Source organism: Rhizobium sp. 3T7, from assembly GCF_020166565.1.
In the GTDB taxonomy this organism is placed as follows: Bacteria; Pseudomonadota; Alphaproteobacteria; order Rhizobiales; family Rhizobiaceae; genus Rhizobium.
Map to the genome: position 1 here is coordinate 111,669 of NZ_JAIQXS010000007.1, position 115,343 is coordinate 227,011.

Here is a 115,343-nt window from a genome sequence, read left to right on the forward strand (position 1 = left end):
ATCGCGGCGGACAATGCCTCTGGCGTGGTCGTGCCAGAAACGTAACGGACCCTCGCTTTCTCCGTCGCAAGATTGACGTTGGCTTCCGTAACGCCTGGAACCGCCTTGAGCGCACGCTCCACGCGCGACACGCATGATGCGCAAGTCATACCCCCGACATTAAATTCCTGTGTTTCGAATTTCGCCTCATACCCAGCACCCTCGATGGCGTGCAGGACCGCAGCCGTATCGACCGCGTCCTTGAAAGTTACCGTTGCTCGCTCTGTCGCGAGGTTGACTGAGGCGGCATTGACGCCGGGAACAGACTTGATGGCTTTCTCGACCCGGACGACACACGACGCACAGGACATTCCTTCGATCCCGAACTCGGTCGGGATCGGCAGCGCGGCCGATTTTTCGATCTGAGATATGGCAGTCATGGGACGATCCCTTATTGAACTGCACACATAAGTAATCCTTCCCATAATGGGAAGGTCAAGAGGGTATTTTCCGCTGTAGTTTCAAGGCGAGTTTTGATGAGACGCTGGGACTGAAGCGGCGCTTGATATAGCGTCCGCCTACGATGGCTCACCAAACCGGCTTGACCCAGATCAAAGCCGATAAAGAAAATGTGACTACTGTTGCCCCGCGTCCATAATAGGATGGTGGCATGTGGACAAATTGGAACGGGACTTGGACACGATTGCTTGCGATGGCCATACTGGCCGTCGCGATGGCGTTCGCGTCGTTCTCGACGTCACATGCTTTTCCGATCTGCGACGATCTTTCGAACATTCATCAAGCCTTGTCGATCAGCCATGACGACATGGAGGGTACTCACAAGCACCCGACTTCACCACGGTTGGCTGCTGGCTTGTGCTGCGTCTCGATTTGTTCGACCTGTGCCGCGAACTCCCTCCCATCCCAATCCGTCGCTCGACTGGATTTCCGGTCGGTGAGGTATGATGTGAAATCGATCATATTGGCCGGTGTGTCCGTTCCACCTGCGCTAGATCCGCCTCGTTTTTCAGTCTGATGTTTCCTCGCTGGCGCTTCGCGCCTGACAACATTTGATCGGCTCCGAGCCGACTTAGAAACCGGACTAAACACATGTATCGTCGTGAATTCCTGAACCGAGTTATGACCGGAGCCGCCACATTTGGTGCGCTTGCCGCAATCAATCCTAAACTAGCGCGAGCAGCAGCGGTTACCTCTGCCCACTTCGCTGGCTCCCCTCAAAAACTCAACATCGTGAAAAGAACGATTGAGGTGAACGGCAAGGCGGCAAGCGTCCTTGGGCTGACACGCACCGATGGCTCGCCTGGTCTCATCCTCGATGCGGATAGCCCCTTCAATGTCGAGTTGACGAGCCAAATCGACGCGCCGACTCTCATCCATTGGCATGGGCTGACACCGCCCTGGGAAATGGATGGTGTTCCTGAGAACCCGGCTGCGCCAATCAAGCCCGGCGAAGCTCGCCGCTACAATTTTAATCTCGGGATGGGCGGAACGCATTGGATGCACGCCCATACGCTGCAAGAGCAAAGCCTCCTTGCCGCTCCGCTCATAATCCACACCGCCAAGGACAAGAAGCGCGATGAGCAGGAGGTTGTCGTTCTCCTGCATGACTTCTCTTTCAAGTCGCCAGAGGAGTTGCTTTCTGGCTTGAAAACCGCTGATGGCGGAGGAATGGCTGGCCATGACATGGGCGGCACGATGAACATGGAGATGGGGGCCGACTCCATGAAAATGGACATGGGCAGCATGTCGATGGGCAAGATGGACATCAATGACATCGAGTATGATGCCTACCTCGCCAATGACCGTACGCTTTATGATCCCGCCGTCTTCCAGGTTGGAAAAGGAGGGCGGGTTCGTATTCGCCTGATCAACGGCGCGACTGCAACGGCCTTCACAATTGATACGGGTGATCTCCTGGCAAGGCTTATTGCCGTAGACGGGCAGGACGTCGAGACAATTGTCGGCAGGCAGTTTCCAGTATCGATGGGGCAGCGTCTTGATCTAGTCGTTGAGGTCCCGAGGGAGGGCGGCAGCTTTCCAATTCTAGCGCTCCGTGAGGGGGCTCCTCAGCGAACTGGCATTATCCTGGCGACGCCCGGGGCTGCCGTGTCCAAGATCGCAACGACAGGCAAGGGGGACGGTCCGATCTTGGGGCTTAAACTCGAACAGCGATTGCGGCCGTTGAGGTCGAGTGCCAATCGCCGCGCCGACAAATCTTACAATGTCAGGCTGTCCGGAGATATGGCCAAGTACGCCTGGGCCATCGAAGGTGATACTTTGAAGGTTTTCCAAGGCGAACGGATTGAGATTTCGATCAGCAACATGTCGATGATGTCCCACCCGATGCACCTGCACGGCCACCATTTCCAAGTGGTCGCGATCAACGGGCAAAAGATCAACGGCGCGTTGAGAGATACCGTGTTGCTGCCAATGATGTCGCAGGTCACCATCGCTTTCGACGCTAATAATCCAGGGCATTGGCCATTTCATTGTCATCACCTGTACCACATGGCGACCGGGATGATGACATACGTCGGGTACGAGGCCTGACGTCGGCGGATGCGCTCTTTCCACTCTGGGGCGCATCCGCTGCTTTCACGACAATTGGCCAATGAGCCGCTCTCGTGGGAGCTGGATCAATCTGAAGGGCGGGCGGTCGATGATAGTAGCGTTGCCGGTCGTCGGAGGCGAGGGTAAGGCCCATGCAAGGTCCGTGCTGAATTTTAACTCCACCACGGACGCACCCAATGGCAACGGCAATACGATTCCTATTTAGCATCGTCGTGATCGCGCTACTCGGCTTTGGCAGCGAGGGCGCATGCCGTTCAGCCCATGCCCAGGATTTGGAGACGTTCGGCTTTCAAGTGATAATGACAGCCCAAGCGGTTGATCACCAGAATGTCTCCGATACGGGACATGTCAGCCCAGCGGATTCTGATCACTGTGTTCAGTTTAAAATGTGGGTCGTGCCGCCGAGCCTGATATCTTCGAGTGCTGTTGAACCTGTGACGTACGCCGATGCGCTCACCATCGACCTCGGTGAAGTGTCGACATCAATCTATCGGCCGCCAATCGTATCCGCCTGATCTCTTTCAAAACGAAACGAGGCGATAATTCCGAGCGCTGCACGTTGAGGCCACTGCCAGCGTGCGCCTGAAGCTTCCGATGAAGCGTCGCTCGGTAGGGGCAGATTCAAATGAATATTGTTATCGGACTGATTATCACGTCAGGCTGCATTCTCGGCAGCTTCATGGCCATGGGTGGAGAAATCGAAGCCCTATTTCAACCGTTCGAACTCGTCATCATCGGAGGTGCCGGTATCGGCAGCTTCATCATGGCGAATCCAATGAAGATCGTGAAAGATTCACTCAAGGCGCTGGGCGAGGCGTTCAAACACAAAGTTCCGAAGGAGCGGGAATATCTCGATATTCTGGCGGTGCTCTATAGCCTGATGCGGGACCTGCGGACAAAATCGCGCAACGAAATCGAGGCGCATATCGATAACCCACAAGAGTCATTCATTTTCCAGGGTGCACCAACCGTCCTGAAGAATACGGCACTGACATCCTTCATCTGCGACTACATACGTCTCATCATCATTGGGAATGCGCGTTCTCACGAGATCGAAGCGCTGATGGACGAAGAGATCAGCAGCGTTCTGCACGACAAATTGAAGCCTTATCATGCACTGACGACAATGGGTGACGCGTTCCCTGCCATTGGCATCGTTGCGGCGGTGCTGGGGGTCATCAAAGCCATGGCGGCGATCAATGAACCGCCCGCCGTGCTCGGGCATTTAATTGGCTCGGCGCTTGTAGGGACATTCCTCGGAATCTTGATGTCCTATTGCGTCTGCAGCCCGTTGGTCCAACAGGTAAAGGCAGTTCGGACGAAGCAGCACCGGTTATACCTGATCGCAAAGCAGACACTGATCGCGTACATGAACGGTTCGGTGCCCCAGGTGGCGCTAGAATACGGACGCAAGACAATCTCGTCCTACGAGCGACCATCGATTGATGCAGTAGAACAGGAAATGATGAACGCCCCGAGCAAGGCAGCCTAGACCGTCGCGTGGAGCACCGCCTTATCCCCGGTGCTCCACCCATCCGTCAGATTTGCTTGAAACTTGAGGGGTAGCCCGCGTTCTCGATTGCCGCCTTGATGATCGCCGGATCAACTTTGGTCTCGACCTTGGCACTCTTCGCCGCAAGGTCGATGCTCGCGGATGCTGCTGGATCGGCGGCCTTGATCGCCTTTTCAACTGTACTGGCGCAGTGTCCGCAGGTCATATTCTGAATTTCGAATTCGTACATGGTGGTCTCCAATTGAATGTGACGTCACTTATGTGGGGCTTCCCACCATGGGAAGGTCAAGAGCTGCCGAACCGCAATTATTGAGACGTCTACGGCAATGATCTAGGCGACGTGGCGATTGCGCAGTTAGCGGTGGTGAAAATTCAAAGGTACCTGCGAGCGGGAATGAGCAAATCTTCGTGAGCATGCTTCCTTCGGCCAAAACGGCATGCCAATATAGGAGCCATGAAGTTCGTCGCCGCCTTTCAACGCCTGCTTTGCGTGTTCGCAATGCTCGGGGTCATTCTTGGCCCCGTAAGCATCAGTACGGCTGAAAGTGCGATGGCATCCTCGAGCGGTGTCGCGATGGCGGGCATGGACATGTCGTCTGTTCCTGACGAGGTAGCTTCGACGAACGGTGACATGCCGTGTTGCCCCAAGGCGAAATCGGTCACGCCGGGCTGTACAAAAGATTGTCCGCTCGCGCTCATTTGCTCATCGATGATCTTGGTCCATCCGCCTTACTCCGCCGGGATGCGCATTGCATTTCCGTGGACGTTGGCATTCCGGGTTCTTCACGGTGCGAGCCTTACCTCCGCCCTCGTTGAACCTCCCGCCCGACCTCCAAGGGCTTGATTACATCCAGCAAATTTAAACGCTGATCCTCCGTCACTCTACGGTTGTTCGGCAGATTTTGTTCACGGCGAGGCTTATCATGCCCGCCCGAAAAAAAGATGTAATCAAATGAAGAAGCTCAACGCTTTTGCGCGAGTGCTGCTCGCTGCCTCTATCCTTGCATCCGTCTCGTTTTCCAACGCTAATGCTGATCCGCAGAACTACGAATTTCAGCTCGTGTCTGCGGAAGTAAAGCAGGGCCCGACCGAGGTCGCCGTGCGCCTCGTCAACAAGCAATCTGGCGAGCCAGTCACTGACGCGGTCATTTTCACCACGCGGATGGACATGGCTCCGGAAGGCATGGAGATGATGACCACGCCGGTCGAGGAGCTGCCGACAACGCAGCCTGGCACCTATAAATTCAAGACCAATCTCAGCATGGAAGGTGGCTGGCGCTTCCAGCTCGCGGCCAAGGTTCAAGGCGAGGGCGAAACCGTCAAGGGTGAAGTCGTCGTAAAGGCCACACCGTGAAGACCGCAACATGGTTGCTCGCAGTCAGCTCCCTCGCCATCGTTGGCGGGGGAGGGTATCTGGCTGGCGTCAAAGGTATTGGTGCACGGAAGATCGAGATGCTGATCGGTGCGACAGTCGCCGAAGCCGAGACCCCGAAAAGCACTGGAACCGGCGCCATCATCTACTATCGCCATCCGGACGGTCTCGCCCAATATTCTGCCAAGCCCAAGAAAACAACGGACGGGCGCGAGTTCGTGTCCGTCCGCGAAAGTGAAGACATCAGCTTTACAGCCTCAGGCATCAAAACCGCTGAAACCGCCGACCAGCCGAAGACGCCCGCGTCAGGATCGGCCGCGACCGAACGCAAGGTCCTTTATTACCGCAACCCGATGGGTCTTCCGGACACATCCAAAGTGCCGAAGAAGGATTCCATGGGAATGGACTACATCCCGGTCTTTGAAGGAGATGAAGCTGATGCCTCTACGGTTAAGGTCTCGCTCGGCAAGCTGCAGCGGACAGGGGTCAAGACAGCTGCGGCCGAATTGGCAAGTATCTCTCGCAAAATCCAGGTACCCGGCACGGTCGCCTTGGACGAGCGGCTTATCAGCGTCATCTCGATGCGGACGGATGCCTTCATCGATGACGTGGCGAATGTGACCACGGGTGACCGTATCGGCAAGGGAGAGAACCTCTTCAACTTCTACTCCAAGGAGATCGCCACCGCCGGGGCTGAATTCGCTGCGGGCAGGGGCGATCTCCGCAACAGCGATGCCGGTTCCGCGCTTCGACTGAAAAACCTGGGTGTCCCGGACGAAGTGATCCGGAGTATCACCGAGAAGCGCCAGGTGCCAATGAGCATCGAATATACTTCCCCCCGCAATGGGGTCGTCCTCGAACGCATGGCGATAACCGGAATGATGGCGAAGCCGGGTGATCCGCTGTTTCGGATTGCGGATACGTCCCATGTCTGGGTCATCGCCGACGTGCCAGAATTCGATCTGGCTTCCATTCGAAAAGGAGGCCCGGTTGCCGTAACGGTTCGGAGCCTCCCAGGCAGGACCTTCGAAGGAACCGTCGATCTCATCTATCCAGAAATCCAGCAGGAGACCCGGACCACGAAAGTCAGGATCGAGCTTCCGAACCCGGACGGAATTCTGATGGCCAACATGTATGCCGATGTCGAGATCGAAGCTGGCGTACAGAAGCCCGTAGTCGCCGTGCCCAACAGTGCAGTCATCGATACCGGTGACCGGCAGGTCGTCTTCATCGACAAGGGCAATGGAAAATTCGAGCCAAAGGATGTCTCGCTCGGCATGCGCGGTGAGGAGCAGACCGAGATCACCAAAGGCATCGCAGCAGGCGATCGGGTGGTGGTAGCGGCCAACTTCCTGCTCGATGCTGAAAGCAACCTAAACTCGGCGCTGAGCGGCATGGCGACAGATGAGGTGAAGCCATGATCTCCCGCGTCATCTCCTGGTCCGCTCACAATCTCATTCTCATCTTCGTCGGCGCAGCGCTCGCCGTCGCAGGTGGCGTCTATGCCCTGCGGTCGCTTCCGCTCGACGCCATTCCCGATCTCTCCGACATCCAGGTCATCGTCTACACCGAATATCCCGGCCAAGCCCCGCAGGTGGTCGAGGACCAGGTGACCTATCCGCTGACGACGTCGATGCTGACGGTGCCGAAGTCGAAGGTCGTTCGCGGCTTCTCCTTCTTCGGCGTCTCCTTCGTCTACGTGATCTTCGAAGACGGCACCGACCCCTACTGGGCGAGAAGCCGGGTGTTGGAATATCTGAACGCGGCGTCGAGCCGCCTGCCTGAAGGCGTGACACCGACGCTCGGCCCAGATGCCACGGGTGTGGGCTGGGTCTATCAGTACGCTGTGGTTGCCAAGAACCTTACCCTTGCGGAACTACGCTCGCTCCAGGACTGGGTCGTGCGGTTCGGCGTTTCCAAGTCGGAGGGGGTCGCCGAAGTTGCCAGTGTTGGCGGCTTCGTGAAGCAGTATTCCATTGTCGTCGATCCCTCTCGGCTGAAGGCTCAGGGCATATCGCTTAACGACATTTCCAATGCGGTCCGGGCCAGCAACACGGACGTCGGTGGCCGAACCATCGAGCTTTCTGAGTTCGAGTTCATGGTGCGCGGACGCGGCTATCTCAAGGGCATCAGCGATATTGAGAACATCGTGCTCAAGACGCAGGGCGGCACGCCACTCAAGCTGGGCGACGTCGCCAAGGTGGAACTCGTTCCGGATGAACGAAGGGGAATTACCGAACTGAATGGCGAAGGCGAGGTCGCCAGTGGCATCGTCCTGCAGCGGTTCGGAGCCAATGCCCTGACCGTGATCGACAACGCCAAGAAGAGTTTGGCTTCAGTCCAAAGCAGCCTTCCGCCGGGAACTGAGGTCGTGCCGGTCTATGACCGGTCGACCTTGATCGAGTCCGCCATCGAGACGCTGAAGGGCACCTTGATCGAGGAGTCCATCGTCGTCGCGCTGGTAACGGTTGCCTTCCTTCTCCATGTTCGCAGCGCTCTCGTGGCGATCATCATGCTGCCTGTGGGCATCCTGATTGCCTTCATTGCCATGAAAATCCTCGGCATCGGCGCAAACATCATGAGCCTTGGCGGCATTGCTATTGCCATCGGGGCGATGATCGATGCGGCAATCGTCATGATCGAGAACGCCCACAAACATCTCGAACGGGCACCACCGGACAAGCCAAGGATCAAGATACTGGTCGACGCGGCCAGCGAAGTCGGGCCAGCGCTGTTCTTCAGTCTGCTGATCATCACAGTGTCGTTCCTGCCGATCTTCACGTTGGAGTCTCAGGAAGGACGGCTGTTCGGGCCACTCGCGTTCACTAAGACCTTCTCCATGGCAGCAGCCGCGTTCCTCTCGGTCACGCTTGTTCCTGCCTTGATGATCCTCTTCGTACGCGGCCGCATCGTTCCCGAGCATAAGAACCCGCTCAATCGCTTTTTGATCTGGATTTACCGGCCGGTCATCGCGGGCGTCCTTAAAATCAAGACGCTGACCATCCTGGCCGCCATCGCGATCCTGGCGGCAACGGCATGGCCGGTCCAGCACATCGGCAGCGAGTTCATGCCAAGCCTCGACGAGGGAACGCTGATGTATATGCCGACCACGTTGCCAGGCATATCAGTCACCAAGGCGGCCGAACTGATGCAAACGCAGGATCGCATCATCAAGTCGTTCCCCGAGGTCGAGAGCGTGTTCGGGAAGGCAGGTCGTGCGTTAACCGCCACCGACCCGGCTCCGACGGAGATGTTTGAGACGATCATCACTCTCAAGCCGAAGTCGCAGTGGCGGCCAGGTGTGACGACCGACAGCCTGAAGCAGGAGATGGACGCCGCTCTGCAGTTTCCCGGGGTATCAAATGCCTGGACCATGCCGATACGCGCCCGCATCGACATGCTGTCGACCGGGATCAGGACGCCTGTAGGTGTCAAAGTCTACGGCACCGATCTTGGCGAGATGGAAAAGGTCGCTCGCCAGATCGAAAGCGTGCTCAAGACTATCCCCGGCACCTCCAGCGCCTACGCTGAGCGGGTCATCGGCGGCTATTATCTCGACATCGTTCCGAACCGGGCAGCTCTTGGCCGCTACGGCTTGACGGTCAACGATGTTCAGGACGTCATCAGTATGGCGCTCGGCTCTGAGGTCGTAACCTCGACTGTCGAGGGGCGCGAGCGCTACGGGGTCGCCATCCGATACCCACGGGCCTACCGAAGTGATCCTCAATCCATAGCCAGGGACGTGCAGGTTTCGCTGCCGGGCGGCGGGTCAGTGCCTCTTGGAGAGATCGCCGATGTCAAGCTCGCACGCGGAGCCACCGCGATCCGCACGGAGAACGGTCAGCTTGCCGTCTACATCTTCGTCGATATCGCCAATCGCGACTTGGGTGGGTACGTGGCCGAAGCGCAGGAGGCGGTCGCACAGAGCGTGAAGATGCCAGCAGGCTATTCCGTCGCCTGGAGCGGGCAGTTCGAGTACCTCGAACGTGCGAAAGCACGTCTGATGATCGTCGTGCCGTTGACCTTGGCGCTGATCTTCCTGCTGCTCTACCTGAATTTCAAGGCGCTGACGGAGACGATGATCGTCATGCTGTCCCTGCCATTCGCACTGGTCGGCGGCATCTGGCTGATGTGGTGGCTCGGTTTCAATGCCTCCGTGGCTGTTGCCGTCGGCTTCATTGCCCTAGCGGGCGTCGCGGCCGAAACGGGCGTGATCATGTTGATCTATCTCGACCAGGCCTTGAAGGAGCGACGCTCAATTTGCGCGACGGAAGGGCGGGGCTTCACGAGAGCGGACCTTCACCAGTCAATCATGGTCGGGGCGGTCGAACGCGTCCGGCCGAAGATGATGACGGTCGTCGCCATTATGGCGGGGCTTGTGCCAATCCTCTGGAGCACTGGGACCGGATCGGAAATCATGCAGCGCATCGCCGTGCCGATGATCGGCGGAATGATCTCCTCGACGCTTCTCACCCTGGTGGTGATCCCGGCGATCTACGGGTTGGTAAAGGGCTGTCGGTTGCCTTCCAGGGCAGATGCTCCATTGGCCGACGTTAAGCCTGGCTCGGATGCTCTGAGCGAAGCGGCCGAATGAAGGAGGATGCCATGATGAACTACATGATGGGCAGCATGGTGTAGGCAATGGGCCTTGCGGTGCTTATTGGGACCGCAGTCATCGTTCTGGTGATCGCGGCGCTCGTAAATTCTTCCGCTGATGTGAATGTCTGGGCTGTGGGCGGTCTATCTCCGAAACGTGCTTTGACTGCCCGCAGCCCAGCTCCGAAAATGCCACTATGGCAAGAGAAGCCCGGGATGATGGTCGCCATAGCTCTGCTTCCGTCTCCGGATATCATCTGTAAGGACAATCAAAATGAAAAGAAGACAGTTCCTTTGTTCCGTCGCGGCCGTTGGATCGATTTCGTTGATCGGAGTAGCGCGGGCAGCCGGTGAAAGCATGATCGTGTACAAGGACCCGAACTGCGGCTGTTGCGAGGCCTGGGCAAACGCGATGACCAGGGCGGGCTTCAATGTCACGGTGAAACATGATGACGACCTGACTGCGATCAAGGCGAAATACAAGATTCCTGCGGAAATGGAGGGCTGCCATACCGCCGTTTCCGGCCCCTATTTCTTCGAGGGCCACGTTCCATTGGAGGCGGTTGAAACAGTCATGAGCAAGCGGCCGGATATTGCGGGCTTGGCAGTGCCGGGGATGCCAGCAGGATCGCTTGGGATGGGCAACGATCCGCAAGCGTCGTACGACGTCTACAGCATTCCCAAGGATGGTGGAAAGCCGAGTGTGATTCTGAGGGTTCGGCCGACGTAGGCTAAGGGTTCGGCTGACGTAGGCTAAGTCAGGAGGGCATGAATCGTGATGACTGCAAGGAAAGCGACAGCGACAGCCAAAGCGATGAGCCTGACCTTGCGGTTGGCTTGTTGAAGCACAGGGGGTCGCACACCCCATTTCGGGCGAAGGCGATGCCCCCGGACGAGGGTAATATTGGAACGGGCCTGCTTTTTTCTCCCAGACGTCTCGACCTCCCTGGAGAAAATGTCGGCTGCGATAGCGAAACAGCCGACATCGCATCCTGAGCCCTAAAGGGCCTTCAGATTCTCAGCAGATGATTTCCCTGTTCGCCGATCTTGAACAATGTCGTAGCTCACCTTCTGGCCTTCCAGCAGTCCGGAGAGGCCCGAGCGCTGAACAGCCGAAATATGGACGAACGCGTCGGTCGATCCATCATCTGGCTGAATGAAGCCGAAGCCTTTGTCCTGATTGAACCACTTTACTGTACCCGTGGGCAAATCTGATCCTCCCGTTTTGAAACCCAGAACGCACCATGGAAAACCGCGTGCTTCTTGGCAAGGGATCAGTGGCAAAGGCAAAGCACACGTAACGTCACCTGAGTGAACACAAACGCCGCCGGAGGGCTTGCTCGTTGACCGAACGGACGAATTTCATCATGATGCAGGTGGTGAAACACGGGATTCCCGTAAGCAAAATGAGCCAATGCGCCTACTGATCAACGTCTTCGTCGCGACGATAATGCTGCTGGGGTCGCTTGCCGCGCCCTGCATCGCCGCGCCGGTTCATGATCATGCCGGTCAGGTTTCCATTGGCGCCCCTTCGACTTCCGGGGGACACCATCGCGGTGACGGCCGATCTCGTTCGGAATCGCACTGTCAGCAGGATGGCATCGTGGCGCAGGCCCCTGAACCTCTTCGTATCCGACCCACCGTCACATTGTTTGGCATTACCGCTTCCGTCGTGATCACAGGCATTCTGGAGCCTGTCGAACAACGTCCCCCCATCGCTTCCGTCTGAGTTTTCTTCGTCAGAAATTCTAGACCAAAGGGAAGGGCATGACTTTGCGCATGTCTACATTTGCAAACCACGACAGTGGTTTGTCGTCATTGTCTAATATGTTGAATCAAATAGCCAGGAGCTGGCAATCGCTCCGCTGGGTGGTGTTTGCCGTGGTCGCGGTCGTCCTGAGCGGCTGTGTACAGTCGCTCGACGATCTCGGCGTGGCTTCTCACGATATCCCGCCGAAGCTGCTAGCCAGCATGCAGGCCAAAGGAATGAAACCGGACTCTCCGCTCCTCGTGCGTATCTTCAAAATGGAAAGCGAATTGGAGGTCTGGAAAGTCGACAGCAGCGGCAAATACGCGTTGCTCAAGACTTATCCGATGTGTCGTTGGTCTGGCAAACTGGGTCCGAAAACGAAGGCCGGGGACCGACAGGCACCCGAGGGCTTCTACCGCGTTTCCATAGGTGGTCTGAACCCGAAATCGCAATTCTATCTCTCCTTCAATCTGGGCTATCCGAACCGTTTGGAAGCCGCCTTGGGCTATAGCGGCGAAGCCCTGATGGTGCATGGCGCGTGTTCATCCTCGGGATGCTTTGCTTTGACCGACCAGGGCGTCGGTGAAATCTACGCTGTCGTCGAGAAGGCGCTGAGAGGCGGGCAGGGCGCGTTCCAGGTGCAAGCCTATCCATTTCACATGACACCGCGGAACCTTGCCGCGCATCGTGATGACCCGAACTTTGCCTTCTGGAAGAACCTCAAGGAAGGCTACGATATTTTTCAGGTTCGGCGACGCGAGCCCAGGGTTGCCGCCTGCGGCAGGAAGTACGTCTTCGACGCCGAATTCAAGGACGGCGATCCCGACGATCCGCTGGCTGCATGTCCGGAGCGCGTCGACCAATCTGATCCTGCGGTCATAGCCAAATCATCTGCTGACGAAAAGAAATACCAGGAGCTGGCGGCCAAAGATTTCCCGCCGCTGGCCTATCAGGATGGCGGAATGCATCCGAGCTTTCGTGCGCTGCTCAAGGAAAACGGCGATGTTCAGCTCGCGGAGAAGGTCTCTGTCATCAAGTATCCGATCAGTCGTCCGGCTTCGGCGTTGGCTGATCCGTTCGACGGAAAGGAATAACGAAGTTTGTCGGGGCGTGGGTTGCGCCACGTTTCGCAAGCGTCGCATCTGAAAGCGAGGATGCCATGCGAATGTTACTTGCGGGGATCGTGATCGTGCTGGCTACAGCCGCCCATGCCCACCAAGCGCCATCGGGCTTCACCTACGAGCCCTTCTGCTGCAACGGTGACGGTGAGAACGGCGATTGCCAAAGGATTTCCTCTAAAACGGTCCACCCTAACCAAGGCGGATACGAAGTGACGCTTCTTCCTGGCGACCATCGGTTGGCAACGCGTAGTCACGTTTTTTCAATTCCACAATCGCAAGTGAAAGAATCGCCGGACGGTGCCTATCACCTGTGCCTATTTCCCAACGAGGATACGGTTCGTTGCTTTTACGCGCCGCCAATGGGTTTTTGACGTAAGCGAGAGCAGGCGCACGCCGATTATCGCCGTGCGTGCGCTCGGCATGTCATCTGCGTCGCCTGCGGCCGCAAAATCTAACCTGGGGGCCCGGTGTAGCCGACCGCATTCGGCCCCCCGTTCATTTCTCGTAGCTTGACAACGTACTGCTGCGGGCGAAGCCAGATGCCGGGAGTCTTATATCCCATGGAGCGAGCGATTTTCCCCACGAAGGCATTGCAGTTGCTTACTGTCGCCTGCCAGAAATGGGTACTGGCCTGCAGCTTGCGTATGTACGCAACAACTTCCCTGTATTCCTGTTCGTTCAGCGTAACGCGCCAGCTAGCCGATCTGTACCTGTCATCCAGGTCTCCGTCGCTCTCCCCGGTCTCGGCTGGCACCGGAATATAATGGCCCAGAATGTAGGGTACGGCACTGTTCGACGCCGGATGCAGACCGGCCACTTCGCGATCAATTATGTTGCCCGTCTTGCCCATACGCCCAAAAATCACGTACGTGTGGCCGTAGCTGAGGGCATAGCGGGAACGGAACTCAATGAAGAATCGCCCTACCTTTTGTTGATTTCGCGCTGCCGTGACCACATTCCGTGGTGTCGTCGTAGAGACTGTCGGAGCGGCTACACCGTCGCCGGACGCAGAACCCGGCCTCGTCTCCCCTAGCGTTGGACAAACCGCTGCTGCGAGTGCGAGCCAGGTTACAAACAATAGGCGACCGCTCATGAGCAACTCCATTCACGAACTTCGACGAGCACACACATGAAGCTGGATGATTGGACGGCCACGCCGTATGCCTTCAGCCCGATCTGGTCCGGATCAAGCGTTGAGGGGCTCGATGCGAAGCCTCCAAAGTTGCGACTTTGATTGTAGAGTACCACAAACAGACCTGGCCACATAGAGACCTAATACTCTCTAAGGCTTGGCCGTTAAGTGCCGGAATGCTAGAAGAGTGTTGTATTTCTCGTCTGCGCGTAAGCAGGGCAGAAATGAACGATGAACTCATTACACGCCGGGGGCTCGTGCTGGGCAGCTTGGCACTGATGACGTCCGGATGTACGCCTGCAATACCACGGGCTTGGGGGCCGATTTCCTCTGCCTTCGCAGCTCCCCCAAGAGTAGATCCGCGTTATAGGCGTCAGCAGGTGCCATACAATGGAAGTGAGCAGCCGGGGACCCTTGTGGTCAATACATATGACCGTTTCCTCTATGCTGTGGAGGAACACGGTTGGGCAACCCGCTATGGCGTAGCGGTCGGCGAGGAGGGACTGACTCTCAAGGGTAGAGCGACCATCCAGCGAAAAGAAGTGTGGCCTTCGTGGAGGCCCAGTGAAAGTATGATGAAACGGAAGCCGCGCCTACTGCAATATGCAAGTGGCGTCCCCGGTGGACCAGACAACCCTCTTGGTGCCCGTGCGCTCTATCTCTACCGCGACGGACGCGACACCCTCTTCCGGCTGCACGGCACAAACGAGCCATGGCTAATAGGCCAAGCCGTATCGAACGGGTGCATCCGTCTAACGAACGAGGATGTCATTGAACTCTACGACCGCACTCCTTTGGGAACGACGGTCTTGGTGATCTGACGATCTGGTCGGCGTCCGATGCTTCGTCTGTGCCTTGCCCGGGACGCGTTCTTGGGAATCGCTCTGGCGTGCAAATTAGCCACTTATCATGCCTTCATCGCGCCGTTCGGCATGTATCTGCAAGATACGCAGCCAGAATTAGAATCGTGAGAACTTCATAACAAGAAGTTGACGGGACGCCGATGACGCTGTAGGAAGAACCATCGATACTTTGTTTGCCGATATTGTTTTTGCAGCGCTCTGCGCCTCTTGATCAACTTTCCCTCTCAAAAGTCGAAACCACCGCCGTGCGTCGCACGGTGGTCGATCAGTCGTGCGATGAAAGGGTTTGTTATGACCACTGGCACAGTTAAATGGTTCAACGCCACCAAGGGCTTCGGCTTCATTCAGCCCGATGATGGCAGCGCCGATGTGTTCGTTCACATCTCCGCCGTCGAGCGCGCCGGGATGAGATCGATCGTCGAAGGCCAGAAGCTCGGCTTCGAACTGGAGCAGGATCGCAAGTCGGGCAAGATGTCCGCAGGCCAGCTCCAAGCCGCTTAAAGCTTGAGCCTCCCATGGCCAAGGATGTACTGGCATGGCGGCAATAGCATTTAAAGGCCAGGCGAATGTCTGGCCTTTTTCCGTTAGGCGGTTGAGCGATCCGGGTGCGCCGGACGGACTGTACGGTTTCAAATCGGCTCCACCGCAACCTCCGAGATTCGAGTAGGACGATTTATTGAGAACTCCGAACGACAACAGCTTCGCCGAGCGCCGCAAGACTGCACATGAGGCCAGACTCAAGCTTTTGACGAAATTTGCATCCGCGCCGAAGCCTACCGATCCAGCTATGCGGGAACGTCTGGCGGCGCGCGAGGCTGCCGCTGTTGCAAGGACGGCCCGCCGCGCTGAGCGCGACGCGCTGAAAGCAGCCGAAAACGAGCGCGTACTGGCGGACACCGCCGCTTTGGCTGCTGCCGCAGAGGTTCATGAAAGGGCCGAAGCCGAAGCCCGGCAGGCCGAAGTCAACAATCGCACCGCGTGTGTCGTAGCGGATGAGGCCGCGCGCAAGGCAGAGCGCGATCGCCGCTATGCTGCTCGCAAGGCGCGTCAGGGCTAACAAACATGCGACCGCCTCGAAGCGTGGATCCAACCCGCTTCCTCGCTGCTGGAAAGAGATTCCAATCAATGAACGCCCACGCCCATCGACCGGAAGCGGCCATCGAAGACACCGCCGGTGCGTGGTTGAAGATCCTTGCAAAATACCGACAGCCACGATTGAGCCGCAGCGCGTTCGAGCTACTTGTGACGGTTTGCCCATTTGTCGCGCTTTGGGCCTTGACCTACGTATCCCTGATGCAGGAGTTCTGGCCGGGGTTGATCCTCGTCGTCCCGGCAGCCGGCTTTCTGCTCAGGCTATTCATGATCCAACACGATTGCGGACACGGATCGTTCTTCGCACGGCGGCGTCTCGATACATGGATCGGGCGCACGCTCGGGGTCTTGACCCTCACACCTTATGATTACTGGCGACGGGCTCATGCCCTGCATCACGCATCCGCCGGCAATCTGGATGAGCGTGGCATCGGCGACATCACCACCCTCACCGTCGAAGAGTATCAGACGCGCTCCTGGTTGGGGCGCCTTGCTTATCGGCTTTATCGGCATCCGCTGGTGATGTTCGGCATCGGACCAGCCTGGCTCTTTCTATTTAAACAGCGGCTGCCTTTCGGGATGATGCGCTCCGGTGCCATGCCGTGGGTTTCAACCATGAGCACCAATCTGGCGGTCGCAGTCCTGGCTGCCTCGATGATATGGACCATGGGGTTTGTTCCCTTCATTCTGATCCATCTGTCTATCGTCCTTCTCGCGGGCGCCGCAGGCGTCTGGCTATTTTATGTCCAGCACCAGTTCGAGGAAACGCATTGGTCGAAGACCGAAGAATGGCAATTTCCTGAGGCAGCCCTCCACGGTGCGTCTCATTACGACCTGCCTGTCGTGCTTCGCTGGCTGAGCGGCAATATCGGCGTTCACCATATTCACCACCTCTCGAGCAGAATTCCCTACTATCGACTGCCGGAAGTGTTGCGCGAACATCCGGAGTTGGCAAAGATCGGCCGCATCACCCTGTGGCAGAGCCTTGGCTGTGTGCGATTGGCGCTTTGGGATGAGCGCATTGGCAAGCTCGTTTCCTTCCGGGAAGCGGCGTCAGCGAACATAGTCCAACAACCTTCCGGCGACTTCAAAACGGCGTCACCAGAAATCATTCACGCTAGGATCGAACATTGATTACGACTGCAAAGACAAGGACCAACACAGCCGCTTTGGAGGTGACGCTGACGCCGACCCAGATCAGAGGCCTGAAGCTTGCGAAAGATGGCGACCTCTATCCTCAGGAGGGCGGGAAGTGGACGCATTTCGATGCCGCGGTAACTTATGCGAAAACAGATCGCTTCAAGGAGCGGCCGATCAAGGTGAAATCGCTGACCACAGCAACGTTGGAAGAGTTGACAGACCGTGGCCTTCTGCAAGCCCTCAATCTCGAGGTTGCATCAGAACAGTCCGCGCGCGGCATTACGATGGCCGGCAAGATGTGGCTGCTGAAGCACAAGTAACGCAGTCCACGATACGCGCTGGAATTTGGCAAGAGCTTTTCCACCGTCGAAAGCGTCGACCTCGAGCTGGCGCATCTTTTCGGCAGTCGCCGGTCCGACGCCGTGGAATTTCTTGACGGGAAGTTGCGCTACAAGGCGGGGCCGTCCTTCGGCGCAATGACGAGCTGGCCATCCGGCTCAGTGCGCCGTTTGCGCCAGCGCGTAGGGTGAGGGGAAGTCGCGTGCAGCGTTCTGCGTCGCGAACGAGGTGACGAGGAAAATCAGTCCAAGCAGCGCGGGGAGCGCGCCGAGAGGTTTACGAACGCCAAGGTGCGCCATGGCGGAAAGGACAAGGTGAAACAGCATCCCAGCGTAAGCCACGTCGCTCAGCGCCACGCTGTATCGCGACAACACCACGGCCACGGCAAGAATCTTGACGGCGATGAGGACGTGGACGAGGTATGCCGGATATCCGAATCCAACGATCGTTGTTCGAACCCACTCGGTCTTTACCAAGTAGGTCACGGCGGAAGAGAGATACAGCAGACTAAGAAGCGTCGTGCTGATCCAGTAGATGTGATTTTCGGCCATTGAATATCCCTTCCCGCTGGGTTCCCGGCGGGTTTCGTGCGTGTCGATTTTTGAGGGCTCCAGCGCAACGCAGCTCTGGTGTTCGCAAAGAAAATGTAGTGTAAGGTCGATATGCGCAAGTAGGATGAATTCGGATGGGCTAGTATGGCAATGCATACTGAGGATAACGACGCCATCAACATGCACGAGGAGATGCGTCGAGCCTTCTCGTTGCTTTCCGGCAAATGGAAGCTGGAGATCATGTGGCTGCTCAACCAACGGGTCTACCGCTTCGGCGAGCTACGGAAGGCTATCCCCGGCATTACGCAGCATATGTTGACGGCGCAACTGCGGGAACTGGAGGCGGATGGACTCGTTTCGCGAACAGTGTTCGCCGAGGTGCCGCCACGGGTCGACTACGAGATCACCGCCAAGGCAAGGGGTCTTGGGCCGACCATGGAAGCCTTGACCGCGTGGTGGAACGAGTACGGCAAGACGGTCCCGGTGCGGACTACGACCCGAGGAAGACAGACTACGTCAAAATAGAAACGCAAACTTTAGCCAGACGGTTAACGTCAGCCTACCCGAGGTGTGTTGAAGGCACGGAGGGTCTTCTCCTCTTACAGCCGCTCGTACGTCACGCGCCAGCCTTCGGCGGCATTTGTCGGCGTGATCACCAACTGGTCTTCCGTCACTTCAAAATTCCGCTCGAGCCGTTGTCCGATTAGGTTGCGAACGAGCGATGAACCCACGGTGATGGCAAACGTCTTTTTCGCTTCGTCGATTTCGACCGGGCCATAATAGGCCTCATAGCCATTTGCTGTGTAAGGCGTCGGCTCCGCCGCAGCGTCCGGGTTCATGGCCTGCACGGATAGTGTGCCGCTTTTCGAGAAGATCACCTGCCCGGAATACGGAATCGTGTTCTGTCTGCCGCTTGCGTCGGTGAACTGAAGGGAGGTCATGTTCCACGCGCCAACGATAGAGCCCTTTTCGTCGTTGGCGAGGGCCGGGGACGATACGGCCATAGCCATTGCTACGAGCGCGATCTTGAAGTTGTTCATCAGGTAGGTCCTTTCTTGATGGATGGAATGAAGGTGTGGTGTCAACTCCGCTCTATGCGCACCGGGAATTCGCCGCGAACAAGCAGAGGTTTGAAGCCTTCCTCGAAGCGGCCGAGCCTGATCAGGCCATCCCACTTATAGTCGGCGTAGAAGAGCGCCAGGTTTCCCCAGGGTTTGAAGTAGCAAAGATCGCCCGGCTGTTCGTTGCCAAACGGCCCGCTACCGTCTTCGGTGAGCTTGCGGGGAAGGTGGACGATCTTCTCGTTTCGGCCGTAGTCCTCGATCTTTAGGCTCAGGGGCAGCATCGACGCGAAGTCTCGTGCCGACGGATTGTCATAGAGTGTCGCCGTCATAGCGTAGTCGCCAAAGCTCATCCTGATACGAACGTCTGTCGGCTCCTGATTGTCCGGATCGCGCCCCTGTTGTGCGAACGATGCAAAAGGCAGAGCAGCGGAAATCAAGGTTCCGGCCAAGATTTCTCGGCGGGTAAGATGTGAAGGCGAAGGCATGCTCTTCCTCCGTCAGACAGGCTGCGCGGTAGGACGGAAAAGGATTTCGTTGATGTCGACGTCGTCAGGCTCGTTGACGGCAAAGGCCACGGTTCGGGCAAAGGTATCGGCGCTCACCGCGATCTTGCTGACGAACTCCTTGGTCCCCGCCTGAATGTCCTTTTCGCTGATATGTTCGAGGAGCTCGGTGCTGACAGCGCCCGGAGAGATGATCGTGGTGCGGATGTTGTAGGGCTTAACTTCCTTGCGCAGGCCTTCGGAGAGGGCGCGGACTGCATGCTTGGTGGCGCAGTAGACGGTCGCTCCTGGATCGACTACATGACCATAAACCGACGACACATTGATGATGTGTCCGGATTTCTGGGTCTTCATGTGGGGGAGTGCGGCGGCTACGCCATACAGGACGCCCTTGATGTTGACGTCGATCATGCGGTCCCATTCGTCGATCTTGAGACGCTCAAGCGGAGCCAGAGGCATCAGGCCCGCATTGTTCAGCATGACGTCGATGCGGCCGAACGCCTGGACTGCCGAGTCCACAAGGTGCTTGACCTGATCACGGTCCGTCACGTCTGTCTCGACGGCTTTTGCCTTATGACCTTTTGCTGTCAGTTCGCTGGCGAGAGCCTCGATGCGATCGGCCCTACGAGCACCAAGGATGACGATGGCGCCACGCTCGCCAAGGTGGCGGGCGGTTGCTTCGCCCAGTCCACTGCTTGCGCCAGTAATCACGACGACCTTGTTTTCGATCCCTTGCGACATGACGATCTCCAGTTCAAATTTGGATTGGTGTTAGATGCCCGGACGCGACATCGTGGCGAGTATGGCAGACCCGGCGAGCAGGACGGCGGCCAGCAGGAACGCACTCCACCAACCGACGGTGTCGAAGAGCATCCCTCCTGCGAAAGCGCCGCCCGCAATTGCAGACTGGATCAACGCGACCTGAAGTCCGCCACCAGCTTCGAGGTCATCCGGGATGATCCGCGTCATCCAGGTGTTCCACGCGGCCGGGATCGGCGTTGAGAGGAAGCCCCACAGAATGAGCGCGGCTGCTGTGACAGCTTTAAACGCGCCGACACCGATGAACAGGGCTGCGAGAAGCGCGAGGACGCATGGAATCCCGATCAACGCGGCACTCAGGTGTCGTCGAAGCACGAATCCGATCAAGAACGTTCCGGCCAGGCCACCGAGGCCCAAGCCGAGCAAGACCATGGAAAGGATGTTGATATCGAGGGCAGTGACCTGTTCGAGGAAGGGCCGCAGGTAGATCGATAGCGAGTTCATGCCGATGAACGCGAGCGCCGTTGCCGCCATTCCGATCGCGAAGGTGCGGTTGCGGAGCAACCCGAACATCGTCATCACCGATACGACGGCGGCGGGCGGCATCTTCGGCAGCACAGCGAATTGCCATACCAATGCCGCCAGACCGATGGGTACCGTAATTAGAAAGGTAGCTCGCCAGCCGATGAGACTTCCCAGGAAACTGCCGAGCGGCGCGGCGGCAACGATCGCCAGCGCGGTCCCGCCCTGCAGGAGGGCGATGGCCTTGGGGAGGTCGGGGCCGGACGCGAGGCGTGCGAGGATAGCAGTCGAGAGCGACCAGAAGCCGCCGATCGCGATGCCGACCATCGCTCGGCCCATCAGGAAAACTGGAAAGCTCACTGCAAGCGCTACCACAAGGCTGGAGACCGCCAACACCGCTGTATAGACGAGGACAACCGTTCTCCTGTCCACTCTGCTCAAGACCGTATTTCCGAACAGGCTGGTCATGACTGCGAAAAAGCCGGACACCGCGATCGCAAGCCCCGCTTGACCTTCGGTGACAGAGAGGTCCCGAGCGATCGGGGTCAGAAGGCTGGTCGGCAAGAACTCGAGCCCCACCAGGAGAAAGGTGAGGAGCGATAGGCAGGCGACCGCGCCCCAAGGCGTTGTCTCCACGCGGCCTGTAAAACCTTCCTGCAGTGTGATCTCAGTCATTCGTCTATCTCGCTTCTGTTGTGAAGCAAGATAGTCGGGTTGGTTTTGAGCCACTAGAAGGTATAGTCTGCATGTCGTGGTGAAGTAGGCTCAACAATGCGTCGTGACGAATTCGCGGAAATGAAAGCCTTCCTGGAGGTCGCGCGGGAGCGCAGCTTCACGCGCGCGGCGGCGAAGCTGGGTGTGACACGCTCGGCTCTAAGCCATACCATCAGGGCGCTGGAGGAGCGGCTCGGTGTACGTCTCCTTGCCAGGACGACACGTGACGTAGCTCCGACAGCCGCAGGAGAGCGTCTTGTCGAGAGGATTACACACCATTTTGAAGGCATCGCGTCGGAAATCAATGCGATCAAGGAACTGAGGGATCGGCCGTCGGGTCATGTTCGTATCGTTTGCCCCGATGACGCTATCGATCTGGTCTTCCGACCGAGGCTTTCCGCTTTCCTCAGAGACAACCCGGACATCACCGTAGAACTCATCGTGGATAACGGGTTCACAAATATCGTGGAGCGGCAGTTCGATGCCGGGCTCAGGCTTGGCGAGGCCGTCGCCCGCGACATGATAGCTGTTCGGGTGGGGCCGGATGTGACGTACTCTGTTGTGGGCGCGCCTGCATACTTCGCGCGGTTTCCGCTTCCATCAAACCCTCAGGAACTGACCGGCCACGACTGTGTCAACTTGCGACTGCCCACATCTGGGACGCTCTACGCATGGGAGTTCGAGCAAGACGGTCGTGAGTTCAGTGTGCGGGTGGAGGGGCCGTTGACGCTCAGCAATATCGCCTCGGCAATCGACGCCGCTCTCGATGGGATCGGGCTCGCCTACGTGCCGAAAGATCTGGTTCGCCAATATGTGGAAAACAGCTCGCTCCGGAATGTCCTCGAGGACTGGTGTCCGACATTCCAAGGCTACCATCTCTATTACCCCAGCCGTCGCCTTCCTTCACCGGCCTTCCGTGCGTTCGTGGATTTCTACCGATGGAGAGCCGACCGATAGGCACCTGACGGTTGGCGCGTTGTTTTAGAGTTGGAGAAGCCGAACCAATGACTGCGAAGGCGCCGAGCGGTCGGTGTGTGCAATCACCGCTGCTCGCGCCTTTGAGATGAAAAGGTTTTCGTAAGAACAGGGTCGTCGGTTCGGTCAGTGGCAAGGGTCTATATCAAAACATTGGTCCTGAATCGCATCGTTGCACCTATTCATCCATCAGGCCGTCGAAGACTTCGAGCATGGCGTTGCTGATGGCCTTGCCGAGCGCGGCCGCAGTCTCCGCAAGTGCTTCCTCATTCATGTCGCGCGCCGCCATCGCAAAGGCGGCGCCTTCAACCGTCACGATCTCCTGCGCGCGTTGGATCGTCCACAGGGCAAAGTCGCTGCGGTTGGTGATTTCCACGGTTTCCATCATTTCTCCTGATTTGTTCGAGCGGATGCCTTATAGCGGATCTGGCGGACACACTGCAGTCCTAAGAGTCGTCTAAAGAATGAACCCGAGATAGCGAATGACGCAGCAGTTCGATCTGTTTGTTTCGCCGGAGGCAGCACCGGTGAAGGTGACCGGTTCCCCGGCGATGAAACGCCATTCTCAGGCAGCGTTGAGCGAAGACGAGATGGTGCGGCACCTCCAGGAGACGGGCCGGTACCGTATCCTGAAAAAGCTTGAGCCTCGCCCAGTCCCGGCATCCGCGCGACCGGGATTTCCGCTGAGAGGTGTGATCCTCGATACCGAGACCACCGGTCTCAATCATCGCAAGGACGAGATCATCGAGATCGGCGCGGTCGCATTCACATTCAACGCGGCTGGAAACATTGGCGATGTTATGGGCGTCTATGGTGGATTGCAGCAGCCGAGCGTTCCCATCCCACCGGAAATCACCCGTCTCACCGGCATCACTGACGAAATGGTGGCCGGCCAGATGATCGATCTTTATCAATTGCGCGCCGTGGTCGAACCGGCCGATCTCGTCATTGCGCACAACGCCGGCTTCGACCGGCCATTCTGTGAGGCATTCTCGCCCATTTTCACCGGAAAAGCCTGGGCCTGCTCGGTCGCCGAAGTCGATTGGTCGGCGCGTGGCTTTGAGGGCACCAAGCTCGGCTACCTGATTGGACAGGCGGGCTATTTCCACGAAGGCCATCGGGCCGTCGACGACTGCTTTGCCCTGCTCGAAGTCCTCGCGCAGGATGAGGGAGAGCCGGGACAAACGCCGTTTTCCGAACTTTATGAGACGAGCCAGCGATCCCGCATTCGCATCTTCGCGGAAAACAGTCCGTTCGACATGAAGGATCACCTGAAGGCGCGTGGCTATCGCTGGTCGGACGGCAGTGACGGCCGCCCGAAGTCATGGTGGATCGAGCTTGCGGAAGACGCCATCGACGACGAACTCCGCTATCTGCGCTCGGAAATCTATCGGTGGGATGAAGCCGATCCACCGATCAAGCGGCTCACAGCATTCGACCGGTTCAAGGCCTGAGAAGCCATTCGCTGAGCGGACGTCGCGTGCGGTGGCAGAGCATCGGTGGGTCTACGCTCTGTCCTTCTTATCGAGGCCTCAATAACCCACGGTAAAACGCTGCTTGACGTGTCGGGGATTCTCGATCTCATCGGCCAGCGCGATCGCATAGTCCTCGAAGGAAATGCTGCTGCCGTTCTCATTGCTGAGGAGCTGGTCGCGGCCGAGGTGAAATTTGCCGGTCCGTTCGCCGGGAACGAACATCGCCGACGGTGATAGGAACGTCCAATCGAGATCGTCGACGGTCCTTAGAAGATCGAGGAAATCGGCACCTTTCGAGGCTTCGGCTTTGTAGGCTGCCGGAAAATCCGGTGTCGTGACGAGCCGGACGCCGGGCGCGACTTCGAGGCTGCCGGCGCCGCCGACGACGAGGTAGCGCTTGACGCCGGAATTCCGCGCCGCCTCGATCAGGATCCCGGGGTCGCTGGCGGTGAAATGAACGGCACTGATGACGGCGTCATGCCCCCTGATGAGCGCTGCCAGGCCGATCTTGTCGAAGACGTCACCCTTGACGGCGGTTACGCCCGGAAGTGCGGCGATCTTCTCCGGATTGCGGGCGATCGCGGTCACCCCATGCCCACGGTCGGAGAGTTCTTTCAGAATGCGCGAGCCTGCATTGCCGGAGGCGCCGATGAGGGCGATGTTTGCCATTGACTATTCCCTTCTTGTTTAAGTCGGTGGAGGCTACTCAGCCCCACTTCATCTCGCCTTTTGCCACCTTGGCGCCGAGTTCCAACGAGCCGGCGTCTTTCAGATCCGGATAGCGCCCGGTCATGGCGGCCATCAGCGCAGCGCTGTCCTTGGCCTTGGCCGCTTCCTCATCGAATGCGCGGAGATAGTCGCGGCTGAACTCGACGGCCGCTAGCCCCTGAGGAGCGCCTGCGGCTTGGTGGGCGGGAAGCACGACCTTCGGTTTGCGCGCGGCCATGGCGTCGAGCGCCTTGATCCAGGCGGCGCGCTTTTCGGGCGTCGCCTCGTCGGCGACCCAGACATGGATGCCGGAGGAGACGAGTACGCCACCGAACACCGCCCCCAGCGACGGCACCCAGAGATAATGGCGGTCGTGCATATCCGGCACGTCGACGATCTCGATGCTGTTGCCTTCGAGATCGAGCGTGTTGGCGTCCGAGGCCGAGTGTAGGACCCAACGGCCGTCGCACCGGCATCAGTCGGCACGCGCAAAGAGCTGGCGGTCGCGAGCGCGCACGGGATCGGTCCAGTCGCGTTCGAACCAGGCGGCTTCGCCCGTCTGCGGTGGCAATTGCAGCTCGAGCGGATGCCCGGTTTCTTCCCCATCTTCGGATGCGACGCGGAATCGGTAGTGGTCGTACATCCTGAGTGCTTCGATCATGTAGCTGGTCGCCACCGTGCGATCGCGGACGAGCACCAGATTTTCGCCGTTCTCGAGGTCGGCTGGCTCCGAGAAATTATAGGAGCCGAGGTAAACCCGGGCTGTCGGCTTGTCGAAGTCGAGAACGACGAATTTGTGGTGCATCCTCGTTCCGCGCTGATTTCCATGGACGCCGGCAAGCCCGGATGGTTCCGTCAGGAACGGCGGCGGAACGTTGCCCGTCAGTGCTGCCGCGCGCACGACACGGCGGCGACTGTCGGGACTGAACACGGTTAGTCCCAAGTTATCGGCTGCAACCCGCCCGTCTGCGATGCCCATGACATGCACATCCGGCTTTCGCAACGCCCGCCCCAAGGCCGGGCCAATCGGTCCCCTCGTGGTCTGGCCGAGGAAGGCCAGCGAGAAGAACACGCTCGACCCCGCGGTGTCGATATCGGCGCCGATCTCATTGAGCAGGCCGTTGGCTTCGCTGTGCGGAGAAAAGGCGACCTTCGCGTCGATGCCGTCCAGCCCCAGGTCATGCCAGCCGCGGGAACTGGCCGAGGCGATGAAATCCGCCGCACCTTCCGCCGTGAAGTAATTCTCGAAGGCGGCAAAATAGTCGCCGACCGCGCTTGCGCTTTGAACAACGAGGCTATTGTTCGACTGAACATAAAAGCCCCGCCAACTGTGGTTCGTCGAACCGTAGACGACGGTATCGATACCGCCTCCGCGGACAGCGATCGACTTGTGATGCTGCAGGTTTGCCATGTTCTGGCGCTTCACGTTTTCCGCGCCGGCCGAGGCGATCAGGCGTTCGGCCGCGTGGGTCTCGGGGGAGTCCGGTCGTCCGTGTCCTTTGGTTCGGGCGCTGTCGTCGACAATGACCTTGAGATTTGGCCCAAGCGCTTCCAGCCGTTCGACCACCGCCGGCAGATTGAGGTCATAAGCAATGACGCGGACCTCCGCGCCTGCATCGCGAGAGCGCTCGAGCAGCGAAAGCGTTTCGGCGCGCGCTTCGAACCCCATCCAGGCGAGTGCGCGTTCGGCATCGGCATGGGTGGGCACGAAGTCCAAGCCCTCATCCCCATCAGGCGGCACCAGCGTGATCAATGGTCCGCCGGCTGCGAAGTTGCGTACGAATGCCTGCGATGAGACAAAACCCCGGGTGAAGGCGACGTTGAGCTTGCCGGGAATGGTTTCGCGCATCAGCGCCAGTTCCGTTTCCTGCGCCTCGCCAGAAGTGAGCGCACCGTCAGCACCCATGAACATCGGCATCACTCGATAGACGAAGGCGCCTGGCAGATCTGCGTTGAAGGGAAAATGCACCCAGCGGAATTTTTGGATCGGCGCGTCAGTGGTGCGAATACCGTCCCCGGGGACGTCCTGGCCAGGGAAGCCGATGCGATTGCGCACGTTCTTGAAGACATCGGTTCCAGGCTCTCGATACTGGATCGCAAAACCAACGAAGTTGGTCGGGGGCCGGCCATCCTTCCAGTCCATTCCCAGAAGCAGCATGCCGTCGCCGCGATGGATGGTGAGAGAAAATGGTGCCGCCGCGTTCTTGCCAGTGACCCGAAAGTTCGTATCCATCCGCGCCTCCCCAGTTGACCGGCGGAATCTATCACGGTTGTGCGACAGTATGGAGATGCCCGATAAAGTTTAAGTCCAAGAATAGCGCGGGCGCCAGCAAATGGATCTGGGCGAGGTGGGTCACAAAGCAAGTGCGAGCTGTGGTTGGCTTCCCTCATCGGCATGATCGAGGCAGGAGAGGGTCACGCCCAGTAGTCGAATGCCCTTTGAAACAGGAAAGATCGGCGACAACAGCAGTCCTGCGATCTCGGCAAGTTCCGCAGCGCTCGCCACCGGCGCGGCGGCCGTCTTGCTTCGGGTGATCTGGGTGAAGTCGGCCCATTTCACCTTCAGCGTTACGGTCTTGCCGCGCATACCATTGTCCTTGCAGTACCGCCAGACCTTGCTGATCAGCGATTGCAGGCAGGCCCGGGCTGCCTCGATGTCATGAATGTCCTCCCGGAACGTATCCTCGGCGCCGACCGATTTGCGGGTGCGATCGGGCTTAACCTCCCGTTCGTCGATGCCGCGGGCGATCCAATAGAACCATGGCCCCGACTTCCCGAAATGCTGCTGCAGAAAGGAGAGATCACGGGCCTTGAGATCGGCGCCGGTCTCTATCCCGAGTTTTTGCATCTTCTGCGCCGTCGCCGGTCCGACACCGTGGAATTTCTTGACAGGGAGCGCTTCGACGAAGGCAGCGCCATGCTTCGGCGTAATGACGAACATTCCGTCGGGTTTGCGCTGGTCCGACGCGATCTTGGCGAGGAACTTGTTGTAGGAGACGCCGGCGGATGCGGTGAGCCTGGTTTCGGCCTTGATCCTGGCGCGGATCTCCTCGGCGATCTCGGTTGCGAGTTCCATGCCCTTCAGGTTTTCGGTGACATCGAGATAGGCTTCATCGAGTGACAGTGGTTCGATGAGCGGTGTGTATTCGGCAAAGATCGCATGGATCTGCTGCGAGACGGCCCGATAGACGTCGAAACGATGCGGCACGAAAATCAGGTCTGGACACTTGCGTTTGGCCGTCACCGAGGGCATCGCCGAGTGAACGCCGAATTTGCGGGCCTCGTAGCTGGCAGCCGCGACCACGCCGCGCGCCTCAGGATGGCCGACGGCGACCGGTTTGCCTCGAAGCTCCCGATTGTCGCGCTGCTCGACGGAGGCGTAGAACGCGTCCATGTCGATGTGGATGATTTTGCGCACGCGGCCGCCAGCGGAGGGAATGACTTCCGCTCCACGTCTGTCCTCACCCTCGGGCTCTTGTGCGGTCAACATCCATGTCCTTTCAATCGCCGCCGTCTATTTTATCCGGACCGCTGACAGGATCGAGCAGCAGGCTTTTGTCAAAATTTTTCTGCGAGGGCTTCGCATGATCGTCTTCTCCGTATCCCACTGTATTTCATCGGTGAATCTGCAAATACGCGCGCATGCATTCAAGTCTGTCGATCGCTTCACCTGAGAGTCGCTTGACGGTTGATCGACTCCTCTTCGATTTTAGAACGGAAAGGGAACATACCAACAGTTTCGGCAGTTGCAAGGCCCAAGGAGGCACCATTGCATGACCATGCCGTCGCCCCCGTTATCGCCTGGTTGCGCGAGCGCAACGAGCCGCCGAAGGTAGGGCGGTTTGCGGTCGTGCGCTTCCGTTCGATGCTACGACGATCGACAGCCGGCTGCCCGGGGGAGGACCCGTGCTCGGCGCTCTCCATGATGTCGTCGGCGGCGGGACGAACCGCTGCCACTTTTCGCCGCGGCATCAGCCCGCGAAAACGAGACGGTAGCGTTGTTCAATGAACCGGTGGTGGCGCTGAGACCGATCACATCAGGCGGCGACGTGGTCGAGGATTATGGCCATATCGCGTTGACCCTGCAAAACCATCCGGTTTCGTCTCCGCAGGAGGATCTGGCGAAACGCCGGATTGTCACCTGTCGGGAAGCGATGCAGGCTCGAGGCGGCTGGCCTTGTTCTCGTTCGCCAACCACGGCCAAGGGCGTGAGTTCATCGCCATCGAGGATGAATCCGGGATCGCCAATCTGCTCGTCTGGGTCAAAACCTTTGAGAAACAACGACGCATCGTGCTTGGCGCCGGCATGCTCGGCGCCTACGGCCGCATCCAGCGGGAAGGGGACGTCGTGCACCTCGTCGCCCACCGGCTGACCGATCTTTCCTCGTATCTTGGAAGCGTCATGCGTCACGAAAGGGCGAATGCAGGCGGTGAATTGCTTGACTTCGCCATCTCGTCTCAACGAAAATCTGGCATGCCGTCGGCAAAGTCGTGGGTAAGGTCGATCAAGGGCATGGCTTTTTGGGGCCTTTCGGTTTGAGGCTTGGAATGCAATCGTCAAATGGGACGATGCTTAGCGTGCGAATATACCGTCGAAATCACGGAAACCTTTGACTTCGATTGGATTGCCGCTGGGGTCGAAGAAGAACATGGTGCGCTGCTCACCTGGTTCGCCAGCAAAGCGAACGACCGGCGGGATATCAAATTTGATGTGAGCGGCCTGAAGGCGGTCCGCCAGTGCAAACCAGTCATCAAGTGGCAGCACGACGCCGAGATGCGGCATCATCACCATATGGTCGCCGACCTTGCCGGTCCGGCTGACGGCGAAGGGCGTGCCGAGATGCAAGGAAATCTGATGCCCGAAAAAATCGAAATCCACCCAAGTCTCCGTGCTGCGGCCTTCCCGGCAGCCAAGGACATCACCATAAAAGCGCCTCGACGCGTCCAGATCGGTCACGTGATAGGCAAGATGAAAGGCAGAGCGCATAGGGATTCTCCTTGTTGAGGGATGCGACGAACTCATTGCGGTTGGGCATGTCCGGAGCGATGGTTCTGGATGCCGGACAGGACCTCGATGCAATGCAGAAGCTTTGCATCGGAAAATGCTGAACCGACGACCTGGAGACCTATCGGCAACTCCCCATCTTTGCGCATGAGCGGAATATTGGCTTGGGGAAGGCCAAATGCCGTCCAAAGCCTTATGAAGTCCGACGTTCCGGTAGCAGCCAGGCCGACCGGTGCCACGTGGGCGCAGCTTGGTGCGATCACGGCATCATAGGGCTCGATGGTGGCATTCAGAACAGAAACGAGCAACGCCAGCCGGTTTCGCGTCGCGACTTCATCTTCCCAGGAAATCGCCGAGGCGCGCGCAAACATGTCGGCGAGTTCCGGACTCATCAATTCGATGGAGGTCCTTTGTTCCTTGTGGAGCGCCCTGGCACCTTCGCAGTCGTTTATGATCTGGTGATCCCGGGCAACTGTTTCGAAAGCCGATGGCAGAACAATCTCGTCGACGCCATGGCCCCGCTCGGCAAACGCGGTTGCGGCTGCCGTGACAGCTTGGTGAACATCCGGATCGGCCATTCCCCAATACGGCGTTCTACAGAAGCCGATCTTCAACCGCCCATTGGCCGCAGCGTATTTTGGCAAACCAGGAATCAAGACCCGAGCAACCAGGCTCAGATCTCGTTCGGATGCACCATACCAGCCCGCCGTGTCAAAGCTGGGTGCAAGCGGCTTGACGCCTTCGAGCGAAACCAGGTTGTGCGAGGGTTTGTAGGCGTAGAGCCCGCAATAGGATGCCGGCTTGATCAGGGAACCTGCGGTCTGCGTGCCGAGCGCAGCGGCAAAAAGGCCCGCCGCGAGCCCCGCCGCCGATCCCGCACTCGAACTGCCTGGTGTTCGTGACAGATCATGTGGGTTGCGGGTAGGGCCGGTATGCATGAACGCGAATTCGGCCGTCGCTGTCTTGCCCATAACGACCGCTCCTTCCTGCCGGAGAAGAGCGACGGCATGGGCATCTCGAGAGGGTCGATTGTTGCGATAGATCGGCGAATTGAACTCAGTCGCCCAGTCAACCGTATCGAAGATATCCTTGACGCCGATTGGGACGCCCGCAAGCAGTCCCTTTTCGGGACTTCTGTCTATACGATCGGCTTGTTCGAGCACCAGCGCGTGATTGAATGCAGCGAACGCCTGGATGTCAGGCTCTTTCATCAAAGTCCGGGCGATGAAGCTTTCAGCCACCGACCTCGCTGTCAGGCGTCCTGCACCCACTTCGAGAGCTATAGCGGTTGCGTCCTGATCGAACTTATGAATGAAACCTGTCACTATCGCACCCTGGATTGAAGAAGCTTCTGGGCAATTGCACCATCGTCATTAGCGCATTTCCATTCGCTGAACCGCGGTCAATACGAGGAGTACGCGCCGTTTGCGTAATTGTGCGATTCCTGGCCCTTGATCGGTGGATTGAAGACGCTGACGAGCCGCATGTCTGTGTGGGCACGAAGAACGTGTTTGTCGTGTTTGTCCAAAGCGTAAAGTGTCCCCGGCTCAAGTGTCCAGACGTTCCCGTCGCCATCTTCGATCTCGCCTCGGCCTTCGATGCAATAGCAGACTTCAAGATGGTTGCGGTACTGCAGATGCGATTCGCTGCCGGCGCGAACCGTCGTTTCCATCAGCGCGAAGCCAAGTCCGTCGCGCTCCAGAACGAAACGCCGGCTCAACCCGTTACCCCAATCAACATCTCGATCTGTCCCGATAAGCTCTGTCAGTGTGCGCACGAACATTGGTCACGATCCCCAATTCATTTCTTAGCAGCGGTTGCTTGCTTTTCGACGCGCCCATTTGACAAGCTGCGTGCATGAAATAAAGCAGATAGATCGAACAGATTTGTTAGGAAATCAGACAAGTGAGTGCGTCCCGAATTCCGCCAATTGTCGCCCTTCGCGCGTTGGCATCTGTCGCAAGGCTGCAAAGTGTCACGAAGGCGGCGAAAGAACTCAACGTCTCCCATTCCGCGGTCAGTCACCACATAAAGGCTCTTGAAGGCTGGTTCGGGCGATCCCTGTTTCAACGGGACGGTCGCGGCATATCGCCCGGCGAGGATGCCGTCATGCTTGGACGTGCTGTCGACGACGCGCTTGCGCAGTTGGCTCAGACTTGCGCTGAGATCCGCCAAAAGGACGAAGGGCCTGATCTCACGATTGCCGTCGTTCCATCCATCGCCTCGTGGTGGCTGGTGCCAAAACTGCAAGGCTTTCAACGGCTTTGTCCGAACGTTAGGCTGCATCTTGTCTATGCCGTTCCGGGGGTCTCCCTTGAAGGAGCCGACATCGTCATCCAGGCTCACAAAGGTATTGTTGATATACCGGCCAATCAGGTGACCGTCAGATTGATGCACGGGATCACATATCCCGCATGTTCGAGGGGTTATTTTGAGAAGGCAAGGGAGAGTGTGGATTTTGCGACGATCGACTCCGGCGAGTTGCTCCATGACGAGACAACGCAGGTTTGGACGCAATGGATGCGAGCGGCCGGCAGGATAACGTTCTCTCCGGATCGAGGTCCCATATATCAAGATTTCAACCTGCTGGCCGCGGCAATTTTTGCCGGTCAGGGCATAGCTCAATGCCCGGTGGCATTATTCGAACGGGAGATTCAAAGCGGCAGTCTGATATTGCTCTCAGACAGGCCGGCGAACGAAGACAAATCCTACTGGATGACACTAAGACGGCCGGACAAGCCCGCATGCCGGCAGTTCGGCGATTGGACAACCTCGTTGACCGACCTTGGTGCTTGATGAAATAGGCTGGTTATTCCGATCAAGCATCATGAGGTCGGGAGTTCAAAACGAAATAGCATTTTTGTTAATGAACGCACTTGCTTATTTAACATGGGGTAATCGCGGCGCGATCATCCCAGGGCACTTTTTTACACGGTGATGGTTGGCTGGGGTGCTTGCACCGATATGATGGAAAAACGGGCTGGCGATTGGAACCGGGCCCAAGTGCGCTATTGCCGTCTGTCAAAATCCCATGGCTCTGGCGACAATCCAGGTCGGAACCCCGGCCGTCACGGCTGATGCCAACAATACCGAGACTACCTTGATCGCATAAGCCCGACGCCCGCGAGCATCATCCCATTCGTATCTCATCGACCTAACCTCACACCCCATTTTCAGATTGAACTACTGGCGTGAGGGACGAGTCGAGTCACAATTCTTCAACGTCGTTAATAGTGGCGTCGAGCGGTCTGCATGATGACCACTTGCGACGAACCGGCGCGCCTGCACTGCACAACGTGTAATGACCCCATAAATCTCCGGACATGATCTCCCACTTAATCGGTGAGCGGGGTAATGTGCCCATTATGACCAGTCACAATCCTAACGTATGAGCCAGATGCGACCCTTCGCATCGTTGCAAGACGTCACGGCATCCGGCTGAATCAATTCCTGGAACTGGCTCGAGGACAAGCCAAAGCATAAGGCCCTGAAAGCGCAGTGCGCACGCCCTTCGAGGCCTTTCATGGGCGAAACATTCCTGCCGGTCGGCATGCTTGGCAACAAGACGCCGCCTCAGATCGCGGCCGAGCCTGTGCGCCGAAGCGAGGATCACTTTTCGCAGAGCCGCCGTCCGCCAGAATAGGGCTGGTAGGTGCAGTCCGACGGGCGAAACGAGCGATAGCTGCGAGAGCAGGCAGTGATGTTACAGGACTGCGGTGCGCCTTGGCCGTCGATCACTGCTGCAGTCGATCGCGCTCCATTCGGCGTAGGTTCGGTCATCGCCTCCCGCATGAAGTCCCGCCAGATATGCGCTGGCAAGGCGCCCCCTGTGACCCCGTTCATCGGCGTATCGTCGTCATTGCCCACCCATACGCCGGCAACGAACGGTTCCGTGAAACCGACGAACCAGGCATCGCGATTGTTCTGGCTGGTGCCGGTCTTCCCGACCGCAAACGTGCCAGGGTCGGCTCCACGTCCAGTGCCACGCTCGACCACCAACCGCAGGAGTTCGAGGAGATCGGATTGGTAGCTCGAAAGGTCGATATTCGGCCTTGCTTGTGAGCCAACCCGAAACGTTTTCGTCTCTCCGGCCGCCCGAAAGTCGATGATTCCCCAGGGCTCGACGGGCGCCCTGCCGAGATGGACAGACGCATAGGCGCTGGTAAGGTCAAGCAGGTTTACTTCGGAAGTGCCGAGCGCCAGAGACGGCGTGTTGGCAAGAGGCGCGTTGATGCCGAGCTCTCGCGCGGCAGCAATCACATTGTCCAGTCCGACCTCTTCGGCAAGCGCCACCGTTGCGGCATTTAGCGACCGGGCGAAGGCCTCGGCAAGTGTTACCCAGCCGCGATAGCTGCCGCCCGAATTTTCCGGCGACCAGCCGTTGATGTCGATTGGCGCGTCCAGAATCCGGTCAGACAAGGTGAGTCCAGCCTTCAAGGCTGCGTAGTAGACGAACAGCTTGAAGGTGGAGCCTGGCTGGCGCATTGCGCTGACGGCGCGGTTGAACTGGCTGGCCTTGTAGTCGCGCCCGCCGACCATGGCAACGACCGCGCCGTCCGGTGTCATCGCAACCAATGCAGCCTGCGATGCTCTGGCAGCCTTTCCTTCTCCGTCCAAGGCTCTTCTCACGACCCTTTCGGCGATCTGCTGCAGGTGCGGTACCAGCGTTGTGCGCACCGTGGTCGAACCCGGCGAGGAACCGGCGATTTCGCTCGCCTGCGGCGAAATCCAGTCGGCAAACCAGCTTCCGGAGCGCGGTATCGGCGTCGTCGGATGCAGCTCGGCGAAGCTCGCCTTGACTTCCTCTGCTTGCGATGCGGTGAGCTTGCCATTGGACACCATCGTGTCGAGAACGACAAAGGCGCGTTGCCGGGCGCCTTCGAAATTGTCGATGGGATTCCATTGGCTCGGCGCCCGCAGCAATCCCGCCAACATCGCCGATTCAGGCAGGTTGAGGGCGCCGATTTCCTTATTGAAATAGATCCGCGCGGCAGCCGGCATGCCGGTTGCGCCGGCCCCAAGATAAGCGCTGTTGAGATAGCGCGTCAGGATTTCCCGTTTGCCGAGCTTCCACTCCAGCCAAAGGGCGATGACGACCTCCTGTATCTTTCGTTTTATTGTTCGATCGCTGTCGAGATATTGCAGCTTGATGAGCTGTTGGGTGATGGTGCTGCCGCCCTCTACCACCGAACCGGCTTCGAAGTTTCGCAGGAGCGCTCGTCCGATTCCTCTGACGTCGATGCCGAAATGATCCATGAACCGCCGATCCTCAATTGAGAGGACTGCATCGATCAAACGTGGCGGAAACTGGTTGTATTGCGCATACGGTCCCTGATAGGGCCCCTGTCTTACCAACGGTTTCCCGTCAGCAGTTTCCAGTATCACGACGGGCTTCAATGTTCCGTCCCGGATCTCGCCCCAGGGTACGTCCTTTAGCGCCCACACCAGTACACTTGCCGCAAGGAGGAGGCCGGAAAGAAGGGTCAATGCTATAGAGATTTTCCACCAGCCCGTCTTAAGCGATGCATGCCGGCGATTTTCGAGGGGCTTTGTACGCAGGCCACGAATACCGCCCCGCGTTTTAACCAGAGCGGTCGCGAACCACTTGCCAAGTTTGTGGACAGTTGATGGGGCTTGCGGCGGCATTGATGACGTAAGCTTCGCCCTCAAGTCGGAAACGGTCGTCTTGGCCCTTGCGCTTGCGAAGGCGAAACTTGCCTGTAAATCATGGCCCAGCGCACCCAGTAGATTGTGCGCCGCCTGCCGGCTTTGGCCAAAGGACCTGGGAGGGTGTTGCGGGGAGGCGGCCTGGGTGGATGAGCCCGGCCCTCCGGACGGGTCCGAGACGGGCGCCTGCGGCTCAACGTGGTCGGCAGCGAACTCCAAATTTGCTGCGCGATTGGCAGCCGTGGTTGAGTCACTGCCACTTTTGGTTGAGGATTTGGGACGACGAGGCATCGGTTACCGCTAGAGGGCTCTTCCGGAATGTAGAGCTAGGTTATAACGTGGCAATGCTCAACGGCCATCGCAAAACGGTTCGTGTCCGTTGATGTTTCGCACGCTGAAATCCCCCGTCGCGTGGGTGCTTGATTGCAGGACGTCTCGACACCACGGGATGCCGGAAGAATTCCCCTCCTGACCATGAGTGCCAAATCGGCTGACGCCGAGGGCCTGCTTGGCAGAAAAACTCGACGGTTCCAGCAGCCATTTTCATCCTCTTCAACTGAAACGGCGGGCCTGCCGCCTGGAGCTTGCTCATCACCGCCCACGCCTGCAACGTTAGTCTGTAGTATACCCGCCGCGTTTCGACTGTGTCTCAATGTCGGTCGAGCTGTGGCGCCACCGGTTGCCCTTACTTATCCTTGGTTGTTGCGTCTGTCTTTTCTTCGGTTTCGCGGCCTGTCATCTGCCAAAGTTCGTGAAAATGCTGAACGGGTCCGTGACCGGAACCGACGGTCAGCGTGTCTGCCTGCGCGACGGCCTGGGCGAGGTAGGCCTTTGCATCCGCCACTGCCTTGAGCAGCGCGGCGCCCTTTGCAAGTTCGGCGGCAAGCGCGCTCGACAGCGTGCAACCGGTGCCATGCGTGTTCGCCGTTGGTATCCGCGCCGCTTCGAACCAGCTCAACCTTGAGGCTGTTGCCAGGACATCGGGGCTCTCCTGCCCAGGCAGATGGCCACCCTTGATCAGCACGGCCTGCGGGCCCAACGCACGCAGGCTTTGCGCCTGATCAGCCATTTCCGCACGGCTCTCAGCCGTAGGTCCATGCAGGAGTGCCGCAGCTTCCGGCAGGTTGGGTGTCAGCAGCGTCGCAAGCGGCAGCAGGCGCTGAGTAAGGACTTCGACCGCGGACGGATCAAGGAGGGAGGCGCCACCCTTGGCGACCATCACCGGATCAAGCACGATCGGTATACCTTTGTGCGGTTCGATGGCATCGGCGACGGCGCCGGCGATTTCGGCGTTCGCAATCATACCGATTTTGATCGCGTCAACGCGCACATCGGCAAAGACTGCCTTGATCTGGTCGGCGACGAAAGCGGCAGGAACCAGATGGACACCGGAAACACCCTGGCTGTTTTGCGCCGTCAGCGCGGTCAAAACTGCCATGCCGTAGACGCCGCGGGCCGAGAACGCCTTCAAATCGGCCTGGATTCCGGCGCCGCCCGAGGGATCGGAACCGGCGATGGAGAGAACGTTGCGGATCATCCGTGAACCTTTTTGATGTTTTCAGCGATGTCGCGGGTGGCAGCCTCTGGGTCAGGCGTGCCGCAGATCGCCGAGACGACGGCAAGACCGTCAGCGCCAGCCGCGAAGACAGCTCCGACATGAGCCGCCTTCAAGCCACCGATCGCGACGGAGGGAACGCGACAGATCCGCACCAGACGCGCAAGCCCCGCAAAACCGATCGGCTGTTTGTGGTCCGCCTTTGTCGGCGTCGCAAACACCGGGCCGATGCCGGCATAGTCCACGATGGCCGGATCGACCGCTGCGGCCAGCGCCTCGGTCTCGACCGAGAGCCCAAGGATCATGTCGCGCCCAATCCGTGCGCGGGCAGTCGGTGCATCCATGTCCTCTTGCCCAATGTGCAGACCGTCGGCACCAATTGCGACCGCGGCCTCGACGTCATCGTTGACGATGAGGCGCGCATTGGTGCCAAACAAAGCCGCCTTGAGCGCCCGCCCGGTCTCGATCATCCGGGCCGTATCCGCATGCTTGTTCCGCAACTGCACGACCCTCGCTCCGCCCGCGACTGCCGCCCGCGCGGTCTCCACCATGCCTAGGGCGGCGCAAAGGTCGGGATCGAGGACGAGGTAAAGGGAAAGATCAATGTTCTTCATGCACAACGCAGCCGTGCTTGGCGATCGAGAAGTGAGGCGTCGAGTGCTGCAAGTGCGTCGAGGAACCGCCAGGAAAACGAGCCCGGGCCGTGCGCCTTGCTGGCCGCCGTTTCACCGGCAACAGCAAAGGTCGCAAGTGCCGCAACCGTTGCCTCGAAGGGTGCGTCGGGCCGAACCGCCAGGAAGGCGCCCACAAGGCAGGTCAGCGAACACCCAAGCGCAGTCACCTGAAGCATCAACGCCGAGCCCCCCTCGATGCGCACTGCCCGTTCGCCGTCGGTGACGAAATCAACGGCGCCGGTCACTGCGACGATCGCTCCGTGCACCCTCGCAAGCAGCCGCGCTGATTCCTCGGCGTGCTCGACACCGTCACGGCTGTCCACGCCCTGACCACGGCTTGCGCCGCCGGCAAGCGCGATGATTTCGGAGGCATTGCCGCGAATGACGGCGGGGCCGAGCTCCAGCAGCCGACCCACAGCAGCACGACGAAACCCCGTGGCATAGTGGGCGACCGGATCGAGAACCCATGGTTTTCCAGACTGACCGGCCGCGATGGCGGCCGTCTCCATGCCGCGCAGCCAGGCTGACGAAAGTGTACCGATGTTGATTGTCAGCGCGCCAGCGATCGCGGCAAATTCGCCAGCCTCTTCTTGCGCATGCACCATGGCGGGAGAAGCACCAGCCGCCAGAAGCACATTGGCCGCAATGTTCATGGCAACGAAGTTGGTAATGCAATGGACGAGTGGCGGTCGCGCGCGCAATTCGCTCAGCAACGTTCCCGGTGAGGTGTGGTCTGGCATGGTGCGCCTTTCGATCGGGGAGGAAAGGCGCGGGGACTTACGCGCGAAGCTGGAAGTCCCGAGCGACTCCCTCCGCCGGCATTATCCGGTTCAGGTTCAAAGGGTGCTTCTCAGCCCACCATCAGGCGGGCGCCCCTGTCTCTCATTGGCTTCTTGTCGCAGAGAAGCACGCGCCTGTCATCCATAAAATGGACATCGCCGGGCAAGAACCCGGCGACGTCGCGTGCGCTGTGGTCAGGGACTATTCCGCAGCCTGATAGATGTTCCGGTCGATAAGAGACGATCTCGGGCCGAGTGCCGCAGCTAGCGTGACGAGGACCGCGAGGACGGCGACAAATGTGATGCCGGCAAAATACGGATCCCAACCAAAACCGGAGGCCGCACCGAAGATCGCCGAAGCTGCGGCAAGGACGATACCGCCACCAATCTGGAAGGAAGCGAACAACAGCCCCGATGCAAGCCCGGATTGGTCTTCGCCAACGTCGGAGAGGGCGGCAACCTGCACGGAGGGGTAGGTCATGGCATAACCCACACCGAGCGGGATCTGCGACAGGGCAACCAGCAAGATGGGGTTGATGTGGCCGACACTCAGGATCCAGAAGATATAGCTTGTGGCCTGCAGCGCTACGCCGAGTGTCATCAGCCCGGTTGTCCCGCGATTTTGCGCGATCGTGGCAAAACGTGGCGCCAGGAACATGACGCAGACGCCGCCGAAGGCAAAGGAGAAGCCGGTCGCGAAGGCCGACCAGCCGACTACGGTCTGATAGTAGAGGGTCGCGATAAACTGGAAGCCGACATAGACGCCCTGGAACAGCGCGGCAATGGCATTGGCGTGGGAAAGCCTTGCCCGCCGGAATATCGCAAGCGGTACCATCGGATCAGCATGGCGAGATTCGACGATGAGGAAGAGACCGATCAAAGCGGTGGCCGCCACCAGCGCTCCGAAGGTTGGCACTGCCTGCCAGCCCTCGGCCGCAGCATTGGTAATGCCAAAGACGAAAAGCAAAAGTCCAGGCGTGATCGTCATTGCGCCTGCCCAGTCGAACGTCGCACGCGGTCCGCTGCGACGTTGATCCGCTGGCAGGACGAAGGGAGCAATGGCCAGCGCGATGACGGCGACAGGCGCACCCATGACTAGCGTTGCCCGCCAGCTGAAAACGGTCGCGGCCCCTCCCAGTACCATGCCGAGGACGAAGCCGGTCGCGCCCGTAGAGGCAAAGACGCCAAGCGCTTTCGCACGGGCCGCCCCTTCGCCGAACACCGACAAGAGCAGGGCAAGGGCAGCCGGTGCTGTGAACGCCGCGGCAATGCCCTTTATCAAGCGAGCGGCAATCAAAGTCGGGCCGCTATCGACAAAACCGCCGGCAATACTGGCGGCAGCGAAGATGCCGAGCGACCAGAGGAAGACGCGACGGTGGCCGAAGACGTCCGCGACGCGCCCGCCCAGCAGCAGGAAACCGCCATAGCCAAGCACGTAGGCGCTGACCGCCCATTGGAGGGATGTCGCTTTCATGCCGAGCTCGGCCTGGATCGCCGGAAGCGCGACGCCAATCGTGGATACGTCCATTGCATCGAGAAAGTTGGCAGCGCAGAGCAGCAGCAATGCTACGCCGGCTGTGCCTGGAGATCGGGAAGTGGTCATGAATGATCGTTCCTTTCTGCCGACGCCATGGGAGGAAGCTTGAGCGTCAGGGAACGAGAAAATGTACACCTACTGAACCTATTGCAAATTGATAGTAACCATGCCAGGTATTACTGAGAATGATGAATGATACGATCCTCCGAAAGATAGACCTCAATCTCCTGCTGGCCTTCTCGGTATTGATGCAGGAGCGCAATGTCTCTCGTGCGGCCGAGCGGCTTCTCCTCGGTCAGCCGGGCCTGTCGGCCGCTTTGAAGCGGCTGCGAGAGACACTCGATGACGAACTGTTCGTGCGGGTAGGGCGGGGCCTGCAGCCGACGGCGCGTGCCCTTGCCATTGCGCCTGCGATAGAGGATGCCTTGTCGGGGATCGAGCGCGCGATCCGGCCGCCTGATGCCTTCGATCCCAAGAGCTGGCAGGGCGAGTTCAGGATCGGCATGTGCGACAATCTGGAATCGGCTTTCTTCGGGCCGCTCGTCGCGCGCCTGCGTGAACTCTCACCGGGCGCACGGCTGATTGGTGTCGCTGCTGACAAGCATGATTCCGCCCGCATGCTCGACGACGGCGCTTATGATTTCAGCGTCGCGGTTCACGCGGAGCCGGCATCCTGGCATATCCGGCAACCGCTCTTCAGTCAGTGTTCGGTCTGCGTCTACGACCCCGTGCAAATGAAGCGAAAGGCACCGTTGACGCTGGATGACTTCGTCAATGCCGCGCATGTCACCGTGTCCTTTGAAGGCAATACGGCAACGAACATCGACACAGTTCTTGCGAAAGCCGGTCTGCGCCGTCAGGTCGTCGCCACCGTGCCTCGCTTTTCGGCGTTGCCGCCGGCCCTGAGGGCAATGCCGGCGATCGCGACCATTCCGGAGTCGATCGCCCGCTGCATTGCACAGTTGCACGGCCTTGAAGTTTCGGCCCCGCCAATCGAGCTTCCCGCAGACCCGGTTACGATGCTCTACCGACGGGTTGATCACGCGGACGGCCGCTCGGTCTGGTTCCGCAAGCTGTTCGTCGAGGTCGTGGAAGGGGCGCTGAAGGCGTCGGGCTGCTCCATGACCGTCTCGAAGGCCGCTTGATACCAAAGGCTTACGCCGAATCCGGCGGCGCGGTGACATCGAGAGCCCTAGCCGGCCAGTTCAGCAGCGCAGCCGCAAGCTCTCTTCGATCGGGCGCCCCGATGCGGCCGCCGAATTGCTGGCATTTGATGGCCGCCGCCATCGATGACGCGCGCATCACGTCCTCGATCGCCAAGCCCTCGGAAAGCGTCAGCGCGAAGGTTCCGTGAAAGATATCGCCTGCCGCCAGCGTATCGATGGCCGTGATACGCGGTGCTTGGAGATGGCGGATAGAGGCGCTGTCGTCATCGAACCAGTAAGAGCCTCGTTCCCCGAACGTCACGCTGACGAAGGCGTGGCTGAAGCGCTCCTTCAGCAGGCGGACCATCGATACCGGCTCTGCCGTCCCCGTCAGGCTTTCTGCGGCCGGCTGCGAAAAGACAATGTGGCTTGCGGCCGGCGCCAGTATCTCGATCACCCCGTCGGGCGCCACGTCACCATCGAGGATGGCAGGTATGCCTGCCTCACCGGCAGCGAACAGCGTCTGTAATGCAAGCTCTGGCCAGCGCACGTCGACCAGCACCGCATCGAATGCCGCGACATCGTCAGCCGCAACCGAATTGACGACCTGATGCAGCCGCGGATCGTAAAAGGGGATGATCAGGCGCTCGCCGCCGTCGTCAATGAGGATCGTCGACACGGCCGAGCGGGCGCCTGCCACGCGACGCATGCCACGCGTGTCTATGCCGCCTTCAGCGAGATCAGCGATGATGCGCGCGCCGGTCTCGTCGTCTCCGACGGCACCCCAGAGGCTGGCCTTCCCGCCAAGCCTTGCAACCGCAAAGGCGGCGCTTGAGGCCATGCCTTCCGCAATCTGCAACATATCGTATGGCAGGACCTTGCCTTGCCCGGTCGGCATGAGGCGAACTCTGAAGAGCGTGTCGAGGACCGCAGCGCCGACACACAGAACGTGCCTCGCCCGCTTCTGTCGCTCTTCCATCGCAATCGCAGACGTCACTTCACGGCGCCTGCCGTCAGGCCGGCAACGATCTGCCGCTGTGCGAAGACTGTCAGGATCAACACCGGCAAGGTGACGATCAAGGCTGCCGCGGCAAGCGCACCCCAGCTCACCTGCTCGAATGACAGCATGTTGTAGACCGCAACGGGGAGCGTGCGCGTTTCGCGGCTGGCAAGGACGATGCCGAAGACGAAATTGTTCCACGAGAAGATGACCGACAGGATGAAGGCAACGACGATTCCCGGCCTTGCGATCGGCAGCGCCACCAATCGGAAGACCTGCCAGGGTGTTGCCCCGTCGATGCTTGCGGCTTCCTCCAGCTCCATCGGCGTCGTTTCGAAATAGCCGATCATGATCCAGACGACGATCGGGACGGTAACGACGAGATGGATGATGATCTGCGGCCACAGCGTACCAAGCAGGTTCAGCCACTGGAACAGCAGGAAGAGCGGGATCAGGAAGGAAAGGCCGGGTGTCATGCGGGCAATCATGATCACGACGGCGGATTTTTCAGCCTTCAGACGGGCAATGCCGTAACCGGCCGGCACGCCGATAACGAGCGCCAGGAGCGTCGCCGCCCCGGTGACCAGAACCGAATTCCATAGGTAAAGGAAGAAGTTGTTCTCCTCGAACACCTTGACGTAGTTCGACCAGGCGAAACGTTCAGGAATGAAGATCGGCGGATAGGCGCCGTTATCGATCTCGTACTTCAGGGACAATGAGATCATCCACAGGAAGAACAGGACCACCGGCGAGATCATCACCAGCGCCACGAAGAGAAGTCCGATGCGATCGAGTGCCTTGCGCTTCATCAGCGTGCCTCCCCATCGGACCAGTTGGCGCGCTGCTTGACCATCAAAAGGACGAAGGATAGCACCACGATGAGCACGAAGAAGATAACGGCCATGGCCGAGCCGTATCCGATGTCGTAATAGGAAAAGGCCGTGTTGTAGAGATAGATGTTGATCGTCTCCGAGGCAGTGCCCGGTCCGCCCTGCGTCATCGCATAGATGATGTCGAAACTCTTGACCGCGTCGATGCTGCGAATGATGACGGCGATCATCAGGAACGGCGCGATCATCGGCAGCGTCAGGTATCGAAATTTCTGCCAGACATTGGCGCCATCGATTTCGGCGCTCTCGTAGGGTTCGCGCGGCACTGAAGCCAAGCCGCCAAGCACGATCAGCATGACGAGCGGTGTCCATTGCCAGGTTTCGACCAACACCAGCGAGGGAATGACGCTCGTCTGGTTGTAGATCCATTCCTGCGGACTGACACCAATATAGGAAAGCAGGTAATTCAAGACGCCAAGTTGCGGATGAAACATCATCGTCCAGACGAGCGCGATGGCGACGGGAGTCGCCATCATCGGCATCACGAATATTCCGCGCAGAATCCCACGCAGTGGAAACTGGGCATCGAAGATGAGGGCGGCCAGCGTCCCCAGAAACAACGGGGCGACGACCGACAAGGTCGTGTAGAGCACGGTATGCCACAACGAGTCCCAAAAGCGCAGGTCAACGGCCAGGCGGAGGTAATTGTCCAACCCGGCAAAGACCTGCGCCTGGCCGAGTGTCCAACTGTTGACGCTCATCCACAGGGTAAAGACCCAGGGAAAAACGATGACAGCGGCGACGACCACCAGGGCGGGAATGACGAAAGGCCAGTAATTGGGAGCAAACCGGCCCGGTTTGCTCCTCTGCTTTGCCTTGGCCTTGACCGCGGTTGCGGTTTCCATGCTCACCGAAGCCATTATCCCTCGCTTCGTGCCAGAACCGGCTCGAACTGAGCTGTGGCAGTCTTCAGCTCCGTGGCTGGATCGGCGCCGCCGATCATGTTGGTGAGGCCGACACCATAGATGTCGCGGAACTCCGTGACCGGAATAATGATTGGCAGGGCAAGCTGCGACACCTTCGCCGAACCCGCCACAGCGTCCAGCCACGCAGGCGGCATCTTCACGCCTTCGCGCACCTTCTGATCCTCGAGGACCGACTGGCGGAACGGAACACCGGCGCCGGCCTGAAGCAGGCGCGCACCCATGTCATGGGAAATCGCCCACTGGCAGAAGAGATATGCGGCTTCCTTCTTCTGGCTTGCTGCCACGACGCCGAGGCCATCTCCCGTGGTTGCGGCCGCCTGCGCCTTCGGTCCCTTCGGCATGATGCCGTATCCGACCTGGCCAACGACACGCGACTTTTCCGGGTTCTCGATCGGCGGCGCGAAGCCCACGCCGTCAAGCCACATGCCGATCTTGCCCTGTAGGAAGGCCGATTGGGCTTCGGCCCAGTTGAAGCCGGATACACCGGGAGGAGCCGCCTTGGTCATCAGGCGCTGGTAAAGCTTGGCCGCTTCAACGGCCTCCTCGGAATTGGTGCGCAGCTTGCCGTCCGGCCCAAGCGGGCTCGATCCGTAGCCGAGCAACAGCGTCGTCCAAACCGGGGTATTGGCATTCTTGAGACCACGGGCGACGAAGCCATAGGTGTTGGTCGAGGGATCTGTCAGTGCCTCGGCAGCACTTGCCAGTTCCTCGAACGTGGTTGGGTAAGAAAGTCCCTTCTTCTCGAAGAGTGCCTTGTTCCAGTAAACGATCCAGTAGTCGACCGAGAAGGGCAGGGAGCGCAGGACGCCATCGGAATCCTTGGCGAAGGTCATGCCGGCCTCGGCAAAGTCGCTTTCGACCAGCGACGGATCGGTGAGGGAAGGATCCTTCAGAAACCCGCTGATATCGGCAAGCCAGCCGCCCTTTTCGAACTGTCGCTTCTGGACGTGATAGCTCATATGCACGACGTCGAAACTCGGCTTGCCCGAGCTCAATTCGATCGTGGTCTTCTGGCGCTGCTGCTGCTCGGGCGTCGCCTCGGCATTGACCTTGATGCCCGTTAGCTCTTCGAACTCGGGAAGGTACTTGATGAGCGTCTCGCTGCGCGGACTCTTGACCAGGTTGACTTCCAGCGTCGTGCCGGCAAAGCGCTTCCAGTCGACCGCCGCCGATGCCGATCGAATGCCTATGAGGCTGCTGGCACCGAGGGCCGCGGTACCGGCGAGAAAGCCGCGCCGGGTGGGATTCAGGAATGATGCTGGCATGTAACTCCTCCTCTTGTTGCCGTCGATCTCCTCATCGCCGGCTTGTTATCTACTAGATCTTCAGCGCGCGATCCCTCGCGTGGTTGATGTGGGCGGCGAGGTTGTTGACCGCATCCTCGGCCGACCGCCTTTCGATCGCCTCCAGAACCTTCAAGTGCTCTCCCATGACCGGGCCAACACGTCCATCGATGCGGAAGCGCTCCTGACTGATCAGGCGCATTTTGATTGAATTAACCCGGTAGGCGTTGGAAATGATCGTATTGCCAAGCGCGTCGATAAAGGCGTCGTGCATGCCCCAGTCGACGGCTTGAGCGCGCACTTCCAGCTCATGGGAGGCGTCGCCATTGGCGATTGCGTCGGCAATATCGCGATGCTGCTTCAAGAGCTCAGCGATCGCCTCATCGGACGCGGAGCGCGTGAAGAGTGCGACCGCCTCCTTCTCCAGGAATAGCCGAAGCTGGAAAGCCTCGCGAATGAGGTTGAGGTCGATATGAGCGATCTGCAGGCCGCGCTGTGGGACCGTCTTGATCAGCCCTTCCGCCTCAAGCCGCGGGATAAGTTCACGGATTGCCGCAAGCGTCAGTCCGGTCAGTTCGACAAGACGACGCTGGGAGACGAACTGGCCCGGACGCACGTCGCGAGCCAGCAGGTGGCGTGTGAAGCTCTCATACGCCTTTTCCCGCAGCGTTGGCTGCTCGTCCATTCCGTCCATTGCCTCCCCCTCGTACATGGCGCCTATGCTGCTTTGGAGCGGAAAAGCGCATCGAAGGCAAGAGCAAGCTGTTCCTGTCCCTCGGTGGAAATTGAAACGAGTGGCGGGCGAACTGCAAGCCACATCTCATCGTCGGTGAGGCGAGCCACCATAGCTTTGACGGCCGCCGTAACCGGATATTTCAGAAGCTCGGCGACAAAACCCTCTACGCGGGCATCATCCCTGCCTTCTGTCGCCATCAGCTTCACCTCGCCAGGCAGGAAGTTCGCCATACCGGAGATCGCGCCCTGGCCGCCGAGGCGCACGCCTTTTGCAAGGTGGCGCTCATCGCCGATCAGAATGATGAGATCGCCATGGGCCTTCAGAAGGCTCTCGGTGTACGGCCAGTCGCCGGAGGAATCCTTGACGCCGGCGATGACCGCTGGGAAAGCTGCACGCAAACGCCCGATCAGCGACACAGTCAGCGGTACCATGGTTACCGACGGAATATTGTAGACGATGACGTCGCGCGCCTTGTCGCCCAGGATGGCAAAGACAGCAGAGAACCACTTGAAGAGGCCGTCATCGCTGACATTCTTGAAGTAGGAGGGCGGGGCCAACAGGATGTTGCGCGCACCGCGCGAAAGAGCGTTTCCAGCCTGAGCCGCAGCATCCTCGGCAGCATCGACCAGCACGCCCATAACGATCTTTTCAGGAGCGAAGCCGGCATTGAGAAATGCAGTGAGGATATGCTCACGTTCCTGCGTACCTATCGAGGATCCCTCGCCGGTCGTGCCAAATAGCGTGACGCTTTCACATCCTGATGCAAGGCATTGTTTTGCCTGTGCAATCATCACATTAACGTCGATCCAGCCCTTGGCGTCGAACGGCGTGGCAAGCGCAACGGAAAGCCCGAACTTCTCAGTCAATGTCAATTCTCCCAGTCGATGTGTTAGACGTAGCAGACTGACATGTTAGTTGTAAATGGGTAATATTCAGCGAGCGCTTATTGCTCTCCAATAGGCAGACGGCTTGAAGGGAGGCGTTAAGAGAACAGGTCCATCGTCACGCGCCGTTCTCCTTGACGGCTTCCATGGCCACGAAAGTCGACGTGCTGGCAACGAAAGGAAGGCTCGATATCTTCTCGCCGAGCACGAGACGGTAATTGGCGATGTCTGACGTGCGAATCTTCAAGAGATAGTCGAAAGCGCCGGCGATCATGTGGCACTCCTCGACCTCCTGCAGCTTGCGCGCGGCGATATTGAAGGCCTTCAGCGCATGCTCGCGCGTGTCGGAGAGCTTTACTTCAGTGAATGCGACGTGATTCTTACCGAGTTTCCTTACATCGACGATCGCGCGAAAGCCAAGAATATAGCCATCTTCGATCAATCTCTTTAATCTGACCTGGCAGGGCGTGTTTGACAAACCGACCTTTTTGGCGAGGTCGGTAATGGACATGCGGCCGTCGGCGACAAGGGCGTCGATGATCTTGTGGTCGAATTGGTCGATTTCCCTTCCGTTTGCGGTATTATTCACGATATTGCCTCTGTTTTTGCGCCCAAATTAGGCAAATATAATCCCGCAAAGCCAATTTCAAGTGAAATCACCTTCATGGGAGCTGCTATGTTCGACCACTATCCTTTTGTGGAGCAAAGACATGACGATCACCAACGATCCGGTGGCGAACGAAACCGTTAACGCGCAGCCTAGCGGCACTGCAAATCCCTTCGAGGGCTTTGCGCCGGAGATCCGACCGCAAAACGATCTGCGCCGGGCTATTACAGCGGCTTACCGTACGCCGGAGACCGTTTGTGTCCCGCGCCTCATTGACGCCGCAACGCTTCCGGAAAAGGTCAGGCAGGGCGCCGCCGCAACCGCTCGCAAGCTCATTGAGGCGCTTCGCGCCAAGCACAAGGGCACCGGCGTCGAAGGTCTCGTCCACGAATATTCGCTCTCGAGTCAGGAGGGCGTTGCGCTGATGTGTCTCGCCGAAGCGCTGCTGCGCATTCCCGATACGGCGACGCGCGATGCCCTGATACGCGACAAGATCGCCGAAGGCGATTGGAAGTCGCATCTGGGCGGCGGTCGTTCGCTCTTCGTGAATGCGGCGACCTGGGGGCTGGTCGTCACCGGCAAACTCACCTCCACGGTCAACGATCGCAACCTTTCAGCCGCGCTCACCCGCCTGATCGCACGCTGCGGGGAGCCTGTCATCCGCCGCGGCGTCGACATGGCGATGCGCATGATGGGCGAGCAGTTCGTCACCGGCGAGACGATCGACGAGGCGCTGCAGCGGGCGAAGCCTCTGGAACAGCGTGGCTTCCGCTATTCCTACGATATGCTCGGCGAGGCCGCCACCACGGGCGCGGATGCCGAACGCTACTATAAGGACTACGAAGCTGCGATCCATGCCATCGGCAAGGCTTCCGACCGACGCGGCATCTACGAAGGGCCCGGCATCTCGATCAAGCTTTCGGCCCTGCATCCACGTTATTCGAGAGCTCAAAGCGCGCGCGTCATGAGCGAGCTGCTGCCGAAGGTGAAGGCACTTGCCGTGATCGCCAAGTCCTATGACATCGGCCTTAACATCGATGCCGAGGAGGCGGATCGGCTGGAACTGTCGCTGGATATCCTCGAGACGCTGTGCCTCGATGAAGGCCTTGCCGGCTGGAACGGAATGGGCTTTGTTGTCCAGGCCTACGGCAAGCGCTGTCCCTTCGTGCTCGACTATGTCATCGATCTTGCCCGCCGCGCTGGTCGCCGCATCATGGTTCGCCTCGTCAAGGGCGCCTATTGGGACGCCGAAATCAAGCGCGCGCAGCTCGATGGCCTTGAAGACTTCCCCGTCTTTACCCGCAAGATCTATACCGACGTCTCCTACATCGCCTGCGCCAAGAAGCTGCTTGCTGCAACCGATGCGGTCTTCCCGCAGTTTGCGACCCACAATGCGCAGACGCTCGCCACCATCTACCACATGGCTGGCTCCGACTATTATGTCGGCAAGTATGAGTTCCAGTGCCTGCATGGCATGGGTGAGCCGCTGTACGACGAGGTTGTCGGTCGGCAGAACCTCAACCGTCCGTGCCGCATCTACGCGCCCGTGGGCACCCATGAAACCCTGCTTGCCTACCTCGTGCGCCGTCTTCTTGAAAACGGCGCCAACTCGTCGTTCGTAAACCGGATCGCTGACCCCAATGTCTCGATCGATGAGCTTGTTGCCGATCCTGTCGAGATCGTCGCCAAAATGCAGGTACCCGGTCAGAAGCACGACAAGATCGCGCTTCCCTGCGACCTGTACGGTCAGCGCCGCAACTCTGCCGGCCTTGATATCTCCAATGAAACCTCTCTGCAGGCGCTGACAGAAACATTGAAAGTAAGCGCCACGGTCTTGTGGACGGCCGCGCCAACCAGCCAGACGGGGAAGGGATCAGCGGCCCGCGACGTCCTCAACCCGGCCGACAGCCGAGACGCTGTCGGCACCGTGCGCGAAGCGACCGCCGAAGAGGCCGCGGCGGCAGCCGCGATCGCGCTGGAAGCCGCGTCGTCCTGGGCATCGGTAGCACCGGTTGAAAGGGCAGGATTGCTTGATCGCGCTGCCGATATCATGCAAGCGAAAATGGAGACCTTGCTGGGTCTCATCATCCGCGAAGCCGGCAAATCGCTGTTGAACGCGGTTGCCGAAGTGCGCGAGGCGATCGACTTCCTTCGCTACTATGCCGAGCAGACGCGCCGCACGCTTGGGCCGGCGCATGCGCCGCTCGGACCGGTCGTGTGCATCAGCCCCTGGAACTTTCCGCTGGCAATCTTTACCGGGCAGGTCGCTGCCGCTCTTGTCGCCGGCAACCCGGTTCTTGCCAAGCCCGCGGAAGAGACACCGCTGATTGCTGCCGAGGCAGTTCGTATCCTGCACGACGCCGGCATTCCCACCGAAGTCGTCCAACTGGTTCCCGGAGACGGAAGGGTAGGGGCCGCCCTGGTCGCAGCGCCGGAAACCGCTGCTGTCATGTTCACCGGCTCCACCGAGGTCGCCCGCATCATCCAGGCGGAACTTGCCAAGCGCCTCTCAAAGGACGGCAAGCCGATCCCGTTGATCGCCGAAACCGGCGGTCAAAACGCCATGATCGTCGACTCCTCGGCGCTTGCTGAACAGGTCGTTGGCGACGTGATCGCCTCGGCATTCGACAGCGCCGGACAGCGCTGCTCGGCACTGCGTATCCTGTGCCTGCAGGAAGATGTCGCCGATCGCACGCTGACCATGTTGAAGGGCGCGCTGCGCGAGCTTTCGATCGCCAACACCAACCGGCTTGCGTCCGATATCGGCCCGGTGATCACCGTCGACGCCAAGAACATCATCGAGGCGCACGTCGCCGCCATGGGCGCTGCCGGCTGCGCTGTCGAGCGCGTTGAACTGCCGGATGCGACCAAGAATGGAACCTTCGTGGCGCCAACGATCATCGAGATCAGCAAGATTTCGGAGTTGAAGCGCGAGGTCTTCGGTCCCGTCCTGCATGTCATCCGGTGGCGGCGCCAGGACCTCGGCCGCCTGATCGACGAGATCAACGCGACCGGCTACGGCCTGACCTTCGGCCTCCACACGCGGCTCGATGAAACGATCGCGATCGTTACCTCGCAGGTCAAGGCCGGCAATCTCTACGTAAACCGCAACGTCATCGGCGCCGTCGTCGGCGTCCAACCCTTCGGCGGCCGCGGTCTTTCCGGCACCGGCCCCAAGGCCGGGGGGCCACTCTATCTGGGGCGGCTGGTCAAGACGCCGCCGATTCCCCCGCAACATAGCTCCGTCTATAGCGATCCCGCTCTTTCAGACTTTGCCAAGTGGCTGGACCAACAGGGCCTGTCGGAAGACGCGGAAATGGCACGCCATCTCGGCAGCCAGTCGGCCCTCGGGCTCGAAACCGAACTTGCCGGTCCCGTCGGTGAGCGCAACCTCTATGCGCTTCATCCTCGCGGCGAAATCCTGTGCGCTCCGTCCTCTCGCACCGGCCTCATTCGCCAGATCTCGGCGGCTCTCGCCACTGGCAACAGCGCGGTCATCGATGGCGACGACAGCCTCCGTTCGACGTTGAACGGCGTTCCCGTCAGTGTCGCGCAGCGGGTTTCCTGGCAGGAGGCATCGGCCCATCCCAACCCAATGGCCGGCGCTCTGATCGAAGGCGACGCCGAGAGGGTCTCGGCCATGCTCGCAAAACTCGCCGCGATGCCTGGTCCTTTGCTGCTCACCCAGTCCGCCCCGACCGAGCAGCTTGAACGCGATCCAGATGCTTACTGCCTCAACTGGCTCCTGGAGGAGGTATCCACCTCAATCAACACCGCCGCAGCCGGAGGCAATGCCAGCCTGATGTCGATAGGGTAGGCGATCGGATGCGGCAGCGCCATGTCGTCGCTAACCGGCATGTCCAGACGACTCGGGCCTCATAATCAGTGAGCGCAAACTGAGAACTTTGCCCCTGGGCATGGAGACCGTTTCGGCTTGTTGGCATGCGAACTCATAGCTGGCTTGAACGGTAGATCGATGTTCCGCGGATCGAGGGTCGGTGGCAGGCTGTCGTCGACCTCGGAGGAGATCCGCCAAGTCCTGCGCGAGATCGGTGTCCCACCCAACCCGTGCCCAACGAAGTTACGGCGACGCTATCGTAGGGCAGACTCACGCTGTGGACTGAGATTTATGCACAGAAGTCATGTTAGGGCCTGATTCCGCGGCCACGGCTTCATGCTATAGGCTGATAGGTTCTGTTGAAAATCAGCCCATGAACTGATGAGCACTACTTAACGAGGCCGAACAAGAAAACATCGTTGAGGGTGCGGCGTGGGCACGCGGCCGACGACGTGTGCCGCTTGAGCGGCTGCTTAGCGGAGACTTCATGCGAGCATTGCACACGCGCATGTTTGGGGAAGTTTGGCAATGGGCAGGCACGTTCCGAACAACTGAGCGCAACATCGGCATACAGGCCTATCGCATCGGAACAGAGCTCGCGAACCTCTTGAGCGACATCCGCTACTGGATTGCGCAGAAGACCTTTCCACCGGACGAGATCGCGATCAGACTCCATCATCGCCTTGTCGCTATTCACCCGTTTCCAAATGGGAACGGCCGTCACGCGCGCTTGGCTGCTGATCTTGTGATTGAACGGCTCGGCGGCAAGCCGTTCAATTGGGGCAGCGGCAGCTTGGCCGATGTCGGTGAACTGCGAGCACGTTACGTTTCCGCGTTACGCACTGCGGATAATCATGACATCGGGCCACTGCTGGAATTTGCCAGCAGCTGAGCAGGCCGATCCCTTTGACTTCCAATTTGTGGCTCTGCGGTCGACCTGGCAGCCATCCAGCGCGCCCGTCGCCGTCTACCACGCGCCACGGCGCGGATGCGGGTGAATGTAGGGCGAGCCCTGAGCGGTTGTGATGCGGTACGACGAGGAGATTTCGAGCCGTCGAGAAGACGGAGGCGAAGTTGGCCGCGCGACTTTAACTATCCACTAGCAAAGCGGCACGGTGGCACATGTCATAAGCCCATCCGCTCTTGGGCCTCGCCGCAAGCCTCAATCGGCATTAACGCCTCGGCCGAGCAGGTGGGCAGCCGAACGCCAGGCATGATGCGCGATTTGGTCAAGCCGTCGGACAGCCTCGATCCGCGTAAGGGCGTCCGCAGCAGTCAGTTGCCCCTGTGCGACGGAGGCAAGGGCCGCGGTGCGATGGTTGCGCTGCAGGGCCTCGAGCTCGCATGATGCTGCCCCTGCGTCATCGAGCGCTGCGGCGACCTCGGTCGAAACGCTCCAGCCGATGGAGGCGGCTTTTGTGCTGAGAGCAGACTCCGAGGTGATGGAGCCACCGGTTGCCAGTGCCGCACGCATGGCCCGTGCGCATAGCTCTGTAGCCCGCAGGCCGCCGGTGGCCTGAGCCGGGTTTCCGGGCGAACTGTCGTCGGCTAAGATTTCCACGAGACGCGAGGCGTGGTCGAGTGCGTGCAGCGTGCTCGTCATACGCAGGCGCTCGGCATCTGTCTCAGGCCCTTCCCTTAACTCGGACAGGAAAGCCCGTACTTCCAAAAGTGCGGCCTGCGCCTCAGCTGCCGGCGCCGATGGGACGGCTCCACCAGAAAGCATTGCGGAAACGGAAGCTGCAGTCCTCCCGAGCACGCCGGCAATGACACGCCGGGCGGTTTCTATCGCAACCACCGGACTGGCAAGCGCGCTTGGATCGAGCGCTCGCTGAAGCGCTGTCTGCTTGAAGGGCAGGAGCCGCTCCACGATACGGGTGAACCGCTGTGTCGCCGGAAGGAGCACTGCGACACCCACCACGTTATAGGCCGTGTGGTAGGCGGCAAGGAGCGTCATCCCATCGAGCGATGTGGTGAAGGCCTTCATTACTGGGGCCGTGATCGGAAAGGCGACGATTGCGATAAGCGCTGCGATGAGCTTGAATAGCACATAGGCAAGAGCCAGGCGCTTGGCCGTTGTGCTGGCACCTATGGCTGCCAATGCGGAGCTCGTCGCCGTTCCGATGTTCTGACCGATGATCAGGGCTGTGCCCTGCTCGAGGCCCACCGCACCGGCGTAGAAAGCCGAAATGGTAACGGCGATCGAAGCCGTCGACGACTGCATGACTGCGGTCATCGCCAAGCCAACGACGATCAAGCTCATGAGACCTAGCGATCCTTCCATCCAGCCGATACCCGGTGTGCCGAGGACGGCGGGCAGGTCGGACGGATGCAGACTTTCGGCGAGGCCTCCCATGCCCTGCTGTAGGGTGGTCAACCCATAGAGTACCAGCGCAAATCCTGCGAGCGCACCGCCTGTCGCCGCGATCCGTCTACCCCCCAACAGCCTGGCTAGCGCGCCAAAGAAGATAATCGGTAGCGCATAGGTTGAAAGCGAGACGCGCACACCAATCAGCGCCACGAGCCAGGCCGTTCCCGTCGTGCCCACATTTGCGCCGAACACGAGGCCAAGCCCCTGCGGAAATGTCAAGAGCCCGGCGCTGACGAGGCCAATCGTCGTCATCGTTACCGCGCTCGACGACTGTACAAGTAATGTGACGATGGCGCCCCAGAAGGCCCCTGAGAGCGGTGTTGCGGCGGCCTTGCCGAGAACAATACGCAGTGCAGATCCCGCCAGCGCCTTTAGACCGTCAGTCATGACGGTCATACCGAGCAGGAAAAGCCCGATACCCCCGAGAATAGCAACTGCCGTCGACATGCGCGTTCCGCCCGTGTGCGCTTCGCCACTAACCGCTGTTACGTCATAGCATCGCAAATACGATTGTCCAAAATCGCGCATCGCAGGTTGTGGGCCCCAAGACACAACACCGGCATGATGTCACGTTATCGGTCGTCTGTTCAAAGTTAGCTGGGTCTTCAGGCTGCCGCATCGGTCACGGCATTGCAGTGCGCCATCGCTCCTGGACGATGGATGTAAACGGCGAGAGTTGAACGTTGCTGACCTGACCACGACCTCCTTGAGGATTCCGGTCTTCGAGCCTCGCTGAAGGCAATGAAGTCTTCAGCAATCTGCGTCAGATCGATGTGCGGTGTTGCGCTTTGATTGGACAAGTCCTTTGATGAGCCCCTCGAGACGAGGACCATGTCGGGGGTAAGCATGGATGGAACTCACTTGTTTGAACTGGTGATCGCGATGTTTCTTGCGATCATCGCGCTCCACTACGCGGCGCACAGACTTGGACTGCCGCCCTCGGTCGCATTGCTTGCTGGCGGGGCGACACTCGCGTTCTTGCCGGGTCTGCCTGCAATCACCGTCAATCCAGAGCTGGTGCTCGTCATCTTCCTCCCGCCGCTTCTGCTCGACGGCGCTTGGTCCATCGCTGTGGAACGACTGCGCCGTCACATGGTAGGCATCGCGTCGCTCGCCGTGGGGGCGGTGTTCTTCACCTGCGCCGTCGTGGCCGTGGTGACCCATCTCCTTTTCCCGTCGCTTCCGTGGGCTGCCTGCGCGGCGCTTGGCGCGATCGTATCGCCGCCCGACGCCGTTTCCGCCCGCGCCGTGCTGGAGCGCGTAAGGCTGCCCCGTCGGCTCCAGATTCTGCTGGAAGGCGAGAGCCTCCTGAACGATGCGAGCGGCCTGGTGCTTTTCCGATTTGCGGTTGCCGCCGTCGCGACAGGTACCTTCAGTTCGGTAGGGGCGGTTGGCTCCTTCCTCCTGCTGGCGGTTGGTGGTGCTGTCGTCGGCGTCGTTGTCGGAACCGCATGGGTGAAGTTCGTCCGCCGTCTCGGCGACGAATACCTCATCATTGCAGCCACAACGCTGCTCGCTTGGATTTCCTATCTGCTTGGAGAACTGCTTCACGTTTCAGGCGTTATCGCCACCGTCACCACCGGCCTGATCGCGGCCTGGCACCAGCACACTGTACTTTCGGCAGCGACGCGCATGCGAGGGACGTCGTTCTGGACCGTCATGGTCTTCCTGATGGAGGCTGCGGTCTTCATATTGATCGGCCTGTCCTTGCGGGACGTTGTCGAGCGCGGTGGTGGCTTTGGCACGGTGGTTGCGACAATGGGACTGCCGGCCATTGCGATTTTGGTCACGCTCGTCGTCGCGCGCTTTGCCTGGATTTTCGGATCCGATCTTCTCATCAAGCTCTGCACTGCCTCGGGGCTGGCCCGAACGCGGCCTCTCGGCGTCGGTGGCGCCACCGTCCTTAGCTGGGCGGGCGTGCGCGGCGTCGTCACGCTTGCCCTTGCCCTCAGCTTGCCGGAGGGATTTCCCGGCCGCGACTTTATCCTGGTAACGTCGTTCGCCGCGATCTTGGGAACGGTGCTCGTGCAGGGCACGACGCTGGGGCGCGTCATCGCCTGGGCGAAGCTGACCGAACAGGACTCGGAAAGGGCCCGCCTCACAATGAGTGAGGCCGAAGCTGCAATGGCCCAGGCGCAACTGACGACCATACAAGATCTGGCATACGACGCCGAAGGAAAACTCATCCATCCTCGATTGCTGGAGCAGTATCAGCGCAGGGCAACGGCGATCGTCGACTATGCCGCACGGACCGAACACTACGTGCCGGTTCTCCATGCCCATTTCGACGTCGTTCTTGAAGCAGTAGCATCTGGACGCCGGGAACTAATCCGCCTTCATCGTGCTGGTGAGATCGATGATGAAACGTTGCAGGAACTTGAACGGGACCTCGACCTCGAGGAACTGAGTGCGATCTCCGCAAAGGCGTGAGACCGGGACCTGAGTTTCTATTTTGTGGCAACAAGTGCCACCGGATAGTGAACCAGGCACCCGCCACTCAGGTCAACTGAACTTGATATCAAGGCAATCGGCTTGATATTAAGTCAAATAGCCTGACGCCCGTGAGATCTGCCAGCTTGTCCATAAGCCTGTCCTGATAGGCCGCGTCCGTGACTTCTGCGGCTGGTTGACGCTGCCGGCGGTGATACCAGTAGCCACCGCTTGTCTTGGCGGCCTCGTCGTCGCTTGTCGCGAGCCATGTCTGGGTCTGATAGCCCATCTTGAGATCATCGGGCGCTCCAGGCCCGCCCATCTTCGTGGGCACCCAGCCGGGATCCACAGCATTGCTGAGGACCTCAGGCCAGTACCGCGCAACGGCCGCCGCGATGGTGGCGACATGGAGCTTGCTTTCGGAATAGGCCTGGCTTGTATTCCAAGCGCGCATTTTCCAGTCGATGTCGTCAATCGACCCACCACCACTCTGGTGCATGCCACTGCTTAAATAGACCAGACGATCGGGTCGATCGATCAAGGCCGTGAGCAGGTATGGTGCCAACGTGTTGACCGCCAGAATCTTCGCGTGACCCTCGGGCGTGCCCCCCCGACTTCTCTCGGAGTAGATGCCGGCATTGTGGATGACGGCGTCCATCCGCCCGATCTCGTTGACTTGTTCCGCGATGGAACGCGTCTCCGCGCCGCTGCTAAGATCGCCGACGACGACCGCCAAAGCTCTGGGTCGCAGGCATGCCACGGCCAACGCCCTGTCGTTGGACCGAGCATGCAACACGACCTCATGCCCGTCGTTCATCAAGGTGCGCGCCGCAGCCAATCCGAGACCGTCGGTGGATCCTGTAATGAAGACACGGCTCATGGTGGTCGCCTGCTAGCTTGTTGTCATGGCAAAGAGATAGGCAGGAGCGCTCGGTGGGCCACCCCTCCATATGCATGATAGCGCGCTTGTCACGCGTCCCCCGCTCAATGAAATCCAATATCGTGCTCGGAAGCTTGCAAGGGCTCCTTTGCACGCGTCAGTGCGACCGTGTCCCAAGGGCCGGGCGTCCAAGGGGGCAGGGATCTCGCTCCGAAAGCATGCGGCCCCAGACCTTGCCCGCGCCGTCGAGCGCATATTGCGAAACCTCCATGGCGATTTCTCCCACTCGGGGGTATAGGCACAGCGTCAAGAATTCCGGTTTGGTCAATGCAAGTTCTCTATGCCGGACTAAGCGTCGAGACGTTGCTGAGTCTGCTGGTCGAAGAAATGAACCTTGGCAGTTTCAAAGGAAAGCTTCACGCGCTGATCGGGAACAAGCTCGACACGTTCGCGGACAACCCATGTGAGTTCCTTGCCTTCCACGTCGACGGCAACGTGGGTTTCCGAGCCGGTAGGCTCGACGACCTTGACGACCGCGTCAACACCATCCTCGCCGCCCAGCGCAATGTCTTCCGGTCGGATCCCGAGCACCAACGGCCTGCGTGCCGACGCGCTTGGCGCGCGTGACAGTTTCGCTCGCGAACCGCCCGTCAAGGTGAACAAGGGACCGCCAGAATCCTGTAGACTTCCCTCCAGGAAGTTCATCGCGGGCGAACCCAAGAAGCCGGCGACGAACACATTCCGCGGCCGATCGTACAGCTCCAGAGGGCTGCCGATCTGCTCGACGCGACCACCCTGCAGAACGACGATCTTGTCTGCCATGGTCATGGCTTCGATCTGATCATGAGTGACGTATACGATTGTCGTCTTCAGGCGCTGATGGAGTGCCTTGATCTCGGCCCTCATCTTGACACGGAGCTTGGCGTCGAGGTTCGAGAGGGGTTCGTCGAACAGAAACACCTTGGGATCTCGAACGATGGCGCGCCCCATGGCGACGCGCTGTCGCTGTCCGCCGGACAACTGGGCGGGTTTGCGCTCGAGCAGAGGCTGCAGTCCAAGGATGGCTGCGGCCTCGCTGACCTTCTTGTCGATTTCCGGTCGCTTCACGCCAGCAAGTTCAAGCGCAAAGCCCATGTTCTGGGCAACCGTCATCTGCGGATAAAGCGCGTAGTTTTGGAAGACCATTGCGATATTGCGGTCCTTCGGCTGCAGATTGTTGACGACCCTGCCGTCGATGCTGATCTGGCCAGCCGAGATCTCCTCGAGCCCGGCGATCATTCGCAACAGCGTGGACTTGCCGCAGCCGGAGGGGCCGACAAGAATGACGAATTCGCCATCGGCAATATCGACATCGACGCCATGGATGATGTCGACCGAGCCGAAGGACTTCTTGACGTTCTTGATGTTCAATCCAGACATTTGGAACCCCTAAACTAGCGCATTCTGCGAACGCGTAGCGCCTGATACGGCTTGCGCTGAATCACCACGCCAAAGGCGGCATCGGGCTTTCCACCCCGCACGATTGCGCCATGACGGGTGGGGTGCGGCACCGGTGCCTCGACCTTCTCGGCCGGCGTGATCGTCATCTCCCAGGTGTCGATGATATCGACCTCGTAGTCGGTGCCGTCGAGCGGCAAGCCCGAGGACCAGATGACCGGCTGATGCTCACCCAGATAGATCAGGCGGAAATCGCCGTCGCCGTCCCGTGCGCCCGAGACGCGCGACCAGGGCCACTCGCCGATGATGTCGAGCGGCTCCAGTCCGTGCTTCACGTCGGCTTCGAGCAGGTCCCGCAGGAAGCCGATGCGCTTCCAGGCCTCGCCGCGTAGCTCGCCGCCCTTTGCCCACCAAATTAGATCCTCAGGATGCGAATAGGTCTCGCCATGGCCGGCATAGCCGCCGCGCGTCAGCGTAATCCAGTAGCGGTGCACCAGTTCCTGGGCGGAGAGATTGCCCCAGGACTGCAGGATGTCGCCTTCATATTCCGGCTCGTCGTTGACGACAGGCTTGCCATAGGCGTTGCGCCATTCCTGGGTACGCTTCACGTCGGGGTTTTGGATGCACGTATGCGTGACCCAAGGCTTGCGGTGGTCGAAATTCGCGGTCACGTCGCCATTATGGATTGAGCGCAAATGCTGGTACGGATCGTTTTCTTCCAGAATGTGGAAGTAGCGATCCCACTGCTCCATCGGTTTCGTGTCGATCAAGAAGTCATACTCATTGGCAAGCGACCACCAGACATTCCGAAAAGCCGACAGACGTGCCGCGAGATAGGTGACGTAGCGGTAGTCTTGCTCGGCTGACATATCTGCGTAGCCCCAGCGGTCGTAGGGGTGGAAGATGATGATGTCGGCTTCGATCCCAAGCTCGCACAGCGCTGCAACTCGGCTGTCGAAGTGCTGGAAGAGCACTGGATTTGGACGGTCGAAGTCTTCCTTGCCGTCAGCGCCCTTTTCGAAGCAGGCATAGAGTGGCTCATTGACGTTGTAGGGGTAGTCCTTCGGGAAGACGCCCATGCGGATCTTGTTGAACTTCGTCTTCTTCAACGTCTCAAGCGTCTGCTGCTGCATTTCAAGCGGCTGATGCGTCCAGGCATAGCAAGTTGTACCGAACGAGAAGAACGGCGTGCCGTCGGCATAGGCGAAATGGAACTTGTTGCGTACTCGCACCGGGCCGTGGTTGGCAGACGACGGCGTGGTGGCGATCAAGGCTCCAGTCTTTGCGTCAAGTGCTGCGGTCCTGGAGCGGGTGCGGAAAGACCATTCACCCTCGACATCAGGCATGAAGCGCACACGGTAGGTTCCGTTGCCATCGTAAAAGCCTGGAACCCGTACCTCGCGGCTCTTGTGCGTAAAGATGGCATCGAATGCCACGTCGAGATAGGGATTGCCGGTGGAGGGCCCTTGGAAGGAGGCCTCGAACACGCCCCATTTTTCGACCGTTGCATTGGACATTGAATTCTCTCCTCGTAGAATAATATTGTTGCCTCAGCCCTTGACCGCACCGGACGTGAGGCCGGACACGAAGTAGCGTTGGAACATCAGGTAGACGATCGTCGCCGGCAGAACCGTCATGACGATGGCGGCGTTGAGCTGTCCGTAGTTGCTTGAGAATTGTCCCTGGAACGACATTAGGCCCAGCGGCAGTGTCCACATGTGCTGGTCTTGCAGAAGCACCAGCGCCATGGCGAATTCGTTCCAGGTCGCGACAAAGTCGAGAATGAGCAGCGCCGCGAGAACGGGCAGGCATACGGGAAGGAATATCCGCCTGAAGATGGTGAAGTGGGTCGCACCGTCGATGAGCGCGGCTTCCGACAGCTCCTTGGGAATCCCCTTGAAGAAGCCGTGCAGGATGAAGACCTGGTAGGGAACGCCGAAGGCGATGTAGGGAAGGATGACTCCCGGATAGGTGTCAATGAGCCCGAACGAATTCACCAAAGTGAACAGAGGTGCGAGCATCACCTGAAAGGGGATCATCGTGCCGAAGACGACGAGCAGGAGAAGGACCTTGCTGAACTTGAGCTTGATTTTGGCCAGCGCGTAGGCCGCCATCGCAGACAGCATCAGGCCGAGCGGCACCTTGATGACCGTGATGATAACGCTGTTGAAAAACGAGTTCGCGAAGTTGCCCCGGCTCCAAGCCCCGCTGTAGTTGTCGAAGGCAAGTTCGCTCGGCGGTATGAAGGCGCCGGTACTCGTCACCGCAGCCGGTGTCTTCAGGGACGTGAACACGATGAAGACGAACGGGGCGACCCAGATCAGCGCCACGATAACCAGTGCGATCCACAGGCCGATCAAGATGGGATCACGCTTCATCGAGGACGGTTGCGCCTCGAGATGCACAATGGCGGGATCGGTCGGGATTGCTGTCACGCGTCAACCTCCTCGTGCTTCTGCGTCCATCTGAGATAGGGGATGACAACCGCCATTGTGATCAGCAGCAGGACGACCGAGATCGCGGCGCCGCGACCGAAATCGAAGATCTGCATCGCCTGCGTGAACGCCCAAAGGGCCAGCATCTGCGTGGATTGGGCCGGGCCGCCACCGGTGAGGCCGTAGACGATATCAAACGCCTTGAGGGACGAGATGATGGAAAGCACCAGTACGATGGTGATCGTCGGACGCAAGGCCGGCAGCGTCACGTGCTTGAACACCGCCCAGCGGCCGGCGCCATCGATGCGCGCCGCCTCGACGAGCGTCTGGGAAACGTTTTGCAGGCCGGCCAGGAACAGGACCATCGAAAAGCCGACTGTCTGCCAGATGTAAGCGACGAAGACGGAATAGAGGGCGATGTCCTTGTTACCAAGCCAGTCCTTGATCCAGGCCTGCATGCCCCATGAAGTCAGCATCTGGCTGAAGAGCCCGAAAAAAGGATCGTACATCCATTTCCACATGGTCGCGACGGCGATCGGCGCGATGATAACTGGCAGGTAGAAGACGGCTCTCAGGCTGTTGCGTGCGAAGATCTTCTGATTGAGACTGAGCGCCAACAGAAGGCCGACCATCGGCGGAAAGACCAGGCTCATCAGAGTCCAGATGACCGTATTGCGGAAGGCCACCCAAAAGACGGGGTCGCGTGTAAAGATTGCCGTGTAGTTCGCAAATCCCACGAACTGGCGGTTCGCGTCCAATCCGTTCCATTTCTGGAAGCTCAGAACCACGACGTTCAGCATCGGGTAAAGGGCGAATACAGCGTAGATTGCCAACGCTGGAACGAGCAGAATGAGCGCCTGGATGCGCGGATCATGTGTCGTTTGACGTAGTGACATGCTCTCCTCCTGGCAGTGACGAGACCCTGCCAGCTCATTTGAACGGTGCACCAGCCGACCGACATTGACGTCGGCCGGCTGGCGCTCTGGGAGGAATTAGGTCCGGCTCGCGATGAAGCTCTGGAGTTGCTTTGCCGCGTCCGCAGGCTCAACGCTGCCGGAAGCGACTTCGTTGATGATGCGGAAATACTCCGTTGTGACATCAAGCGGGAAAGCCTGGTCGCCGTTCATGTACACCTTGGCGTACTTCTTGAAGATGTCGAGCCACTCGGCTTCAAGAGGCTTCTGGTTCGTGTACTGAACGTTCTTGTTGACCGAGATCGAGCTGATCTGACCGACTAGATCCTGCTGAACCTTGTTGGACAGGAAGTAGTCGAGGAACTTGGCTGCAGTGTCAGGGGCCTTGCTCTTCGTGCTGACATAGTTGTACTCGGCAAACCCATAGAGACGGTCGGTGTTCGTCGGGAAAGGGAAGATCCCATAGTCGTCGAGGTTTGCGCCGCTGCCGTCGAGCTGGCTGACCAGCCAGTCGCCTTCCAGCATCATAGCCGCACGGCCGGCCGTGAACAGGCTGTAGGACTGCTTATTGTCGATGCCCATGAACGGCTGCAGCGTGTAGTCCTTCGTCCACTTCGCGAATTCAGCAAATGCCTCGGTTGCGCACGGTTCCTTCGTCCAGTCGACCTTCATCGCCTTTAGCGCGTCATGCTTCTCGGCGCCGCACTTCGTTTCGAGGATGACATCCATCAGGCGCATGACGTGCCAGTTGACGGTTCCGCCGAAGGTGAAGGCAGGGATGCCCGCGCCCTTCAGTTTTTCCGCAGCGGCCAGGAGTTCTTCGTAGGTCTTCGGCTCCTCCTTGATGCCGGCCTGCTCAAACAGCTTTTTGTTGTAGTACACCGCCTCGCCCTTGAAGGTGAACGGTGTGCCGTGCTTGCCGCCAGGATAAAGATCAGCGAATGCAGCAGCAGAGGGGAGGAGTTCGTCGGTCCACTTGTACTCGGAATAGTACTTGTCGAGCGGCAGCGACAGACCGGCCTTCACGTATTCACCGCCGAGCCCAAGTCCGGCCCAACTGAAATAGATGTCCGGGCCCTTGTCGGATCCCGCAGCGACGCGCAACGCGGTTTTATGCTCATCCACGGCCCGTTGGACGATTTCAACGTGCGTGCCGGGGTTCGCAGCCTCGAAGTCCGTTGCGACTTTTTTCAAAGCGACATTTGCAGCGTTGTTGTCGAAATTGAGGGTCCAGAGCGTGATATCCTCAGCCAGCCCCGGCGTTGCGGACAGTGCCGCCACGGCCATTGCAATGCTCGCAGACTTCAATTTCGTAGATAGGGTCAGCATTACCGTCCTCCTCTTGTAAAGCCGCCCCCCTTTTTGCAGATGGTTATTGACATGTCAACTGGTATGACGAGCTAATCATCGTGTCGCGCTAGAAAAGACGATATCGCTTCGATGACGATGACTGCAGAAGCGGCGCCAGGGTCAACATGACCTATTGCCCGATCCCCTAGCCGGGAGGAGCGTCCTTTGGCCGCGATCATGCCACGCGTCGCCTCGCAGCCGTTGCGCGCCGCCTCAACCGCCGCCGCAAGGCACCCGGAGAGATTGGTTCCCATCCGCCTTACTTCCAACGCAGCGTCGGCCGCCGGCTTCCACGCATCGATCATAGTCTTCTCGCCAAGCTCGGCCTTGCCACGGTCCTGAATTCCCTGTGCCATCGCGCTAAACACGCAAAGGAAGTCATCGTCCGATAGATCCGACTTGTCCTTGGCGGCAGTGCCCGCACGCATGAATGCAGTCGCATACAACGGACCAGATGACGCGCCGACCGCATTCAAGAACGCCTTGGCAGCAGCGTTAAACGCAGGCGTCGGCACAACTTGTGACGGGTCGAGTTCGCCAATGGCCTTGGCCGCGGCTTGCCAACCTGCATCCATGGCAAGACCATGATCGCCGTCGCCGATCACCCCGTCGAGTTCGCACAGGCGGTCGCGGTTCTTCCCGATTTCCTCTGCGATCAGCGAAAACATCTGTTGCAGGTCCCTGGTCGCGATCGCCATCGGCTCACCTCTTGAACATTGCGCAATCGCATGGATGATCGATCAGTCGCTGCAGCTCATCATCGAGATGCATCACGGTGATCGATGCTCCGGCCATTTCAAGCGACGTACAGTAGTTTCCGACAAGTGACGTGTGGATCACCAACCCGGCGCCATCAAGTCGCGACTTCACGCGCCGCATCATGATGTAGAGTTCCATCATGGGCGTCGAACCAAGCGAGTTAACCAGCACCGCGACGCGATCGCCAGCAGGTGCGCTCATCTCCCGGAGAATGCCGTCCATCAACTGATCGGTGACCTCGTCGGCCGATCTCAACGAACCGCGAGCTACACCGGGCTCCCCGTGGATGCCCATGCCGATCTCCATCTCGTCTTCGCCGATCAGGAAGTTGGGCTTAAGCGTTTGCGGAAGCGAACAAGGGGAAAGGGCAACACCCATCGTATATGTTCGTGAATTCGCATAGCGAGCGGCGCGCTCCACATCATCAAAGGAATACATGAGGTCACATGCCGCACCCGCCGCCTTGAATATGAAGACGTTGCCCGCCACGCCGCGCCGCTTGTCGCTCTGGTCGGCAGGAGCCGAAGCTACGTCATCCGTCGTCAAGACAGTCCGTGCCTCGATCTCGTCCAATGCGAGCAGCTCGGCGGCCATGTCGAAATTCATGACGTCGCCAGCGTAGTTTCCATACATGAAAAGGACGCCTGCGCCACCGTCAGCGGCCCTTGCGCATGCGACGATGGGATCGGGCGGCGGCGACGCGAAGACATTCCCTATGGCGGCAGCGTCGGCAAGTCCCTTGCCGACGAATCCGAGAAAGGTCGGCTCGTGGCCGGAACCACCGCCTATGACGAGCCCGACCTTTCCCTTGCGAGGGCCGTTCCTGGAGACGATTGCGCGAGGCATACCGTCTACAGCGTACAAGTGGTCCGGATGAGCCGCCAGCACGCCCTCCAGCATTTCATCGACGGCATCCGCGCCGGAATTTATCAGTTTCTTGGTTTTCACACCGACCTCCCCAGATCGAACTCCGATACGATAGATGCAATTGAGGTGCCTGAGGTCAATCCAAGAGCGGGAGAAGAGCGGTGCCGAACGGGGGAAGGGCGAGGCCAACCCCTGGATGGGTTGACGCAATCCTGAACCTGCCGCAATCGACTTCTTGCTTTTGGCTTGTCAGGTTGACGACGTGGAGTTGCGAACCCGCCGCACCCGTGGTGGCGAACGCGAGAATCTTCGACGGCGAGGATGAGATGCACTCTCGCCAAGCTGCTCCCGCCAATGCGGCGAGTATGCGAACGGTGCTAAACAACGGGCGCCGATCGCCTTCCTTGCTTGGTTCTCCAGGACCCGCGATCAACCCGAACGGCCCGGTCAGCGCAGAGAGCGTCAAGCACTCAAGGTTCGCATCGAGGACGCGTATCGCATAGCCCAGTGCGAACGCCTCTGCGAAGCGCCCGTTATGACGAGGATCCCGATTGGCCATTGGGATGCGCCCGCCCGACGGATTCTCCATCGTACGGCTCCCATAGGGGTTTTGTCGCATCGGTATGGTCGATGGACCGATCCGGTATGGCATCTCGCCGTAAATGGCGCGCACGGAGCGGGTAATGAAGGGCAGGGCTTCCAATGTCTGCATGACGCTGAGATCGTCGGCCGCATGGACGATCGGGTTGGTACAGTGGCTGATGAAGCCGAGTTGCCCGTCCGGCACACGCTTGCGGTTGAGCTCGGTAAAGTAGCTCAGCATACCGCCGCCGATGCGCATGCTCGGAAAGGCGGAATGGGCTGCCGCATAGATCTCTTCGAGGGGCGGGCAGTCGGGCCATTCGCTGCCGGGCGGAGTCGACTGGCGATCCACGGAAGGTGAGATCATAATCGCATCCGGCTTGAATGACGCGGCCCGCAGGTATCTTGCGATCTGCGCCGTTTCTTGCGCCGGAGACGCCTTGCATGGAAGTGCAATCTCCAGGGTCGCACGGCCAGTGTGTTTGGCGGCCACTGCGGCAAGCCGTTTCATATCGTCGACACCGTGGCCAGCCTCGGCATCGAAATGAAAGAGAAGCTCCTGCGGAGCGATTTCCGAAAGGACAGCGATCGCAGAAAGCGTGGTGTTGGCTTCCTCTGGAGTTACTACCAGGCCGATCTCAGGCATCTTGCCGGACCGTTTCCCAGGCTCAAGTCGGATGGGGTCACCGGAGGTTTCTACCGTGGGGTGAAAGATGTCGGTGCGATCATCCCTGATGATCAGCGACACCTTTTGCCGGACGGGTGTGTTTGGACCGATCTGGTAGGGCCAAGGCAAGGCGAGGGGCCTGACGTAGGTCTTGTAAGACGCGTCCGACCAGTTTCGCTGATCCTCCATTTCGAACGTGTCTCCCTCCATGCGACATTCTGCGGTGACATCAGGTATCACCTCATGGGTGAGGGCGCGCATGTCCTTGAATGGCTGCCAGGGCTCGATGAAATCAGGAAACAGTGTTGCTGCTGTCATGCCGTTGACGTGCTCGACGGTAGCCTGGGCGCCGGCCACTCCAACGATCGGATGGAGAATGCAGAAGCCGCAGCGATTGGTCTCGAATCCTGTTTCCGAGACAGCTTCGGCCTCGAAGTCGAGGTGGCCACTGCGTCCAAGGATGCGGACGGCGATAACGAGACTCGTGTGCGCCGGTCCATTGCATCGGGCCCGATAGCTCACCTCGAAAAGATCGCCATTTTGCGCGATCTTTAGATCTGCGATCTCGGCGCTGTAGGTGCCCCAGTCCCGGTCGCGAACAAGATAGGAAATCGCTCGCAGCACCTCGGTTCCATCGTAGCGGATCGTGCGCAGGTTGCCATTGACGAGGTCGACCTCAAGCTTTCCGGCGCTAAGCAGAACCGGTGGCGTTTCGACAACACGGGTGCCGTAGAGCAGGAAGGGGTCGACCGTCATCGCAGCATCGCTCTAACGTCGATCACCTGCCCGCTGGCTGCGCTTTCATAGGCACCTTCGACGAGTGCAAACGTCTTCAGATTGTCGGTCCCGGATGTTGAGTGCTCCACGCCAAGTTTCAAGTGATCGACCCAGTGTTGCTGGATGGCGTAGACGCTCTCCTGGATGTTGTGCCAAGGGCGCGACGCCCACGACAGGAGCTTCGGAGATACGTCGGTGGTCGTGGTTCCGTTGGCGTTGGTTACCTCAAGTTGGTAACCTTGTGTCAGGCGGATCGTTCCTTCGGAACCATCGAGCTCGATCAATGTCTCAGGGAAAGGTTCTCTCGAAAGTCTCGTGGCATAGCTGACGTCGACAATCGATGTCGCACCGCTTTCATGGTCGAGCAGAATTGTCGCTACGTCCTCGCCCTTGATGCTTGGGTTAACGCGCTTGGTACGCGCGCTGACAGTGAGGACGTCACCAAGGATGTAGCGAGCGATATCTAGCGTGTGTATCCCGAGATCCTCGATAATGAATCGATCACCCTCCGCTAAGTACGGCTGGCCCGAAAAGACATCGTAACCGGAACGGAAAGAGAAGCGACCCCAGAACGGCGTTCCGATCGATCCTGCATCCAGAACCTTATGCACAGCCTGGATTGGTGTCTGCCAGCGAAAGTTCTCGTGTATCATCAGCGCAATACCTGCCACCCGGCACGCTGCGACCATTGCCCTTGCATCGGTCAGGGTTTTGGCGAATGGCTTCTGGCAAATCGTAGGCACCTTGTGCTGCGCGGCCATTTCAACAAGGACCCGGTGGCTTTGAACCGTCGTGGCGATATCAACGAAATCGAAGCCGCCGTCCGCGAACAGGGCATTCGCGTCATGGTAGCGCCGCTCAATGCCAAACCGATCACCGACTATCTTCAGCCTATCCGGATCGCGGTCACAGATCGCAACGATCTTGGCGCCGTCGACATCGTTCCAGGCGTGCATCTGATTGATCGCAAAGAACCCGCAACCGATCAATGCACCTTTCAATCCCGTCATTTCAACCTGCCTTTGCCATTTGCATCAGAGTAACCCGCTGCTGCAGACGGCGTTGCGCCTGATCCACAACGACAGCGATGATAATCACCAACCCCTTGATGACCATCTGCCAGAAGGAGGAGACGCCCATCATCACCAATCCATCCGACAGGATGCCGATGACGAAGGCGCCGATGATCGTGCCGCCGATTGTCCCGCGTCCGCCTGACATTGAGGTGCCGCCGAGGACGGCCGCGGCGATCGCGTTGAGCTCGAAGCTTTCGCCCGTCGCCGGATGGGAAGCCATCAGCTCCGAGGAAATGATGACACCAACGATCGCGGCGCAGAGGCCGGAGAACATGTAGACGGAAATCTTCACGACATCGACGCGGATACCGGACATGCGTGCCGCGCGTTCATTGCCGCCGACGGCGAAGATATGCCTGCCAATTGGCGTCGAGCGCGCGACATAGGCGGCAAGGAGCGCGACGACAATCAGAAGCCAGATCGACACCGGCAGGCCGAGAATGCGCCCTGCACCGAAGAAGTCGAAGCCGGTCGTTGCATACTCGGGTCGCCCGACAAGGTTTGGAAAGGTCTGGCCATCCGAGGAAAGCAGAGCCAAGCCGCGCGCGATATACAGCGTGCCGAGCGTCGCGATGAAGGGGGCGACATTGAGCTTGGTGATCAGCAGGCCGTTGATCAGGCCGATCAGCAACCCGATCGATAGCGTGATCAACACAATCTCGAAGAGGTTGAAGTAGATCGTATAGCCGATTGGCAGCTCGATACCGTAAAGGATCAACCCGCCGGCGACCATGCCGCAAAGCCCGACGATCGATCCCACTGACAAATCGATGCCGCCGGTGATGATGACGAAGGTCATGCCCATGGCGAGGAAGGCATTGAGCGCAACGTGCTTCGACATCAGGATCATGTTCGCTGTCGAGGTGAAGTTCGGAGCGAAGATCGCGAAGAAAATGATAACGGCGAAAAGGGCGATGAATGTTCTGAGCTTCATCAATGTCAGGAGCAAAGAACCGTTCGCGCTCGTCGGCGAAGAAGTGGATGAGGTGGCCGCCGTCATGACGCGAGTTTCCCTTGATGTCCATGTCCCTTGGCCGAGGCCGCGATGATTGCGTCTTCCGTCGCCTCGTTTCTCGCGAAAACGGCGACCAGTTGGCCGTTGCTTAAAACCGCGATGCGATCGGAAAGCGCCATGACCTCCTCGAGGTCAGAGGTCGAAAACAGGATGGCGAGCCCGTTTGCTGCGAGCCGGCGCATGGTGCGGAACACATCCGCTTTGGCACCCACATCGATCCCGCGGCTCGGCTCGTCCATCAGCAGCACTTTCGGGTTGGTCATCAGCGCCTTGCCGATCACCACCTTCTGCTGGTTGCCGCCCGACATCGACGTCACCTCGAAGTCCGGGTTCGGCGCCTTGATGGAAAGATCCCTGATCGCATCGCGAATGGCATTCTTCTCGGCGCCGCTGTCGATATGGAAGAGGCGGGTGAAGCGGCCAAGGCTCGCCAGCGTCAGGTTGGAGGCGATGGATAGCACCTGGACCAATCCCTCGCGTTGCCGGTCTTCCGGGATCAGCGCAAGGCCGCGGCGTATTCGCCGCGTGGTATCGCGGGCGCGTATCTCCTTGCCATCGATGTAAATCTTGCCCGTCGAATGCATGTGACGCCCGATCACGCACTCGAAGAATTCGCTACGTCCCGCGCCCATGAGGCCATAGATGCCGAGGATTTCGCCAGCCTTCACGGACAGAGAAACGTGGTCGACCGCAAGCCCGCCCGTCGGCCGCGGAAGGCTGATATCCTCGGCGCGGAACATTTCCCTGCCGACCGGGTGGTCGACCGATTTTGCAAAGTCCTTGGCGTCCGAACCAATCATGGAGCGCACGATCCAGCGCGTATCGATATCGCGCATCATCGCCTGGCCGGTGATCTGGCCGTCACGCAGCACGGTGATGTAGTCACCAATGCGCATCAGTTCATCCAGTCGATGCGAGATGTAGACGATCGCGACCCCTTGGGCCTTGAGCTCAGCGATCACCTTGAAGAGGATCTCGACCTCCGCCGCCGAAAGCGCCGAGGTCGGCTCGTCCATGATGAGGATGCGCGCGTTCAGTGACATCGCCTTGGCAATTTCGACGAGCTGCTGCTGGCCGATCGGCAGATCCTCGACCATCGTTTCCGCATCGATGCCTGCATCCAGGCGTTTCAGAAAGGAGTTCGCTTTCTCGACCTGCGCCTTGTGGTCGATGCCGCGCAGGCCACGGGTGATCTCGCGTGTGGCGAAGATGTTTTCGGCGACCGACATGTTGGCAAAGAGATTGAGTTCTTGAAAGATCATCCCGATGCCATTTGCTTGTGCATCGGCAGGGCTGTCGAACGATACGGACTGTCCATCCAAGACTATGCGGCCGAGCGTCGGGCGCTCGACGCCGGCGATGATCTTCATCAGCGTCGACTTGCCGGCGCCGTTCTCGCCGACCAGAACGTTCACCGCACCACGGCGAAGCTCGAGATTGGCGCGCTTGACGGCGACGATGCCCGAATAGACCTTCGACACGTCTTCGAGACGCAAGATGATGTCTTCCTTGGGTGTCTCGCTCACACTCATGATCCCACCGTGAGTTCCGAAGGTGTGACAAGCGGAGGCTGCCCCCCATTCGGCAATGGAAAGGCACCGATCACGGTCACGGTCTTGCTGACCAGCCCGTCACGCGGTACCGCGGCGAGGAAAGCCGTGTTGGCCTTCTCGTTGAATGCCTTTCCGAACTGGGCCCATTCAATCTGGTTCTTGAATTCGTTGAAGTTGACGAAGTCCAGCGTATCGCGGAGCGCCGTGCCGCGTAGCGCCGGGCCGATTTGTACCCTCGCGTCAACCTTCCCGTCGCCATCGGTATCAACGTCGAGCGTCGACGCCCGTGAGGCCGTATCGGCCGCGATCACCTTGCCGGTGAATTTAACGGCATAGGTCCAAGGTGAACTGCTTTGCTTGCGCGGGTTGCCGTATTTTTCCCCTGCTTGATCCGGGCTGGAGGCAGCAAGCTGTGCCACTTCCTTCAGCTCGCCCGCGCGTTTCTCAAAATAGGGTACGACCTGGGGCTGCCAGATCGCTTCGACCTTCGCATTCGGGTCGAAGGCGGCCTTGGCCGCTGCCGCCGCCTTTTCCTCTGCGGTCGGGGTCTTGATGATCTTGCAACCGGGCAAGGCCGCTGCCACGACAGCAGCGAGCAGAGCGCCCCTCATTCTCAACATGCCGTGAACCTCGACGTCATACAATGTCAATTGCAAAGGGCGCGGTGCTGCGCCCTTTGCAGTACCCCGTTGCTGTTAGTTCGTCAGAGCGAAGGTCTCGAGCTTTTCAACATTGTCTGCGTTGATCAAAACGCAGTCCATCAACTGCTTCTCTTCCTTGGGCGTGGTCTTGTTCTTGATGTAGGCGTCTGCCTGCTCGACGGCCAACTGAGCCTGCGCATAGGCCGGCTGCAGAACGGTCGCCTTGATGCCGCCAGACTTGATGGAGTCGCGCACGTCGTTGGAGCCGTCGAAGCCGACGACGATCACGTCCTTGCGCCCGGCCGCCTGCAGTGCTGCGATCGCGCCCATGGCCATCGTGTCGTTGCCTGAAATGACGCCCTTGATGTCGGGATTTGCCTGCAGGATGGTTTCCATCTTCGAATAGGCTTCCGTCTGGCTCCAGTTGGCCGACTGCTTGGCGACAGACTTCAGGTCCGGATAATCGTCAATGACGTCGTGATAGCCTTGCGAGCGGATGCCGGCATTGGTATCGGACTCCTTGCCGACCAGCTCGACGTAATTGCCTTTCTCGCCCATCAGCTTGACGAATTCCTGCGCGCCGAGTTGGGCGCCCTGATAATTGTTCGAGACGATCTGGGCGACGGCAACGCCGGTTGCGTTGATTTCGCGATCGATCAGGAAGGAGGGAATGCCCGCATCCTTTGCCTTCTTGACAGCTGCGACGGACGCGTCCGCTCCAGCGTTGTCGAGAATGATCGCCTTGGCGCCGCGGCCGATCGCGGTGTCGATCATTTCTGACTGTTTGTTGGCGTCGTCGTCATGCGTCATGATAAGGGCTTCGTAGCCAAGCTCCTTCGCCTTTGCTTCGGCGCCGACGGCTTCGGCCTTAAAGAAGGGATTGTCATGCGCCGGCGTGATGATGGCGATGAGATCGGCCGAATAGGCCGGAATGGCCGTTGCGAGCGCCAGTGCGCCGGCAAAGGCTGCAAGTGTCAGTCTACGCGCTAATTTCATTTCTTCCTCCCGAGTGTGAACAAAACCCCGTCTCCCTTGGGGCGGTTGAGGGGAAGGTCTTGCCTCCCCCAAGCCGGTTCAGGTGATGCGCCGGATGCTTTCGGCGATCTCCTGTGGTTCGAATACCTTCTTCCAGTCGTCGCGCATGAGCGCTGGAATGCCGAACTCGATCGCCTTGTTGCAGGCATCTGAGAAGACGCCGTCGACTTCCTTAAAGATGACCGCGCCGAGTACGTTCATATGGCCGAGCAGGAAGTCGCGGGCAGCTTCTTCCGGCACGCCGCGTGTAACGCATTCGTCCATGGCCTGTCGCATGACGACGAGCAGCGATGCGCACACCGTTTCCGACAGGCCAGGTTCGAGCATGGCAAGCTGGTCGACCGTGACCCGGTGCGAGCGCATGACCGGAGCCCAGATGACTTTGGCGATTTCCTCGCCCAGCGCGTAGGCGCTTTCTGGTCCTTGCATCAGCGCCGAAACAATGTGCTGCTTGGCGAACAGGCCGCCGAAGTGGTCCTTCTTCGCCTGCATGTCTGTCTCGTCGTTGAAAATTGGCGGATGACATGGATGGGTGACGAAATAGGTGAGATCGTCGCGCTTCGGCAGGTGACCGGCAAAGGGAGCCGCAGCATCAAGCGCGACCACCATGGTGCCGGGTTTCAGCTTGTCGACGACGCTTGCCGCGACTTTCCCGATCACGGTGTCTGGCACAGCAAGGATAACCACTTCCGCGCCATCGAGGGCAGCATCGACTGGTAGGCAATCGAGGCCAAGATCATTCTTCAAACGGGTCTTACCTGCGTCGCTAACCTCAACGTGGCGCACGTCGAAACGCGAACCCATAAGATTTTTCGCAAGCCGGTATCCCATTTTCCCGCCGGCGCCGAAGAGGGCAATCTTAGTCATGTTTCCTCACCTTTTGAGTTTTGGATAGGATCATATACTGGTATAATGAGTCAATCACCATATCACCACTTAATTGTTAAGAAGGCTGTTTTTCAGCGTCGAGCCGATCGATCGCTTCGACGTTTCCCGCCGAAGGACCTTGGGGGTCGAACTCGGACGAAAGCCAGACATCCACAATGGACTTGGCGAGTTCGGGTCCGATGACGCGCGCGCCCATCGTAATGATCTGAGCGTTGTTCGATTTAGCCGCGCGTTCCGCCGAGTAGGTGTCATGCGTCAGCGCGGCGCGGATCCCAGGAACCTTGTTTGCCGAGATGCAAACTCCTATTCCCGTGCCACAAATCAAGATGCCGCGCTGATGTTGACCGTCGACAATTGTCTGCGCGAGTTTCTGTGACAGGTCGGCGTAGAAGCCGGATTGGCTGAGATCATGGACTTCAAAATCCGCTTTGCCGGCGAGGTGGGCAGCAATCACATCGAGTAGCGGTTTTCCGGCGCTGTCCGCGCCTATTGCAATCTTCATGGCAGCTTCCTTTCACTGGCCTTCGGGCACATGAATCAGCGTTCAACCGCCGCGGAAGCGCGGCGGAGAATGTCGAGGTAACCCTCGATGGACCAAGCCGACCGACCGATGAACAAGCCATCGATGTGGGCTTGGGAAACGAGTTCTTCGCAGTTTTGAGGGCTCACGCTCCCCCCATAGAGAACCGGCACAGACCGACCGAGAACGCCTGTCGCGACCTCGGCGATTTTGCCGTGCCGCTCGCAGGCGTAGTCGGCGCTCGCCGGAATGCCATTGACGCCGATCGCCCAGACGGGTTCGTAGGCGAGGAGGATAGGAGCGGGTTCAACTTCGCCTGCGACAAGCTCCAAGGCTTTCTCGACTTGGCGCCGTAGGACGTCGTCGGCGTGGCCGGCTTGGCGTTCCTGCAAGGTTTCTCCGATGCAGATCAATGGCGTCAGACCGTGTCGAACGGCGGCGGCGACCTTCAGAGCGACGGTTTCGTCGGTTTCTCCAAAGTGTTCACGGCGTTCCGAGTGGCCGAGTTCCACAATGTCGAGCTGGCAATCCTTCAGCATCGGCGCGGAGACCTCGCCGGTCCACGCGCCGGAATCTTCCCAGTGCATGTTTTGAGCGCCGACTTTGACCGACGTCGCCGCAAGCACGCGTTGCACCTCGCGCACAGCGGTAAAGGACGGGATGACGAACCGCTGTATGCGTGTATCGCGGTCTCGGTCAGTCTCCGCTAGGCGGTTCGCGAAAGCGAGCGCCTCCTCGAGGGTCTTGTTCATCTTGAAGCTCGTGCCGACCCACAGAACCATCTCAGTTCTTCCTTCCATCGCGTATCTGAGCGAAGTATCCGTCCGTTCCGACCTGACCGCCCTTCAAAGCGATCTGCAGGCCGTTGGTCGGAGGATAGCTTCCATGGGCGAGGCAGAGCGGAGAGCCAGGCGTCTGTGGGAGCGGGAGAAGCGTAGTCAATGCCTCGATCTTCAACTGCCTGAGGGCGTGGCTGGATGTATCGCCGCCGGCAATAACCGCACGGGAAAGTCCCTCGCTTTCAATCAGGCGGCGAAGCACGGTACCCAGCGCTCGTCCAAGCTCGTGACGGGCGCCTGGAACCTCATCCATGTGGGCGCCGACGTCCGCCGTCGGTCCAAGCGCCGTGTGGAGGATGACGCTCTTGCCGTCCCTGAGCCTTTGGATACCGTCGCGAACGGCTGCATCAACCGCTCCGTCGCTATCTCCCGACACCAACGAAAGGGGATCGAGTGATATGCTCTCGAAGCCGTCGTCTACGGCTTTGCGAATTTGGCGTTCAGTCGTTGGCGATACGCTGCCCGAGACGACGGCAAGTCGGTCGACCGGGCCTACGTCAGGGAAGTCTGCATGCCCTGTAACCACGCCGCTCTGGCGCCAGGCATTTAGGAGCGCGTACTCGATTCCAGACGAGCCAGCGACGAAACCACCGAACTGACGTCCAAGGCGTATGAGATGGCAGCCTGCGGCCGCCTGCGTTGCCTCCGAATCTACATCTATGAGCACAATCCCGCCCGAGTTCGACGCCAATTGGTCGACCCGCAGGTCGGCGTCGCCCATGGTGATCATTGCAAGATCAGCCACGGCAACAGGCAATTTCGTCTGCTTCGACAGGTGAACAGCCAGATCGGCCTCGCCCATAGGAGTGACCGGATGGCGGCTCATCACCGGATGACGGTCGATGCGATAAACGTTGCCCTGATAAGCGGCAAAAAGATTGCCGAACGCCGTGTAGCGCTTCAGTTGCGGCGCGCCGACGACGACCGGCACCACGGATTGGTCGAAAATCGCGCGCCCGATCTCGATCGCCTTCCCGATACTTCCGGTCTTAGGACTGGAGTCGAAGGTCGAGCAGACCTTGTAATGGCAAACATCCGCGTTAAGCGACCTTAGCCATTCGAAGACTGGCGTCAGATGCTGTTGCATCCATGCGGGTGTTTCGCTCCGGCTTGTGCCGGCAATCCCGATGGCCTGGCAATCCTTGAAGCGATCGAGTGTTTCGGGCGAGGGGATGTCGAGAAAGAGGGCGGTCGCAACACCGTGCGATGCCATGGCCTCCATGACGTCGGTTGAACCGGTGAAGTCATCGCCGTAGTAGCTGACGAGGAGCCTTTCCATAGCGCTCATGCGCCTCTGCCATCGCTGAACTTGGCGATTGAGGCGGCCAGTTCCGGATGATTCCTTGCGTAAACGTCGAGCGGGATGTCGGCGACGGCGGCTTGCCATGCCTGCTGCACGGCACGAACGCCGGCTGCCGGGCCACCCGGATGGCTTACAATGCCGCCTCCACAAAGGTAGAGAAGATCGGTCGTGCCGCCGGTTCGCCGATACGTCTCGGGGGCTTGACCTCCCCACTGGCCGGAGCCGGCGACGGGCAGCGGGCAGTCTGAACCATTGAAGAGCGGCGTACTGACGGCCTTGAAGGACGAGACGAAGCTTTCGTCTGGTTCCCAATACTTCACGCGGATGCCGTTGATCTGAAATTGGTCGACTCCCAACAGACGCCAGAACTGCTGATAGACCCGGAAATCCATCCCAGCGCCGGGCGCGCGCGTCAGTATGTCCCAGCCATTTCGATGCGCATGCAGCACCAAGCTGGAGCGCTTGCGCAGGAAACTCATGCCACCGAAGCCAATCGAGTTGATGTTGACGACGGCGCAGTTGCCGCCGGCCTTGGCGACGATGTCGTGGTTGCGCATCATCTCATCGGGGTCGGCATGCGAGATGCCGAACGCATACATGACCTTCTTGCCGGTCTTCTGCTCGTGGTCCAGAATACGCGGCATGATCGCTGCGACGCGCTCCTTGAGCGGCGAATAGGCCGGGCTCATCAGCTTCTCGTCATCCTTGATGAAGTCCACGCCGGATTCGATCAGCTCGCCAACGAGTTCCGCCGTTTCGTGTGGACGAAGCCCCAATGCCGGCTTCACGATCGTTCCGATGATCGGGCGTCCTTCGACGCCGGTGAGACGGCGGCTGCCAGCAATGCCGAACTGCGGTCCGGGATGCGCGTCCTTGAAGGCGCCAGGCAGCTTCATGTCAACGACCCGGATGCCGGTCATGCCCTTGATGGAAAAGACACCGCCGATCGCGATTGTCATCAGCGCCGAGAGATCGGTTCCGATCGCGTCCAGAGGGAAGGCGATTTCGACGTCGGCGCGCCTAAGGCGCGTACCAGGAGCCGCCTCGGGCCAGGTAGGATAGTTCGCATCGTCAAGCGGATGGATCGCCAGGACACGCGCTGCGACGCGTGACTTCAGCTCCTCTGTCTCGCCAGGAATAGGCACAAAGGTTCCAGTCGACTGGTCGCTTGCGATCTTGTCCGCCATAGCCTCGATACTGCTGGGCGTCTCGATGCGGTAGGTCAGCGTAATCATCATGAAATAGCAGTTGCTCCTCTCGCCAGATCAAATTGTCATGGCGTCAACTCGTGATGTGGTATAATGAGTATTCCAATTGATTGGAAGCGAAATTTTGCGGACCTGCAAATTAGGGGACGCTTTGCGCAAAGCGCGGAAAGTAGTAGGAGGAGGTGATAATTGAGCCAGCGAGACCTCATGACCCAGCCCATCGAACAAATCGTCCGTCGGAAACTGTCAGACGAGGTATTTGATCGACTAGAACGGTTGATCACGTCGGGCGAGTTGCAGCCCGGCGACGAGATGCCCTCCGAGCGCGTGTTGATGGAGAGATTTGGCGTCGGCCGACCGGCCATCCGCGAGGCGATGCAGTCGCTTGCCAACAAGGGCCTCGTCAGCATTTCACACGGCGAACGCGCGAGAGTCCTAAAGTTGACGGCACAGTCGATCCTCCGCCAGGTCGACCTGACGGCAAAGATCATGCTGGCTCAGTCAAATGATACGCTGGAGCACTTGAAGAACGCCCGCATCTTCTTCGAGCGCGGCATGGCCCGCGAAGCCGCACAGCGCGCATCGAAGGCCGACATCGTTGATCTGAAGAGCATAATTCAGCGTCAGCGAAATTCGCTTGGCGATGCCGATCGGTTCATCAACGCCGACATGGAGTTCCATACCCGGATCGCTCAGATCTCTGGAAATCCGATCTTTGTCGCCGTCAGCGAAGCCATGCTTGCTTGGCTGAAGGAATACCACACCGACATGCTGATCTGGACTGGCAAAGAGAAATTCACTCTGGTCGAACACGAAGAGATCCTCGCCCGGCTCGAGGAACACGATGTCGACGGTTCTGAGACGGCGATTCTCAAGCACCTTGAGCGGTCTCGTGCGCTTTATGGGAAATGACAGCTCGGATGTCCGGAACGGTGGCGCCGCTCACGTTGGCACTCGCGTTTAATGTTCGCGGTTCAGTCTCGCGGTCGAGCTGTATAAACGTAATCTCAACGGCATGCTGCGTTTTCTTCAAGCACCTTCTGATGGCAACATACCGGGCGAAACCAGGAAGTTTTGTCGAATGCCACTATCGGACGACCCTTTCGGCTGAGCAGTTGGTGGCGAGGATCCTGGACCCGCAAAAGCGCTGAAAATTACGATCCATAAGCTTCGTTCTTCTCCGACGTGGAAGAGGACCTTCTGCATTCGTTCTTGAGTGAGATGGCCATCGATCTGACTGCCCCGGGTAGCTCCGGAAGGAGCGGTCCACGACGAACAGCGATGGAGCGTTCGTGATAACATCACACGTAAGTGTTTCTGTCTAAGCCATTGGCTCTATTAACTGAATCATAGCTCTCTGGGGGTCGTCGAAATGTATGACTACCCAGCACTGCCAGCCGATAGTCTTCTGCCGGCTGCCTAGGTCCAACGTTTCGGTACAAGGACTCGGGTCAAGCTGCCTTCCGTTACGCCAAGTTCTCGCAAGCATCACTTTGGCACACAGGCCGGCCGTTCAATCAAATTCGTAACCTAATGAATCCACGCATGAACCCTGCGGTTGACACTGTCGTCACAGTCGCGTTACACGAGCAATATATGATTAAAATAATCAAGTTTGATTCGACAAAACGTAAGAACGGTAAGCTGGAGAACCATGACGTATCGCTTTCTTTCGCCTCGCGATCTAACCCCCACCGAAGAGACCGATCCAAATCGCATTGATGCCGTCCAGGCGCAGATTCTGAACGCGGGACGCTGGACGGTTCCCATCCTGGTGGAGAAGAGTGCACTTTTTGTCATGGACGGCCATCACCGGCTTGCTGTGGCTCTTCGTCTGGGTCTTGAGGCAATTCCCAGCCTGCTGCTCGATTATCGTGATGTCCGAGTGGAGGCTTGGCGCGCCGACGAGACGATCACACCAGAGCAAATTTTCGCGATGGCGAAGAGCGGCAGGAAGTTCCCGATCAAGACCACGCGCCATTTCTACTCAGGAGACTTTCCAAAATGTGAGGTATCGCTCGACGAGCTGCGCCATCGAACGGTGCGGCAGCCTGTAGAGATTTCGAAGCGGAGGGCCGGATGACGTTTCAGCCGGCAACCAAAATCGACAGGGAGCTGTTCCCGGTCCTTTCGCCACCGGTCGCAACCTTTCTCGCGGGGAGCTCAAGCAAGATGACTGCGTGGGTCGAGCAATATGGCTCGCCCCTCCACCTGATTTGGCCGTCAGAACTGATCAGGAATGTTCGAACCTTGAAGAACATTCTCGAAAAACACCAAATCGTTCACACGATCTTTTACGGCGCAAAAGTCAATAAATCCTCCGCGTTGATGGCGGCAGCACTCCGCAGTGGCGCCGGCGTAGATGTGTCGAGCGTCTATGAACTGCGCGATGCAGTACGGGTCGGTGCTGGCGGCCGAGACATTGTGGCAACGGGACCGGCGAAAAGCAGAGAGTTCCATGAAGAGCTTGTTCGCTCGGGTGCATTTGTCTCTGTCGACAGCCAGGAAGAGTTGGACGATTTCCTCGGGCTAATTCCTTCGGATGCCAACGAACAATCTGTCCTCTTGCGAGTGCGGCCAGAAGGGCACGAGAGAAGTCGTTTTGGAATGCCAGCGCAGGCCATCAGATCATGCCTTCGCCGGATTGCAGGCGATACACGGCTGCGTCTCGATGGCTTCCATTTCCATCTTAGCGGATATCGATGGGAAGACAGGGCAGCGGCAATACGAGAAACTTTCGGCTTGATCGGTGAGGCGCGGGCTTTCGGCCTGTCACCGCGGATGATCGATATCGGCGGTGGACTGCCGGTCCAGTATGTGTCGGAAGTGGCCTGGGCAGCACATCTGGCCGATCAGAAGGCGGAGGACTATCGCACGGGAAAAGCGCCGGATTCGTTCTATCCCTACGGGGGTGCGATATCGGCCGGCGAGTGGCTTCGAGATTTTCTTTCCGCGCAGGCCAACTCAAGCCAGAGCATCGCTGATTACTTGCGAGAGCAAAAGCTGACGCTCGCCATGGAGCCGGGTCGATCCTTGGCTGACCAGGCTGCCTTGTCCGTCTTCCGCATCACCAGAGTCAAGGATATGGGCCGCGGTAACAGCGTGATCTTCGTAGAGGGAAGCAGCTTCAGCGCTTGCGAGACTTGGTTTGCGTCTGAGTTCCTCGTCGATCCCATGCTGGTGCCGATAGCCGAACGGGTCGAACCGCCGAAATCGGTGCGCGCTTACATTGCCGGGCACAGCTGCCTGGACGAGGATGTGCTGAGCAATCGCTGGCTGAATTTCTCCACAGCACCTCAAGCCGGCGATCTTCTGGTCTGGGCCAATACGGCCGGTTACCAGATGGACCTTCTCGAGAACGAGTTTCACCGGCATCCCATGCCCAAACGGTTGTGCGTTACGGAAAGCCCAACCGGAGAACTATCCGTCAATCCTGACAACTAGGAGAGGAAAGCATGCTTCCCACGAATGTGACGCAGTTGATTGGTCGCACCCCGGTTATGTCCATCGAAGTTCCAAGCCGGAATTCCGTTTTGGTGTTGAAGATAGAGAAGAACAATCCGGGCGGCTCGATGAAGGATCGAATGGCTCGCAGCATGGTCGTGGCCGCGCTGAAGGATGGCCGTCTCGTGGCAGGCGGCACTATTGTCGAATCTTCCTCTGGAAACACCGGGATCGGGCTGGCGCTGGCGGCCGTGGAGTTCGGGCTCAACTTCATTGCGGTCGTGGATCATCATGCTGCGCCCGACAAAATCCGCATGATGCGGGCGCTCGGCGCCGAAATCCGGTATGTCGAGGGTGATTTCAAGGAAGCCGAAGTCGCCGTCGTTGCAAGGCAGAGGCTAGCCGCCCAGCTGGGAGCGCAGTTGCCGGGCGCCATGTTCATGAACCAGTCCGACAATCCAGCCAATCCCGAAGGCTACGCGGATTATGTCGATGAACTGATGGCGCAACTTCCGAACGGTATTGACGCCTTTGTGGGATGCGTCGGGACCGGTGGCTCGATGACCGGCATCTCCCAGCGTCTGAAACAAAAGATTCCCACGGTCCGCACCGTCGCTGTAGAGCCGGCCGGCTCTATCGTCTTCGGGCAGCCAGGACATCCCTATTTCCAGTCCGGAACGGGCACGCCGGCGGGCGACGAGGTCGGTAAGGTGCTGGATTACGGTTGCATCGACGAGGGCGTACAGGTGACCGACGTCCAGGCGTTCGAAACCGCGCGCTATATTGCTCGGCGCAAGGCTCTTCTTGTCGGCGGCTCGACGGGCGGAGCTATTTTCAAGGCACTGGAGTTCATCGCCTCCGGCAAGCTTGGCGGTACGGTTGTCACGACCGTGGCCGACGGCGGCGAAAAATATCTCGGCTCCGTCTTTGACGACGAGTGGATGGCAAAGCGCGGGCTCCTCGATCCGTCCATTGCAGATCAATTGGACACGTGGCTGCTCGGACGGGTCCGCGCGGCATGAAAGTGACAATTTGTGGGGCCGGACGCACCGGCCATCTGAATGCCGTCCTGTTCAAGCAACAGGACGGCATAGAGGTGTCCGTTCTGACATCGTCTGCTGATGTCGCGAGACGGTGGAGGGAAGGGGAGCAGGTCTGGCAGGCGCATGTCTCCGACGATGAGGTTCTTAAGGGAAAAATCGATCTTGTCGGAACAAATCCCCGGATAGTGCTTGCTGATACGGACCTCGTGGTCGTGACACAGCCTGCGCAAGCCCGTCCGGTATTGCTGCAACAGATTGCCTCTCATCTGCCGAGACACAAGCCGGTCTATGTCGGTGCGATACCCGGCTTTTGCGGCTTCGACTGGCTCGCGGAAAGCGCCTTCAGCGGACACGACAATATCGTGATCTGGGGAATGAAGGATGTTCCGCACACTGCCTACAATCTCGCTCCCTGCAGCGAGGTAAGAATGGGTGGCGCCAAGGCGGAGCTTTACGTCGCTCTTCATCGCCGCGAGACGGCGGAGGCAAGGGCTGGACTTCTCGACATGGTAGGCCGGCTATACGAAGCGCCAGTGACCATGCTTGAAGACTACCTCGAAATCACGCTGACACCCGGGAATGCCCTGATGCATCCGGCTGTGCTCTACGGTCTGCTTGGACCGGGAGCTCCGTGGCAGCATCGGCCTTTCGATGAGCCGATTTACTGGTGGAGCGATTGCCCGCAGGCCGGTGCGGAAATGCTGGAAGCGTGCGACGCTGAAAACCAGGCCATCAAGCGTGCCGCCGAAAGGCGCTTAAATATCGACCTCGCGAGCGTCAAACCCCTCCGGCACGAACTTATTGAAGCTTATGGCGACCAGATCGGTGATGACAGCACCATGTATTCGCTGCTTAGAACCAACAAGGCCTATGCCGGCATTCAGGCGCCGCTTGTTCCGAATTCTCCAGGACCGGGCTTTGTAATCGACCGCGCAAGCCGGGCGTTCCATGAGGATATCGCCTTCGGTCAGGCGCTTCTATTAGAAATCGCCAAGCGGCTGGACGTCGCGGTTCCTGCCATTGAAACCACCTATCATTGGGCAAGAGCCTATCACGGCAATCTGTCCCAGCCACCTCTGAACTATGTTCCCGCGAAATGGGCGGAGGCAATCGCATGAACAAAAACATTCTCTCGTTATCGGAAAAGCCTGCAGGAACGCCGGAATCGCAGGCCTTGGAGCCGGCGAAGCGGAATGCGCTCACGCGGCTCGTACGGTGCCTTTTCGCGGAGCGAATTCTCAACCCAGACGCCTTGCTGTGGCCTGTTAAACAAAGTCAAGCATGGCTTCCTCTGTGGTCTTCCCGGAAAATTCTTCATTTCACCGACCTGCGCCGATTGCCTGCAAATACGATGCTGAATCATGGGGACATCGAGGTTCTGGACGAGAAGGGGCAGCGCCGCCGCTTGGAAGACCCTGCTGAGCTGATTGCCGAAATCAGTACTGAGTGGTCAGTCGAACCGGCACCGGATGGCGTCGCGCGTTTGCTGTCTGACATCGAAAGCAGCATGGAGAACGATGCTCTGGTCCGTTGCCATCGGAGAGACTGGACCGCTTCCCTCAAGCAGGATATTGCGACTGCTGGAAAGAGCGGCTTTATTTCCTATCTCAATGCAACACTGCCCAGCCATCAGGCTGCCATGGTATTGGACCAGTGGGGTTCGCTTGAGGGGCATCCTTTCTATCCAACCTGGAAGGCCAAGCCGGGTCTGTCCGCAGCCGAAGTCAAGGCGTTGTCGCCAGAGTGCGGTGCTCGGGTCAATCTTCGGATCGCTGCATTGCGCAAGGACTGGGCCTATGCCGAGACGATGCCCCATGTCGACAGCTACAATGGCTGGTTCTCCACGAGCTACCCGGAACTCTGGGATACCTGGAGCGAAGCCTTGGCTGAGGAGGGGCGGGTTCCGCAAGATTGGTTGCCACTGCCGATCCACTCATGGCACTTGGAGCACTTCGTCCGCCGCGAGTTTGCCAATGAGATCGCATCCGGTGTCCTTGTCGTCGACGGGCCGGACATCGTAACGATCCCATCCATGTCGTTCCGGACCATGTTGCCGGATCGCGATGAACCACAGCCGTTCATCAAGCTTCCAGTTGCGATCTGGATGACGAGTGAGCAGCGGACGCTGCAGGCGAAATCCATTCATATGGGACCACGCCTAAGCACACTGATCTCGGATATTCTTGCCGCGGACGACGACATTCGCGGCAAACTGGAGTTCTTCCGCGAGGAACTGGGTGCGATTCTGCACAACCCCCACACCGGCGACGAACATCCGGGCCGTTTCCTGTCGGTCGTTTATCGGGAGATCGGCGCACTCGCCCGCAACGATGGGTGGATGCCTGTTACGGTTGCTGCGCTGCTGGCTGCGAGCCCCGTCAACGGCCGTCCGCTAATCTGCGAACTGATTGGCCGAAACGGAGGCGACAAAGCGGCGGCGGCTGAGTTTTTCCGATCCTATGTTGATGTCGTTTTGCAGCCGACCATGGCTATGTATCTTCTCTACGGAATCGCATTCGAGGCGCACCAGCAAAACAGCACGATCCTGTTTGACCCCTCGGGGCGTCCCAAGAGGTTGGTGATCCGGGACTTCGGCGATGGCCGAAGCTTTGCGCCCTTATTCGAGGCCCGCGGGTACAGATTGAAGCCCTTCACCCGCGCCGGCATCTTGCCCACCACGTTCAACGATGACATCCGGCTGGTGCGATCATTTGTGATTGACGCCTGCCTGGTGTGCCATCTCCATGAGGTTGCGCTTTGCCTCAACGAGCAATATGGGCTGACCGAGGCCTGGTCCATCCTCCGTCAAGGTATCGAAGAGACCTTCGACCGCCTGCGTCCAAGGATGTTGTCGGACGAATTCTGGCTGGAAGAACGTGACGCGTTTCTAAAGCTGCCCTGGCCGACGCGTTCCGTCCTGCGTATGCATCTAGAGCGATATCGCGACTACCGCGTGGAACATGAATTGCCGAATCCATTGTCCGAAACTCCATGACCGGCACAATTACCATCATAAAAAGCTTCGGGCCGGTTTTTGGCATTCTTTTCGCCCTGCAATTCATCTCCATGGGAGCGATGGAGATGAGCGGCCCGTTCTGGCCGTTGCGTATCGAGGAACTATCGTCCTCCACCGGTGTATTCGCGCTGGCGGGTATTGGGGTCTATGTCTGCCCGATGCTCGGCGTCTCGCTGACCAGCACGCTTTGGGGGAGAGTGGGAGACCGCTTCGGCAACCGTCTGATGATGGTACGGGCGCTCACGGGGCTTGCGGTCACGCAGCTTCTCGTTGCCTTCGCCCAGGATGTCTGGTCGATCCTGTTCCTTCGATTTCTGCAAGGGGCTTGCGCTGGGTACATCGCGCCTGCTCAAGCCTATGGTATCCAGATTACCGGCGGCCGCCATCGTGGGGTGCTGCTCACCTGGCTTCAGGTGGCGACCAATGTTGGCTCTCTCGGTGGTGCCTTCCTGGGGGGGCTCATCCTCGACGCGTCGTCGTTCATGGCGATCAACCTTGCAGCCGGCCTCATCTGCGCCGCCTGCACGTGTGTCGCCTGGATCGCATTGCCGCAACCTTCAGGAGGAGAAGGCGCTTCGGCCAAATCGAGCCAGGTATCGGTTCACTCCACCCCGCAAGAGGCGCCGGTTTGGGGTCTCCTGATATTGATGGGAATGATGCTTGCCAGCCGAATGGTTTTGCAAGTGCCGTTCGCGCTTTACATGCAGGACGTTTTTCACGCGCCACATTGGATGACGGGCTTCAGCTATGGCCTGTTGGCGTTTGGCTTCATCGTAGCGGCACCTGCCTGGGCTCGCTTTTTCAATAACCGTTCTGCCACGTTCATTCTGGGCTGGATCATCATCATTGCCGGAGGCTGCGCCGTTCTCGCCCTCGTCGCAGGGATGACGCGATCCGTGACGTTTTTTGCCGCTCTCTATTTCCTCTGGGGCGGATTGCTGGGGGGAACGACACCGATCCTCGTCTCACTCGTGTCTTCCGCAACCGTGAGCAATCGCCAAGGCTCAGCGCTGGGGCTTTCCCAGTCATGTCAGCAGATCGCGTCCATCGTGGGCATCTCCATCGGTGCCGGCATGACCCAACTGTTCGGCCTGCAGACCATTTATCCCCTTGTCTCGCTGCTTTATGCAGCGTCCCTTGTCGCTGCGCTCGGGCTGTGGTTGTCCGTGCGCTCGCATATACCGATTGGAGATGCATTGTGAATCGACGACGCTTTGGTTTCATGTCCCTGCTGCTTCTGGCTTTGTCTATTCCGGTGGCAACCCGCGCCGAAGATAAACCTGTTCAGCAAACGTCAATCACGGTTACGGACATTGCCGGACGAGAGGTGAAGGTGAATGTGCCTGTCCGCCGTATGCTTCTGGGAGAGGGCCGCCAGCTCTATCTGGTCGCCTCACTGGACAGAGAAAATCCGCTGGAGCGTATCGTCGCCTGGCGCAACGACCTGATCGAGGCCGACCCCGCAACTTATAAGCAATATCTCGAGACGTTTCCCGAGCTCGCCAAACTACCGACCTTCAAGGGACATGAAGGCAGCCTGATCGACATCGAATCCGCCATTGTTAAAAAGCCCGATGTCGTTCTCCTCAACCTCGAAGCCAAGCAGGCCAATGAGGATGCTCAGTACATCGAGAAGCTCGCGATGCTCGATATTCCGGTGCTCTATATCGACTTTCGGCATTATCCGCTGAAGAACACCGACCCGACGATCAGACTGCTCGGCAAGATCATGGGACGGGACGAGCGGGCGCAAGAGGTCATCTCATTCCGCAAGGAAGCAATGGATCGCGTGGAAAATGTTCTCGCCAAAGCCAAGCCGACGCGGCCCAGCGTATTCATCGAACGCATTGGCGGATATTCGGAGGATTGCTGCCTCACGTTTGGCGCCGAGAATTTCGGAAAGTATGTGGAGTTGGCGGGCGGATACAATATCGGCAGTGGCATCCTTCCATCGACCTTCGGCCAGCTCAATCCGGAACAGGTGGTTGTTTCCAATCCGGACCATGTCATCGTCACGAGCGCCGATTGGCAGGCTTACGTGCCCGGCGGACGATGGATTCCCGTCGGCCCGGGCGCCGACCTGAACGCTGCCCGCAAGAAGCTGGAATGGTACACCACACGCGATGCCTATATCGGAACGACTGCGCAGGAGAAGCGCAATTTCCACGGCATATGGCACCAATTCTACAATAGCCCATATGAGTTCATTGCGGTTCAATGGATTGCGAAATGGCTCCACCCGGACATCTTTGCGGATCTCGATCCCGATCAGACATTCGCCGAATATCATCGGCGCTTTCTGCCGATCGGTTACAAGCCGGGTTACGCCGTTAGTCTCGACGCTGCGCTCCGATAACGCAGACACGGACAAATGGATGGGGAGGTTCGTGGCAACCGGTTCCACCTGCTACGGGCGGGATGGATTGTCTTGCGCACTGCGCCTGCGCCTGGGATGGGCAAACACAGATGCGCATCATCGTCTGGTCCATTCGTATGCGTCTGTCCTGACGGCGATCGTCGTTGGATTGCCGCCATGCACGACCTCAATCTGGCGCTGAAATTCGCCGACAAGATCGCTACCTCGCTGACGGCACCCTTCATGCATTCGGGCCGGGTCGGCGATGTGCTCACCCGGCATAATCTCGGCGTGGCATTCCGTTGTAAAGTGGTCTGAATCGTGCTCCCAAGGCCGGCTTCATTTGATCGTCGACGATGCGATTGAATCCGGCCTTGGGCTTCGTAAAGGCTCTCTGGTTAGAAGTCGGTGGCCATTGAGAGCTTGACCGTCAGCGGGGCGCCTTGGGCGATCGTGCTGAAGCTGGCGACGCCGGACCAATAATCCTTGTTGAAGACATTCTCGACCGACGCCCGGAACGTGACTGGCCTGTTCTCGATTTCCGTCTTGTAGCGAGCACCGAGATCGACGCGTGTCCACGACGGGATTTTCAGCGAGTTAGTGGTGTTGATATACTGCTCGCTTGTATGGATCACGTTGCCGGTCAGGGTCAGGCCCTCTAGGAACGGGGTGTCCCATTCCGCACCAATATTGGCCTGGACCGTCGGAACGCCGACCGGCCTGTTTCCGCGGGTTGCCGCAGATGAGGTCTTCGTGAGCTCGCCGTCGATAAGCGTCAGTCCGCCAAGCAGCCTCACATCGTCGGTCACTTCGCCAAAGACGTTGAACTCGAGGCCACGATTGCGCTGCTCGCCGCCGGCTGTGAAGAGCAAGCCGCCGCTGGCAGATTCCAGCTGCCCGAATGGCTTCTCGATCTGGAAGGCGCTGACCGTCATCGCGATCTGTCCCAGATCAATCTTCGTTCCGATTTCATATTGGGTGGCCTTGTAGGGCGCCAGCGTTTCTCCAGCATTGATCGCAGTTGTGGGGGCCGTCTCCCCGATGCTGAGACCCTCGGCATAGTTCGCGTAGAAGGAAACCGCATCCCATGGCCGGACGACGACTCCCACCAGAGGCGTAACAGCGTTCTCGTCGGATGAGGTCGTAACCATTCCGGTGGCATTGAAGTTCTTCGAGTCGATCTGCTGGAAACGCCCTCCAACTGTGAACTGCAGGCGATCATCCAGCATGGACAATGTATCGGACAGAGCCACACCTGACAGAATGCTCTCTGAAACCTTCGGTACTGAGCTGGGATCGGCAACGAACTGCCGGGGACGAGAAACAGGGTCATACATGTTGCTGAGCTGCGCCCGTCCGGAGATGATCGCTCGGTCAAGGTCTTGCTTCAGGTAGCTCGCCTGCAAGGTCACTGTATGAGAGATAGGATCAGTGTCGAACTTGGCTCGGACGCCAGTCTCCGCTGTGAGCCTGTCGACGTCGAAAATCGCGTTCTGCGGCGTAATGCTGACGTCGCCGGCGGAGTTGAGGATCGTCGGGAGGCCGAATAGGCGACGAACATGCGAGTTGCCGCCGCCCAGGGCACCAAACCAGGTCACGTCGTCAGTGAGATCGTATTCGACACGGCCCAGGACCGAACGATCCGTAACTTTCGACCATTCCCATGGCTCTTGCACGTTCAAGGACCCGTCCGGCGCATCCGGTACGACGAGACCAGTCGTCTGAAGGAAGGGGCGCTGCGGCGCGTCAAAGGTCTCACGCTGGCCCAGGACGTCCAGTGTCGCTCGGAGATTCTCGCCCTGATAATCAAGTGCCAGCGAGCCGACAAAGAAATCGCGCGTCTGGTCGTCGATCGGTGTGTCGCCGCCGTGAAGGCTGCCGTTGAACCGGATGCCGAATTGTCGCTCGTCGCCGAACCGGCGAGACACGTCGAGGTGCGCACCTCCCTGCATGTCGGAAGCGTAGTCCGTCGTCAGTCGGGTCAGATCAGTGCCGAGAGCGCGTTTGGGAACGATATTGATGGTGCCGCCAACTCCACTGTTGGGAGCGATACCATAGAGGAAAGCCGTCGGCCCCTTGAGCACCTCGATCCGCTCAGCATATTCGGTGAAGACGCGATATGTCGGCGCGATCCCGTATATCCCGTCAAAGGCGATTTCACCGAAATTGCCTTCGGCGATCGGGAAACCCCTGATGTAGAAGGAATCCAAGATCCCACCGGCCGAGTGCGTATTCCGCACTGAGGGATCGCTCTCAACGACCTCGCCTACGGTTTGTGCTCCCTGATCCTCTATTTTCTGCGACGTAAATGCTGTGACGTTGAAGGGAATATCCATGAAGTCTCGATCGCCCAATGCGCCGATACGGGCACCTTTCGCAACCTGCCCGCCGGGATACTCTTCCGGAAGCGCTCCAATCGTCGAGGTCGCGTCCCCCTTGATAGTGATGGGTTTTAGTTCAGTAACGCTTTGCGCGCGTACGGTCCCGTTCCCTGCAAGAGCCAGAGCGGCTGCCACGCCTATTCGAAATTTCATTACAAATAACCCCTATTGATCGCTTGCGCGCACCGCGGGTTTTTGCAACCCGCGCTGGCTGTCCCGAAAGCACCTAATTAACTTGATGATTACAGTCAAGAATATGCGCAACTAAATCGCGCGCCGTGACTAAGTCCACTTTGGGATGGGACGCCGCAGGAAAAAAGCCAGGGAAGGGAGATCTGGTAAAACGCTCGAGTTGCGAACGCACCCTGCCAGTCAGTGAATTCCGTGCCACGGTGGTAATCGAGCAGCGGTTTGCGGTTTGCCATGTTCGGTCGCGTTCGTTTGGTTGCGATGAAAATGGAAAAGATCAGCCCCCGGTCAGGCGTGCTGGTCGGGGTTGCAAGGGAAGGGAGGGGGCGGTGAGAGGCACCCCTTCGCCTTTAGCTTTGAGACTATTCAATCGACGCCCCACTCCGCAGCGTCACGCCTTGCGAGTGTTGTCGTTGGATATGAATGCCGAAGGCTGACGGAACGTTTCCACGGTCACTGCAACCGCCGGACCTCAGCTTTAGATCTTGTTGGCCGCGCTTTCGCTCGAGTGAGCTGAAGATGCGCATTGTCATAGTCAATCGAGTTGGATCTCCAAGTCACCGGTCTCCAACTTTCCCGTTTTTTGCCGGTCCCACCACTTATCGCATTCCATAACCAGGAGGAGCGTTAACGCTAGAGCGAGTGCGACAGCCCACTCACCGGGCGAAACTGGGGAGATCCATAGCGTGTCGCTCAAACCGGGGATATGCATCGCACCAATATGCAGCGCTTGTGAAGCTAGAACGCCGATCACCAGAAGAGGATTGGCCCGAAGCTTCTGCCTGAAAACGGAATGGCGTTCAGAACGGCTGTTGAACGTCTGGACGTTCTCGAACAGGACGAAGAGCAGAAGAAGCAGGTTGCGAGCGCTGTCTATGCTAGAGCCATTGGCGATCAGCCACCAGAAGAATGCGATGCCCCCAGCCCCCATGACCAAGGCCGAATGCCAGACGCGACGGATCATGTGAGGATCCAAGATGGGTTCGGACGGCGCACGCGGAGGATAGGATAGCTCGTCGCCCTCCGCTTTTTCGGCAGCGAGGGCCACGTCCTGAATTCCATTGGTGACTAGATTCAACCACAGGAGCTGCACTGGCAGAAGCGGCATTGGTAGACCAAGTAACATCGCCAGGAGGAAGAGAACGATTTCGGCGATTCCCGTGGATATCACCATGAAAATCACCTTACGAATATTGGCATATGCGACGCGCCCCTCACGGATCCCTCCGACGATCGATGCAAAGTTATCATCAGTCAGAATTATGCCGGCACTTTCGCGGGCTACGTCAGTACCTTTGCGGCCCATGGCAATGCCAACATGGGCATGCTTCAGGGCGGGCGCGTCGTTGATGCCGTCGCCGGTAACCGCGACGAAATGCCCATTTCGTGCTAACGAGCGGACGATGGCAAGTTTCTGCGCGGGTTCGACACGTGCGTAGATGCGGGCGCTGCGTGTTAACGTGTCGAGACCCTCGTCGCCTAGTTCACAGGCAGCGCGCACTGTTTGGCCTGTCACAACCTCATCCGGCACGAAGTCCATGCCTGCTTCGGTTGCGATTACGCTCGCCGTTGTTGGATCGTCACCCGTGATCATGACGATCTCGATCCCTGCGCTTCGGCAGGCACGTATTGCATCGGGGACCTCAGGCCTGATTGGATCTCGCATGCCGACCAATCCCAAAAAGACGAGACCGACGAGATGATGATCGCCATACGGAGGAGCATGCTCCGCCGCGATTACGCCATCGGCAAAGGCAAGCACGCGCAATCCCTTTGCTGTGAGCGCTTCCTTCTGCCGAAGAAGTGCTCCACGGTCGATCGCGATCGCTCGTCCACCCACGTCCATGCGATCTGCCATAGCGATAAGGGTCTCCGGCGCGCCTTTGGCGAATATACGGACGCCGTTGTCGCTTTGGTGGAATGAAGCAGCGTACCTCTTGTCTGGCTCATACGGAATCCGGGCCAACACCGGGTAGGACCGGAGGATCTCCCCGTGCGTTACGCCGCCTCGGTGGGCCGCGACGAGAAGGGCCACGTCGACCTGGTCTCCCTCGCCATTCAGATCATTCTCGTTGAAGGTCAATCTCCCCTCGTTCGGGAGAGCCGCCGCGCGAAGGAGTGCATACAGTGTTTCAGAATTGGCCACCTTCTCGTGCGTGCTCGCAATCGCGCTGCTGCCAATCGTCGGGACCTGTTTTCCGTCAGGCAGGACGATGTCCGTCACTGCGAGCTCGTTCTTAGTCAGCGTTCCGGTCTTGTCGGTGGCGATCATGGTACACGAGCCCAGAGATTCGATCGCCGGCATGGTGCGTACAACGACATGAGCTTTAGCCATGCGACGCATGCCGATCGCCAGAGCTATGGAGATCGCCACCGGAAGACCCTCAGGAATGGCGGCGACCGCAAGTCCGACCGACATCATGAACAGTTCGTGCAGGCTCATGCTCCGCAACAGCCCGATAACGACAAGGAGCGCCATCGTGCCGGCCACCGCCCATGCGATCGTTTTGGAGAAATGATCAAGCCGGACCATTAGTGGCGGACGGGCGCTTGATCGCTTCGCAATTTCCACGGCGATCTGCCCCATGCGGGTCGAACTTCCTGTGGCGAACACGATGCCGCGCCCCCGTCCGCGGGTAACCATCGTACCAGCGAATGCGCGAGTGGTCGGATTTGGATCCGTAAGACGTTCTCGGGGATCTGTCGCCTCCTTTGCGACGGGAAGGGATTCACCTGTGAGAAGTGACTCGTCGCACCGTAGGTCGAGCGCTTCGATAATGTCGATGTCGGCGGGGACGCGACTGCCGGCCTCCACGAGTACGAGATCGTCCAGGACAAGATCTCGCGCCGGAACTTGTCGGATTTCTCCTTCGCGGACCACGGTTGAAAATGGTTCCTGGAGGCGGTTGAGTGCTGCGGCAGCACGTCCGGCCGAATACTCCTGGATCGTGCCGATCATGCCGTTCAAGATAAGTACCACACCGATGAAGAAGGCGTCCCTGACATCTTCCAGCGCCAAAGAGACGATCGCTGCCGCAAGAAGGATATAGATTAGAGGACTGAGGAACTGGCGCATAAAGATGCGGAATATGTTGTCTGGCGGTGCCGCAGGCAGAGAATTGGGACCGAAGCGCAATAGTCGGGCTTCAGCATCCTTTTGCGAAAGACCGTCATGACGGCCGGGCGGCGGCGTTACGGTGCTCATCGATTGAAGGTAATGTCTGTGTAGCTAACATCATTGATCTGGCTCAAAGATCTGTCGAGCGATGTCGGGCCGTGAGACGCTCATCCTCAGCGCCCCTGTCGCAGGTTCACTCCACCCGGAACTGAGTCAGGCTTCAGATGTGAGCGTGCCTCGAATTCGTATCTTGCTAGTCTACGTCACCTTGGGGATTTCGGCCAACGCTCAAGACAAAGAAGTGATCTTGGAATTCTTGCGCGATCACGCCCTTGACCGCCACGCTCGCCGCCATCGTCAACGGCCACAAGCAGAGCCAGATCGATGAACTCTTTCCCTGGAATTATCCGGTCTTATGTGGCAAATGCCACCATTGACCGCTATCGCGCCCCCGACACCGGGATGTCCGCAATGCGAAGATGGACACAAGGCAAACCGAGAATCCGAAGCCACCCTTTTTTGGTGTCGAGTTTCAGACCTTTTTCACCTGTGGGATAACCCAGGAACCGTCCAGAATCGACGGCGGGCTGTCGTCCGGCCAGTAGAGCCTCATCATTAGGATGAACTTGCCTTTCGGTGCCGGAAGCCAGTTTGATTCCTTGTCGACGCCGGGGGATTTGTTCTGGATATAGATGCTGATCGATCCGTCCGCGTTTGGCTTCAGGTCCTGCCGAGCGCTGATGGAGTAGCGGTTGATCGGATTGGCGACGAAGAAGTACTTTTCATTGTACATCGTGATCGACCAGAATCCCTTCACCGGCGGCGTCTGTCCCTTAGGGAACGTGAGGACATAGTCGTCGGAACCCGCATACGCGCGCGCAAGTAGCCCGTCCTTGGATTTGGTCGATGTCGGATAGATGGCATCCTCGGGTCGGTTCGCCCCAAGCCCGATCGCGGTAACCAGTGCCCGCTGCAGATAGTTGATGCCATAGATGCCCGTTTTAGTCGTGTAGCCCCAGCCATTAATATCCTTAATATCGCCATCGCTGAACTTGAAGTGCAGCATGATGCGCGCGAAGGCGACCTCCGGAATACGCTTGACGAAATTCGCATCAAGTTTGCTCTTGTCGAAATCCTTTCCGGGGACAATGCCGATTTCCGCCATCTTTTCGACCATCTCGGCATCGGCAACCGTCGGCGGATTTGTTTTCAACAGTTCGCTCAAAAGCGTGAAGTACTCGACAGCGTCCATTCTGTTGACCTGCTCGCGGACCGCCGTCTTCATGTCGATCTTGGGATCGATCTTACCGGGCGGTGGTGTCCACTCCTTGCCGTAGCTGCTGAGGGGCACGAGCTTGCACTGGTCCTGCGCAGCGTGAACCGCCTTGTAGTCTTCCGGCGTGCCGGTGCAGTAGATGCGCCCAAGTATCCAGACGATACTCGTCGGCGACTTGTGCTCGGTAACACCCTCAGGCAGTTTGCCTTGCCATCCCGGACCGGTGATCGCGTAAGTCTGCGCTCCGCCGCCGGTGGTCCTCTTTCCGGGCACCTCGAAGACAGTCGTCCATCCGTCGAGCATCGGGAACAGGAAGTACCGGTCCTTCATGTCCGGGATCGAAAAGACCCACGGTTCCTTGCCGACGTCGATGAATGCGGTAGTGTAGAGCGTGTCGGCATTGGGTGCGGTAACGTCGGTGAAGGACGAATCGGGATATTCGCGAACCTTGATGATCTGGCCCATTGGCCCCTTGGTGCCTTTGACTTTGGCAACGTTGGTAATCACCCGCCGCGTCATCTCCATCGTTACCAGCGGATAACCGTAGACGTAGGCGTCGACCGCCAGCCAGAAGTCGGTTTTCCCCTCGAAGGGATCAAGCAGGGGATCGTCAAATGCGTGTGCTGGTGACAGCGAACTAGCGGCAAGCAAACCCAAGCTGCCGATCGACACGGTGCGACGTGTGACTTTCATATTTCCCCCCGATGTATTTGGCTTTCTTTCTTGGCGTCTGCATTGGCTCCAAGTCATGCTAATCCACCCGAAATTAGCATCATCTAAATTTCAGAGAAATACAACATCAGGTTTAAGCTGAGCGTTCATTCGATATGAGGAAACATCGAGACAGGACGGCGTCCAAGTAGCGCTCCACAGTTGGTGGCATTTGATATCGAGTGCCGGAATTATCCCGCCCAAGTGTGAGCGGCACACCGGCTACCGGCAACCGGTGGCGGTTGCTACCTCAGCGCACTAAAGCTCCGCCGTGCTCGGTTCATGATCATCCCGATGACTCTGAAGATCGACTTTGCCTCGCTGTGGAAGGTCCCCAGCTACTGGCGCGGATCGGGGTCAATCGACGACGCTGCGGTAGAGAATATAGAAGGCAACCGCGAATATCAGACCGGCGAACATCTTTGTTAGAGCGGTCTTGTATTTCGAAAGTCGGGTTGCGGCGAGCATGCCAACGACGCCCCCTAAAACACCTCCGCCGATGAAGTCGACCGCCACTCCCCAGTCGACCAAGCCGGACCACGCGTAGTTGAGGGCGGTCGCAAGCCCGAAAACGCCAACTGCAAGCAGGGACGAACCGATCGCATTGATCATCGGCATGCCTGTTGCAAAGATGAGGGCGGGCACAATCAGGAAACCGCCACCTATACCGAAGAAGCCTGACGCGCCACCAGCGACAGTGGCGACGGCTCCGGTTAGCAGGCATATTTTTGCATCAACGGGCTTCGGTCGATTTGTCGCTACCCGCTTCGGGCGAAACATCAAAGCGCCGACGGCCAGCATCAACACCCCGAAGACGATAAGCAGATGGTTTGCATCGACGGCTTTGCCGAGGCTCGATCCGGCGAACGCGCCAATTGCCCCGACAATTGCGAACACCACCGCGCAACGCCACCACACGTGTCCTTTGAGGGCATGGCTGGTTAGGTTTGCAAGGGCGTTGGCCGAAACGGCGAGAGCACCCGTGCCGATTGCGACATGAGGCTGCGCGATGCCAACCACATAAAGGAGGAGGGGAGTTGCGAGTATCGAACCCCCTCCGCCGACTAAGCCGAGCGTGAAGCCGACTAGACCGCCGGAGAGGATCGCCGACAATGTCTGGCCAGTCACGATCGTTTCCCTGCAAACAGACGATCGTGCAAAACCATTCCGATAACCATGAAGCTTACGAATACGAAGCTAGGCATCAGGCCGACTGAAAGCGAAGCGATCGCGGGGCCGGGACAGAACCCGCCGAGGCCCCAGCCGATTCCGAAGATTGTTGATCCGATGATCAAACGCTCGTCAATCTGCCTGCTTGTGGGGAGAAAGAACTCCTTTTCGTAGACCGGGCGTCTCATCCGCCGCGCGATCGACACACCCACGAACGCCACAGTGACAGCACCGCCCAGAACGAATGCCAGGCTTGGGTCCCAATGGCCGGTGATATCGAGGAAATTCTGCACCCGTTCGGGATTCAACATTCCGGACATCGACAATCCGATGCCAAATACGGTTCCACAGAGAAGGGCGACAATCGTGTGAATTGCGTTATTTTTCATACGCCGAGTCTCCGAAGGATCGTAATCGCCAGCATCCCTGCTGTGACAAAGCAGACGACTGCCGCCAATGACCGTGGCGACAGGCGGGCAAGACCTACGACACCGTGGCCGCTGGTGCATCCCGATCCCATCCGCGTCCCAAACCCCACCAGCAGCCCCGCGACAATTACCACTGGCAACGGCTCCCTGATGAAAATCTCGGGCCACTTCCCGGTGGCAGTAAGGTAAGCAACTGGGCCGAGCGCAAGGCCAACGAGGAAGGCAGCATTGCTTTGCCAGTTCACGCCTTGAGCCAGACGCCCGACGATGCCGCTTATACCTGCGATGCGACCGTTCAGGAGGAGAAGCATTGCGGACGACAGACCGATCAACGCGCCACCTACAAGTGAAAGGAGATACTCACTCATTCGGCGCCTCCTCGGCACAGAAGATCGTGTAGAGCGAGCCGACGAGCAGGGCGGCTTTTCGTGCGGTAAGGCGGTAGAAGATTTGCTTTCCCTCGCGCCGCGTCTCGACGATCTCCGCATCTCTCAAAACATTCAGTTGCTGGGAGAGGTTCGGCTGATGAATATCCAGCTTCTCCTCCAATTCGCTGACGGAGAACTCGCCTTCAACCAGGCTGCAGACGAGCATCAGACGGGCGGGATGTGCTAGTGTCTTGAGAAGAGCCGCAACTTCCGTGGCCTTGTTCTCCATTGCTTCAAGGGTCATGCCACGGGTAGGTTTCTGGTTGCTGATTGAGATCACCGCGCGGCTCCTTCCAGAAAATCGAGAGGTATCTTCAGGTAGCGAGTGCCGTTAGCTTCAGGCTCAGGCAGCCTGCCGCCGCGAATGTTGACCTGTAGTGATGGCAAGATCAGCTTCGGCATTGGGAGAGTAAGGTCTCTCTTCTGGCGGATCTCGGCGAAGCGTTCTTCCGTCATACCGGCGAGGTGTGGGTTGAGCGCCTTCTGTTCGCCTACTGTACTTTCCCACCGGGGCGCACGACCGTCCGGCTGGTAATCGTGGCCGGTGAAGACGCGTGTCTGTTCCGGCAATCCCAAGATTGTTTGCATGGAGCGCCACAGCAAATGGGCGTCGCCCCCCGGAAAATCGGCTCGTGCCGTCCCGCTATCTGGCATGAACATCGTGTCATGAACAAACGCAGCGTCGCCGATGACATAGGTCACGGACGCCAACGTGTGACCTGGCGAGAAAATTACCTTGCCGGGAATGTTTCCAACGCTGAATGTCTCGCCATCGGCAAACAGCTTGCTCCATTGTGAACCATCGGCCGGAAAGTCCGGAACGTTGTAAATGTCCTTCCATAGTCTTTGAACATCGACAACCTTCTCGCCGATTGCCGTCGGTGCGCCTGTGCGTTCTGCAAGGTAGTGAGCGGCGGAGAAATGGTCAGCATGCGGGTGGGTATCGAGAATCCACTGAACCGACAGTCCGTTGGCTTCGATATAAGAGAGAATTTCGAGGGCGTGTTCGGTTGATGTCGCTCCTGATTTCTCGTCGAAGTCGAGCACAGGATCGATGATGACACATTGGCGCGTCTGTGGGTCGGAGACGACATACTGAACGCTCCATGTTCTTGGATCGAAGAACCCCTTCACCACCGGTTTCCGGTCGCGTTGTCGAGCTAGCCATTTGCTGGCGGGACTTAGATCCATGCCGATGGACTGACCGAATGCCCTTATCTCCCTGTCGGTCATTTCTTCCTTCAGAGCCTTGGACAAGACATAGAGGATCGCTGCGCGCGTCCCGGTCTTGCAGTGCGCAAGGACACCGCCATGTGTTTGCCCCAACGCCTTGCCGAAAGCCTCAACGTCGGCTTCGGTGATAGACGCCACGGACACCGGGATGAAAGAGTAATGGAGGCCGGCAAGCTCTGCGGTGGCTCGTTCAACGCGACTGCCGGGTTGGTCTGGGTCTTCGTTGTCAGGTCGCAGATTTATGAGTGTGTCGAAATCCTGGTCGCGGAGGTTTATGATATCTGTTTCGGTCGGTTGATCCGCGATGATTAGGGTGTCGCTGATGCGGATCGTTCTCATAAACGGCTCCTTCGAGATAATCAGTATATAATATATGATAATGTATAATATTATGGTGTCAACTCCCTAGCTGCAGCTCGTACGTGAGTTCTCGGTATCTAGCTGTGGTCCCATCGATTTCAGACGTCAGCACATGACAGATCGTTCACTGTGGTCGGAGAGCCAGTCACTGAACCTTGCACTGCATCAGAGGACACGATTGAGATCTAGCCGCCATTCGGCTTCCGCGCCCATGCCCATTTGGCGTCCGAATTCACAAATGAGGAGCTCTGGAGTACCGTGAAAGTTGAGTAAACGTCTATCTGCAACTGAGGGTGAAGGCTGGTGATCGGTTGCCTAGTCCGCGCCCGGCGTCCGCTTGCACTCAGCCTTGGAATTGAACATTTGCATGAGCCTTTCTCCGAACAATTGATCCAGCGCAAATTCACTGCGATGTCCTTCGCCTATGATGCAAGCTGTCCGTTGTTGGCAATCGGGCGGGAGCCATCGCTGAGCTCGAACGGTTCCACAAGAGTCCTGACGAGAGGAGAATGCCATGATGATGACTGCATTGCTGCGTCCGGCCACGCTTGCCACTTTTGTCGCTGTCACCAGCACCGTCGGCGCTGGCGCACAAACGACCGCGGTCGATCCGAATCATCCCAATCCGACGCTCGCGCAGGCGATGCCACCTTCCGGGATCCAAGGAATGCCTCGGCAAGGCGGGCAGCCTGGCCAGTGGGGCATGATGCCTGGGATGGGGCCAGATATGATGGGCCAAGGCATCATGAGCCAGGGCATGATGAACCATAGCGCGGGTATGATGTCACCCGATATGATGGGGCCGGGCGCTATGAGCGGAATGGCGATGATGGCCATGCGCGGGCAGATGATGAAGATCATGTTCGCCATTGCTGACGCAAACGGCGATGGTGGCCTCTCCTTCGATGAGGTGACGGCTATCCATAAGCGGATCTTCGACAGAGTGGATGCCAACAAGGACGGCAAAGTTGTCCTTGAGGAGGTTCAGGCCTTCATGACGCCGTAGCCGGTCACCGTCCGGCACGGTTTATGGGAGCCTGATGTTGGAGCCCTGCAATGCGAAAGCTACTAATTGCGGCGGCTGCGCCCACTACGGCCAAGTTGCCGATTGCATCGCAGCGCGTTGATGAGACGCCCCGACGGGGGAATCCTTTCATCTATATGGCATCAGGCTTCGGATCAGGAGTACCTCGGCTCATCTTCGGGGGGCCGCTAGCGAGCGCGACGTGCGGATAGCTTTCCCGCCGAAGGACGGTCCGTTCGGACGCTATTTCGCCTTCGTCGATCCATTTGGCTATACGATAACTGTGCACACCCTCTCAACAAAGTAACTGAAACGGCGTCCGCAGAACGCGATATTTCAATTTCGGTCACGGCAAGAAGGCGGTTCGGAAGGATCCGTCATTGTTCCGCCTTCCCGCCAAACAGATACGAGTGATCGGCCTGAGCCGACCGGCCACTCCTTGGCGGGAAGCGGCACGTTTGGGACAAGGGTCGGACCGCATCCTTAGAAAGCGCAGACAGCCAATGACCGCAAATGGCGCACAGTTGCTGCGTCCGTCATGGATGCGATCATGGGAATCGATCATAGGATTTCAGCATGGTGTGAGCGGCACGTCGCTTACGATACAGTGGCGCTGCAACAGAACGCCAAGCGCAGGGAACCTTCGGATTCGACTAGCCTTCGGGCTCCGGTGCATTGGGTTCCTCCTCGTCGGGATAACCTGCCTCCAGAAACTCTTCGGCATCGAGATAGGCGTAGGCTTCGGGCCTGAGATCGACCTCTAAGATATGCACTGCACGCCCCCCGGAATATTCCCCTATCGGTTCGGCATATGAATAGCTTGCCCAGGGGAAGAGCTTGATCATGACCTCATGGAGACTGTGGGCGCGCAGGTGATAGTCTATCTGCTCATCCGGTTCTTCCTCCGGGCCTTCGCCGAAATAGATGCGCAGATTGCTGAAGATCGCAGTTGCATCGCTCCACTCGTCCCATACAAACAAAGTTATCTCGTCCCGAACATCCTCCATCAATTGCCGATCAAGCGCAAAGGCTAAGCGCATCAGGGACTCTGGATTGGAAGGCACGGCCTCTTCGAAACAGAGCCTGGCGGACGCATTCAGCGTGTTGTCTGCCGGAACGGTGATCGCCCATTTGCCATCGGTTTCCGCGCATCGCTCCGTCTCGATAAGTTGCCACAGCATTAGCCCGGATTCTGGGTCGGCCAGGATCACGCAGACGGTCAATGCGTGCTTCCTCCAGTAGTCCAAGTGGCCCTTCTCTCCGTGATGGCGGTAGCCGCCGTTGTCCGTTCGGGACGGCATCAGCCTGATCTGCAGCGGCAGAAATCTGCCCGTGGGCCAACCGCCGTCGAGGATTTCGGCTCGTGCATCGATGCCGATGCTCGTATCCTGCAAACGGCGGAAGGACCATTTGAAGTCCCGGACGAATACTTTCTCGATCGCCTCGATTGCGGCGCGCGTTACCAAATCCGTCTGGTCGTGGGTTCTTTTCCCATGGCGCGGTCGCCGTCGTGGTATTGGCGGCAGGATCCAGTGTCGAATGGCCGAAAAGAACCTCAAGGCTGCTTGGAGCCAAGTTCCTATCGCGATCAGTCCGGCACTGAGAAGTCGAAGCATTGAAAGATCGCCGTCACGAAACGCGGCCTCCCTTGTTCGCCTGCTCAAGCAGCGCGAGCAGGCCTTTGAGGATGGCCGTCGGAGAAGGCGGGCAGCCTGGAATGTGGAGGTCCACCGGCACAACCGTCGAAACTCCGCCGAGGACTGCATAGCTGCCGGCAAAGCAGCCGCCGTCGCGGGCGCAGCCGCCTAGCGCGACCACCCATTTGGGACCGGGCGTGGCATTATAGGTCCGCAGCAGTGCCTCGCCCATGTTCCTGGTCACCGGTCCCGTCACCATCAGGACGTCGGCATGCCGGGGGGATGCAACGAAACGGATACCGAAACGCTCGACATCATAGAAGGCATTGCTGAGTGCGTGCATTTCGAGTTCGCAGCCGTTGCAGGATCCGGCATCGACGGCGCGGATCGACAGGCTGTGACCGAGCCGCCTGCGGGCAGCCTTGTCGATCGAGGTCGCGAGCTCCTCCATCGCGGCGTCGGAGACACCTGGAGGCGGTTCGGTGAGCGGCGGTCGGATCAGACTTCCAAAAAGGAGCTTGCGCATGGTGACCTGCCTTCAAAGATCATGGCCGGAATAGGAGCAGTTGAACGATTTGTTGCAGAGGGGGAAATCGGCGACGATATTCCCCTCGATGGCGGCCTCCAGCAGTGGCCACTGGAACCACGAGGGATCGCGCAGATGGCAGCGTTCTATCCTGTTTCCGGAAAGCCGTAGCCAGATCAGCACGTCGCCCCGAAAACCTTCAACGACCGCCATGCCCTCCCGCGCCTCGGCGTTTTCCGGGACCTCGATCCGCACTGGCCCTGCCGGGATCCGGTCCAATATCTGCTCGACCAGGGACAGACTGTTCTCCACCTCGCGAATGCGAATCCAGATGCGCGCATTCACGTCACCTTCGCTGAAGACCGGCACGTCGAAAGCAAGCTCGTCATAGGGCGAATAGGGCAAGATGCGCCGCGCGTCGAAATCGCGGCCGGACGCGCGCCCGACATAACCGCCTGCGCCATATTGACGGGCAAGCTCCGCAACGACGCGCCCAGTCCCGACCGTCCGGTCCTGCAGCGACGCGGTATTATCGTAGAGCTCCACCAAAGCGGGAAACCTGCGACGGATTTCCGCCACCAAGGCGCGCAGGGCAGAAATGCCGTTGCCTTCGAGATCGACGGCAACGCCGCCGCAGATGATGCGATCACGCATGAGTCGGTGTCCGAAGGCAACGTCTGCGGCCCGCAGCACCCACTCACGCAACACACCACAATGGGCCAACATCAGCGAGAAGGCCGCGTCGTTGCAGATGGCGCCGATATCGCCGAGATGGTTGGCGAGCCGTTCGAGTTCGGCCATGAGCCCCCGCAGCCAGACCGCACGCGAGGGGATTTCCATCCCAAGCGCCGCTTCCACGGCTCGTGAGAACGCGTAGGCATAGGCAACCGTGCTGTCTCCGGATGTCCGGCCGGCAAGCTGAGCCGCCTTGCCGAGTTCAGCACCCGCGATCAGCGTCTCGATTCCCTTGTGCACATAGCCCAGTCGCTCTTCGAGGCGCACGACAGTCTCCCCATTGGCCGTGAACCGGAAATGTCCCGGTTCGATGATGCCGGCGTGAACGGGGCCAACCGGAATCTGATGCAGGCTTTCTCCCTTCGCCTGCAGAAACGCGTAGGGCACGGCCTCCGAACCTCGAGACACCGCCTGCCCAAGCGGGAAGCGAATATCCCAGCGCCCGTGGTCGAGCCATGGCCGGGTATCCGGCAGGTCCTGCGGTTCGAGGCCGGTGAGATCGCGGATCGTCCGCTCCAATCGAAGCGCCGGGGGATGATATCCTGCAATGGAGGGATAAGTGCCCTGCAGCCCATTGAGGCTCACGACGCCGACCGAGGCATCGGACGCATCGAGTAAGGCCATATGGACGGCGTCCCGCTCGCCCCAGAGGCCAAGCAGGATCAGATGCTCGCACCGAAGCGCCTCGGCCACGGAAATCCAGGCAGGCACGTCAACAACAACGCGCGGCCAGGGTTGGTGTGCCGGGGCGGTATGGCTTGCCTTCATGACATTGCTCAGCGTCGGCATACCCATTCTCCCCAATCATCGCAGAAGGTTGGCGATATGCTGGAACCAGGCGACCAGTGGTGGCGGCAGGTAGATCCCGGCGCCGAGAACCAGCGCTAGATGCGCATACATCGGGACGTAGGATGCCTCGCCCGGAGCGAAACTGCCTCGCGGCTGGCCGAAGGCCACCCCCGTCAGCCGCAGAAGCAGGGCCCCGAATGCCACCAGCAGCCCGAAAACGAGCGGGATTGCGAGCAGCGGATGCGTGGCGAAGGTGGAGCTGACGATCAGGAACTCGCTCATGAAGATGCCCATTGGCGGCAGGCCGGTAATGGCGACGACCCCGGCGAGCAATCCCCAGCCCAAACCCGGATGCGTCTCGGTCAGGCCCCGGATGGCGGAAAGTCTTTGGGTTCCCTTGATCTGAGCAACATGGCCGACGGCGAAAAAGATCGCAGATTTGGTGAGCGAGTGCATGACCATGTGCAACAGCCCGGCAAAATTGGCGAGCGGCCCACCAAGTCCAAAGGCGAAGACGATGATGCCCATGTGCTCGATCGAGGAATAGGCAAACAGGCGTTTGATGTCGCGGCGGCGGTAGAGCATGAAGGCCGCAAAGATCAGCGACGTGAGCCCCATCGTCATCATCAGCGGCCCGGCGGCGATCGCTTCGGGACTGGCGGAAAGCAGAATCTTGAAGCGGAGGACGGCATAGAGCGCGACGTTCAGCAGGAGGCCGGAAAGCACTGCCGAGATCGGCGTCGGCCCCTCGGCATGCGCATCCGGCAGCCAGGCATGCAACGGTGCAAGGCCGACCTTGGTGCCATAGCCGAGCAACAGAAAAACGAAGGCGACGTTGAGAAGCGCCGGATCAAAGACGGCGGCATGCTCGACCAGGATGGTCCAGACCATGGCGTCGTAACCTTCGCCGACGACGGGCTGTGCGGCGAGATAGACAAGAATGGTGCCGAAGAGCGCAAACGCGATGCCGACGCTTCCGAGGATGAAATATTTCCAGGCAGCTTCCAGCGCCTCGTGTGTGCGATAGATGCCGACCATTAGCACCGTCGTCAGCGTTGCAAGCTCGACCGCCACCCACATCAGCCCGATGTTGTTCGAGACGAAGGCGAGGTTCATGCCGAACATCATGATCTGATACATGGCATGATAGAAACGCAGGTTCGCCGGCGTCAGCCGCCCCGTATCCAGTTCGTGCGCTATATAGCTCGCGCTGAATATGCTGGTGGTGAACCCGACGAAGGCATTGAGGACGATGAAGACGATGTTGAGATCGTCGACGAGCAGATATTGCCCCGGATCGGGCCGTTCGGTGACGAACAGGCAAAGGGCAGCGAGCAGCGTCAGCAGGGTTGCAAGCACATTGAGCCGCGCCGTGATCCTGTAGCCGGGCAAAAGAGCCAGCAGTGCCGCCGCCACGACCGGGATCAGCAGGACCGCCGCCACTGCATCGAAGGCGAGCAAAGGGGATGGCGCGCTCACTTCCGGCTCCTCCCCCTAAAATCGTCGAGCGCCTTGACATCGACGGTATCGAACCGTTCCCGGATGCGAAACAGGAAGACGCCGATGACGATGAAGGCGATTAGGATCGAGAAGGCCACGCTGATCTCGACGACGAGCGGCATGCCCTTGGCGCCGGTCGCGGCAAGCACCAGCCCATTCTCGAGTGACATGAAGCCGACGACCTGGCTGACAGCATTACGGCGCGTGACCATGATCAGCAATCCGAGCAACAGAACAGAGAGGGCGAAGGCGAGATCTTCGCGGGCAAGCGGATCGGCCTGCGGCGTGACGCGCAGCATGACCACGATCGAAAGCGCAACGAGCCCGATGCCGGCCAGCATGGTGGGACCGATCCCGACGACTGTCTCGATCTCGCGATGGATGCCGAGTTGGCGGATCATGTGATGGAGCACCACCGGAATGACGATGGCCTTGAAGATGAGGGCGATGGCCGCGGTCACGTAGAGATGCGGCGCATCTTGTACGAAAGCCTGCCAGGCGACCGACAGCGTCAGCACCAGCGAGTGCAGCGCGAACATGTTGAGCAGCGCGTAGAGACGATCCTGGTAGAGCATCATCATGCTCACCAGCACCAGCCCGCCGGCCAGCATGTGAGCGATGTCGAAGGCCGGACCATTCATCACAGGCTCCTCGAAACGAACCGCAGGAGGGTGGCAAGCAGGGCAAGCATGAGGGCTGCGCCCAGGAATTCCGGCACGCGGAAAACCCGCATCTTGGCAACCGAGGTTTCGAACAGGGCAAGAAGCGTGCCTGCGATCGCGAGCTTGGCGAGATAGGCGATGAATCCCGCCAGATAGGCGGCCGGTCCCGCTTCGGCGGCCGCAAGTTTCCACGGCACGAATATGGACGCGATCAGCGAAATGTAGAGGAGCAGCTTGAGGGACGCTGCCAATTCGGTCATCGCGAGATGACGCCCGGAATATTCTAGCACCATGGCCTCATGCACCATGGTAAGTTCCAGATGGGTCGCCGGATTGTCGACCGGAATCCGGGCGTTCTCGGCAATCGCCACCATGACAAGGGCGACGAGTGCAATCGCAAGGGAAACCCGCAAACCCACCGCAGGTGAGCTCATGAATGCGGCGATCGTCGAAAGCTGCGTCGAGCCGGCAACCAGGGCCAGGGCGAAGATGATGAGCAGCATCGAAGGTTCGGCAAGCGTCGCGATCATCGCCTCGCGGCTTGAACCGATGCCCCCGAAGCTGGTGCCGACATCCATGCCGGCCAGCGCCAGGAAGAACCGCGCGCTGCCCAGAAGGGCGATGATCGCGATCAGGTCGGCCGTCCAACTGAAGATCAGGCCAGTCGCGAATGTCGGGATAACGGCGGCCGCCACCCAGGTCGAGGCGAAGATCAGGTAAGGTGCCACCCTGAACAGCCAGGAGGCGTTCTCCGCAACTACGGCCTCCTTGCGAAACAGCCGAAGGAGATCGCGATAAGGCTGGATCAGGGAAGGGCCCTGCTGGCGCAGCAGCCTCGCCTTGACCTTGCGGATGAGACCCGTCAGCAGCGGCGCGAGCAGCACGACAAGTGCCATTTGGCAAGCCTGAACGAGAAGAGCGGAGATCATGACCATAGCGCCAGCACCAGAAGCAGGAGAACAAGCGCAAGGAAGACCAAGCTCAGATAGCGCCGGATCGAGAGGAATTGCAGGCGGTTGAGCTTCTCGGCGGCAAACCCGACGGCGCCCGCAATCGGCAAATAGAGCCCTTCCCAGACCAGGTCGTGTTGCTCGACGGAGAAGGCGGCCGGCCTGAGATCGCCGGGGGCCGGCATGTCGACCCGCTCGCGGGCACGCATGGCGAGTGTGCCGAATACGCGCCTGACGGGCTGGGCAAAACTGCCCGCCGTATATTGTGTCGAGGGGCTGCTTTCAGGAAAACCGCAGTCCCAGGCAGCAGAACGACGAAGCGCCCGCGAGGCGTAGCGATGGAGGACAAAGATCGTCGCAGAGGCCGAGACGGTGATGAAGAGGAAGATCAGCAGGCCGTTATAGGAACTGCGGCTTTCAGCGATCGGTACGATCGACAGCCACGGGATGTCCATTTGCACTGGCATCCGATCGCCCACCAAGGAAGACACTACGGGCGACGCACCGTCGATGACGATTCCTGGCAGGATGCCGGCAAGCAGGCATAGACCCGCGAGCACACACATGGCGCCAAGTGAGAAACGATCCACTTCCGGGACCTCGCTCGCCGCAGGGGTCCGGGGACGGCCGAGAAACGTGATGCCGAAGACCTTGATGAAGCAGGCGGCCGCGAGCGCAGCCGACAGGGCCAGCAGGCCGCCCACGGCGGGCACGGCGATCTTCAGCGCCCATTGCGGCAGATCGGGGCTTTGCAATATCGCCTGGAAGGCCAGCCATTCGGAGGCGAATCCATTGAACGGCGGCAAGGCGGAAATCGCAACGCAGCCGACAAGGAAGGCGAAGCTGGTGACGGGCATGCGATGGATGAGGCCGCCGAGCTTCTCCATGTCCCGCTCGCCGGTTGCCGTCAGGACGGCACCCGCGCCGAAGAACAGGAGGCTCTTGAAGAGCGAATGGTTGAAGACGTGGAACAAGGCCGCAGTCAGAGCCAGCGCCGCCGCCAGGCCCATGCCGTTTGCCTTGAACGCCAGTGCCAGCCCGAGGCTGACAAAAATGACGCCGATATTCTCGATCGTGCTGTAGGCGAGCAGGCGTTTGAGGTCACGTTCCATCAAGGCATGTAGGATGCCGAGCGCCGCCGTCACTGCGCCCAGCAGCAGGACGATCAGCCCCGACCACCACATCGGCGCTCCGAGGAGATCGAAGGTTACGCGGATGAAGCCGTATGTCGCGATTTTCGTCATGACGCCGCTCATCAGCGCCGAGACGTGGCTCGGTGCGGCGGGATGGGCCAGGGGCAGCCAGACATGCAAGGGCACGAGCCCCGCCTTGGAACCGGCGCCAAGCAGCAGGAGAATCAGGACCAGGCCTGCCGTGAGCGGTGCATGTTCAGCCGCGCGCATGGTGGCAAAACCGTAGGCGCCGGCGCGTCCGGCAAGCAGGCCGAAGGCTAGCAGCAGAGCCAACGTCCCGAAGCTTGCCATGACGATATAGAGATAACCCGCCCTGCGATTGTCGGCATTGCGGTGATGCGCCATCACCAGTGCCCACGAGGCGAGCGACATGAATTCCCACGAGATCAGGAAAGTGAACGCATCGTCGGCCAGCAGTACCAGATTCATGCCGGCGATGAAGGCTGGAAAAAACGGCAGCACTCGGTGCGGCGCGTATTCGTGCCGGCCGTAACCGAGACCGTAGAGGCTGGAAAGCAGACAGCCGAGATTGGCCACGACGAGAAAGAAGGACGAGAGCGCGTCGAGCCGGAAATGAGCACCGAGCCACGGCAGGCCGATGGGAAGGACGAGGGTCGGCGTGATAACGAAAGATGTCGCGAGATGCGTCAGGCTGGTCACGAAAGCAATAGCCGAGAGAAGGAGGCTCAGACAGTAGATTGCCGGGGTCGCCCGGTGCGACCGGCTCATCAAAACCGCGAGCCCCCCCGTCACTAGAAACATGGCAATGCATGACAGGATGATAACGAGCGATGTCATGAACGCGACCTCGCCTTACTACTGGGGGCGGGTGATGTTCCTGTCCTGTTTTCGAGCGGCCTCGTTTTCAGCCGGACCCCTCGTCCGCCGTCATTACTGGCAGCCCCCTCGTTGATGAGTTCGATCCCGGCACTCTCCAAAGCGGCTAGCAACCGCATCAGCGACTCCACGTTGCCGCGAACGACGTCGACGCTCGCTTCCATACGCTGGACCGTGGGAACCGAAATTCCCGCCCGCTCAGCCAGTTGGCGCTGATCGATGCCGAGGAGGGCCCTTGCAGCCCGCATCTGAGCTGCAGTGATCACGATTAAACGATCGCCTATCTTGCATGAGCCCTGATAACTGCAGCATACAATATATTTAGTGATGTCTCAAATTAGGATTTTGATGTATTCGACCTAGATCCTTGCTCGCAGAGATTTCGTATTAGAGCGTCGGGAAATCTCCGTCTTGCGCTAGGCGGCTGCCTCTTGCAAGCGGCTCGAAGCATTTGCCGAGGGACCGACCGACGAGTTCGGGCAACCGCTAAGTCATTCATTAAGACGGCCGTTTTTGTCGGCTCGGATCGGAGCCCGCGAAGGATGCAATTGGCTTCACGCTGAATGCTCCTGACGCGGCGTTAGTCCCAAGTGGATGGGCCGCACTGCATGGCAGGCGATTCGTAAGGGCTTTGCCACGCCTGCACCGACGCGACTCTGACTGAGATCGCTGCCCCTCCGGAAACTACGAAGGAGCGCGGCTCTAGGCGTTGATCTCCCTGACTCGCCAAGGGGGGGCGAGACCATCATTCCTCACGCCCGTCGCCACCCCCAGCCAGTGATTTCGGGCATGTCCTCTCCGCTTTCCCTGATGAATGCGGCGTGCTCGGCGAGCTTGGCCTTCAGCTGCTCAGTCACGTCCGGCACCTTCGCAGCCAGACCCGGAACCCGCGCGATCGCCTCCAGGGCAAGGTGATATCGGTCAAGTTGATTCATGACCGTCATGTCGAACGGCGTCGTCGTCGTTCCTTCCTCCATGAACCCTCTTACATGGATGTTGCTATGGTTAGTCCGCCGGTAGGTCAGACGGTGGATCAGGTAGGGATAGCCATGATAGGCAAAGATGACAGGCTTATCCTTCGTGAAGATTTCGTCAAACCTCTGATGATCCACTCCGTGCGGATGCTGGTCAGGATCTTGCAATGCCAGCAGGTCAACGACATTGACTGTCCTGATCTTGAGTTCCGGGATCGCTTCATGCAAAAGCATGACCGCGGCGAGCGTCTCCATTGTGGGGACATCGCCTGCGCACGCCATCACTACGTCTGGCGCGATCGTATTGTCTTCGTAGCTCGCCCAATCCCACACGCCGAGGCCGGCCTCGCAATGCTTCATGGCCTCGTCGATCGTCAGATATTGAGACTCCGGCTGCTTGCCCGCCACGATTACGTTGATACGATTGTAAGTCTTCAGGCAGTGGTCGCCGACCCATAGCAAGGTGTTGGCATCCGGTGGTAGGTAGATACGGACGATGTCGGCCTTCTTATTGGCGACCAGATCGGCGAAGCCGGGGTCCTGATGTGAGAAGCCGTTATGATCCTGTCGCCAGACATGGGAGGTCAGAAGGTAGTTTAGCGACGAGATCGGCTTCCGCCAGGCTAGTTCTCGTGAGACCTTCAACCACTTGGCATGCTGGTTGAACATCGAGTCGATGATGTGGATGAAGGCCTCGTAGCAGGAAAAGAGCCCATGGCGTCCTGTCAGGAGATAGCCTTCAAGCCATCCCTGGCACAGGTGCTCGCTGAGGATCTCCATGACACGACCGTCTTGAGCAAGATGGACGTCATAGTCCTCGATCATTTGCATCCACACCCTGTTGGTTTCTTCGAAGACGCTTCCCAGCCGATTGGACTCCGTTTCGTCCGGACCGAAAATCCGGAAGTTCCTCGCACCCGCGTTCAGCTTCAGGACGTCGCGCAGATACATCCCAAAGATCTCTGTCGACTGGACTTGCTTGGAGCCGCGCTCCTCGATGTCGATGGCGTAATCTTCGATTTTTGGAACGACCAGTTTCTGGCGGAGGCGGCCGCCGTTCCCAAAGGGCGTAGCACCCATTCTCTTGTCGCCCGTCGGCGCGAGCGCTTGTAGCTCCGGCCTCAGGCGACCTTCGGCATCGAAGAGTTCTTCGGGATGATAGCTGCGCATCCAGTCTTCCAGTATCTTTCGATGGCCGTCGTCGCCTCGGCAGTTTGCAACCGGCACCTGATGGGCTCGCCAGAACCCTTCAACCTTCTTGCCGTCCACCTCCTTCGGGCCCGTCCATCCTTTTGGGCTCCGCAGTACGATCAATGGCCAGCGTGGAACTCCGGAAAATTCAACGCCTTCGCGCGCCATTGTCTGCAAACCAGTAATGAGTTCAAAAGCCTCGTCGAAAGCTAGTGCCATTTTCCGATGCATTTCGACTGGCTCATGTCCTTCCACGAAAATCGGCTGGTAGCCCAATCCCCAAAAGAGGCTTTTCAGATCGCCGTCGCTCGTTCGTGCAAGTATCGTCGGATTAGCGATCTTGTAGCCGTTGAGGTGAAGAATGGGCAGGACCGCGCCGTCGCGGGCCGGATTGAGGAACTTGGTCGAGTGCCACGCTGCGGCCAGAGGTCCGGTTTCTGCTTCCCCGTCGCCGATCACGCAGGCGACGACGAGATCAGGATTGTCGAACGCGGCCCCAAAAGCGTGGACGAGTGCGTAGCCGAGTTCACCTCCTTCATGAATCGATCCCGGCGTCTCGGGTGCGGCATGGCTTGGTATGCCGCCTGGGAACGAGAATTGCTTGAACAACTTGCGCATACCCGAGGCACTTTGCGTGACCTCGGGGTAGAGTTCGCTGTACGTGCCCTCCAGATACGTGTTGGCCACCATGCCAGGGCCGCCATGGCCGGGCCCGCAGACATAGAGCACGTCGATGTCACGCGCCTTGATGATGCGGTTGAGGTGGGCGTAAATAAAGTTCAGTCCGGGCGTCGTTCCCCAGTGACCGAGAAGCCGCGGTTTGATGTGCTCCGGCTTGAGTGGCTCCCGCAATAGCGGATTGTCCATCAGGTAGATCTGCCCGACAGAGAGGTAGTTGGCCGCCCGCCAGTAGCGGTCGATAAGACGGAGTTCTGACGCGGCAAGCGTCGTGCCATTGGCAGCCATGGTGGGGACTCCTCACATTCTGTGTTGGCTGATGACGGCGAGCGCCTCGTCGGCGATCACCTGCTCTTCGTCCGTGGGAATGACGAAGACCGATATATTGCTGCCACGCGCGCTGATGACGGTTGCATTCGCTTTGTTAGCGGGTTCGCTCAGCGAGACTCCCATCCAGCCCAGGTGACGTTCGATGCCTTTCCGGATTTCCGGCTGATGTTCTCCAATGCCGGCGGTGAAGACGATCGCGTCAACGCCGCCTATCGACACCGCTAGACGGCCGATCTCACCTGCAATTCTGAAGCAGAACAGATCAAGCGCTACCTTGGCGGCAGGGCGGAAGTCCTTGAGAAGGAACTCGGTGTCACCGCTAATTCCCGAGACGCCGAGAAGGCCGCATCGGTGATAAAGGAAGCTCTCCAACTGGTCGGTGTCGTGGAGTTCGGACCTAAGCAAATGGATAAGTACGCCAGGGTCGATCGCTCCTGGCCGCGTCGCCATGGGAATCCCGTCGAGAGCGGAAAAGCCCATGCTGGTGTCGATGCTGACGCCGTCGACCATGCCGCAGAGGCTCGCGCCGCTTCCGAGATGCGCGCAGATCACCCTACCGCCACCCGTGTCGGGGGCAAGCTTCCTGAGTTGGGCGGCGACGTGCTTATATGAAAGGCCGTGGAACCCATAGCGCCGAATTCCGGCATCGTGCAGGGCGCAGGGAATCGCAAACCTCGTAGTCAGGCTGCACTGCGAAGAATGAAACGCTGTGTCGAAGGAAGCCGTCTGCACGACAGAGGGATACAAGGTCCGGACAGCGCGAATGACCTCGAGCGCCTGAGGTTGGTGGAGAGGGGCGATCGGTACCAGGCTTTCGATCTGCGCGAGAACGGCGTCACCCAAGAGAGCAGGTCCGTCGAACATCGATCCGCCATGGAGGACGCGATGGCCCACAAAGCCGACGTCACAACCGGTTGGGAGGAGGTGATCGAGAACGGACGAAATCAATCCTTCACCGATACGGCCGACGGGCAGGTCGGCCTGAAGCAATTCGTCTCCGGCAAGGTACTTCAATCGCGGCTCTTCGCCTGACACCACGGTGCCTCGTCCGATTGGTTTGGCATACCCCGCGCCGATGCCGAAAACGCCGACCTTGAGCGTCGAAGAACCAGCATTGAAAGTAACCCCAACTCTACCGATCATCTTGGCCTCGCTTGCGTCTGGGCAGCACTGCCTACTTGGATCTCACCTGTGCGACAGCAGCATCCAGCACGCCCAACGCGTAGTCTGCAGTCGCCTTCTCGTCGTCCGAACACAGCTTCAGTGAGCTGCATCTTTCTTTGAGAGTGTGCAGGATATTTTGTCGGACCTTGGAAACGACGGGCGCGTGCTCGTGCTTCAGGAGTTCCTGCAGGCAAGCGACTGCGACGACTTCAAATACGAGCAGCTTGCCTTCGATTTCGCCTTGTGTAGGGATTGCCAAGTGTTCACCACCGCGTTTGCAGTCCCGGTCAGTCGAGAGCATTTTCATTCTCCTTTTCCTTCGCGATGACATCTTCCGGATCGAGCGCACGCCTAAGCCTGCGAAGAATGACGGCACGGCCTTTGCGATCCGCCGCCTTGTCCAACCGATCAGATAGGTCGAGGACGAAGCTTTGATAGTCGTTATGCCAGTCAGCATGACCGAGTTGTTCGGGTTCCAGCCGGCGGGGCTTTGAAGGTGTTGCCAGATGCGCGCCGTCCTTGCTCAGGAGATAACTTTCGTCGAGGCCTGGCAACAGGATCGGTGCGCTCACAGTCTTGGAGAGGCGGTCTGACAATACGCTTCGCGCGGTAGCCTCGCCGTGCACAAGAAACAGTCCTTTTCGGATAGGGGTGCGTGCGGTGACCCATTCGTCCAGTTCGCTGGCATCCGCATGACCGCTATAGGCGTCGAGCGTCGCAATGTTGGCGCGAACCTCGATCTCGTCGCCTTGGATGCGCACGACACGCGCGCCGTCTTGGAGAATTCGTCCCAACGTCCCGGTCGCCTGGAACCCGACAAACAGCACGGTGCACTCGGATCGCCAAAGCCAATTGCGTAAACGGTGTCGAATCCGACCGGCCTCGCACATTCCGCTTGCCGCGATAATGATATGAAAGCCGCGCACGAGATCGAGCGCCTTGGATTGCTCCGCAGTTTCCGTGAACCTCACGTTCGGGGCGTTCAACGCCCGGAGGAAGGCACTTCTATTTTCGAGTTCGCGAGACTGCGCTTTGAACACCTCTGTCGCTCGAGACGCGAGAGGCGAATCGATCATGATGGGCGTTCGGGGAAGACTTCCGGCATCCATCAGTGCGATCAGATCTGTCAGAACCTCCTGCGTGCGCTCGACCGCGAAAGAGGGGATCAGGAGAACGCCGTTGCCATTGTTGGCCTTGGCAACGACCCGCTGCAGACGACCACGCCGAGCTTCCTGCGTGTAGTCGTCGCGCTCCCGGTCGCCATAGGTGCTTTCGCAGATCACGTAGTCCACGCCAGTCGGGCCCTGCGGATCACCTTCCAGCAGTTTGTATCGAGACCCGACGTCACCCGAAAAAAGAAGGCGCTGCGGATCGCCGGCAAGCGCTGCTTCGACTTCGATCGAGGCCGATCCGAGGAGATGTCCCGCATCCCAGAACCGGAACCGGATACCGCCCACGGTCTCCTGCCACTGCTTATACGGCAGGCAGACGAACTGTGGCATTACGCTACGCGCGTCCTCGGCGGTGTAGATGGGCTCGACAGGCTCACGTGCCCGTCTTCGACCGCGACGGTTGAACTGTTTGACCTCCGATTCCTGTATGTGGCCGGAGTCCTGAAGCATGATACCGCAGAGTTCCATCGTCGGAGTGGTCGCGTAGATCGGACCGCTGTAACCCGCCTTCGCAAGTTTGGGCAGAAGGCCGGAGTGATCGATGTGGGCGTGGGTGAGAAGGACAGCGTCGATCTGCGTAGGGTCGAACGGAAATGGCCGGTAGTTGAGCTCCTTCTCGGTTTTCGAACCCTGGAACATGCCGCAGTCGATCAATATCCGCGACGACCCGGTCTCCAGCAGAAAACAGGAGCCGGTGACCGAACCCGCAGCACCATGAAAGGATATTTTGAGATCTGCCATGTTCCACCTGTCAGCTTTTGGCAGAGCCTAAGGGTTTGGAGGCCGGCGTCCTTGACCAAGATCAAAGTGAGGATGCTCTATCGTCGCAAGGGACCGAAATTTGCCTGTGGCCGGGCGCAGATATCCCATTTGATGGCAGATGAAGTCCGCGAGCGCGTCGATTGACCCAACAGGTCGATCTTACCAAGGTGGCGTCTGATGCCTGCACCCCCGCGCAGGCTCCGATGGCAATGATATCGCGCCTCTTGACCTACGACCTCCAGTCGAGCGCCGATAAAATATCGTCCGGACATCGCAGGTTATTCGGCCGGTGGCTTCAGCCGGCTGAGCATCCGGTAGGCGACCTGGATATTGTTGGACACGCCCTGAACGCCGGGAACGCTTTCGGCAGCCACGCGGGCAGCCTCTCGCTCAATCGAACTCTCAACCTCCCCACGGAGAACGACGAGGCCGTTGCTGACAGAGGTTTCAACATCCTTGGGGGGGATTCCGAGCTCCGACTCCAACCGGCTGCACACCGCTGCATGCAGGGCCTGGTCGCCAGACGCCGTGGACTCCGATGGGGTGTCGATTATCGCCCGCATGAGGTCGCGTCGGCTTACCATGCCGACCAATCGTCCTTCGGCGACAACGGGAATATGCTTTATCGGGTGTGCAAGAAGAAGGTCGGCGAGCTGAGTAATAGTCGCGGTCGGAACGGCGCTGATTACGGGAGTGGTCATAACGTCCTTGATCCGCCAGCTTCGAGCCTTGATGTAATCCGCTAGTGCCTCCTTCCGGTCGCGGGTGTGGGGCACGGGACGTCTGCCGTTTGAAGAGGAGATGCGCCGGAGCAAGTCACCCTCGGTAACGATGCCGGTCAGCACGCCTTCTGCATCAACGACCGGAACCGCGCCGAATTTGGTCGCGTTGATGATCTCTATTGCGCGCCGAACGTTTTGATCTTCTCCGATCGTGATGACCGGACTGGCCATGATGTCTTTCGCAAGCATTGCAATACCCTCCATCGGGGTTCATTCAACTTGAATCCGAAAAGCCGAGGTCCGCCTTGATCTGCATCAATCTCCCTGTTTCCGAGTGCTCCGTTGCCAGCCCTCACTATAGCCCTTCGTCGGTATTTCGGCGGTTTCATCCGAACTGGATTGCGCGGCCCAATGCGAGTGAAACGCCTTCCGCCACATGTGCGGAGTTTGATCGTGATCAAACAGACGCAGTCACGGCGATGGTAGTGTCAGGTCACGACGGATTTGCAGA

At 59.1% G+C, this 115,343-nt stretch carries 102 protein-coding genes, 4 pseudogenes and 1 riboswitch (1 of these 107 only partly in view); of the genes and pseudogenes, 35 read left to right on the plus strand and 71 right to left on the minus strand.

Annotation, left to right across the window (positions count from 1 at the left end; translation table 11 throughout):
- Positions 1 to 419, minus strand: partial view of a heavy metal translocating P-type ATPase gene (locus K9B32_RS12690; RefSeq protein WP_224562498.1) — the 5' portion only. The gene continues 2,062 nt to the left of window position 1, outside the view; the window shows 419 of its 2,481 coding nt (coding positions 1–419); its start codon is at positions 417 to 419; its stop codon lies off the left edge, out of view.
- 670 nt (positions 420 to 1,089) lie between these two features.
- Here K9B32_RS12690 and K9B32_RS12695 point away from each other — a divergent pair.
- The 3 genes from K9B32_RS12695 to motA all read left to right on the plus strand — a co-directional run bounded on the left by K9B32_RS12695 (position 1,090) and on the right by motA (position 4,063).
- Positions 1,090 to 2,550, plus strand: coding sequence for a multicopper oxidase family protein (locus K9B32_RS12695; RefSeq protein WP_224562500.1), 1,461 nt, complete (start codon positions 1,090 to 1,092; stop codon positions 2,548 to 2,550).
- Positions 2,551 to 2,747: 197 nt separating this feature from the next.
- A complete protein-coding gene (locus tag K9B32_RS12700) occupies positions 2,748 to 3,086 on the plus strand; it encodes a hypothetical protein (RefSeq protein WP_224562511.1) in 339 nt (112 codons plus the stop codon).
- Positions 3,087 to 3,196: 110 nt separating this feature from the next.
- On the plus strand, positions 3,197 to 4,063 hold the full coding sequence (gene motA, locus K9B32_RS12705; RefSeq protein WP_224562513.1) for a flagellar motor stator protein MotA: 867 nt from the start codon (positions 3,197 to 3,199) through the stop codon (positions 4,061 to 4,063).
- A 46-nt stretch (positions 4,064 to 4,109) separates the two neighbouring features.
- On the opposite strand, the gene K9B32_RS12710 is transcribed toward motA, so the two are convergent.
- Positions 4,110 to 4,313, minus strand: coding sequence for a heavy-metal-associated domain-containing protein (locus K9B32_RS12710; protein ID WP_224562515.1), 204 nt, complete (start codon positions 4,311 to 4,313; stop codon positions 4,110 to 4,112).
- Positions 4,314 to 5,036: 723 nt separating this feature from the next.
- Between K9B32_RS12710 and K9B32_RS12715 the strand changes: the two genes are divergently transcribed.
- The 4 genes from K9B32_RS12715 (at position 5,037) to K9B32_RS12730 (ending at position 10,782) form a co-directional block, all read left to right on the plus strand.
- Positions 5,037 to 5,438, plus strand: coding sequence for a FixH family protein (locus K9B32_RS12715; protein ID WP_224562517.1), 402 nt, complete (start codon positions 5,037 to 5,039; stop codon positions 5,436 to 5,438).
- Complete coding sequence (locus K9B32_RS12720) at positions 5,435 to 6,877, plus strand: efflux RND transporter periplasmic adaptor subunit (protein WP_224562519.1); 1,443 nt, start codon at positions 5,435 to 5,437, stop codon at positions 6,875 to 6,877. Before K9B32_RS12715 ends, K9B32_RS12720 begins: the two co-directional genes overlap by 4 nt.
- On the plus strand, positions 6,874 to 10,050 hold the full coding sequence (locus K9B32_RS12725) for an efflux RND transporter permease subunit (protein ID WP_224562521.1): 3,177 nt from the start codon (positions 6,874 to 6,876) through the stop codon (positions 10,048 to 10,050). The genes K9B32_RS12720 and K9B32_RS12725 overlap by 4 nt, the downstream gene beginning before the upstream one ends.
- A gap of 276 nt (positions 10,051 to 10,326) precedes the next feature.
- A complete protein-coding gene (locus K9B32_RS12730) occupies positions 10,327 to 10,782 on the plus strand; it encodes a DUF411 domain-containing protein (protein ID WP_224562523.1) in 456 nt (151 codons plus the stop codon).
- Positions 10,783 to 11,051: 269 nt separating this feature from the next.
- Here K9B32_RS12730 and K9B32_RS12735 read toward each other — a convergent pair whose 3' ends face one another.
- Entirely contained in the window at positions 11,052 to 11,261 is a 210-nt protein-coding gene (locus K9B32_RS12735) for a cold-shock protein (RefSeq protein WP_224562540.1), read from the minus strand.
- Between the two features lie 205 nt (positions 11,262 to 11,466).
- On the opposite strand from K9B32_RS12735, the gene K9B32_RS12740 reads away from it, so the two are divergent.
- From K9B32_RS12740 to K9B32_RS12750, 3 genes are all read left to right on the plus strand, one after another.
- Positions 11,467 to 11,781, plus strand: coding sequence for a hypothetical protein (locus K9B32_RS12740; protein WP_224562543.1), 315 nt, complete (start codon positions 11,467 to 11,469; stop codon positions 11,779 to 11,781).
- A 98-nt stretch (positions 11,782 to 11,879) separates the two neighbouring features.
- Positions 11,880 to 12,896, plus strand: coding sequence for a hypothetical protein (locus K9B32_RS12745; RefSeq protein ID WP_411969706.1), 1,017 nt, complete (start codon positions 11,880 to 11,882; stop codon positions 12,894 to 12,896).
- Positions 12,897 to 12,961: 65 nt separating this feature from the next.
- Complete coding sequence (locus K9B32_RS12750) at positions 12,962 to 13,294, plus strand: hypothetical protein (protein WP_224562548.1); 333 nt, start codon at positions 12,962 to 12,964, stop codon at positions 13,292 to 13,294.
- 80 nt (positions 13,295 to 13,374) lie between these two features.
- Here the strand turns inward: K9B32_RS12750 and K9B32_RS12755 are convergent, their stop codons facing one another.
- Positions 13,375 to 14,028 (minus strand): hypothetical protein, encoded by a 654-nt coding sequence (locus K9B32_RS12755; RefSeq protein WP_224562551.1) that lies wholly within the window; start codon positions 14,026 to 14,028, stop codon positions 13,375 to 13,377.
- 251 nt (positions 14,029 to 14,279) lie between these two features.
- Here K9B32_RS12755 and K9B32_RS12760 point away from each other — a divergent pair, with 251 nt between their 5' ends.
- From K9B32_RS12760 to K9B32_RS12780, 5 genes are all read left to right on the plus strand, one after another.
- A complete protein-coding gene (locus K9B32_RS12760; RefSeq protein ID WP_224562554.1) occupies positions 14,280 to 14,876 on the plus strand; it encodes a L,D-transpeptidase in 597 nt (198 codons plus the stop codon).
- Positions 14,877 to 15,209: 333 nt separating this feature from the next.
- Complete coding sequence (locus tag K9B32_RS12765) at positions 15,210 to 15,419, plus strand: cold-shock protein (RefSeq protein ID WP_224562556.1); 210 nt, start codon at positions 15,210 to 15,212, stop codon at positions 15,417 to 15,419.
- Between the two features lie 175 nt (positions 15,420 to 15,594).
- Complete coding sequence (locus K9B32_RS12770) at positions 15,595 to 15,975, plus strand: DUF6481 family protein (protein WP_224562557.1); 381 nt, start codon at positions 15,595 to 15,597, stop codon at positions 15,973 to 15,975.
- A 68-nt stretch (positions 15,976 to 16,043) separates the two neighbouring features.
- A complete protein-coding gene (locus tag K9B32_RS12775) occupies positions 16,044 to 17,144 on the plus strand; it encodes a fatty acid desaturase (protein ID WP_224562559.1) in 1,101 nt (366 codons plus the stop codon).
- On the plus strand, positions 17,141 to 17,470 hold the full coding sequence (locus tag K9B32_RS12780) for a hypothetical protein (RefSeq protein WP_224562561.1): 330 nt from the start codon (positions 17,141 to 17,143) through the stop codon (positions 17,468 to 17,470). The genes K9B32_RS12775 and K9B32_RS12780 overlap by 4 nt, the downstream gene beginning before the upstream one ends.
- A gap of 54 nt (positions 17,471 to 17,524) precedes the next feature.
- On the opposite strand, the pseudogene K9B32_RS12785 reads toward K9B32_RS12780, so the two are convergent.
- Positions 17,525 to 17,649: pseudogene (locus K9B32_RS12785) on the minus strand (DNA polymerase IV); the annotation flags it as partial.
- Complete coding sequence (locus K9B32_RS12790) at positions 17,648 to 18,040, minus strand: DoxX family protein (RefSeq protein WP_224562563.1); 393 nt, start codon at positions 18,038 to 18,040, stop codon at positions 17,648 to 17,650. The gene K9B32_RS12790 and the pseudogene K9B32_RS12785, both read right to left, overlap by 2 nt.
- A gap of 144 nt (positions 18,041 to 18,184) precedes the next feature.
- On the opposite strand from K9B32_RS12790, the gene K9B32_RS12795 reads away from it, so the two are divergent.
- Positions 18,185 to 18,565, plus strand: coding sequence for a winged helix-turn-helix transcriptional regulator (locus tag K9B32_RS12795; RefSeq protein WP_224562564.1), 381 nt, complete (start codon positions 18,185 to 18,187; stop codon positions 18,563 to 18,565).
- Between the two features lie 74 nt (positions 18,566 to 18,639).
- On the opposite strand, the gene K9B32_RS12800 is transcribed toward K9B32_RS12795, so the two are convergent.
- From K9B32_RS12800 to K9B32_RS12815, 4 genes are read right to left on the minus strand one after another with little or no spacing between them, the layout of a single operon-like run.
- Positions 18,640 to 19,080, minus strand: coding sequence for a lipocalin-like domain-containing protein (locus tag K9B32_RS12800; RefSeq protein WP_224562566.1), 441 nt, complete (start codon positions 19,078 to 19,080; stop codon positions 18,640 to 18,642).
- 41 nt (positions 19,081 to 19,121) lie between these two features.
- Positions 19,122 to 19,589, minus strand: coding sequence for a cyclophilin-like fold protein (locus K9B32_RS12805; RefSeq protein WP_224562568.1), 468 nt, complete (start codon positions 19,587 to 19,589; stop codon positions 19,122 to 19,124).
- Between the two features lie 12 nt (positions 19,590 to 19,601).
- Positions 19,602 to 20,348 (minus strand): SDR family oxidoreductase, encoded by a 747-nt coding sequence (locus K9B32_RS12810; protein ID WP_224562569.1) that lies wholly within the window; start codon positions 20,346 to 20,348, stop codon positions 19,602 to 19,604.
- Between the two features lie 30 nt (positions 20,349 to 20,378).
- The gene (locus K9B32_RS12815; protein WP_224562570.1) at positions 20,379 to 21,563 is read right to left on the minus strand and encodes an MFS transporter; all 1,185 of its coding nucleotides are present in this window, start codon (positions 21,561 to 21,563) and stop codon (positions 20,379 to 20,381) included.
- Between the two features lie 96 nt (positions 21,564 to 21,659).
- Here K9B32_RS12815 and K9B32_RS12820 point away from each other — a divergent pair, with 96 nt between their 5' ends.
- The gene (locus K9B32_RS12820; protein WP_224562572.1) at positions 21,660 to 22,559 is read left to right on the plus strand and encodes a LysR family transcriptional regulator; all 900 of its coding nucleotides are present in this window, start codon (positions 21,660 to 21,662) and stop codon (positions 22,557 to 22,559) included.
- Positions 22,560 to 22,755: 196 nt separating this feature from the next.
- Here the strand turns inward: K9B32_RS12820 and K9B32_RS12825 are convergent, their stop codons facing one another.
- On the minus strand, positions 22,756 to 22,962 hold the full coding sequence (locus K9B32_RS12825; protein WP_224562575.1) for a hypothetical protein: 207 nt from the start codon (positions 22,960 to 22,962) through the stop codon (positions 22,756 to 22,758).
- 97 nt (positions 22,963 to 23,059) lie between these two features.
- Here K9B32_RS12825 and K9B32_RS12830 point away from each other — a divergent pair, with 97 nt between their 5' ends.
- The gene (locus K9B32_RS12830; RefSeq protein ID WP_224562578.1) at positions 23,060 to 24,031 is read left to right on the plus strand and encodes a 3'-5' exonuclease; all 972 of its coding nucleotides are present in this window, start codon (positions 23,060 to 23,062) and stop codon (positions 24,029 to 24,031) included.
- A 78-nt stretch (positions 24,032 to 24,109) separates the two neighbouring features.
- Here the strand turns inward: K9B32_RS12830 and K9B32_RS12835 are convergent, their stop codons facing one another.
- From K9B32_RS12835 to dinB, 4 genes are all read right to left on the minus strand, one after another.
- Positions 24,110 to 24,721, minus strand: coding sequence for an NAD(P)-dependent oxidoreductase (locus K9B32_RS12835; RefSeq protein ID WP_224562581.1), 612 nt, complete (start codon positions 24,719 to 24,721; stop codon positions 24,110 to 24,112).
- 37 nt (positions 24,722 to 24,758) lie between these two features.
- A complete protein-coding gene (locus K9B32_RS12840) occupies positions 24,759 to 25,148 on the minus strand; it encodes a hypothetical protein (RefSeq protein WP_224562583.1) in 390 nt (129 codons plus the stop codon).
- 87 nt (positions 25,149 to 25,235) lie between these two features.
- Positions 25,236 to 26,993 carry a phospholipase D-like domain-containing protein gene (locus K9B32_RS12845; RefSeq protein ID WP_224562586.1) on the minus strand — a complete coding sequence of 586 codons (1,758 nt, stop codon included), beginning with the start codon at positions 26,991 to 26,993 and terminating at the stop codon, positions 25,236 to 25,238.
- 120 nt (positions 26,994 to 27,113) lie between these two features.
- Positions 27,114 to 28,250 carry a DNA polymerase IV gene (gene dinB / locus K9B32_RS12850; RefSeq protein WP_224562606.1) on the minus strand — a complete coding sequence of 379 codons (1,137 nt, stop codon included), beginning with the start codon at positions 28,248 to 28,250 and terminating at the stop codon, positions 27,114 to 27,116.
- A gap of 448 nt (positions 28,251 to 28,698) precedes the next feature.
- On the opposite strand from dinB, the pseudogene dnaE2 reads away from it, so the two are divergent.
- A pseudogene (dnaE2, locus tag K9B32_RS12855) lies at positions 28,699 to 29,162 on the plus strand (error-prone DNA polymerase); the annotation flags it as partial.
- A gap of 171 nt (positions 29,163 to 29,333) precedes the next feature.
- Here the strand turns inward: dnaE2 and K9B32_RS12860 are convergent.
- The 3 genes from K9B32_RS12860 to K9B32_RS12870 all read right to left on the minus strand — a co-directional run bounded on the left by K9B32_RS12860 (position 29,334) and on the right by K9B32_RS12870 (position 31,548).
- Entirely contained in the window at positions 29,334 to 29,747 is a 414-nt protein-coding gene (locus K9B32_RS12860) for a VOC family protein (protein ID WP_224562609.1), read from the minus strand.
- 32 nt (positions 29,748 to 29,779) lie between these two features.
- A complete protein-coding gene (locus tag K9B32_RS12865; RefSeq protein WP_224562612.1) occupies positions 29,780 to 31,090 on the minus strand; it encodes an amidase in 1,311 nt (436 codons plus the stop codon).
- Positions 31,091 to 31,167: 77 nt separating this feature from the next.
- Positions 31,168 to 31,548, minus strand: coding sequence for an ectoine synthase (locus K9B32_RS12870; RefSeq protein WP_132594605.1), 381 nt, complete (start codon positions 31,546 to 31,548; stop codon positions 31,168 to 31,170).
- Positions 31,549 to 31,670: 122 nt separating this feature from the next.
- Between K9B32_RS12870 and K9B32_RS29105 the strand changes: the two are divergent.
- Together K9B32_RS29105 and K9B32_RS12880 are read left to right on the plus strand one after the other, a co-directional pair.
- Positions 31,671 to 31,850 (plus strand): annotated as a pseudogene (locus K9B32_RS29105) (LysR family transcriptional regulator); the annotation flags it as partial.
- A gap of 24 nt (positions 31,851 to 31,874) precedes the next feature.
- Complete coding sequence (locus K9B32_RS12880; protein WP_224562837.1) at positions 31,875 to 32,561, plus strand: LysR substrate-binding domain-containing protein; 687 nt, start codon at positions 31,875 to 31,877, stop codon at positions 32,559 to 32,561.
- 813 nt (positions 32,562 to 33,374) lie between these two features.
- On the opposite strand, the gene K9B32_RS12885 is transcribed toward K9B32_RS12880, so the two are convergent.
- The 5 genes from K9B32_RS12885 to K9B32_RS12905 form a co-directional block, all read right to left on the minus strand.
- Positions 33,375 to 35,723, minus strand: a complete 2,349-nt coding sequence (locus tag K9B32_RS12885; RefSeq protein WP_224562614.1) for a PBP1A family penicillin-binding protein — start codon at positions 35,721 to 35,723, stop codon at positions 33,375 to 33,377.
- Between the two features lie 394 nt (positions 35,724 to 36,117).
- Positions 36,118 to 36,969, minus strand: a complete 852-nt coding sequence (gene thiD / locus K9B32_RS12890; protein WP_224562618.1) for a bifunctional hydroxymethylpyrimidine kinase/phosphomethylpyrimidine kinase — start codon at positions 36,967 to 36,969, stop codon at positions 36,118 to 36,120.
- On the minus strand, positions 36,966 to 37,601 hold the full coding sequence (gene thiE / locus K9B32_RS12895; RefSeq protein WP_224562621.1) for a thiamine phosphate synthase: 636 nt from the start codon (positions 37,599 to 37,601) through the stop codon (positions 36,966 to 36,968). Before thiE ends, thiD begins: the two co-directional genes overlap by 4 nt.
- Positions 37,598 to 38,401, minus strand: coding sequence for a hydroxyethylthiazole kinase (gene thiM / locus K9B32_RS12900; protein WP_224562624.1), 804 nt, complete (start codon positions 38,399 to 38,401; stop codon positions 37,598 to 37,600). Before thiM ends, thiE begins: the two co-directional genes overlap by 4 nt.
- Positions 38,402 to 38,451: 50 nt before the next feature.
- Positions 38,452 to 38,548: riboswitch (TPP riboswitch) on the minus strand.
- Between the two features lie 94 nt (positions 38,549 to 38,642).
- Complete coding sequence (locus K9B32_RS12905) at positions 38,643 to 40,043, minus strand: MFS transporter (RefSeq protein WP_224562627.1); 1,401 nt, start codon at positions 40,041 to 40,043, stop codon at positions 38,643 to 38,645.
- A gap of 119 nt (positions 40,044 to 40,162) precedes the next feature.
- Between K9B32_RS12905 and K9B32_RS12910 the strand changes: the two genes are divergently transcribed.
- Positions 40,163 to 41,122, plus strand: a complete 960-nt coding sequence (locus K9B32_RS12910) for a LysR family transcriptional regulator (protein ID WP_224562630.1) — start codon at positions 40,163 to 40,165, stop codon at positions 41,120 to 41,122.
- 10 nt (positions 41,123 to 41,132) lie between these two features.
- Here the strand turns inward: K9B32_RS12910 and K9B32_RS12915 are convergent, their stop codons facing one another.
- From K9B32_RS12915 to K9B32_RS12945, 7 genes are all read right to left on the minus strand, one after another.
- The gene (locus K9B32_RS12915) at positions 41,133 to 42,119 is read right to left on the minus strand and encodes a sugar kinase (RefSeq protein ID WP_411969704.1); all 987 of its coding nucleotides are present in this window, start codon (positions 42,117 to 42,119) and stop codon (positions 41,133 to 41,135) included.
- Complete coding sequence (locus K9B32_RS12920) at positions 42,116 to 42,931, minus strand: carbohydrate ABC transporter permease (RefSeq protein ID WP_224562631.1); 816 nt, start codon at positions 42,929 to 42,931, stop codon at positions 42,116 to 42,118. Before K9B32_RS12920 ends, K9B32_RS12915 begins: the two co-directional genes overlap by 4 nt.
- Positions 42,931 to 43,872: a carbohydrate ABC transporter permease gene (locus K9B32_RS12925; RefSeq protein WP_224562632.1), complete on the minus strand. Its 942-nt coding sequence runs from the start codon at positions 43,870 to 43,872 to the stop codon at positions 42,931 to 42,933. The genes K9B32_RS12920 and K9B32_RS12925 overlap by 1 nt, the downstream gene beginning before the upstream one ends.
- Positions 43,872 to 45,203: an ABC transporter substrate-binding protein gene (locus K9B32_RS12930; protein WP_224562633.1), complete on the minus strand. Its 1,332-nt coding sequence runs from the start codon at positions 45,201 to 45,203 to the stop codon at positions 43,872 to 43,874. The genes K9B32_RS12925 and K9B32_RS12930 overlap by 1 nt, the downstream gene beginning before the upstream one ends.
- A gap of 52 nt (positions 45,204 to 45,255) precedes the next feature.
- Entirely contained in the window at positions 45,256 to 45,933 is a 678-nt protein-coding gene (locus tag K9B32_RS12935) for a GntR family transcriptional regulator (protein WP_183719583.1), read from the minus strand.
- 5 nt (positions 45,934 to 45,938) lie between these two features.
- Complete coding sequence (locus tag K9B32_RS12940; protein WP_224562634.1) at positions 45,939 to 46,823, minus strand: dihydrodipicolinate synthase family protein; 885 nt, start codon at positions 46,821 to 46,823, stop codon at positions 45,939 to 45,941.
- 136 nt (positions 46,824 to 46,959) lie between these two features.
- On the minus strand, positions 46,960 to 47,430 hold the full coding sequence (locus K9B32_RS12945; protein WP_224562635.1) for an Lrp/AsnC family transcriptional regulator: 471 nt from the start codon (positions 47,428 to 47,430) through the stop codon (positions 46,960 to 46,962).
- A 121-nt stretch (positions 47,431 to 47,551) separates the two neighbouring features.
- Between K9B32_RS12945 and putA the strand changes: the two genes are divergently transcribed.
- Positions 47,552 to 51,265: a trifunctional transcriptional regulator/proline dehydrogenase/L-glutamate gamma-semialdehyde dehydrogenase gene (putA, locus tag K9B32_RS12950; protein WP_224562636.1), complete on the plus strand. Its 3,714-nt coding sequence runs from the start codon at positions 47,552 to 47,554 to the stop codon at positions 51,263 to 51,265.
- Between the two features lie 412 nt (positions 51,266 to 51,677).
- Positions 51,678 to 52,178, plus strand: a pseudogene (locus K9B32_RS12955) (mobile mystery protein B); the annotation flags it as partial.
- 270 nt (positions 52,179 to 52,448) lie between these two features.
- On the opposite strand, the gene K9B32_RS12960 reads toward K9B32_RS12955, so the two are convergent.
- The gene (locus tag K9B32_RS12960; protein ID WP_224562637.1) at positions 52,449 to 54,104 is read right to left on the minus strand and encodes a Na/Pi cotransporter family protein; all 1,656 of its coding nucleotides are present in this window, start codon (positions 54,102 to 54,104) and stop codon (positions 52,449 to 52,451) included.
- 399 nt (positions 54,105 to 54,503) lie between these two features.
- Between K9B32_RS12960 and K9B32_RS12965 the strand changes: the two genes are divergently transcribed.
- A complete protein-coding gene (locus K9B32_RS12965; RefSeq protein ID WP_224562640.1) occupies positions 54,504 to 56,087 on the plus strand; it encodes a Na+/H+ antiporter in 1,584 nt (527 codons plus the stop codon).
- Positions 56,088 to 56,175: 88 nt separating this feature from the next.
- On the opposite strand, the gene K9B32_RS12970 is transcribed toward K9B32_RS12965, so the two are convergent.
- The 19 genes from K9B32_RS12970 to oiaX form a co-directional block, all read right to left on the minus strand.
- The gene (locus K9B32_RS12970) at positions 56,176 to 56,967 is read right to left on the minus strand and encodes an SDR family NAD(P)-dependent oxidoreductase (protein WP_224562642.1); all 792 of its coding nucleotides are present in this window, start codon (positions 56,965 to 56,967) and stop codon (positions 56,176 to 56,178) included.
- Positions 56,968 to 57,315: 348 nt separating this feature from the next.
- A complete protein-coding gene (locus K9B32_RS12975) occupies positions 57,316 to 58,386 on the minus strand; it encodes an ABC transporter ATP-binding protein (protein ID WP_224562645.1) in 1,071 nt (356 codons plus the stop codon).
- Between the two features lie 14 nt (positions 58,387 to 58,400).
- Positions 58,401 to 59,921: a DUF5060 domain-containing protein gene (locus K9B32_RS12980; protein ID WP_224562647.1), complete on the minus strand. Its 1,521-nt coding sequence runs from the start codon at positions 59,919 to 59,921 to the stop codon at positions 58,401 to 58,403.
- 33 nt (positions 59,922 to 59,954) lie between these two features.
- Positions 59,955 to 60,839: a carbohydrate ABC transporter permease gene (locus tag K9B32_RS12985; RefSeq protein WP_224562649.1), complete on the minus strand. Its 885-nt coding sequence runs from the start codon at positions 60,837 to 60,839 to the stop codon at positions 59,955 to 59,957.
- Complete coding sequence (locus K9B32_RS12990; RefSeq protein WP_224562651.1) at positions 60,836 to 61,735, minus strand: carbohydrate ABC transporter permease; 900 nt, start codon at positions 61,733 to 61,735, stop codon at positions 60,836 to 60,838. The genes K9B32_RS12985 and K9B32_RS12990 overlap by 4 nt, the downstream gene beginning before the upstream one ends.
- 96 nt (positions 61,736 to 61,831) lie before the next feature.
- The gene (locus K9B32_RS12995) at positions 61,832 to 63,082 is read right to left on the minus strand and encodes an extracellular solute-binding protein (protein ID WP_224562653.1); all 1,251 of its coding nucleotides are present in this window, start codon (positions 63,080 to 63,082) and stop codon (positions 61,832 to 61,834) included.
- Positions 63,083 to 63,153: 71 nt separating this feature from the next.
- Positions 63,154 to 63,801: a dihydroxyacetone kinase subunit DhaL gene (dhaL, locus tag K9B32_RS13000; protein WP_224562654.1), complete on the minus strand. Its 648-nt coding sequence runs from the start codon at positions 63,799 to 63,801 to the stop codon at positions 63,154 to 63,156.
- Between the two features lie 4 nt (positions 63,802 to 63,805).
- Positions 63,806 to 64,810 carry a dihydroxyacetone kinase subunit DhaK gene (locus tag K9B32_RS13005; RefSeq protein ID WP_224562655.1) on the minus strand — a complete coding sequence of 335 codons (1,005 nt, stop codon included), beginning with the start codon at positions 64,808 to 64,810 and terminating at the stop codon, positions 63,806 to 63,808.
- Positions 64,811 to 64,865: 55 nt separating this feature from the next.
- Positions 64,866 to 66,734: a hypothetical protein gene (locus K9B32_RS13010; RefSeq protein WP_224562657.1), complete on the minus strand. Its 1,869-nt coding sequence runs from the start codon at positions 66,732 to 66,734 to the stop codon at positions 64,866 to 64,868.
- A complete protein-coding gene (locus K9B32_RS13015; protein WP_224562659.1) occupies positions 66,731 to 67,765 on the minus strand; it encodes a Gfo/Idh/MocA family protein in 1,035 nt (344 codons plus the stop codon). The genes K9B32_RS13010 and K9B32_RS13015 overlap by 4 nt, the downstream gene beginning before the upstream one ends.
- A 1-nt stretch (position 67,766) precedes the next feature.
- The gene (locus tag K9B32_RS13020; protein WP_224562661.1) at positions 67,767 to 68,831 is read right to left on the minus strand and encodes an ABC transporter permease; all 1,065 of its coding nucleotides are present in this window, start codon (positions 68,829 to 68,831) and stop codon (positions 67,767 to 67,769) included.
- Entirely contained in the window at positions 68,828 to 70,378 is a 1,551-nt protein-coding gene (locus K9B32_RS13025) for a sugar ABC transporter ATP-binding protein (protein WP_224562663.1), read from the minus strand. The genes K9B32_RS13020 and K9B32_RS13025 overlap by 4 nt, the downstream gene beginning before the upstream one ends.
- Entirely contained in the window at positions 70,375 to 71,019 is a 645-nt protein-coding gene (locus tag K9B32_RS13030) for a DUF2291 family protein (RefSeq protein WP_224562664.1), read from the minus strand. The genes K9B32_RS13025 and K9B32_RS13030 overlap by 4 nt, the downstream gene beginning before the upstream one ends.
- A gap of 75 nt (positions 71,020 to 71,094) precedes the next feature.
- Positions 71,095 to 72,036, minus strand: a complete 942-nt coding sequence (locus K9B32_RS13035; RefSeq protein ID WP_224562667.1) for a D-ribose ABC transporter substrate-binding protein — start codon at positions 72,034 to 72,036, stop codon at positions 71,095 to 71,097.
- Positions 72,037 to 72,114: 78 nt separating this feature from the next.
- Positions 72,115 to 72,942 (minus strand): phosphogluconate dehydrogenase C-terminal domain-containing protein, encoded by an 828-nt coding sequence (locus K9B32_RS13040; RefSeq protein WP_224562670.1) that lies wholly within the window; start codon positions 72,940 to 72,942, stop codon positions 72,115 to 72,117.
- A 76-nt stretch (positions 72,943 to 73,018) separates the two neighbouring features.
- A complete protein-coding gene (locus K9B32_RS13045; RefSeq protein ID WP_224562673.1) occupies positions 73,019 to 73,465 on the minus strand; it encodes an RpiB/LacA/LacB family sugar-phosphate isomerase in 447 nt (148 codons plus the stop codon).
- Positions 73,466 to 73,500: 35 nt separating this feature from the next.
- Positions 73,501 to 74,265 (minus strand): triose-phosphate isomerase, encoded by a 765-nt coding sequence (locus K9B32_RS13050; RefSeq protein WP_224562675.1) that lies wholly within the window; start codon positions 74,263 to 74,265, stop codon positions 73,501 to 73,503.
- 1 nt (position 74,266) lies between these two features.
- The gene (locus K9B32_RS13055; RefSeq protein ID WP_224562842.1) at positions 74,267 to 75,601 is read right to left on the minus strand and encodes a four-carbon acid sugar kinase family protein; all 1,335 of its coding nucleotides are present in this window, start codon (positions 75,599 to 75,601) and stop codon (positions 74,267 to 74,269) included.
- 5 nt (positions 75,602 to 75,606) lie between these two features.
- Complete coding sequence (oiaX, locus tag K9B32_RS13060) at positions 75,607 to 76,863, minus strand: 3-oxo-isoapionate-4-phosphate decarboxylase OiaX (protein WP_224562677.1); 1,257 nt, start codon at positions 76,861 to 76,863, stop codon at positions 75,607 to 75,609.
- 177 nt (positions 76,864 to 77,040) lie between these two features.
- Between oiaX and K9B32_RS13065 the strand changes: the two genes are divergently transcribed.
- From K9B32_RS13065 to K9B32_RS13105, 9 genes are all read left to right on the plus strand, one after another.
- Positions 77,041 to 77,745: a transcriptional regulator NanR gene (locus K9B32_RS13065; RefSeq protein ID WP_224562679.1), complete on the plus strand. Its 705-nt coding sequence runs from the start codon at positions 77,041 to 77,043 to the stop codon at positions 77,743 to 77,745.
- Between the two features lie 742 nt (positions 77,746 to 78,487).
- Positions 78,488 to 78,916, plus strand: a complete 429-nt coding sequence (locus K9B32_RS13070) for a ParB N-terminal domain-containing protein (protein WP_224562681.1) — start codon at positions 78,488 to 78,490, stop codon at positions 78,914 to 78,916.
- Positions 78,913 to 80,277 (plus strand): Y4yA family PLP-dependent enzyme, encoded by a 1,365-nt coding sequence (locus K9B32_RS13075; RefSeq protein WP_224562682.1) that lies wholly within the window; start codon positions 78,913 to 78,915, stop codon positions 80,275 to 80,277. Before K9B32_RS13070 ends, K9B32_RS13075 begins: the two co-directional genes overlap by 4 nt.
- A gap of 11 nt (positions 80,278 to 80,288) precedes the next feature.
- Positions 80,289 to 81,299: a cysteine synthase family protein gene (locus K9B32_RS13080; protein WP_224562684.1), complete on the plus strand. Its 1,011-nt coding sequence runs from the start codon at positions 80,289 to 80,291 to the stop codon at positions 81,297 to 81,299.
- Entirely contained in the window at positions 81,296 to 82,438 is a 1,143-nt protein-coding gene (locus K9B32_RS13085) for an NAD/NADP octopine/nopaline dehydrogenase family protein (protein WP_224562686.1), read from the plus strand. Before K9B32_RS13080 ends, K9B32_RS13085 begins: the two co-directional genes overlap by 4 nt.
- Entirely contained in the window at positions 82,435 to 84,315 is a 1,881-nt protein-coding gene (locus K9B32_RS13090; RefSeq protein WP_224562844.1) for an IucA/IucC family protein, read from the plus strand. The genes K9B32_RS13085 and K9B32_RS13090 overlap by 4 nt, the downstream gene beginning before the upstream one ends.
- The gene (locus K9B32_RS13095; protein ID WP_224562688.1) at positions 84,312 to 85,538 is read left to right on the plus strand and encodes an MFS transporter; all 1,227 of its coding nucleotides are present in this window, start codon (positions 84,312 to 84,314) and stop codon (positions 85,536 to 85,538) included. Before K9B32_RS13090 ends, K9B32_RS13095 begins: the two co-directional genes overlap by 4 nt.
- On the plus strand, positions 85,535 to 86,692 hold the full coding sequence (locus tag K9B32_RS13100; protein WP_411969705.1) for an ABC transporter substrate-binding protein: 1,158 nt from the start codon (positions 85,535 to 85,537) through the stop codon (positions 86,690 to 86,692). Before K9B32_RS13095 ends, K9B32_RS13100 begins: the two co-directional genes overlap by 4 nt.
- A gap of 177 nt (positions 86,693 to 86,869) precedes the next feature.
- Complete coding sequence (locus tag K9B32_RS13105) at positions 86,870 to 87,010, plus strand: hypothetical protein (protein WP_224562690.1); 141 nt, start codon at positions 86,870 to 86,872, stop codon at positions 87,008 to 87,010.
- An 80-nt stretch (positions 87,011 to 87,090) separates the two neighbouring features.
- Here K9B32_RS13105 and K9B32_RS13110 read toward each other — a convergent pair whose 3' ends face one another.
- The 8 genes from K9B32_RS13110 to blh all read right to left on the minus strand — a co-directional run bounded on the left by K9B32_RS13110 (position 87,091) and on the right by blh (position 97,965).
- Positions 87,091 to 89,226 (minus strand): TonB-dependent receptor, encoded by a 2,136-nt coding sequence (locus K9B32_RS13110; protein ID WP_224562692.1) that lies wholly within the window; start codon positions 89,224 to 89,226, stop codon positions 87,091 to 87,093.
- A 571-nt stretch (positions 89,227 to 89,797) separates the two neighbouring features.
- Entirely contained in the window at positions 89,798 to 92,467 is a 2,670-nt protein-coding gene (locus tag K9B32_RS13115) for a cation-translocating P-type ATPase (RefSeq protein WP_224562693.1), read from the minus strand.
- Between the two features lie 445 nt (positions 92,468 to 92,912).
- Positions 92,913 to 94,349 (minus strand): DUF1254 domain-containing protein, encoded by a 1,437-nt coding sequence (locus tag K9B32_RS13125; RefSeq protein WP_224562694.1) that lies wholly within the window; start codon positions 94,347 to 94,349, stop codon positions 92,913 to 92,915.
- 375 nt (positions 94,350 to 94,724) lie between these two features.
- Positions 94,725 to 95,495: a sulfite exporter TauE/SafE family protein gene (locus tag K9B32_RS13130; RefSeq protein WP_224562695.1), complete on the minus strand. Its 771-nt coding sequence runs from the start codon at positions 95,493 to 95,495 to the stop codon at positions 94,725 to 94,727.
- A complete protein-coding gene (locus K9B32_RS13135) occupies positions 95,492 to 95,926 on the minus strand; it encodes a YeeE/YedE family protein (protein WP_224562696.1) in 435 nt (144 codons plus the stop codon). The genes K9B32_RS13130 and K9B32_RS13135 overlap by 4 nt, the downstream gene beginning before the upstream one ends.
- On the minus strand, positions 95,923 to 96,333 hold the full coding sequence (locus tag K9B32_RS13140; protein ID WP_224562697.1) for a YeeE/YedE family protein: 411 nt from the start codon (positions 96,331 to 96,333) through the stop codon (positions 95,923 to 95,925). Before K9B32_RS13140 ends, K9B32_RS13135 begins: the two co-directional genes overlap by 4 nt.
- Positions 96,326 to 96,637, minus strand: coding sequence for a sulfite-sensing transcriptional repressor BigR (bigR, locus tag K9B32_RS13145; RefSeq protein WP_224562848.1), 312 nt, complete (start codon positions 96,635 to 96,637; stop codon positions 96,326 to 96,328). Before bigR ends, K9B32_RS13140 begins: the two co-directional genes overlap by 8 nt.
- A gap of 32 nt (positions 96,638 to 96,669) precedes the next feature.
- Entirely contained in the window at positions 96,670 to 97,965 is a 1,296-nt protein-coding gene (blh, locus tag K9B32_RS13150; RefSeq protein WP_224562698.1) for a bifunctional sulfur transferase/dioxygenase Blh, read from the minus strand.
- 535 nt (positions 97,966 to 98,500) lie between these two features.
- Between blh and K9B32_RS13155 the strand changes: the two genes are divergently transcribed.
- A complete protein-coding gene (locus tag K9B32_RS13155; protein ID WP_224562700.1) occupies positions 98,501 to 98,992 on the plus strand; it encodes an EF-hand domain-containing protein in 492 nt (163 codons plus the stop codon).
- A 671-nt stretch (positions 98,993 to 99,663) separates the two neighbouring features.
- On the opposite strand, the gene K9B32_RS13160 is transcribed toward K9B32_RS13155, so the two are convergent.
- The 13 genes from K9B32_RS13160 to K9B32_RS13220 all read right to left on the minus strand — a co-directional run bounded on the left by K9B32_RS13160 (position 99,664) and on the right by K9B32_RS13220 (position 115,081).
- Positions 99,664 to 100,476, minus strand: a complete 813-nt coding sequence (locus K9B32_RS13160) for a DUF4365 domain-containing protein (protein WP_224562703.1) — start codon at positions 100,474 to 100,476, stop codon at positions 99,664 to 99,666.
- 163 nt (positions 100,477 to 100,639) lie between these two features.
- Entirely contained in the window at positions 100,640 to 101,173 is a 534-nt protein-coding gene (locus K9B32_RS13165) for an NADH-quinone oxidoreductase subunit B family protein (protein ID WP_224562706.1), read from the minus strand.
- 12 nt (positions 101,174 to 101,185) lie between these two features.
- The gene (locus K9B32_RS13170) at positions 101,186 to 102,697 is read right to left on the minus strand and encodes an NADH-quinone oxidoreductase subunit C (RefSeq protein ID WP_224562708.1); all 1,512 of its coding nucleotides are present in this window, start codon (positions 102,695 to 102,697) and stop codon (positions 101,186 to 101,188) included.
- A gap of 15 nt (positions 102,698 to 102,712) precedes the next feature.
- Positions 102,713 to 104,176 (minus strand): hydrogenase 4 subunit F, encoded by a 1,464-nt coding sequence (locus K9B32_RS13175; RefSeq protein WP_224562710.1) that lies wholly within the window; start codon positions 104,174 to 104,176, stop codon positions 102,713 to 102,715.
- A complete protein-coding gene (locus tag K9B32_RS13180) occupies positions 104,173 to 104,838 on the minus strand; it encodes a hydrogenase-4 component E (RefSeq protein ID WP_224562712.1) in 666 nt (221 codons plus the stop codon). Before K9B32_RS13180 ends, K9B32_RS13175 begins: the two co-directional genes overlap by 4 nt.
- Complete coding sequence (locus tag K9B32_RS13185) at positions 104,838 to 105,794, minus strand: respiratory chain complex I subunit 1 family protein (RefSeq protein ID WP_224562714.1); 957 nt, start codon at positions 105,792 to 105,794, stop codon at positions 104,838 to 104,840. The genes K9B32_RS13180 and K9B32_RS13185 overlap by 1 nt, the downstream gene beginning before the upstream one ends.
- Entirely contained in the window at positions 105,785 to 107,800 is a 2,016-nt protein-coding gene (gene hyfB / locus K9B32_RS13190; protein WP_224562715.1) for a hydrogenase 4 subunit B, read from the minus strand. Before hyfB ends, K9B32_RS13185 begins: the two co-directional genes overlap by 10 nt.
- The gene (locus K9B32_RS13195) at positions 107,797 to 108,105 is read right to left on the minus strand and encodes a helix-turn-helix domain-containing protein (protein ID WP_224562716.1); all 309 of its coding nucleotides are present in this window, start codon (positions 108,103 to 108,105) and stop codon (positions 107,797 to 107,799) included. Before K9B32_RS13195 ends, hyfB begins: the two co-directional genes overlap by 4 nt.
- Before the next feature lie 486 nt (positions 108,106 to 108,591).
- Positions 108,592 to 110,970: a phosphoketolase gene (locus tag K9B32_RS13200; RefSeq protein WP_224562717.1), complete on the minus strand. Its 2,379-nt coding sequence runs from the start codon at positions 110,968 to 110,970 to the stop codon at positions 108,592 to 108,594.
- A 12-nt stretch (positions 110,971 to 110,982) separates the two neighbouring features.
- Positions 110,983 to 112,152, minus strand: coding sequence for an acetate/propionate family kinase (locus K9B32_RS13205; RefSeq protein ID WP_224562850.1), 1,170 nt, complete (start codon positions 112,150 to 112,152; stop codon positions 110,983 to 110,985).
- Between the two features lie 34 nt (positions 112,153 to 112,186).
- The gene (locus tag K9B32_RS13210; RefSeq protein WP_224562719.1) at positions 112,187 to 112,477 is read right to left on the minus strand and encodes a hypothetical protein; all 291 of its coding nucleotides are present in this window, start codon (positions 112,475 to 112,477) and stop codon (positions 112,187 to 112,189) included.
- On the minus strand, positions 112,464 to 114,089 hold the full coding sequence (locus tag K9B32_RS13215; RefSeq protein WP_224562721.1) for an MBL fold metallo-hydrolase: 1,626 nt from the start codon (positions 114,087 to 114,089) through the stop codon (positions 112,464 to 112,466). Before K9B32_RS13215 ends, K9B32_RS13210 begins: the two co-directional genes overlap by 14 nt.
- 299 nt (positions 114,090 to 114,388) lie before the next feature.
- Positions 114,389 to 115,081, minus strand: a complete 693-nt coding sequence (locus K9B32_RS13220; RefSeq protein ID WP_224562723.1) for a CBS domain-containing protein — start codon at positions 115,079 to 115,081, stop codon at positions 114,389 to 114,391.
- Positions 115,082 to 115,343: the final 262 nt, after the last annotated feature.

Bases quoted from the DNA above. Each gene is read 5' to 3' on its own strand.
- K9B32_RS12695 (WP_224562500.1), top strand. From the start codon at position 1,090: ATGTATCGTCGTGAATTCCTGAACCGAGTTATGACCGGAGCCGCCACA.
- K9B32_RS12700 (WP_224562511.1), top strand. From the start codon at position 2,748: ATGGCAACGGCAATACGATTCCTATTTAGCATCGTCGTGATCGCGCTA.
- motA (WP_224562513.1), top strand. From the start codon at position 3,197: ATGAATATTGTTATCGGACTGATTATCACGTCAGGCTGCATTCTCGGC.
- K9B32_RS12710 (WP_224562515.1), bottom strand. From the start codon at position 4,313: ATGTACGAATTCGAAATTCAGAATATGACCTGCGGACACTGCGCCAGT.
- K9B32_RS12715 (WP_224562517.1), top strand. From the start codon at position 5,037: ATGAAGAAGCTCAACGCTTTTGCGCGAGTGCTGCTCGCTGCCTCTATC.
- K9B32_RS12725 (WP_224562521.1), top strand. From the start codon at position 6,874: ATGATCTCCCGCGTCATCTCCTGGTCCGCTCACAATCTCATTCTCATC.
- K9B32_RS12730 (WP_224562523.1), top strand. From the start codon at position 10,327: ATGAAAAGAAGACAGTTCCTTTGTTCCGTCGCGGCCGTTGGATCGATT.
- K9B32_RS12740 (WP_224562543.1), top strand. From the start codon at position 11,467: ATGCGCCTACTGATCAACGTCTTCGTCGCGACGATAATGCTGCTGGGG.
- K9B32_RS12745 (WP_411969706.1), top strand. From the start codon at position 11,880: ATGTTGAATCAAATAGCCAGGAGCTGGCAATCGCTCCGCTGGGTGGTG.
- K9B32_RS12750 (WP_224562548.1), top strand. From the start codon at position 12,962: ATGCGAATGTTACTTGCGGGGATCGTGATCGTGCTGGCTACAGCCGCC.
- K9B32_RS12755 (WP_224562551.1), bottom strand. From the start codon at position 14,028: ATGGAGTTGCTCATGAGCGGTCGCCTATTGTTTGTAACCTGGCTCGCA.
- K9B32_RS12760 (WP_224562554.1), top strand. From the start codon at position 14,280: ATGAACGATGAACTCATTACACGCCGGGGGCTCGTGCTGGGCAGCTTG.
- K9B32_RS12765 (WP_224562556.1), top strand. From the start codon at position 15,210: ATGACCACTGGCACAGTTAAATGGTTCAACGCCACCAAGGGCTTCGGC.
- K9B32_RS12775 (WP_224562559.1), top strand. From the start codon at position 16,044: ATGAACGCCCACGCCCATCGACCGGAAGCGGCCATCGAAGACACCGCC.
- K9B32_RS12790 (WP_224562563.1), bottom strand. From the start codon at position 18,040: ATGGCCGAAAATCACATCTACTGGATCAGCACGACGCTTCTTAGTCTG.
- K9B32_RS12795 (WP_224562564.1), top strand. From the start codon at position 18,185: ATGGCAATGCATACTGAGGATAACGACGCCATCAACATGCACGAGGAG.
- K9B32_RS12800 (WP_224562566.1), bottom strand. From the start codon at position 19,080: ATGAACAACTTCAAGATCGCGCTCGTAGCAATGGCTATGGCCGTATCG.
- K9B32_RS12805 (WP_224562568.1), bottom strand. From the start codon at position 19,589: ATGCCTTCGCCTTCACATCTTACCCGCCGAGAAATCTTGGCCGGAACC.
- K9B32_RS12810 (WP_224562569.1), bottom strand. From the start codon at position 20,348: ATGTCGCAAGGGATCGAAAACAAGGTCGTCGTGATTACTGGCGCAAGC.
- K9B32_RS12815 (WP_224562570.1), bottom strand. From the start codon at position 21,563: ATGACTGAGATCACACTGCAGGAAGGTTTTACAGGCCGCGTGGAGACA.
- K9B32_RS12820 (WP_224562572.1), top strand. From the start codon at position 21,660: ATGCGTCGTGACGAATTCGCGGAAATGAAAGCCTTCCTGGAGGTCGCG.
- K9B32_RS12825 (WP_224562575.1), bottom strand. From the start codon at position 22,962: ATGGAAACCGTGGAAATCACCAACCGCAGCGACTTTGCCCTGTGGACG.
- K9B32_RS12830 (WP_224562578.1), top strand. From the start codon at position 23,060: ATGACGCAGCAGTTCGATCTGTTTGTTTCGCCGGAGGCAGCACCGGTG.
- K9B32_RS12835 (WP_224562581.1), bottom strand. From the start codon at position 24,721: ATGGCAAACATCGCCCTCATCGGCGCCTCCGGCAATGCAGGCTCGCGC.
- K9B32_RS12845 (WP_224562586.1), bottom strand. From the start codon at position 26,993: ATGGATACGAACTTTCGGGTCACTGGCAAGAACGCGGCGGCACCATTT.
- dinB (WP_224562606.1), bottom strand. From the start codon at position 28,250: ATGTTGACCGCACAAGAGCCCGAGGGTGAGGACAGACGTGGAGCGGAA.
- K9B32_RS12860 (WP_224562609.1), bottom strand. From the start codon at position 29,747: ATGCGCTCTGCCTTTCATCTTGCCTATCACGTGACCGATCTGGACGCG.
- K9B32_RS12870 (WP_132594605.1), bottom strand. From the start codon at position 31,548: ATGTTCGTGCGCACACTGACAGAGCTTATCGGGACAGATCGAGATGTT.
- K9B32_RS12880 (WP_224562837.1), top strand. From the start codon at position 31,875: ATGCTTGGACGTGCTGTCGACGACGCGCTTGCGCAGTTGGCTCAGACT.
- K9B32_RS12885 (WP_224562614.1), bottom strand. From the start codon at position 35,723: ATGCCTCGTCGTCCCAAATCCTCAACCAAAAGTGGCAGTGACTCAACC.
- thiD (WP_224562618.1), bottom strand. From the start codon at position 36,969: ATGATCCGCAACGTTCTCTCCATCGCCGGTTCCGATCCCTCGGGCGGC.
- thiE (WP_224562621.1), bottom strand. From the start codon at position 37,601: ATGAAGAACATTGATCTTTCCCTTTACCTCGTCCTCGATCCCGACCTT.
- thiM (WP_224562624.1), bottom strand. From the start codon at position 38,401: ATGCCAGACCACACCTCACCGGGAACGTTGCTGAGCGAATTGCGCGCG.
- K9B32_RS12905 (WP_224562627.1), bottom strand. From the start codon at position 40,043: ATGACCACTTCCCGATCTCCAGGCACAGCCGGCGTAGCATTGCTGCTG.
- K9B32_RS12910 (WP_224562630.1), top strand. From the start codon at position 40,163: ATGATGAATGATACGATCCTCCGAAAGATAGACCTCAATCTCCTGCTG.
- K9B32_RS12920 (WP_224562631.1), bottom strand. From the start codon at position 42,931: ATGAAGCGCAAGGCACTCGATCGCATCGGACTTCTCTTCGTGGCGCTG.
- K9B32_RS12925 (WP_224562632.1), bottom strand. From the start codon at position 43,872: ATGGCTTCGGTGAGCATGGAAACCGCAACCGCGGTCAAGGCCAAGGCA.
- K9B32_RS12930 (WP_224562633.1), bottom strand. From the start codon at position 45,203: ATGCCAGCATCATTCCTGAATCCCACCCGGCGCGGCTTTCTCGCCGGT.
- K9B32_RS12935 (WP_183719583.1), bottom strand. From the start codon at position 45,933: ATGTACGAGGGGGAGGCAATGGACGGAATGGACGAGCAGCCAACGCTG.
- putA (WP_224562636.1), top strand. From the start codon at position 47,552: ATGACGATCACCAACGATCCGGTGGCGAACGAAACCGTTAACGCGCAG.
- K9B32_RS12960 (WP_224562637.1), bottom strand. From the start codon at position 54,104: ATGTCGACGGCAGTTGCTATTCTCGGGGGTATCGGGCTTTTCCTGCTC.
- K9B32_RS12965 (WP_224562640.1), top strand. From the start codon at position 54,504: ATGGATGGAACTCACTTGTTTGAACTGGTGATCGCGATGTTTCTTGCG.
- K9B32_RS12970 (WP_224562642.1), bottom strand. From the start codon at position 56,967: ATGAGCCGTGTCTTCATTACAGGATCCACCGACGGTCTCGGATTGGCT.
- K9B32_RS12975 (WP_224562645.1), bottom strand. From the start codon at position 58,386: ATGTCTGGATTGAACATCAAGAACGTCAAGAAGTCCTTCGGCTCGGTC.
- K9B32_RS12980 (WP_224562647.1), bottom strand. From the start codon at position 59,921: ATGTCCAATGCAACGGTCGAAAAATGGGGCGTGTTCGAGGCCTCCTTC.
- K9B32_RS12990 (WP_224562651.1), bottom strand. From the start codon at position 61,735: ATGTCACTACGTCAAACGACACATGATCCGCGCATCCAGGCGCTCATT.
- K9B32_RS12995 (WP_224562653.1), bottom strand. From the start codon at position 63,082: ATGCTGACCCTATCTACGAAATTGAAGTCTGCGAGCATTGCAATGGCC.
- dhaL (WP_224562654.1), bottom strand. From the start codon at position 63,801: ATGGCGATCGCGACCAGGGACCTGCAACAGATGTTTTCGCTGATCGCA.
- K9B32_RS13010 (WP_224562657.1), bottom strand. From the start codon at position 66,734: ATGACGGTCGACCCCTTCCTGCTCTACGGCACCCGTGTTGTCGAAACG.
- K9B32_RS13015 (WP_224562659.1), bottom strand. From the start codon at position 67,765: ATGACGGGATTGAAAGGTGCATTGATCGGTTGCGGGTTCTTTGCGATC.
- K9B32_RS13020 (WP_224562661.1), bottom strand. From the start codon at position 68,831: ATGACGGCGGCCACCTCATCCACTTCTTCGCCGACGAGCGCGAACGGT.
- K9B32_RS13025 (WP_224562663.1), bottom strand. From the start codon at position 70,378: ATGAGTGTGAGCGAGACACCCAAGGAAGACATCATCTTGCGTCTCGAA.
- K9B32_RS13030 (WP_224562664.1), bottom strand. From the start codon at position 71,019: ATGTTGAGAATGAGGGGCGCTCTGCTCGCTGCTGTCGTGGCAGCGGCC.
- K9B32_RS13035 (WP_224562667.1), bottom strand. From the start codon at position 72,036: ATGAAATTAGCGCGTAGACTGACACTTGCAGCCTTTGCCGGCGCACTG.
- K9B32_RS13040 (WP_224562670.1), bottom strand. From the start codon at position 72,942: ATGACTAAGATTGCCCTCTTCGGCGCCGGCGGGAAAATGGGATACCGG.
- K9B32_RS13045 (WP_224562673.1), bottom strand. From the start codon at position 73,465: ATGAAGATTGCAATAGGCGCGGACAGCGCCGGAAAACCGCTACTCGAT.
- K9B32_RS13050 (WP_224562675.1), bottom strand. From the start codon at position 74,265: ATGGTTCTGTGGGTCGGCACGAGCTTCAAGATGAACAAGACCCTCGAG.
- K9B32_RS13055 (WP_224562842.1), bottom strand. From the start codon at position 75,601: ATGGAAAGGCTCCTCGTCAGCTACTACGGCGATGACTTCACCGGTTCA.
- oiaX (WP_224562677.1), bottom strand. From the start codon at position 76,863: ATGATGATTACGCTGACCTACCGCATCGAGACGCCCAGCAGTATCGAG.
- K9B32_RS13065 (WP_224562679.1), top strand. From the start codon at position 77,041: ATGACCCAGCCCATCGAACAAATCGTCCGTCGGAAACTGTCAGACGAG.
- K9B32_RS13070 (WP_224562681.1), top strand. From the start codon at position 78,488: ATGACGTATCGCTTTCTTTCGCCTCGCGATCTAACCCCCACCGAAGAG.
- K9B32_RS13075 (WP_224562682.1), top strand. From the start codon at position 78,913: ATGACGTTTCAGCCGGCAACCAAAATCGACAGGGAGCTGTTCCCGGTC.
- K9B32_RS13080 (WP_224562684.1), top strand. From the start codon at position 80,289: ATGCTTCCCACGAATGTGACGCAGTTGATTGGTCGCACCCCGGTTATG.
- K9B32_RS13085 (WP_224562686.1), top strand. From the start codon at position 81,296: ATGAAAGTGACAATTTGTGGGGCCGGACGCACCGGCCATCTGAATGCC.
- K9B32_RS13090 (WP_224562844.1), top strand. From the start codon at position 82,435: ATGAACAAAAACATTCTCTCGTTATCGGAAAAGCCTGCAGGAACGCCG.
- K9B32_RS13095 (WP_224562688.1), top strand. From the start codon at position 84,312: ATGACCGGCACAATTACCATCATAAAAAGCTTCGGGCCGGTTTTTGGC.
- K9B32_RS13105 (WP_224562690.1), top strand. From the start codon at position 86,870: ATGCACGACCTCAATCTGGCGCTGAAATTCGCCGACAAGATCGCTACC.
- K9B32_RS13110 (WP_224562692.1), bottom strand. From the start codon at position 89,226: ATGAAATTTCGAATAGGCGTGGCAGCCGCTCTGGCTCTTGCAGGGAAC.
- K9B32_RS13115 (WP_224562693.1), bottom strand. From the start codon at position 92,467: ATGAGCACCGTAACGCCGCCGCCCGGCCGTCATGACGGTCTTTCGCAA.
- K9B32_RS13125 (WP_224562694.1), bottom strand. From the start codon at position 94,349: ATGAAAGTCACACGTCGCACCGTGTCGATCGGCAGCTTGGGTTTGCTT.
- K9B32_RS13135 (WP_224562696.1), bottom strand. From the start codon at position 95,926: ATGAAAAATAACGCAATTCACACGATTGTCGCCCTTCTCTGTGGAACC.
- K9B32_RS13140 (WP_224562697.1), bottom strand. From the start codon at position 96,333: ATGAGTGAGTATCTCCTTTCACTTGTAGGTGGCGCGTTGATCGGTCTG.
- bigR (WP_224562848.1), bottom strand. From the start codon at position 96,637: ATGACCCTTGAAGCAATGGAGAACAAGGCCACGGAAGTTGCGGCTCTT.
- blh (WP_224562698.1), bottom strand. From the start codon at position 97,965: ATGAGAACGATCCGCATCAGCGACACCCTAATCATCGCGGATCAACCG.
- K9B32_RS13155 (WP_224562700.1), top strand. From the start codon at position 98,501: ATGATGATGACTGCATTGCTGCGTCCGGCCACGCTTGCCACTTTTGTC.
- K9B32_RS13165 (WP_224562706.1), bottom strand. From the start codon at position 101,173: ATGCGCAAGCTCCTTTTTGGAAGTCTGATCCGACCGCCGCTCACCGAA.
- K9B32_RS13170 (WP_224562708.1), bottom strand. From the start codon at position 102,697: ATGCCGACGCTGAGCAATGTCATGAAGGCAAGCCATACCGCCCCGGCA.
- K9B32_RS13180 (WP_224562712.1), bottom strand. From the start codon at position 104,838: ATGAATGGTCCGGCCTTCGACATCGCTCACATGCTGGCCGGCGGGCTG.
- K9B32_RS13185 (WP_224562714.1), bottom strand. From the start codon at position 105,794: ATGGTCATGATCTCCGCTCTTCTCGTTCAGGCTTGCCAAATGGCACTT.
- hyfB (WP_224562715.1), bottom strand. From the start codon at position 107,800: ATGACATCGCTCGTTATCATCCTGTCATGCATTGCCATGTTTCTAGTG.
- K9B32_RS13200 (WP_224562717.1), bottom strand. From the start codon at position 110,970: ATGGCTGCCAATGGCACGACGCTTGCCGCGTCAGAACTCCGTCTTATC.
- K9B32_RS13210 (WP_224562719.1), bottom strand. From the start codon at position 112,477: ATGCTCTCGACTGACCGGGACTGCAAACGCGGTGGTGAACACTTGGCA.
- K9B32_RS13215 (WP_224562721.1), bottom strand. From the start codon at position 114,089: ATGGCAGATCTCAAAATATCCTTTCATGGTGCTGCGGGTTCGGTCACC.
- K9B32_RS13220 (WP_224562723.1), bottom strand. From the start codon at position 115,081: ATGCTTGCGAAAGACATCATGGCCAGTCCGGTCATCACGATCGGAGAA.